The sequence below is a fragment of the Faecalibacterium sp. BIOML-A1 genome (assembly GCF_009679715.1).
In the GTDB taxonomy this organism is placed as follows: Bacteria; Bacillota; Clostridia; order Oscillospirales; family Ruminococcaceae; genus Faecalibacterium; species Faecalibacterium taiwanense.
Genome location: NZ_WKZJ01000005.1, coordinates 55,344 through 166,307, shown reverse-complemented (window position 1 = coordinate 166,307; position 110,964 = coordinate 55,344). Strand labels below are relative to the sequence as shown.

At 56.4% G+C, this 110,964-nt stretch carries 105 protein-coding genes, 1 tRNA gene and 1 pseudogene (1 of these 107 cut by a window edge); 67 read left to right on the top strand and 40 right to left on the bottom strand.

What is annotated here, in order from left to right; all coding sequences use genetic code 11:
* The 3 genes from GKG36_RS14700 to GKG36_RS08215 form a co-directional block, all read right to left on the bottom strand.
* Positions 1–430, bottom strand: a 430-nt coding sequence (locus GKG36_RS14700; RefSeq protein WP_206671180.1) for a hypothetical protein, incomplete at its 3' end; no start/stop codon positions are given.
* An 18-nt stretch (positions 431–448) separates the two neighbouring features.
* Positions 449–706, bottom strand: a complete 258-nt coding sequence (locus GKG36_RS08220; protein WP_223388428.1) for a hypothetical protein — start codon at positions 704–706, stop codon at positions 449–451.
* A gap of 9 nt (positions 707–715) precedes the next feature.
* Positions 716–1,381 (bottom strand): HAD family phosphatase, encoded by a 666-nt coding sequence (locus tag GKG36_RS08215; protein WP_154260162.1) that lies wholly within the window; start codon positions 1,379–1,381, stop codon positions 716–718.
* A gap of 240 nt (positions 1,382–1,621) precedes the next feature.
* On the opposite strand from GKG36_RS08215, the gene GKG36_RS08210 reads away from it, so the two are divergent.
* The 13 genes from GKG36_RS08210 to argF all read left to right on the top strand — a co-directional run bounded on the left by GKG36_RS08210 (position 1,622) and on the right by argF (position 16,199).
* Entirely contained in the window at positions 1,622–2,698 is a 1,077-nt protein-coding gene (locus tag GKG36_RS08210; RefSeq protein ID WP_154260160.1) for a branched-chain amino acid aminotransferase, read from the top strand.
* Between the two features lie 229 nt (positions 2,699–2,927).
* Positions 2,928–3,698, top strand: coding sequence for an alpha/beta hydrolase-fold protein (locus GKG36_RS08205; protein WP_154260159.1), 771 nt, complete (start codon positions 2,928–2,930; stop codon positions 3,696–3,698).
* Positions 3,699–3,719: 21 nt separating this feature from the next.
* Complete coding sequence (locus tag GKG36_RS08200; protein WP_154260157.1) at positions 3,720–4,478, top strand: alpha/beta hydrolase-fold protein; 759 nt, start codon at positions 3,720–3,722, stop codon at positions 4,476–4,478.
* Between the two features lie 217 nt (positions 4,479–4,695).
* Entirely contained in the window at positions 4,696–6,024 is a 1,329-nt protein-coding gene (locus GKG36_RS08195) for an ATP-grasp domain-containing protein (RefSeq protein WP_097781096.1), read from the top strand.
* 114 nt (positions 6,025–6,138) lie between these two features.
* A complete protein-coding gene (locus GKG36_RS08190) occupies positions 6,139–6,966 on the top strand; it encodes an MYG1 family protein (protein WP_154260155.1) in 828 nt (275 codons plus the stop codon).
* Entirely contained in the window at positions 6,953–7,258 is a 306-nt protein-coding gene (locus tag GKG36_RS08185; protein WP_097774509.1) for a GIY-YIG nuclease family protein, read from the top strand. The genes GKG36_RS08190 and GKG36_RS08185 overlap by 14 nt, the downstream gene beginning before the upstream one ends.
* A 371-nt stretch (positions 7,259–7,629) precedes the next feature.
* The gene (locus tag GKG36_RS08180) at positions 7,630–8,862 is read left to right on the top strand and encodes an argininosuccinate synthase (RefSeq protein WP_154260153.1); all 1,233 of its coding nucleotides are present in this window, start codon (positions 7,630–7,632) and stop codon (positions 8,860–8,862) included.
* Between the two features lie 333 nt (positions 8,863–9,195).
* Positions 9,196–10,596 (top strand): argininosuccinate lyase, encoded by a 1,401-nt coding sequence (gene argH / locus GKG36_RS08175; RefSeq protein WP_097774511.1) that lies wholly within the window; start codon positions 9,196–9,198, stop codon positions 10,594–10,596.
* Positions 10,593–11,534, top strand: coding sequence for an N-acetyl-gamma-glutamyl-phosphate reductase (gene argC / locus GKG36_RS08170; protein WP_154260151.1), 942 nt, complete (start codon positions 10,593–10,595; stop codon positions 11,532–11,534). Before argH ends, argC begins: the two co-directional genes overlap by 4 nt.
* A gap of 168 nt (positions 11,535–11,702) precedes the next feature.
* Positions 11,703–12,932 carry a bifunctional glutamate N-acetyltransferase/amino-acid acetyltransferase ArgJ gene (gene argJ / locus GKG36_RS08165; protein WP_005938553.1) on the top strand — a complete coding sequence of 410 codons (1,230 nt, stop codon included), beginning with the start codon at positions 11,703–11,705 and terminating at the stop codon, positions 12,930–12,932.
* Positions 12,933–13,098: 166 nt separating this feature from the next.
* The gene (gene argB, locus GKG36_RS08160; RefSeq protein WP_005938551.1) at positions 13,099–13,953 is read left to right on the top strand and encodes an acetylglutamate kinase; all 855 of its coding nucleotides are present in this window, start codon (positions 13,099–13,101) and stop codon (positions 13,951–13,953) included.
* Positions 13,954–14,085: 132 nt separating this feature from the next.
* Entirely contained in the window at positions 14,086–15,288 is a 1,203-nt protein-coding gene (locus GKG36_RS08155; RefSeq protein ID WP_005938549.1) for an aspartate aminotransferase family protein, read from the top strand.
* Entirely contained in the window at positions 15,285–16,199 is a 915-nt protein-coding gene (gene argF, locus GKG36_RS08150) for an ornithine carbamoyltransferase (RefSeq protein WP_154260149.1), read from the top strand. Before GKG36_RS08155 ends, argF begins: the two co-directional genes overlap by 4 nt.
* 78 nt (positions 16,200–16,277) lie before the next feature.
* Here argF and GKG36_RS08145 read toward each other — a convergent pair whose 3' ends face one another.
* A complete protein-coding gene (locus GKG36_RS08145) occupies positions 16,278–17,915 on the bottom strand; it encodes a DUF262 domain-containing protein (RefSeq protein WP_154260148.1) in 1,638 nt (545 codons plus the stop codon).
* Positions 17,916–18,164: 249 nt separating this feature from the next.
* Positions 18,165–19,532 (bottom strand): MATE family efflux transporter, encoded by a 1,368-nt coding sequence (locus GKG36_RS08140; RefSeq protein WP_154260146.1) that lies wholly within the window; start codon positions 19,530–19,532, stop codon positions 18,165–18,167.
* A gap of 442 nt (positions 19,533–19,974) precedes the next feature.
* Between GKG36_RS08140 and GKG36_RS08135 the strand changes: the two genes are divergently transcribed.
* Positions 19,975–20,065 (top strand) — tRNA-Ser (locus tag GKG36_RS08135).
* A gap of 108 nt (positions 20,066–20,173) precedes the next feature.
* On the opposite strand, the gene GKG36_RS08130 is transcribed toward GKG36_RS08135, so the two are convergent.
* The 4 genes from GKG36_RS08130 to GKG36_RS08115 all read right to left on the bottom strand — a co-directional run bounded on the left by GKG36_RS08130 (position 20,174) and on the right by GKG36_RS08115 (position 23,728).
* The gene (locus tag GKG36_RS08130) at positions 20,174–21,424 is read right to left on the bottom strand and encodes a site-specific integrase (RefSeq protein ID WP_154260144.1); all 1,251 of its coding nucleotides are present in this window, start codon (positions 21,422–21,424) and stop codon (positions 20,174–20,176) included.
* Between the two features lie 14 nt (positions 21,425–21,438).
* Positions 21,439–21,714: a helix-turn-helix domain-containing protein gene (locus GKG36_RS08125; RefSeq protein WP_117530179.1), complete on the bottom strand. Its 276-nt coding sequence runs from the start codon at positions 21,712–21,714 to the stop codon at positions 21,439–21,441.
* An 899-nt stretch (positions 21,715–22,613) separates the two neighbouring features.
* Entirely contained in the window at positions 22,614–23,048 is a 435-nt protein-coding gene (locus tag GKG36_RS08120) for a DUF188 domain-containing protein (protein ID WP_154260142.1), read from the bottom strand.
* The gene (locus GKG36_RS08115) at positions 23,045–23,728 is read right to left on the bottom strand and encodes an alpha/beta hydrolase-fold protein (RefSeq protein WP_347563028.1); all 684 of its coding nucleotides are present in this window, start codon (positions 23,726–23,728) and stop codon (positions 23,045–23,047) included. Before GKG36_RS08115 ends, GKG36_RS08120 begins: the two co-directional genes overlap by 4 nt.
* A gap of 533 nt (positions 23,729–24,261) precedes the next feature.
* Here GKG36_RS08115 and GKG36_RS08110 point away from each other — a divergent pair.
* Positions 24,262–26,928 (top strand): hypothetical protein, encoded by a 2,667-nt coding sequence (locus GKG36_RS08110; protein ID WP_154260141.1) that lies wholly within the window; start codon positions 24,262–24,264, stop codon positions 26,926–26,928.
* A 224-nt stretch (positions 26,929–27,152) separates the two neighbouring features.
* Here the strand turns inward: GKG36_RS08110 and GKG36_RS08105 are convergent, their stop codons facing one another.
* The 9 genes from GKG36_RS08105 to GKG36_RS08065 form a co-directional block, all read right to left on the bottom strand.
* Entirely contained in the window at positions 27,153–27,554 is a 402-nt protein-coding gene (locus tag GKG36_RS08105) for a (deoxy)nucleoside triphosphate pyrophosphohydrolase (protein WP_055186484.1), read from the bottom strand.
* A 5-nt stretch (positions 27,555–27,559) separates the two neighbouring features.
* Positions 27,560–30,718 (bottom strand): DEAD/DEAH box helicase, encoded by a 3,159-nt coding sequence (locus tag GKG36_RS08100; protein ID WP_154260139.1) that lies wholly within the window; start codon positions 30,716–30,718, stop codon positions 27,560–27,562.
* Positions 30,719–31,231: 513 nt separating this feature from the next.
* A complete protein-coding gene (locus GKG36_RS08095; protein ID WP_154260137.1) occupies positions 31,232–32,278 on the bottom strand; it encodes a Fic family protein in 1,047 nt (348 codons plus the stop codon).
* 177 nt (positions 32,279–32,455) lie between these two features.
* Positions 32,456–32,845, bottom strand: a complete 390-nt coding sequence (locus GKG36_RS08090) for a hypothetical protein (RefSeq protein ID WP_154260136.1) — start codon at positions 32,843–32,845, stop codon at positions 32,456–32,458.
* A 4-nt stretch (positions 32,846–32,849) separates the two neighbouring features.
* The gene (locus tag GKG36_RS08085; protein ID WP_154260134.1) at positions 32,850–33,662 is read right to left on the bottom strand and encodes a hypothetical protein; all 813 of its coding nucleotides are present in this window, start codon (positions 33,660–33,662) and stop codon (positions 32,850–32,852) included.
* A 134-nt stretch (positions 33,663–33,796) separates the two neighbouring features.
* Positions 33,797–34,198: a (deoxy)nucleoside triphosphate pyrophosphohydrolase gene (locus GKG36_RS08080; RefSeq protein ID WP_154260131.1), complete on the bottom strand. Its 402-nt coding sequence runs from the start codon at positions 34,196–34,198 to the stop codon at positions 33,797–33,799.
* A gap of 12 nt (positions 34,199–34,210) precedes the next feature.
* Positions 34,211–36,166: a DUF2075 domain-containing protein gene (locus tag GKG36_RS08075; protein WP_154260130.1), complete on the bottom strand. Its 1,956-nt coding sequence runs from the start codon at positions 36,164–36,166 to the stop codon at positions 34,211–34,213.
* 97 nt (positions 36,167–36,263) lie between these two features.
* Positions 36,264–36,635 (bottom strand): TnpV protein, encoded by a 372-nt coding sequence (locus GKG36_RS08070; RefSeq protein WP_154260128.1) that lies wholly within the window; start codon positions 36,633–36,635, stop codon positions 36,264–36,266.
* 55 nt (positions 36,636–36,690) lie between these two features.
* On the bottom strand, positions 36,691–37,572 hold the full coding sequence (locus tag GKG36_RS08065; protein WP_154260126.1) for a DUF6017 domain-containing protein: 882 nt from the start codon (positions 37,570–37,572) through the stop codon (positions 36,691–36,693).
* 1,001 nt (positions 37,573–38,573) lie between these two features.
* Between GKG36_RS08065 and GKG36_RS08060 the strand changes: the two genes are divergently transcribed.
* Positions 38,574–39,917 (top strand): MATE family efflux transporter, encoded by a 1,344-nt coding sequence (locus GKG36_RS08060; RefSeq protein WP_154260124.1) that lies wholly within the window; start codon positions 38,574–38,576, stop codon positions 39,915–39,917.
* A gap of 90 nt (positions 39,918–40,007) precedes the next feature.
* On the opposite strand, the gene GKG36_RS08055 is transcribed toward GKG36_RS08060, so the two are convergent.
* The 3 genes from GKG36_RS08055 to GKG36_RS08045 all read right to left on the bottom strand — a co-directional run bounded on the left by GKG36_RS08055 (position 40,008) and on the right by GKG36_RS08045 (position 42,796).
* A complete protein-coding gene (locus GKG36_RS08055; protein WP_154260122.1) occupies positions 40,008–40,442 on the bottom strand; it encodes a DUF188 domain-containing protein in 435 nt (144 codons plus the stop codon).
* A complete protein-coding gene (locus tag GKG36_RS08050; RefSeq protein ID WP_154260169.1) occupies positions 40,439–41,107 on the bottom strand; it encodes an alpha/beta hydrolase-fold protein in 669 nt (222 codons plus the stop codon). Before GKG36_RS08050 ends, GKG36_RS08055 begins: the two co-directional genes overlap by 4 nt.
* 243 nt (positions 41,108–41,350) lie before the next feature.
* Entirely contained in the window at positions 41,351–42,796 is a 1,446-nt protein-coding gene (locus GKG36_RS08045) for a deoxyguanosinetriphosphate triphosphohydrolase (RefSeq protein ID WP_154260121.1), read from the bottom strand.
* Positions 42,797–43,290: 494 nt separating this feature from the next.
* On the opposite strand from GKG36_RS08045, the gene GKG36_RS08040 reads away from it, so the two are divergent.
* Together GKG36_RS08040 and GKG36_RS08035 are read left to right on the top strand one after the other, a co-directional pair.
* Positions 43,291–43,644: a cupin domain-containing protein gene (locus GKG36_RS08040; RefSeq protein WP_097774654.1), complete on the top strand. Its 354-nt coding sequence runs from the start codon at positions 43,291–43,293 to the stop codon at positions 43,642–43,644.
* A 14-nt stretch (positions 43,645–43,658) separates the two neighbouring features.
* Positions 43,659–45,086 carry a four-carbon acid sugar kinase family protein gene (locus tag GKG36_RS08035; RefSeq protein WP_154260119.1) on the top strand — a complete coding sequence of 476 codons (1,428 nt, stop codon included), beginning with the start codon at positions 43,659–43,661 and terminating at the stop codon, positions 45,084–45,086.
* 542 nt (positions 45,087–45,628) lie between these two features.
* Here the strand turns inward: GKG36_RS08035 and GKG36_RS08030 are convergent.
* Positions 45,629–45,949, bottom strand: a complete 321-nt coding sequence (locus tag GKG36_RS08030; protein WP_154260117.1) for a hypothetical protein — start codon at positions 45,947–45,949, stop codon at positions 45,629–45,631.
* A 303-nt stretch (positions 45,950–46,252) separates the two neighbouring features.
* Here GKG36_RS08030 and GKG36_RS08025 point away from each other — a divergent pair, with 303 nt between their 5' ends.
* From GKG36_RS08025 to GKG36_RS07960, 15 genes and pseudogenes are all read left to right on the top strand, one after another.
* On the top strand, positions 46,253–46,924 hold the full coding sequence (locus GKG36_RS08025; RefSeq protein ID WP_097774524.1) for an aspartate/glutamate racemase family protein: 672 nt from the start codon (positions 46,253–46,255) through the stop codon (positions 46,922–46,924).
* A 65-nt stretch (positions 46,925–46,989) separates the two neighbouring features.
* Positions 46,990–48,063, top strand: coding sequence for a TRAP transporter substrate-binding protein (locus GKG36_RS08020; protein WP_120080470.1), 1,074 nt, complete (start codon positions 46,990–46,992; stop codon positions 48,061–48,063).
* Positions 48,064–48,171: 108 nt separating this feature from the next.
* Complete coding sequence (locus GKG36_RS08015; RefSeq protein WP_120080468.1) at positions 48,172–48,666, top strand: TRAP transporter small permease subunit; 495 nt, start codon at positions 48,172–48,174, stop codon at positions 48,664–48,666.
* Positions 48,663–49,940 (top strand): TRAP transporter large permease, encoded by a 1,278-nt coding sequence (locus tag GKG36_RS08010; protein WP_154260116.1) that lies wholly within the window; start codon positions 48,663–48,665, stop codon positions 49,938–49,940. The genes GKG36_RS08015 and GKG36_RS08010 overlap by 4 nt, the downstream gene beginning before the upstream one ends.
* A gap of 135 nt (positions 49,941–50,075) precedes the next feature.
* Entirely contained in the window at positions 50,076–50,795 is a 720-nt protein-coding gene (locus tag GKG36_RS08005; RefSeq protein ID WP_173012925.1) for a GntR family transcriptional regulator, read from the top strand.
* 134 nt (positions 50,796–50,929) lie between these two features.
* Entirely contained in the window at positions 50,930–51,754 is an 825-nt protein-coding gene (locus tag GKG36_RS08000) for a 3-keto-5-aminohexanoate cleavage protein (RefSeq protein ID WP_097774529.1), read from the top strand.
* A gap of 18 nt (positions 51,755–51,772) precedes the next feature.
* Complete coding sequence (locus tag GKG36_RS07995; RefSeq protein WP_154260112.1) at positions 51,773–52,717, top strand: class II aldolase/adducin family protein; 945 nt, start codon at positions 51,773–51,775, stop codon at positions 52,715–52,717.
* 55 nt (positions 52,718–52,772) lie between these two features.
* Positions 52,773–54,218, top strand: coding sequence for an aldehyde dehydrogenase family protein (locus GKG36_RS07990; RefSeq protein ID WP_154260110.1), 1,446 nt, complete (start codon positions 52,773–52,775; stop codon positions 54,216–54,218).
* Between the two features lie 62 nt (positions 54,219–54,280).
* A pseudogene (locus tag GKG36_RS14695) lies at positions 54,281–54,544 on the top strand (BMC domain-containing protein); the annotation flags it as partial.
* Positions 54,536–54,871 carry a BMC domain-containing protein gene (locus GKG36_RS14690; protein ID WP_199663710.1) on the top strand — a complete coding sequence of 112 codons (336 nt, stop codon included), beginning with the start codon at positions 54,536–54,538 and terminating at the stop codon, positions 54,869–54,871. The pseudogene GKG36_RS14695 and the gene GKG36_RS14690, both read left to right, overlap by 9 nt.
* 39 nt (positions 54,872–54,910) lie before the next feature.
* Complete coding sequence (locus GKG36_RS07980; protein ID WP_005939594.1) at positions 54,911–55,567, top strand: phosphate propanoyltransferase; 657 nt, start codon at positions 54,911–54,913, stop codon at positions 55,565–55,567.
* A gap of 3 nt (positions 55,568–55,570) precedes the next feature.
* Positions 55,571–55,831 carry a EutN/CcmL family microcompartment protein gene (locus GKG36_RS07975; RefSeq protein ID WP_005939597.1) on the top strand — a complete coding sequence of 87 codons (261 nt, stop codon included), beginning with the start codon at positions 55,571–55,573 and terminating at the stop codon, positions 55,829–55,831.
* 61 nt (positions 55,832–55,892) lie between these two features.
* Entirely contained in the window at positions 55,893–57,122 is a 1,230-nt protein-coding gene (locus GKG36_RS07970; protein ID WP_005939599.1) for an FAD-dependent oxidoreductase, read from the top strand.
* Between the two features lie 15 nt (positions 57,123–57,137).
* Positions 57,138–58,298: an iron-containing alcohol dehydrogenase gene (locus tag GKG36_RS07965; protein ID WP_154260109.1), complete on the top strand. Its 1,161-nt coding sequence runs from the start codon at positions 57,138–57,140 to the stop codon at positions 58,296–58,298.
* A gap of 168 nt (positions 58,299–58,466) precedes the next feature.
* On the top strand, positions 58,467–59,345 hold the full coding sequence (locus GKG36_RS07960; protein ID WP_154260107.1) for a beta-1,6-N-acetylglucosaminyltransferase: 879 nt from the start codon (positions 58,467–58,469) through the stop codon (positions 59,343–59,345).
* Between the two features lie 41 nt (positions 59,346–59,386).
* On the opposite strand, the gene GKG36_RS07955 is transcribed toward GKG36_RS07960, so the two are convergent.
* From GKG36_RS07955 to GKG36_RS07940, 4 genes are all read right to left on the bottom strand, one after another.
* Positions 59,387–61,279 carry a heavy metal translocating P-type ATPase gene (locus tag GKG36_RS07955; protein WP_005939607.1) on the bottom strand — a complete coding sequence of 631 codons (1,893 nt, stop codon included), beginning with the start codon at positions 61,277–61,279 and terminating at the stop codon, positions 59,387–59,389.
* A 123-nt stretch (positions 61,280–61,402) separates the two neighbouring features.
* The gene (locus GKG36_RS07950; protein WP_154260106.1) at positions 61,403–61,573 is read right to left on the bottom strand and encodes a hypothetical protein; all 171 of its coding nucleotides are present in this window, start codon (positions 61,571–61,573) and stop codon (positions 61,403–61,405) included.
* Positions 61,574–61,761: 188 nt separating this feature from the next.
* Entirely contained in the window at positions 61,762–61,983 is a 222-nt protein-coding gene (locus tag GKG36_RS07945) for a cation transporter (RefSeq protein WP_005940491.1), read from the bottom strand.
* A 19-nt stretch (positions 61,984–62,002) separates the two neighbouring features.
* Positions 62,003–62,338: a metalloregulator ArsR/SmtB family transcription factor gene (locus GKG36_RS07940; protein WP_154260104.1), complete on the bottom strand. Its 336-nt coding sequence runs from the start codon at positions 62,336–62,338 to the stop codon at positions 62,003–62,005.
* Between the two features lie 212 nt (positions 62,339–62,550).
* Here GKG36_RS07940 and GKG36_RS07935 point away from each other — a divergent pair, with 212 nt between their 5' ends.
* Both GKG36_RS07935 and GKG36_RS07930 read left to right on the top strand, forming a co-directional pair.
* Positions 62,551–62,718 carry a hypothetical protein gene (locus GKG36_RS07935; protein WP_154260102.1) on the top strand — a complete coding sequence of 56 codons (168 nt, stop codon included), beginning with the start codon at positions 62,551–62,553 and terminating at the stop codon, positions 62,716–62,718.
* Positions 62,719–62,755: 37 nt separating this feature from the next.
* Positions 62,756–63,145, top strand: a complete 390-nt coding sequence (locus GKG36_RS07930) for a hotdog domain-containing protein (protein WP_154260100.1) — start codon at positions 62,756–62,758, stop codon at positions 63,143–63,145.
* Positions 63,146–63,346: 201 nt separating this feature from the next.
* Here the strand turns inward: GKG36_RS07930 and GKG36_RS14585 are convergent, their stop codons facing one another.
* A complete protein-coding gene (locus tag GKG36_RS14585; protein ID WP_005943803.1) occupies positions 63,347–63,487 on the bottom strand; it encodes a hypothetical protein in 141 nt (46 codons plus the stop codon).
* A 110-nt stretch (positions 63,488–63,597) separates the two neighbouring features.
* Between GKG36_RS14585 and GKG36_RS07925 the strand changes: the two genes are divergently transcribed.
* Positions 63,598–65,262 (top strand): Na+/H+ antiporter NhaC family protein, encoded by a 1,665-nt coding sequence (locus tag GKG36_RS07925; protein ID WP_154260099.1) that lies wholly within the window; start codon positions 63,598–63,600, stop codon positions 65,260–65,262.
* Between the two features lie 90 nt (positions 65,263–65,352).
* Positions 65,353–65,814 carry a MarR family transcriptional regulator gene (locus tag GKG36_RS07920; protein WP_097781123.1) on the top strand — a complete coding sequence of 154 codons (462 nt, stop codon included), beginning with the start codon at positions 65,353–65,355 and terminating at the stop codon, positions 65,812–65,814.
* 49 nt (positions 65,815–65,863) lie between these two features.
* Here GKG36_RS07920 and GKG36_RS07915 read toward each other — a convergent pair whose 3' ends face one another.
* A complete protein-coding gene (locus GKG36_RS07915) occupies positions 65,864–66,169 on the bottom strand; it encodes a hypothetical protein (protein WP_243139024.1) in 306 nt (101 codons plus the stop codon).
* Between the two features lie 401 nt (positions 66,170–66,570).
* Between GKG36_RS07915 and GKG36_RS07910 the strand changes: the two genes are divergently transcribed.
* From GKG36_RS07910 to GKG36_RS07885, 6 genes are all read left to right on the top strand, one after another.
* Complete coding sequence (locus GKG36_RS07910; protein WP_005943789.1) at positions 66,571–67,338, top strand: AzlC family ABC transporter permease; 768 nt, start codon at positions 66,571–66,573, stop codon at positions 67,336–67,338.
* Positions 67,335–67,664 (top strand): branched-chain amino acid transporter permease, encoded by a 330-nt coding sequence (locus tag GKG36_RS07905; RefSeq protein WP_005943786.1) that lies wholly within the window; start codon positions 67,335–67,337, stop codon positions 67,662–67,664. The genes GKG36_RS07910 and GKG36_RS07905 overlap by 4 nt, the downstream gene beginning before the upstream one ends.
* Positions 67,665–67,852: 188 nt before the next feature.
* Positions 67,853–68,710 (top strand): NAD(P)/FAD-dependent oxidoreductase, encoded by an 858-nt coding sequence (locus tag GKG36_RS07900; RefSeq protein ID WP_154260097.1) that lies wholly within the window; start codon positions 67,853–67,855, stop codon positions 68,708–68,710.
* A 6-nt stretch (positions 68,711–68,716) separates the two neighbouring features.
* Positions 68,717–69,406 (top strand): Crp/Fnr family transcriptional regulator, encoded by a 690-nt coding sequence (locus GKG36_RS07895; RefSeq protein ID WP_005943776.1) that lies wholly within the window; start codon positions 68,717–68,719, stop codon positions 69,404–69,406.
* Positions 69,407–69,474: 68 nt separating this feature from the next.
* A complete protein-coding gene (locus GKG36_RS07890; RefSeq protein WP_154260095.1) occupies positions 69,475–69,723 on the top strand; it encodes a type II toxin-antitoxin system Phd/YefM family antitoxin in 249 nt (82 codons plus the stop codon).
* Positions 69,723–69,986 (top strand): Txe/YoeB family addiction module toxin, encoded by a 264-nt coding sequence (locus tag GKG36_RS07885; protein ID WP_154260093.1) that lies wholly within the window; start codon positions 69,723–69,725, stop codon positions 69,984–69,986. The genes GKG36_RS07890 and GKG36_RS07885 overlap by 1 nt, the downstream gene beginning before the upstream one ends.
* Positions 69,987–70,160: 174 nt before the next feature.
* Here the strand turns inward: GKG36_RS07885 and GKG36_RS07880 are convergent, their stop codons facing one another.
* The 3 genes from GKG36_RS07880 to GKG36_RS07870 are packed head-to-tail and all read right to left on the bottom strand — an operon-like array spanning position 70,161 to position 72,896.
* Positions 70,161–70,637 carry a hypothetical protein gene (locus GKG36_RS07880; RefSeq protein ID WP_154260092.1) on the bottom strand — a complete coding sequence of 159 codons (477 nt, stop codon included), beginning with the start codon at positions 70,635–70,637 and terminating at the stop codon, positions 70,161–70,163.
* A 25-nt stretch (positions 70,638–70,662) separates the two neighbouring features.
* Positions 70,663–71,625 (bottom strand): outer membrane insertion C- signal, encoded by a 963-nt coding sequence (locus GKG36_RS07875; RefSeq protein ID WP_154260090.1) that lies wholly within the window; start codon positions 71,623–71,625, stop codon positions 70,663–70,665.
* A 29-nt stretch (positions 71,626–71,654) separates the two neighbouring features.
* Positions 71,655–72,896, bottom strand: a complete 1,242-nt coding sequence (locus tag GKG36_RS07870) for a CobW family GTP-binding protein (RefSeq protein WP_154260089.1) — start codon at positions 72,894–72,896, stop codon at positions 71,655–71,657.
* Positions 72,897–73,375: 479 nt separating this feature from the next.
* Here GKG36_RS07870 and GKG36_RS07865 point away from each other — a divergent pair, with 479 nt between their 5' ends.
* A complete protein-coding gene (locus GKG36_RS07865) occupies positions 73,376–75,175 on the top strand; it encodes an aminopeptidase P family protein (RefSeq protein ID WP_154260087.1) in 1,800 nt (599 codons plus the stop codon).
* Positions 75,176–75,250: 75 nt separating this feature from the next.
* Here GKG36_RS07865 and GKG36_RS07860 read toward each other — a convergent pair whose 3' ends face one another.
* The gene (locus GKG36_RS07860; protein ID WP_097781132.1) at positions 75,251–76,156 is read right to left on the bottom strand and encodes a glycosyltransferase family 2 protein; all 906 of its coding nucleotides are present in this window, start codon (positions 76,154–76,156) and stop codon (positions 75,251–75,253) included.
* Positions 76,157–76,170: 14 nt separating this feature from the next.
* Positions 76,171–77,043: a glycosyltransferase gene (locus tag GKG36_RS07855; RefSeq protein ID WP_097774548.1), complete on the bottom strand. Its 873-nt coding sequence runs from the start codon at positions 77,041–77,043 to the stop codon at positions 76,171–76,173.
* Positions 77,044–77,151: 108 nt separating this feature from the next.
* Here GKG36_RS07855 and GKG36_RS07850 point away from each other — a divergent pair, with 108 nt between their 5' ends.
* Positions 77,152–77,874, top strand: a complete 723-nt coding sequence (locus GKG36_RS07850; protein WP_154255750.1) for a LytTR family transcriptional regulator DNA-binding domain-containing protein — start codon at positions 77,152–77,154, stop codon at positions 77,872–77,874.
* A gap of 51 nt (positions 77,875–77,925) precedes the next feature.
* Here GKG36_RS07850 and GKG36_RS07845 read toward each other — a convergent pair whose 3' ends face one another.
* Positions 77,926–78,912 carry a glycosyltransferase gene (locus GKG36_RS07845; protein ID WP_154260086.1) on the bottom strand — a complete coding sequence of 329 codons (987 nt, stop codon included), beginning with the start codon at positions 78,910–78,912 and terminating at the stop codon, positions 77,926–77,928.
* 188 nt (positions 78,913–79,100) lie between these two features.
* The gene (locus tag GKG36_RS07840; protein WP_154260085.1) at positions 79,101–79,751 is read right to left on the bottom strand and encodes an HAD family phosphatase; all 651 of its coding nucleotides are present in this window, start codon (positions 79,749–79,751) and stop codon (positions 79,101–79,103) included.
* Positions 79,752–79,897: 146 nt separating this feature from the next.
* On the opposite strand from GKG36_RS07840, the gene GKG36_RS07835 reads away from it, so the two are divergent.
* The 3 genes from GKG36_RS07835 (at position 79,898) to GKG36_RS14965 (ending at position 85,056) form a co-directional block, all read left to right on the top strand.
* Positions 79,898–81,088, top strand: coding sequence for a patatin-like phospholipase family protein (locus GKG36_RS07835; RefSeq protein WP_154260084.1), 1,191 nt, complete (start codon positions 79,898–79,900; stop codon positions 81,086–81,088).
* Positions 81,075–82,676, top strand: coding sequence for a putative PEP-binding protein (locus GKG36_RS07830; RefSeq protein ID WP_154260083.1), 1,602 nt, complete (start codon positions 81,075–81,077; stop codon positions 82,674–82,676). The genes GKG36_RS07835 and GKG36_RS07830 overlap by 14 nt, the downstream gene beginning before the upstream one ends.
* 253 nt (positions 82,677–82,929) lie before the next feature.
* Positions 82,930–85,056, top strand: a complete 2,127-nt coding sequence (locus GKG36_RS14965) for a hypothetical protein (protein WP_154260082.1) — start codon at positions 82,930–82,932, stop codon at positions 85,054–85,056.
* 115 nt (positions 85,057–85,171) lie between these two features.
* On the opposite strand, the gene GKG36_RS07820 is transcribed toward GKG36_RS14965, so the two are convergent.
* Both GKG36_RS07820 and prmA read right to left on the bottom strand, forming a co-directional pair.
* A complete protein-coding gene (locus GKG36_RS07820; RefSeq protein WP_154260081.1) occupies positions 85,172–85,915 on the bottom strand; it encodes an RsmE family RNA methyltransferase in 744 nt (247 codons plus the stop codon).
* Between the two features lie 9 nt (positions 85,916–85,924).
* Positions 85,925–86,839, bottom strand: a complete 915-nt coding sequence (gene prmA, locus GKG36_RS07815; RefSeq protein WP_154260079.1) for a 50S ribosomal protein L11 methyltransferase — start codon at positions 86,837–86,839, stop codon at positions 85,925–85,927.
* Positions 86,840–87,295: 456 nt separating this feature from the next.
* On the opposite strand from prmA, the gene GKG36_RS07810 reads away from it, so the two are divergent.
* The 11 genes from GKG36_RS07810 to sstT all read left to right on the top strand — a co-directional run bounded on the left by GKG36_RS07810 (position 87,296) and on the right by sstT (position 98,031).
* Entirely contained in the window at positions 87,296–88,762 is a 1,467-nt protein-coding gene (locus GKG36_RS07810) for a PTS transporter subunit EIIC (protein ID WP_044953914.1), read from the top strand.
* Between the two features lie 164 nt (positions 88,763–88,926).
* On the top strand, positions 88,927–89,526 hold the full coding sequence (locus GKG36_RS07805; RefSeq protein ID WP_120019986.1) for a GNAT family N-acetyltransferase: 600 nt from the start codon (positions 88,927–88,929) through the stop codon (positions 89,524–89,526).
* Positions 89,527–89,648: 122 nt separating this feature from the next.
* Positions 89,649–90,194 (top strand): twin-arginine translocation signal domain-containing protein, encoded by a 546-nt coding sequence (locus GKG36_RS07800; protein WP_005943722.1) that lies wholly within the window; start codon positions 89,649–89,651, stop codon positions 90,192–90,194.
* Between the two features lie 316 nt (positions 90,195–90,510).
* Positions 90,511–91,404, top strand: a complete 894-nt coding sequence (locus GKG36_RS07795) for a phosphate ABC transporter substrate-binding protein (protein WP_082210864.1) — start codon at positions 90,511–90,513, stop codon at positions 91,402–91,404.
* A 91-nt stretch (positions 91,405–91,495) separates the two neighbouring features.
* Positions 91,496–92,407, top strand: a complete 912-nt coding sequence (gene pstC / locus GKG36_RS07790) for a phosphate ABC transporter permease subunit PstC (RefSeq protein ID WP_097774558.1) — start codon at positions 91,496–91,498, stop codon at positions 92,405–92,407.
* Positions 92,400–93,257 carry a phosphate ABC transporter permease PstA gene (gene pstA, locus GKG36_RS07785; protein ID WP_154260077.1) on the top strand — a complete coding sequence of 286 codons (858 nt, stop codon included), beginning with the start codon at positions 92,400–92,402 and terminating at the stop codon, positions 93,255–93,257. Before pstC ends, pstA begins: the two co-directional genes overlap by 8 nt.
* 235 nt (positions 93,258–93,492) lie before the next feature.
* Complete coding sequence (gene pstB, locus GKG36_RS07780; protein ID WP_005943706.1) at positions 93,493–94,260, top strand: phosphate ABC transporter ATP-binding protein PstB; 768 nt, start codon at positions 93,493–93,495, stop codon at positions 94,258–94,260.
* A 14-nt stretch (positions 94,261–94,274) separates the two neighbouring features.
* Positions 94,275–94,943, top strand: a complete 669-nt coding sequence (gene phoU / locus GKG36_RS07775; RefSeq protein WP_154260075.1) for a phosphate signaling complex protein PhoU — start codon at positions 94,275–94,277, stop codon at positions 94,941–94,943.
* A 400-nt stretch (positions 94,944–95,343) separates the two neighbouring features.
* Complete coding sequence (locus GKG36_RS07770; RefSeq protein WP_118527595.1) at positions 95,344–95,733, top strand: helix-turn-helix transcriptional regulator; 390 nt, start codon at positions 95,344–95,346, stop codon at positions 95,731–95,733.
* Between the two features lie 200 nt (positions 95,734–95,933).
* Positions 95,934–96,437 (top strand): GNAT family protein, encoded by a 504-nt coding sequence (locus GKG36_RS07765; RefSeq protein ID WP_097774563.1) that lies wholly within the window; start codon positions 95,934–95,936, stop codon positions 96,435–96,437.
* A gap of 346 nt (positions 96,438–96,783) precedes the next feature.
* Positions 96,784–98,031 carry a serine/threonine transporter SstT gene (gene sstT, locus GKG36_RS07760; RefSeq protein ID WP_347563029.1) on the top strand — a complete coding sequence of 416 codons (1,248 nt, stop codon included), beginning with the start codon at positions 96,784–96,786 and terminating at the stop codon, positions 98,029–98,031.
* A 341-nt stretch (positions 98,032–98,372) separates the two neighbouring features.
* Here the strand turns inward: sstT and GKG36_RS07755 are convergent, their stop codons facing one another.
* Entirely contained in the window at positions 98,373–98,909 is a 537-nt protein-coding gene (locus tag GKG36_RS07755; RefSeq protein ID WP_154255740.1) for an ECF transporter S component, read from the bottom strand.
* 258 nt (positions 98,910–99,167) lie between these two features.
* Positions 99,168–100,184: an acyltransferase family protein gene (locus GKG36_RS07750; RefSeq protein ID WP_154260072.1), complete on the bottom strand. Its 1,017-nt coding sequence runs from the start codon at positions 100,182–100,184 to the stop codon at positions 99,168–99,170.
* Positions 100,185–100,511: 327 nt separating this feature from the next.
* On the opposite strand from GKG36_RS07750, the gene GKG36_RS07745 reads away from it, so the two are divergent.
* The gene (locus tag GKG36_RS07745) at positions 100,512–101,363 is read left to right on the top strand and encodes a transketolase (protein WP_154260070.1); all 852 of its coding nucleotides are present in this window, start codon (positions 100,512–100,514) and stop codon (positions 101,361–101,363) included.
* Position 101,364: 1 nt separating this feature from the next.
* On the top strand, positions 101,365–102,312 hold the full coding sequence (locus GKG36_RS07740) for a transketolase family protein (protein WP_005943680.1): 948 nt from the start codon (positions 101,365–101,367) through the stop codon (positions 102,310–102,312).
* Between the two features lie 78 nt (positions 102,313–102,390).
* Here GKG36_RS07740 and GKG36_RS07735 read toward each other — a convergent pair whose 3' ends face one another.
* Positions 102,391–103,281, bottom strand: coding sequence for a LysR family transcriptional regulator (locus GKG36_RS07735; protein WP_154260069.1), 891 nt, complete (start codon positions 103,279–103,281; stop codon positions 102,391–102,393).
* A 202-nt stretch (positions 103,282–103,483) separates the two neighbouring features.
* Between GKG36_RS07735 and GKG36_RS07730 the strand changes: the two genes are divergently transcribed.
* The 6 genes from GKG36_RS07730 to hisB form a co-directional block, all read left to right on the top strand.
* Positions 103,484–105,547, top strand: coding sequence for an FAD-binding protein (locus tag GKG36_RS07730; RefSeq protein ID WP_243139022.1), 2,064 nt, complete (start codon positions 103,484–103,486; stop codon positions 105,545–105,547).
* Between the two features lie 169 nt (positions 105,548–105,716).
* The gene (gene trxA, locus GKG36_RS07725) at positions 105,717–106,025 is read left to right on the top strand and encodes a thioredoxin (RefSeq protein WP_120080388.1); all 309 of its coding nucleotides are present in this window, start codon (positions 105,717–105,719) and stop codon (positions 106,023–106,025) included.
* A gap of 286 nt (positions 106,026–106,311) precedes the next feature.
* Positions 106,312–107,910, top strand: coding sequence for an ATP phosphoribosyltransferase (gene hisG, locus GKG36_RS07720; protein ID WP_154260065.1), 1,599 nt, complete (start codon positions 106,312–106,314; stop codon positions 107,908–107,910).
* Positions 107,907–109,184 carry a histidinol dehydrogenase gene (hisD, locus tag GKG36_RS07715; RefSeq protein WP_154260064.1) on the top strand — a complete coding sequence of 426 codons (1,278 nt, stop codon included), beginning with the start codon at positions 107,907–107,909 and terminating at the stop codon, positions 109,182–109,184. Before hisG ends, hisD begins: the two co-directional genes overlap by 4 nt.
* Positions 109,185–109,364: 180 nt before the next feature.
* Entirely contained in the window at positions 109,365–110,426 is a 1,062-nt protein-coding gene (gene hisC / locus GKG36_RS07710; RefSeq protein WP_154260062.1) for a histidinol-phosphate transaminase, read from the top strand.
* Positions 110,427–110,429: 3 nt separating this feature from the next.
* Positions 110,430–110,964 carry the 5' portion of an imidazoleglycerol-phosphate dehydratase HisB gene (gene hisB / locus GKG36_RS07705; RefSeq protein WP_154260061.1) on the top strand. 62 nt of this gene lie beyond the right edge of the window, so only the first 535 of its 597 coding nucleotides appear in the window; it begins with the start codon at positions 110,430–110,432; its stop codon lies beyond the right edge, outside the window.

Here is a 110,964-nt window from a genome sequence, read left to right as displayed (position 1 = left end):
AGACCATCACGTTTGAGGAAGCGGCCCAAGCCGCATCAAAGGAAAATGGTTCGGATTTGGATTGCTTTACTGCACCAAGAATCCCCGACACACTTTCGTGTGCCGGGGATTCTTTTTGCGCGATCGGGAGGATTCGAACAGCAACGACGACGACCGCAGCCTGCGGCTGAAACAGGGAGGAGTTGTTGGGGCCGCGTTCTGATTTTTCAAAGCCCTGCCAAGGGGCTGCGGAAAAATCAGCTAACGCAACCCGTTGCTGTTGCTTAGCCCGCGGGTCCCAACGCGTAGGAATGTCTACCGTGGAAGCTGTGGATCGAAAGATTTCATGGCTTTTTTGTTTTGTAAGCCATGGCTGCACGGTTTCTGCACGGTTTTTGCACGGTCGGTGTTTTCCATGTCCGATGATGTAGGGCGCTGTATTGCATTGCAATCAGTGCCCTTTTTTGCATCAGGTGAGCAGGGCTAAGCGGAGCTTTGCCTTCATTTCCGGGTCGGCATCCTTGAGCAATTCCAAAAGAGCCGTCATGGAGATGGTGGGTTCGCCTGCGGCGGGTACAGCCTGCGGGCTGGGGGTGTCGGGCTTGGCATAGAAGCCGCTTTCAAACTTCTTGCCCAGCTCCACACGGGAGGACTGCTGGATAAGGCGGGCAAAGACTTCCTTGAGGATGTTCTCCGCTTTTTTTAGCGTGAAAATGTAAAAGACCACCTGTATATTTCAGGCTTTGGAAAGAAGCTTCCCCTCCTCCAGCATCTTTTTCACCTCGTGCAGGTCTTTGCACTCGGCGGTGTACAGACGGCGCATCTCGTCGTCGGCGGGGGCAAGGTCCGGCACCATCACGGTGACAAAGCCGCCCCGCGCACCGGCCCGCACGCCGTTGTAGCTGTCCTCCAGCACCAGCGTTTCAGCCGGGGTGGTGCCCAGCGCCTTGGCCGCGGTGAGAAAGATCTCCGGGTCGGGCTTTGACGAGGTGAACTGCTCGCCGGAAATAAGGGCCTGAAAGTGATCGGTCATGTGCCAGTTGTTGAGGTGCCGCAGGATGGATGCCATCCGGCTGGAGGAAGCCACCACCATGGGAATGTGCTGCGCTTCCAGATAGGCGATGAGTTCATCCAGACCCGGCTTTTTGGGCGGCGGCGCCTGAAAGGCCGTCTCTGCCTGCGCGTGCAGGGCATCCATGATGGCATCGGCGTCGCAGTCCGGGCCGTAGAAGCGGCGCAGCACGGCCCGCATGGAATCGCCTGCCGAGCCGCGCGCGGCAGCGTCCAGCCCTTCCTTATAAGGAAGACCCAGTGTGGCCAGTGCGGGCTTCCACAGGGTGGTCCAGATGCGCTCGGTGTCGAACATCAGCCCGTCCATATCAAAAATAACACCTTTTATCATTGTGCAAAAGCTCCTTTCTGAGCCTGTAAGATCCGGCTTATGCCCTCATTGTATCATATTTTGGGCAGTTTGCACATGGAAAAGCAGGCAATTTAGCGCAACTTAACCTGTCCAAAGATGAAAGATTTTTCGTTTCCTTGTAAATCACATTCATATTATTATAATAGAAAACAACATTCGGTGTTTGCGGGCGCATTTTCATTCGCTGCGCCCGAGATCAGGAAAGAGGGAAAATAAATCATGTTGGATATCGAGATCACCCGTACCACTGCTCCGAAGGCAAAGCCTGACGAGAGCAATCTGGGTTTTGGCAAGAAGTTCACCGACCATATGTTCGTGATGGATTACACCGAGGGCGAAGGCTGGCACGATGCCCGCATTGTCCCCTACGGCCCCTTTGAACTGGACCCGGCTACTGTCGTGTTCCACTACGCTCAGGAGATCTTTGAGGGCATGAAGGCATACCGCACGGCCGATGATACCGTCCAGCTGTTCCGCCCGGACTGCAACGCAAAGCGTTTCCAGGACTCCGCCGACCGTCTGTGCATCCCCAAGATCCCTGTGGAGGACTACATTCAGGCCGTTGAAACTCTGGTGGACGTGGACCGTGACTGGGTGCCCCATTCCGACGGTGCTTCCCTGTATATCCGTCCCTTCGTGTTTGCAAACGACGTGGGTCTGGGCGTGCACGCTTCCAAGCACTACATTTTCTGCATCATCTGCGCTCCCTCGGGCGCTTACTATGCCGAGGGCATCAACCCCGTCCGCATCTATGTTGAAGACGAGTACATCCGTGCCGCTCCCGGCCTGACCGGCTTCACCAAGTGCGGCGGCAACTATGCTGCTTCCATCAAAGCCGGTGAGCTGGCCGAGGAGCAGGGCTACGCACAGGTGCTGTGGCTGGACGGCGTGGAGAAGAAGTACGTCGAGGAAGTTGGCAGCATGAACATCATGTTCAAGATCGACGGCAAGGTGTACACCGCTGCTACCGTCGGCACCGTTCTGCCCGGCGTTACCCGCCGCAGCTGCATCGAGCTGCTGAAGGACTGGGGCTATGAGGTCGTCGAGGGCAAGATCGCCATTGCCGACATCATGGCTGCTGCCCGCGAAGGCAAGCTGGAAGAGGTGTTCGGCACCGGTACCGCCGCTGTCGTCTCCCCCGTCAAGGAGCTGGTCTGGAAGGGCGAGCACGCCTACATCGGCGACGGCAAGATCGGCCCTGTCACCCAGAAGCTGTACGACACCATGACCGGTATGCAGTGGGGCAAGATCCCCGATACCAAGGGCTGGATCGTGCCTGTTGAGAAAAAGAACTGATCCCGATTCTCCGGAGAGAACCTTTTTATTCAGAATAGCAGCAAACGCCGCCAGGCCTCCGCTCGGCGGCGTTTGCCGTATATTAGGATAACGTCCTCGCCCTCTCCGTCAAACCTCCAAAATTTCCCGGCGCAATTGCTTTCTGTGCCCTGCAGTGCTAAACTGAAAACAGAACAGCGGCCTGCATTGCGGCAGGCCATGTGCAGGAAAGATTGAGAGGAATGGACCCATGGTCAAAAAATGGAGCGTGAGCTACCCTGCCGTCAACGGCACCGAGCAGCGCAGAGTATATGTTTATCTGCCCACGATGTATGAAGCTGACCCCGACCGCCGGTATCCGGTGCTGTATATGTTCGACGGTCAGAACGTCTTTTTTGACGAGGATGCCACCTTTGGCAAAAGCTGGGGCATGGCCGATTATCTGGACTACACCGACACCCCGCTGATCGTGGCGGCGGTGGAGTGCAACGCCGGAGCCAACAACGAACGGCTGGTGGAGTATTCGCCCTACCGGTTCGACGACCCGCAGTTCGGCCACTTCGACGGCACGGGTCAGGCCACCATGAGCTGGTATATCCACCGGTTCAAACCCTTCATCGACCGCAACTTCCGCACCCTGCCCGACCGGGAGCACACCTTTATCGGCGGCAGCAGCATGGGCGGCCTGATGAGCCTGTACGCCCTTTTGCAGTACAACGACACTTTCAGCCGTGCGGCGGCGCTGTCGCCGTCCATCTGGGTGTCGCCGGAAAAGCTTTCCGGCCTTGTGGGCCGCGCAAAGCTGGAGCCGGGCACCGTGCTGTACATGGACTACGGCTCCCGCGAGATGGGCAACCACGAGGGCATGCGCCGCGGCTTTGCCGAGATGTGCAGCAAGGTACTGACCCGGGGCATCCACCTCACCAGCCGCATCGTGCCCGGCGGCACCCACAGCGAAGCCAGCTGGGAAAAACAGCTGCCCTTTATGTTCCATACTCTGATGTATGAGGTGGAGGAGTAAACCCTAAAAGGAGGAAACACCATGGAAATGCAGTATTTCAAGGATTACAGTCCGGCGCTGGGCCGCGACATGGAGTGCAAGATCTACGGCCACGCAGGCCGCCCGATGCTGTACATCCCCTGTCAGGATGGCCGCTTCTTCGATTTTGAGAACTTCCACATGGCCGACACCCTTGCCCCATGGATCGATGCTGGTAAGATCATGGTGATCTCCATTGATACCATGGACAAGGAGACCTGGTCCGACACGCAGGGCGACCCTTATTGGCGCATCCGCCGCTATGAGCAGTGGCTGCGCTATATCGTGGAGGAGGCTGTGCCCAAGATCCAGTATATGGCCAAGGAGCGCAACGGCTGGGACGACCTGCCCGGTGTCATTGCCTTTGGCTGCAGTCTGGGCGCTACCCATGCGGTCAACCTGTACCTGCGCCGCCCGGATGTGTTCTGCGGCTGTCTGGCCCTCAGCGGCATCTACACGGCCCACTATGGCTTCGGCAATTATATGGACGAGCTGGTGTACATGAACTCGCCCGTGGACTACATGAAGAACTTCCCGGAGGATCACCCCTACATGCAGCTGTTCCGCAGCCAGAAGGCGGTCATCTGCTGCGGTCAGGGCGACTGGGAGCAGCCGGACACCACATGGTTCCTCAAGCGCATCTTCGAGGCCAAGAACATCCCCATCTGGGTAGACCTGTGGGGCCACGATGTGAACCACGACTGGAACTGGTGGTATAAGCAGACTGCATATTACATGCCGTATATTCTGGGCGAGCAGTAAAACAAACCCTCTCAGGCGCTGACGCGCCAGCTCTCCCGAAGGGCGAGCTTTGATGCATCTGACGGTTTGCAGCAAATAAGCTCCCCCTTCGGGGGAGCTGGCATCGCGCAGCGATGACTGAGAGGGACGCCTCCCTCCCGGAGGGAGCTGGCACGGCGGAGCCGTGACGGAGGGAGTTTTTATAGAGGTTTATAGAGGAAAGAGGAATCGTAAAACCATGCAGAATTTCATTTTTATTTCGCCCAACTTCCCCACCAACTACTGGCAGTTCTGCCATGAGCTGAAAAACAACGGCATGAATGTGCTGGGCATCGGCGACCAGCCCTACGATGAGCTGAAGCCGGAGCTGAAGGACAGCCTGAACGAGTACTACAAGGTGGGCAGTCTGGAAAACTACGACGAGGTCTACCGCGCCGTGGCCTTCTTTGCCTTCAAGTATGGCCGCATCGACTGGCTGGAGTCCAACAATGAATATTGGCTGGAGCGGGACGCAGCCCTGCGCACCGATTTCCACATCACCTCCGGCTTCCAGACCTCCGATATGCCCCGCATCAAGTACAAGAGCAAGATGAAGGAGTATTACCAGAAGGCCGGCATCGCCACCGCACGCTACCACATGGTGGACGATTACGAGGGCTGCCGGAAGTTCATCGACGAGGTGGGCTACCCGGTGGTGGTAAAGCCGGATAACGGCGTGGGCGCATCCGATACCCACAAGCTGTCCAGCGACGAGGACCTGAAAAAGTTCCTCGTGCAGAAGACGGCCCATCACCCGGATGTGGAGTACATCATGGAGGAGTTCGTCCGGGCCGAGGTGAACAGCTACGATGCCATCATCGATGCCAACGGCAACCCCATCTTTGAGGCCGGCAACGTGAGCCCCATGTCCATCATGGATATCGTCAACGACAACGACAACTCCATCTACTACATCATCAAGGACCTGCCCGAGGACACCCGCGCTGCAGGCCGTGCCGCCGTCAAGAGCTTTGGCGTGAAGAGCCGCTTCATCCACTTTGAGTTCTTCCGCATGACCGAGAATCAGGCCGGTATGGGCAAAAAGGGCCAGATCGTGGCACTGGAAGTCAACATGCGCCCCTGCGGCGGCTTTACCCCGGATATGATCAACTTTGCCCGCTCCACCAACGTGTATAAGATCTGGGCGGACATGATCGCCTTTGGCGGCACCGATATGCCGGTGGGCGAGCACTTCTACTGCCCGTTTGCAGGCCGCCGCGACGGCAAGCACTTTGTGTACAGCCACGAGCAGATCATGCAGAAGTACCAGCAGAACATGCGCATGGTGGACCGCATGCCGGACGCGCTGAGCGGCGCCATGGGCAACCAGATGTACGTTGCCACCTTCTCCACCCGCGAGGGCATGGAGCAGTTCTACGCCGACGTGCTGGCCACCACCGATGCCACGAATGCCGCAGCTCAGAAGGAACTGAGCAGCATTCTGGCTCTGGGCGAGCCGGAGACCACCCCGGCGGAAAAGCCCGCCGCTCCTGCCGCTAAAAAGGCACGCACCACAAAGAAAAAGTAAGAATACGCTCAAAAAGCCCCGGAATGGCGTGCCCGTTCCGGGGCTTTTCGTTGTCCCTTTCTGCAAAGTGTGCTATACTGTTGCCAGACATTTTATTGGGAACGAGGTACATCTATGAAAATTCCTGCAAACGGCTTCACCCACGCCGGCAAGTTCCACGCCGACGATGTGTTTGCCACTGCCCTGCTGCAAATTTTGCGCCCGGACATTAAGATCACCCGCGGCTTTGTGGTGCCGGATGATTTTGACGGCATCGTGTACGATGTGGGCTTTGGTATGTTCGACCACCATCAGGAGCCGCGGGAGTGCCGCCCCAATGGCGTGCCCTATGCGGCCCTCGGCCTGCTGTGGCGGGTGCTCGGCCCCGGCCTTGTGGGTGAGCGTCAGGCCCGGCTCATTGACGAGAACTTCATCCAGCCGCTGGACCTCAACGATAACACCGGCGAGCAGAACAGCCTGTGCGATGCCATTGGCTTTTTTAACCCGGTGTGGGACTCCAGGGAGGATCAGGACACCTGCTTTTTCAAGGCGGTGGCCGTGGCAAAGCAGATCTTGGAAAACCAGATCGCCAGCGCCAACGCCGTGAACCGCGCCGACGAAAAGGTGCAGCAGGCTTACAAAAACTCCCGGGACGGCATCGTGGTGCTGCCCTGCTATCTGCCGTGGAAGAACGGCCTGTACAAGACGGACGCGTTGTTCGTGGTTTACCCCAGCCAGCGCGGCGGCTGGAGCGCCCAGTGTGTCACCGACCACAAGACCAAACGCCCCAAGCTGCCCTTCCCCCAGAGCTGGGCCGGCCAGCCGCAGGAGGTCATTGAGCAGAAGAGCGGCATCCCGGGCATCAGCTTCTGCCACGCCAGCCGCTTCCTCATCACGGCCAAGGATAAGGAAACTGCCCTTGCCGCCTGCCGTCAGGTGTTAAAGAACAATGGCCGCATCTGAGCCGTGCGCCCGGCCAAAGCCCGCCTTTGTGTATATGGTGCGGTGTACCGGCGGTACGCTGTACACCGGCTGGACCACCGACCCTGCCGCCCGCCTGCGCGCCCACCAGAGCGGACGCGGCGCAAAGTACACCCGTGCCAGAGGGGCCGGGGGTTTTGCCTATCTGGAACTGTGCGCGGATAAACGCGCCGCCCTGCGGCGGGAGTATGCCCTCAAGCAGCTGCCCAAGGCCCAGAAGGAACTGCTGTGCCGCGCATGGAGCGCGGCGGGCGGGCCATTTTCCGGCGCATAAAGCGAAAACGAAACCCGGGACTCTTTCAGGGCCAGACGGCTCACAAAAGGGTCCCGGGCTTTTTGTTTTTGCGGTGTGAATTCTTTCCGTGTGCTGTAGTCCGCACATGCCCCGGGCGGGATGCATGTGCCCCGAATATATACTGCGCAAATGCATAAAATATGAATATATTCTGCAAATAATGCATAAAGATGCAACATGAACGAAAAACGGGTGCCGGAAGCAAAAAAGGTTTGTATGGTTTTGTTATTGACGAAAAAACAGCGCGGCGTATAATAAAAGCATCAACCGAAACGCAACGGAAGAGGATGCGAAGGGAAAGTGCGCATCAGAAGACAAAAGTGTATTTTTATGAAAAAGGAGCGTCACCTATGAAAAAGGAAAACATCAAAAAAGTCGTGCTGGCATACTCCGGCGGTCTGGACACCTCCATCATCATTCCCTGGCTGAAGGAAAACTACAACAACTGCGAGGTCGTCGCTGTCTCCGGTGACGTGGGTCAGGGCACCGAGCTGGACGGTCTGGAAGAAAAGGCCAAGGCGACCGGCGCTTCCAAGCTGTACGTGCTGGACCTGAAGAAGGACTTTGTGGAGAACTACATCTTCCCCACCCTGAAGTTCGGCGCGAAGTACGAAGATTACCTGCTGGGCACCAGCTTTGCACGTCCCTGCATCGCCAAGGCTCTGGCGGATATCGCCATCAAGGAAGGTGCAGATGCCATCTGCCACGGCTGCACCGGCAAGGGCAATGATCAGGTGCGTTTTGAGCTGACCCTCAAGGCCCTGTGCCCCGATATGGCCATCATTGCTCCGTGGCGTGAGTGGGATATCAAGAGCCGTGACGAGGAGATCGACTACGCCGAGGCTCACCACATCCCCCTGAAGATCAACCGCGAGACCAACTACTCCAAGGACAAGAACCTGTGGCACCTGAGCCACGAGGGCCTCGATCTGGAAAGCCCCGCCAACGAGCCCCAGTACAACAAGCCCGGTTTCCTGGAGCTGGGCATCAGCCCCGAGCAGGCTCCCGATAAGCCCACCTATGTGACCATCCACTTTGAAAAGGGCATCCCCACCGCCGTGGACGGCAAGGAGATGGGCGCTGTGGAGCTGGTGGAGCACCTGAACAAGCTGGGCGGCGAGAACGGCATCGGCCTGCTGGATATCGTGGAGAACCGTCTGGTGGGCATGAAGAGCCGCGGTGTGTATGAGACCCCCGGCGGTGCCATCCTGTACAAGGCCATCAATGTTCTGGAGACCATCACTCTGGATAAGGAGAGCTCTCACTTCAAGGCTCAGCTGGCCCAGAAGTATGCCGATATCGTTTACAACGGCCAGTGGTTCACCCCGCTGCGCGAGGCTCTGGACGCCTTTGCCGACAGTCTGGAAAAGACCGTGACCGGCGATGTGAAGCTGAAGCTCTACAAGGGCAACATGATCAACGCAGGTGTCACCTCTCCGTACACCCTGTACGACGAGCAGACCGCTTCCTTCGGCGAGGACGAGGACTACAATCAGGCTGATGCAACAGGCTTCATCAACCTGTTCGGCCTGTCCATCAAGGAGCACGCAAAGCTGTCCAAGAACTGGCCGGAGGTCAAGTAAGCAGTTGTAATATCTTCCCTTTCGTGTGTTTTCACACTTTCACACGGAAGTTCCATCCAACCGGCATCGTTGCCGGCGGCACCGCCGCAGGAGCGTTTTCCCCTGCGGCGGCTTTGCCGTTTTTAGAAGAAATTGACGAACCCTCTCAGTCAAACCCTGACGGGTTTGCCAGCTCTCCCGAAGGGCGAGCTTTATGCGCAGTTCGGCAAAGCCGTTCTTCAAGTGGGGAAGCTCTTGCTTTTCGCAGGCAGAAGAAAAGCTCCCCCCTTGGGGGAGCTGGCACGGCGCAAGCCGTGACTGAGAGGGTTTGGACATAAAGTAAAGGATAAAACTATGGCAGAACAACTCTGGAAGGGCCGTTTTTCCAAGGCCGTGGATTCCCGCGTGAACGACTTCAACTCCTCCATCCGCTTCGATCAGCGCATGATCGCGCAGGATATGCGCGGCAGCGGCGTGCACGCCGCCATGCTGGCAAAGCAGGGCATCATCTCGGAAAAGGACTGTGAGGACATCCTCAACGGTCTGGCTTCCATCGCCGATGATCTGGCAGCCGGCAGGCTGGAGATCGACCCGGGCGCCGAGGATGTGCACACCTTTGTGGAGCAGACCCTCACCGCCCGCATCGGCGATGCGGGCAAGCGGCTGCACACCGGCCGCAGCCGCAACGATCAGGTGGCGCTGGATATCCGCCTGACCCTGCGGGACTACAGCCACACCCTGCAGGCCTACATTGTGGAGCTCATCAAGGTCATCTGCAAAAAGGCCGGTGAGAACACCACCGCCGTCATGCCCGGCTACACCCATCTGCAGCGTGCCCAGCCCATCACCTTTGGCCACGCCCTGATGGCATATGCATCCATGCTGCTGCGCGACCTGCAGCGCTTTGAGGATGCCACCGCCCGCATGGACGCACAGTGCCCGCTGGGCAGCGGCGCGCTGGCTGGCACCACCTACCCGCTGGACCGCCAGTTCACCGCCGAAAAGCTGGGCTTTGCGGCTCCCTGTGCCAACAGTCTGGACGGCGTGTCCGACCGCGATTTCTGCATCGAGCTGGCCAATGCCATCTCCATCTGCATGATGCACCTGTCCCGGCTTTCCGAGGAGATCATCCTCTGGTGCAGCTGGGAGTTCAAGTTCATTGAGCTGGACGATGCCTTTACCACCGGCTCTTCCATCATGCCGCAGAAGAAGAACCCGGATGTTACCGAGCTGATCCGCGGCAAGACCGGCCGCGTCTACGGCGACCTGAACACCCTGCTGGTGATGATGAAGGGCATTCCCCTCGCCTACAACAAGGACATGCAGGAAGATAAGGAAGCTATCTTCGACGCAGTGGATACGCTGGAGCTGTGCCTGAAGACGGTCACTCCCATGCTGGATACCATGAAGACCATTCCGGCCAACATGCGCCGCGCCGCCGCCAAGGGCTTTATCAACGCCACCGACTGCGCCGACTACCTCACCAAGAAGGGAATGCCCTTCCGCGATGCCTACAAGCTGACCGGCTGCATGGTGTCGGACTGCATCGCAAAGGACAAGACCCTTGAAGAGCTGACCCTCGACGAGTTCAAGGGCTACAGCGCTCTGTTCGAGAACGATATCTACGATGCCATTGATCTGGTCAAGTGCTGCGAGGGCCGCACCAGCTACGGCGGCCCCAGCGAAGCCAGCGTGAACAACCAGATCGCACTGGCAAACGCACAGCTGGATGCGTGGGAGGAAAAGAACGCATGAGCGTGAAAGTTTTTATTGATGGCTCTTCCGGCACCACCGGCCTGCGCATTGCCGACCGTCTGGCACAACGCCCGGAGATCGAGCTGCTTTCCATTTCCGCAGAGGGCCGCAAGGATGTGAACGAGCGTGCGAAGGTGATCAACTCTGCCGACCTCGCCTTCCTCTGCCTGCCGGATGCCGCTTCCAAAGAGGTCATGCCCCTGCTGCGCCCGGACGTGAAGGTGCTGGACACCTCCACCGCCTTCCGCACCGATGCCGCATGGGACTACGGCTTCCCGGAGCTGGCGGGCCAGAAGGAAAAAATCAAAAATTCCTGCCGCGTGGCAGTGCCCGGCTGCTATGCCAGCGGCTTTATCAGCATCGCCCGCCCGCTGGTGGAGCTGGGCCTTGCACCGGCAGAGTATCCCTTCAGCTGCACCGGCATCTCCGGCTACTCCGGCGGCGGCAAAAAGATGATCGCCGAGTACGAGAGCGCTGATCGCCCGGTGCACAGCAAGCTGGATGCACCCAAGAGCTACGGTCTGGGCCTTGCCCATAAGCACCTGCCGGAAATGCAGAAGATCAGCGGCCTTGCCCACACCCCCATGTTCGTGCCCGTGGTGTGCGATTACTACTGCGGCATGCAGGTGCTGGTGCCGCTGGATCTGACGCTGGCGGGCAGCACCGCCGAACAGGTGGCCGAGGGCATTGCGGCATATTACAAGGATGCTGCCACCGTCAAGGTGCACGCTCTGAACGAAGCCCTGCCGGAGAACGGCCTGTACTCCAATGCCATGGCCGGTACCGACCGCATGGAGCTGTACATGACCGTGAACGCTGCAGGCGACCAGATGATGCTGGTCTCCCTGTTTGATAATCTGGGCAAAGGCTCTTCCGGCGCGGCCGTCCAGTGCATGAACCTGATGCTGGGGCTGGAAGAGACCAAAGGGTTGGAATAAAAAAGAAAACCCTCTCAGTCACCTGACGGTGACAGCTCCCCCGAAGGGGGAGCTTTTGGCAAAAAGATAAGGTTTCCCTCTTGCTGAAAAGCTCCCCCTTTTGGGGGAGCTGGCAATGCCGCAAGGCATTGACTGAGAGGGTTCGTCCTGTGGGAAAGGAAGATCATTATGCAGTATCAAGAAGTTGCGGGCGGCATCTGCGCGCCCAAGGGCTTTGCAGCGGCTGGCGTGCACTGCGGCATCCGCGCAAACCATGCAGAAAAATACGATCTGGCACTCATCAAAGCGGACGTGCGCTGCGCCGCCGCCGGTGTGTACACCACCAACAAGGTCTGCGGCGCACCCATCAAGGTGGACCGCGCCCACCTGAAGGACGGCTACGCACAGGCGATCATCGTGAACAGCGGCAACGCCAACACCTGCGCCGCCAACGGCGTGGCTCTGGCCGAAGAATGCTGTGAGCTGGTGGGCAAGGAGCTGGGCATCGACCCGCAGGACGTTCTGCCCGCTTCCACCGGTGTCATCGGTCAGCCCATGGTCATCGACCCCTTTGCCCGGGGCATCCCTGCCGCCGCCGCAAAGCTGGCTGCGGACGAGCAGGGCAGCACCGATGCTGCCACCGCCATCATGACCACCGATACCCACAAAAAGGAATACGCCATCCAGTTCGAGCTGGGCGGCAAGACCTGCACGGTGGGTGCCATTGGCAAGGGCAGCGGCATGATCGCCCCCAATATGGCAACCATGCTGGCGTTCTACACCACCGATGCGGCGGTGTCCCCCATCCTGCTGGAAAAGGCCCTCAAGACCGTGGTGCCCGGCACCTACAACCAGATGAGCGTGGATCTGGATACTTCCACCAACGATACCTTGATCATCATGGCTTCCGGCCTTGCAGGCAACCCGGAGATCTGCGAGGAGAACGCGGACTACGAAGCCTTTGTTGCCGCGCTCACCGCCATTGCCGAGCACATGTGTGCCGAGCACGCCGGTGACGGCGAGGGTGCCACCCACCTCATCACCTGCGAAGTGACCCACGCCCCCGACCTGAAGACCGCCCGTGCCGTCAGCCGCAGCGTGGTGTGCTCCAACCTGTTCAAGGCCGCAGTGTTCGGCCGCGATGCCAACTGGGGTCGCATCCTGTGCGCCATCGGCTACACCCCCGGCGATTTCTCTATTGATAAGGTCTGCGTGTGGCTTTCCAGCAAGGCCGGTGAGGTGTATGTGTGCGAAAACGCCGCCTACCACCCCTACAGCGAGGACGAAGCCGCCAAGGTGCTGGCTGAGCACGATGTGCTGGTCAAGGTGGACATGGGCACCGGCGATGCATCCGCAAAGGCATGGGGCTGCGATCTGACCTACGATTACGTCAAGATCAACGGCGACTACCGCACCTGATAACCCTCTCAGGCGCTGCGCGCCAGCTCCCCCGAAGGGGGAGCTTAAAACGAACGACAAGCAGCTGATTTTATGAAATAAAGTGACCCGTCCGGCAAAAGCTCCCCCTCTCGGGGGAGCTGGCAATGCCGCAAGGCATTGACTGAGAGGGTTCAGAGGAAATCTTATGAAAAACGAAGAAATGGCGCGCCTTTTCTCTGAGGCGACACCCTACATCCAGAAGTATCACGGAAAGACCATGGTGGTAAAGTACGGCGGCAATGCCATGATCAACGAAGAACTGAAAAATGCCGTCATGAACGATCTGGTCACCCTTACCCTGCTGGGTGTGCGCGTGGTGCTGGTGCACGGCGGCGGCCCGGCCATCAACGAGATGCTGAAGAAAGTGGGCGTGGAGAGCCATTTCGCAAACGGTCTGCGCGTGACTGACGATGCCACCATGGAGATCGTGCAGCAGGTGCTGGCCGGTAAGGTGAACAAGGATCTGGTGGCAAAGCTGCGCGGCCGCGGCGTGGGCCTGTGCGGCATGGACGGCCAGATGCTGCGCTGCACCGAGCTGGACCCCCAGCTGGGCCATGTGGGCGAGATCGTGCATGTGGACGCTACCCTGATCGCAAGCCTGCTGGACGGCGGCTTCATCCCCGTGATCGCCACGGTGGGCATGGACGATCTGGGTCAGGCCTACAACGTGAACGCCGACACCGCCGCTGCGCAAATCGCGATTGCGCTGAAAGCGGAGAAGCTGGTATCCATGACCGATATCGCGGGCCTGCTGCGGGATAAGGACGACGAGAGCACCCTCATCCCCGAGGTGGAGGTGTCCGAGATCGAGGGCTATAAGTCCGCCGGCATCATTGCGGGCGGCATGATCCCCAAGATCGGCGGCATGGCCGATGCCATCTATCAGGGCGTGCACGAGGCGGTCATCATCGATGGCCGCGTGCCCCACTCCATCCTGCTGGAGCTGTTCTCCAACCGCGGCTCCGGCACCCGCTTTTACCGCCGCAGCCACCGCGAATAAGCATTGCGCAGGTGCCGTGCAGGCGGTATAATAAGAAAAATGACCCTCTCAAGCCTTTGCCAGCATTTTCTGGCGCGAAAGCGCCTGAGAGGGTTTTCTGTTCACAGTTTCTGTTCACAGGAGGGTACACCTATGGATTCTGAAAAAGTCATCAAGCGGGACAACGAATACGTCCTGCACACCTATAACCGCAACCCTATTGTGCTGGAAAAAGGCCACGGCCTGCGCGCCGCAGGCCCCGAGGGCCAGCAGTATCTGGATTTTACCAGCGGCATTGGCGTGAACAGCCTTGGCTACTGTGATCTGGACTGGGCCGAGGCCGTCTCGGAGCAGGCCCACAAGCTGCAGCATACCTCTAACCTTTACTACACCGCGCCCTGCGGCAAGCTGGCCAAAAAGCTGTGCAAGCGCACCGGCATGAGCAAGGTGTTCTTCGGCAACTCCGGTGCCGAGGCCAACGAGGGTGCCATTAAGGCCGCGCGCAAGTACAGCGTGGACCACTACCGCAAGGACCGCACCACGGTCATCACGCTGGTGAACAGCTTCCACGGCCGTACCATCGCCACCCTGACCGCCACCGGTCAGGAGGTGTTCCACAACTACTTCGGCCCCTTCAACGAGGGCTTCCTGTATGCTCCGGCAGGCGATATCGAAGCGCTGGAGGAGCTGGTGGACCGCACAACCTGCGCCGTGATGCTGGAACTCATTCAGGGCGAGGGCGGTGTGATGGCGCTGGACCCGGACTACGTGCAGGCCGTGCGCAAGCTCTGCGACGAAAAAGACCTTGTGCTCATCGTGGACGAGGTGCAGACCGGCGTGGGCCGCACCGGCACCTTCCTGTGCTGCGAGCACTACAACCTCAAGCCGGACGTGGTCACGCTGGCCAAGGGTCTGGGCGGCGGCCTGCCCATCGGCGCAGTGCTGATGAACGAAAAGGTAGCCGAGGGCATGGGCCCCGGCACCCATGGCTCCACCTTCGGCGGCAACCCGGTGGTCTGCGCCGGTGCCAACGTGGTGGTGGACCGCATGGACCAGAGCTTCCTTGCCAATGTCAACGAGCGCGCCGTCCAGCTGCGCGCAGGCATCGCAAAGCTGCCCCATGTCAAGAGCATTTCCGGCATCGGCCTGATGGTGGGCATCGAGTTCTACGACCTCAAGGCCGCAGATGTGCTGGCCGCCTGCCGCGAAGCGGGCCTGCTGGTGCTGACAGCCAAGACCCGCCTGCGCCTGCTGCCGCCGCTGACCCTCAGCGAGCACGATGTGGACATGGCGCTGGAGATCCTGAGCGATGTGCTGGGCAAGATGGAGCCGACGGCTCCGAAGGAGCAGGCATGAAAAATCTGCTGAAAATGAGCGACCTCTCCCCTGCCGAGCTGACCCACATTCTGGATGTGGCCGATCAACTCAAGGCACAGCAGAAGCTGGGTGGCACGGCCCCGCTGCTGGCAGGAAAGACGGTTGCCCTGATGTTCTCCAAGGCATCCACCCGAACCCGCACCAGCTTTGAGGTGGGTGTGTACCAGCTGGGCGGTCTGGGCAACTACATGAACACCGCCGAGCTGCAGGCCGGGCGCGGCGAGCCCCTCAAGGACACCGCCCGGGTGCTGGGCCGCTACTACGACTGCGTGGTGTGGCGCACCTACCGCCAGAGCGATCTGGAAGAGTTTGCCGAGCTGGCCGGTGTGCCGGTGATCAACGGCCTGACGGATTACGCCCATCCCTGCCAGGTTCTGGCCGACCTGATGACCATTCGGGAGCGCCGGGGCAGCCTTGCGGGCCGGAAGCTCTGCTTTGTCGGCGACGGCAGCAGCATGGCAAACAGCCTCATCGTGGGCGGACTGCTGGCTGGGATGCAGGTCACCTGCGTCTGCCCGCAGAGCTACCGCCCGGCGGCGGATGTGCTGATGTTCGCCCATAAGTACGGCAGCGCCTTCCACCTGACCGCAGACCCTGCCGATGGTATTCAGGATGCCGACGTGGTGGCAACGGCTGTGTGGAACACCGCCAAGCCCGGCACGCCGGAAAGTGAGCAGCGCCTGCGGGATTTTGTGGGCTTCCAGCTCACCGGCAAGCTGCTGGAAAGCGCAAAGCCCGATGTCATGGTGCTGCACTGCCTGCCCGCCCACCGGGGTGAGGAGATCTCCTCGGCGGTGTTCGAGCAGCACGCACCGGAAATCTTCGATGAAGCCGAGAACCGCCTGCACGTGCAGAAAGCCGTGCTGGCCATTCTGCTGGCGGGGAAATAAAACCGGAATAAAAAACAACGCGGCTCCCTTTTCATGTATGGGGGCCGCGTTGTTTTATTGATTGAATAGAAAAGTTGTTTAATGGATGTGCCAGATTATGAGTGCATAATCCGAAAAATATTTTTGACGGATATCAATATCATCGGGAACGATCCATTTTGTGCGCGGAGTACCATCGCTGCAGGTGCACAGCGATTTATTAAGGTCAATTTTTGATTTGGCATATTCTGACACTTTAATTGGAAAAACCTCATTGGAAATCTGGATATTCAGCTTTCCGCTTAAAAGCGTGAGGTTTCCCAACCGCCAAAGATACTCATTGTGAGTATCTTCCGGGATTTTCCATTTACTGTTTTCAATTGGCATTACATGTTCGATGTGAACATCGCTGTTGTTGAGATTCAATTCATCTGTTGGAGATAATTGTTTGTTGATTTTTCTCAGGATATAGCGAATAATTTCACGGTTGGAACCTGACCAGGTATTGAAAGCAGCAGTGAACTCATCGTCTGGGACAATTGATTTTCGGATTTCTTTACAGATGGCGGTAACGGAATTTAGATCACCGTAAATCCGGAGAGCGATCTCAGAAAAGAATCGTTCACCGGTGTTGGCAACCTTTCCGCAGATTGTAAAATTACGAAAAACATAGACTTCAATGGTTTCGGCGACGGTCAAGAGGTCTTTTTCAGAATAGGATTCTTTCGCCTGTTTCATTGCAAGCAAAATCGGGTAAAAAGTTTTGGCCTTGAGGATTTTGAGATTCTTTAGACAAGAGATCAATTTATCGTCTGTAAAATCAACGTTTTCCTCCGGAAATGCAATGTCATGGTAGAATTGAGAACAATTTTCAAGACTATCGAGAAAAGCTGACACATCAGCAGGGGTCTTGATGAATTTTACGATTTCCCGGTATAAGTCGTTTTTGCGAATGAATTTATGAGAAGAGTTCCAATAATGTCGGATATAATTGGTTGTATCAATTTTATCCAGGTTGTCTACAATGGAATTCCATTTTTTCTGAGTGTCATCCACATCTTTTGACTTGCTGAAAACAAAATTTTTGAGTAAATCTGCTGTTTCAAGGTCTTTTCCGCGAGCATTCAACGTTTCAAAAATGATAAAAGCTTCTTCCAGCTTGGTGGCCTCAATATACATGACTTTGAACCGCTCGAAGAAGGCCTCGAAGTATCGGTTAAGGCAATCCATTTTCTTGGAAGTATCGGAAGCGTCCTGGCAGTGCGAATCAAGATATTCATAAATAGTCTTGAATGCTTTTCGGATTCTTTCCCAGGACTTTTTCGTTTCTTTGGAATCAGACGGCTGTCTAGCAGTTATGGTTTGAATAAAGTAAGGATTATCCGCTTCACTAAGGATGAGATGAAGGCTTTTTTCCTCATCAGAGTATTCTCCTACATAATTGGACAATAGAACTTCCTTTTTTGATGCAGGATGATATTGAGTGGTAAAATATAGATTTTCGTACAAAAGCTGAAGAGAGTGCACAAAAATCATGGATGTAATTGTGCGCTGCTGCCCATCAATAATGAATTTTGTTTGGGAGTCCTCATCATTGTGAACTACGATCTGCCCGAAAAAGTGAATGGTGCTCGGATTGGCACAGGTATCCTCCAGATCATTCAGAAAATCCTGAATTTCATTTTCCTCCCAGGAATATTCCCGCTGATAATTTGGAATGGAATATTGACCATCCAAAAGGTTTTCATGGGTTCAATTGCATAGTTTTGCAGGGCCATGATATCGGAGCCTCCCTTTTGATGTAAATGCGAATTACTTGAAAATAGTATATCACATGGAACATGTTTCGTCAGCTGGATAATTGCGAAAAACAAAAGATTACATAGTGTTACAGAATGATGCAAGGTTTATGATAGGTGGGCTGATATCAGATACAAGCTAAAAGGATTTTGATGGGGTTGATAACTGTGCAGAAAAAGCTCTTTGTCAGATTCTTGCCGCACCGCGGTCGAGGATCTTATCGAACCGGGCAAAGAAGGTGATGGTGGTGATGGTGGCGGCCAGAATGTCGCTGACCGGCTCGGCCAGAAACACGCCGAACACCGGGTTCGGCAGCAGGTGCGGCAGGATGAAGATGAGGGGGATCAGCAGGATGATCTTGCGCAGGCAGGCCAGCAGCAGGCTGACCTTAGCCTGCCCCAGCGCCATAAAGCTCTGCTGGCAGGCGATCTGGAAGCCCATGGCAAAAATGCCCGCCATGTAAATGCGCATGGCCCACGTGGTGTACTGGATCAGTGCGGTGTCCGAGGTGAAAATGCCCGCCACCGCGCCGGGAAACAGCATCATCAACAGCCAGAACAAGCAGGTGTAGGCCCCGCACAGCGTCAGCTGAAAACGGAAGGCTTCCTTGACGCGGGCCTTCTTGCCTGCGCCGAAGTTGAAGCTCATCACCGGCTGTCCGCCCTGACAGATGCCCTGAATGGGCAGCGTGCACAGCTGGGATGCGCTGGTGATGACGGTCATGGCACCCACAGCCACATCGCCGCCGTACCGCGCCAGACTGGAGCTGAAGCTGATGGAAAGCAGGCTTTCGGTGGAGAGCATCACAAACGAGGAGATGCCCAGCGCCAGCACCGGCAGAATGATCTGCTTTTCCGGGCGCAGGTAGTCTCTGCGCAGGCGCAGGATGGTCTTTTTGCCGGTGAGAAAGCGGATGATCCATGCCGCGCCCACGGCCTGACTGAGCACCGTGGCAATGGCCGCGCCCCGCACGCCCAGCCCGAACCCGAAGATCAGGATGGGGTCGAGGATAATGTTGATCACCGCGCCGATCACGGTGGTAAGCATACTGGTCTTGGCAAAGCCCTGCGTGGTGATAAAGGGGTTCATGCCCAGCACCACCAGCACGAACACCGAGCCTGCAATGTAGATGCGGCTGTAGCTCAGGGCGTACGGCAGGGTGGCATCGCTGGCACCGAACAGCCGCAGCAGTACCGGTGCCCCGACATAGAAGCAGATGGTCAGCACCACCGAAAAGAGCAGCAGCATGGTAAAGCTGTTGGAGATGATCTTTTCTGCCTGTTTCTTGTCGCCCTGTCCCAGAGCAATGGCGGTGCGCGGCGCGCCGCCCGCGCCCACCAGCATGGCAAAAGCGTTCAGCAGCATCAGAATGGGTGTGAACAGCCCCACGCCGGTCAGCGCTGCCGCGCCAATGCCCGCAATGTGGCCGATGTAAATGCGGTCCACGATGTTATACAGCAGGTTCACCACCTGCGCCACCACGGCGGGGATCATGAGCTGCAGCATCAGCTTTTTGATGCTGCCGGTGCCCATATCTTGTTTTGCCTGTGCCATTGGAATGCTCTCCTCTGTACTTCAAATTTGAAAAATATCGTTCCTATTATACTCGGCTCCCGCCCAAAAGAACAGCCTTTTTTGCAAAGAAACCGCGCTTTCTGCCCCAAAAACGCAAAACGGCACGGCTGCGTATGGCTTGCAGCCGTGCCGTGCCGTAACGGGAGAAAAGTGTTGACGGAAAACCGCTTTTTTGCTATACTGTAAAGGCTAATATATGGAGATGTATCGAAGCGGTCGTAACGAGAACGACTCGAAATCCAAGTGGATGCTTCGCCGGATGTCTCCATATCACACGAGGGAACGTCAATTTTGATGTCCTGACAGGCTTCAAAGCCTGTCTGAACGATGCGTTTTCTAACAATATTCTAACAGCAACTGTTCCAAGTTTCAAGGCCGATTTGCGATATACAAATCGTAAATTTGCCATGAAAATATACTTGGAGATGTATCGAAGCGGTCGTAACGAGAACGACTCGAAATCGTTTTGTCCTTAATCGGGCACGTGGGTTCGAATCCCACCATCTCCGCCAGAAGTCGCAGATTCAAACGAACCTGCGACTTTTTCTTTTGCATCAAGCAAAGAAAGACCGCTTTTTCCTCATCACAGTATGCTTTATACATGAACGATAAATCCATAATTACTTGGGGAGTTTGGATTCTCCCAAAAGGTTCGCAATGACCCCAGCAGACCCCTGTTTGCTTTTGTAATCGAGATGTGCGTAGATGTCAGCGGTGGTAGAAAAGGTGCTGTGCCCCAGCCATTCCTGAACCTGCTTCATGGATACGCCGTTCATCACCATCAGGCTGGCGCAGCTGTGGCGCAGATCGTGGAAACGGATGTGCTTCAGCCCGTACTTGGTCAGCAACCAGTCGAAGTGCTCCGTCACGAAGTTCGGGCGGATCAGCTTGCCTTCCTGATCGGTGCAGACGAAATCCAGATACTCAGTGCTGTAGCTCTTCTTGAACAGCTTGCGGTAAAGCTGCTGCTTTTCCTTCTGCTTCAGAAGTTCTTCTTCCACAGCCGGGATCAGCGGCAGGGTGCGGCAGCTGGTCTTGTTCTTCATCACATCGCTGACCACAGGAACGTACTTGCCGTTCACCAACTGTTCCGTCACCTTGTGATTGATGGTGATGGACTTGCGCTCAAAGTCGATAGACGACCACTTCAACCCCAGCACCTCGCTGCGGCGCAGACCGTAGTAGGCCGTGATGAGGATGCACAGATGCAGGGGGTCATCCTGCGATACTTCAAGCAGCTGCTGGACTTCATCCTTGGAGTAGAAGTTGGGATGGAAGCTGTTCTTCTTCGGGCGGTCAACTTTCAGCATCGGGTTGGTTTCCAGATAATCCTTGCGGACGGCATCCTTGAACGCTTTGCCGAAGATGGCGTGGTAGTGAATGACCGTGTTGGTGGTGTAGCCCTCCAGCAAGATCTTCTCCTGAAACTCATCCAGCACCTGCGGTGTGACCTCGCACAGCTTCAAGCCCAGCGGTTCAAAATACTGCGTGATACGCCCGGTGATCATCCGATTGTAGCTGATAAAGGTTGCAGGCTGAATGGATGCCTTATGGACTTGCACCCACTCGTTGAGATAGTCCAGAAACAGCATCTCCGACTTGTTGACGGGTTGGAGGGGCAGCGGCAGGGGCTTGGCGGTTTTAGCATCTACTTTTTCGTAGGCTCCGCCCCGCCCTGTGGGCAGCTCCCCAGTCTCATCATAGTGGAGCAATACTTCCCGGAGCATGGATTCCGCCTTGCGCTTGTTGCCCCGGACGGTCAGACCTGTGGAGATCCACTTGATCTTCCGCTTACCGTTGGCATCATAAAGATTGACCACGAAATAGAAACGTCCATTTTTCTCTTGGACAGACCCTGTAGTTTTCATCATAAACCTCCTTTGGGTTAACAGGCGTGCTGTCCGTTGCTGCACCCACAGCATACCACATCCAGCGGCGGATTTCCAGCCGGGAAGGTGCTCTGTCCGGTGAGCAGGAACTCAATCACGCTCAGCTTCGGGATACGGTAGGTGCGGCCGATTTTAAGCGCAAACAGGCGGCGGGAACGGATCAGTTCCCCGACCGTGTGGCGGTTCAGACCAAGCATCTCCGCAGCCTGCTGAAGACTGACGGCATCGGGGTAACCGGGAAACATCTGGGAATAGGCATCGTTAAACTTCATAGGCACTCCTTCTGCATAAGTAGTTTAAGGTCAAAAAGTGTGTCATCCTTTGCAGCAAGGCTGCGTTCAGGTGACAATGTAAAGAGAGCTGACAGCAGTTTCAACTCTCGCATCGCAGATAGACTTGCAGCCCATCTGCGTCAATATGATATAGGTCTCCCATATTCGCCCTCGGCACCCTAGGAGTGGGGAATCGTCCGGCAGCGGATTCACACCGCACCATTGGCATTTCAGCCACCCCGTCTTCGTTATGACCGGGCTGCGAGTTACAGAAGTACCTTTTGTGAAGTACCGGACGATTGAACTATTCACTTGTCAAGGAACGTATGGAAGATTTCTGGACTTTGATGGACGAAAAACATCCTTCTACTTGGTAGCCGATGAAAAAGGCCATTTCGTAGCATTGAAAGCAATTTTGTAAACAAAACGTAATAATAGTCCGAGAATGGTCTTGAAAAAGATGCCCTACACTTGGTAGGCATCGAGAACGCCTGTTTCATAGCATCGAAGGGAAAATTGTAATTGAGTTGTAATTCTTGAGGCCGAATCTCCACTTTTGAAAAAGTCCTCTCACTTGGTAGCCGACGAAAAAGACCAAAAGAAACCATCTTTTTGAGAATTAACAAAAAGGTCACAAATGACTGACCTTCAAAGAAGCGTTTCTACTATTAACAGAAAAAGCGGCCTAAAATGGGGGGTGTTGACGCTGATTTTTTGCCTTCATTGAAGGTTGAGAGCGTTCCCTCACTTGGTAGGCATCGAGAAAGGCTCGTTGACAACCTTTATTTGAAAATTAACAGAAAGTTAACAAAGTAAGATGCGCTGAACAAGAAACAACCGCCGCTCACTCCGGGAAAGAGTGAGTGGCGGTTGCAATATCAAATTTTTGATTCAGAAAATCAGATGCTCGCTAAAATATCTGTCAGTGTGGCGACAAATGCTTCATCCTGCTCCTTCGTCCGCTTTGGGCTCCCCTTGGGATTCTTTCCGGCACGGAGGAGTTTTTTGTTTTCATAACGCCGCAGCATGAGAGCGTCTATGTTGTCGGCGGTGTATTCCAAACCGTTCTGGTTCAGCACCCGGGCGCACTTGGCAAGGCACATACTCGCCAGCCCGTAGTCCTGCGTCACAACCACATCTCCCGGTTTTACCCGGTTGACGAGAGCAAAATCCACGCTGTCAGCTCCTTTGTCGAACACCAACGTCTGCGCACCTTCTCGCTCGATTTGGTGAGAGGTGTCGCACAGGATGATGATCGAGATGCCGAACCGCTTTGCAATTTGCAACGTCAGATCGACGACCGGGCAGCCGTCTGCATCGATCAAAATATTCATCGGCTTTCCTCCATCACCCACCGAAATGCTCTTGCGGTACGCAAATCGGCGTCTTTGAAATGCCCGCCGCTGTTCCATTCAAAGGTGCAGTCTGCACCGCGCGCTATAAGCTGACTGTGCAGAGTGCGGATATTATCCCCCACCACAGCCATGACAGCGCTTTTCGTGTGTTCTTCCTTGTCGCCAAGGCTCAGATAAATGTGCTGCGTCTGTATCGGGCGCTGTTGTTCAAACTCCATCCAGCCCGGAAACCATACAGAGGGCGAGGCGGCGGCGACACCGTAGAACAAATCAGTCTGGGTGGATGCCCACAGCGCAAACAACCCGGCCAGCGAGTAGCCGCCCAGAATGATTTTGACGTTTTCCGGGAGATCAAACTGTTGTTTCAGTGACGGAATGACCTGCTCTGTCAGAAAGCGCAGGGTGTCCGCCGCATTGCCGCCAAAGCTTTCTTTGCCCCACACCGCAGGGGCTTCCCACGGAGAAAGTGCATCATTCCAACTTTCCACGGGAATTGCCGCAAACAGAAAATTCCGGCTGCTTTGCGCGATCATTGCCACTTCATGGTCCATACTCTGCAGTTCGTGTTCGCCGGTCATTTGGAGCAGTAGGTATTCTGCATAGGCTTCGCCGCAAATGCGGCAAGGTCTGTTCCCGATTTGCATTGTCTGTGCGGTCATTGCGGCGTCCTCCCGAAAAAACTTTGATAAGCCCAGTATAGCAACTGAAAAATTATTTTGCAATTCAAAAGGCTTTCATAGCCGTAGCAAGCAGTGTCTTCGTATATACAAAGACCATTTTGCGTTGCAAAATGCTTGTTGGGAAATCCCAAACCCTTGAACTGCATCCGACGGATGCAGGCTACGCGTTTTTGCAAAACGCTCTTTCAGCACTCCACAGGAGTGCGCAGCCATCACGGAACGTGATGTTCATAGGGACTGGGATTGCATCCCAACAAGCAGAACCCGCACGGCAAATTTTCAATGCCGTGCGGGTTTTGGCCTTTGTGCGCACAAAGGCACTGCTTGCGGGAGAAAACATCCCATGAAGGACAAATGAAAACCGTATTGTTTGATTTGAAATTGCAAGGTCACGAAAGTTACTCCACGTAAAACCATGAGTATTTTGACTTTACTAGCGATGTAAAGAAGAGTATACTTATACCATAAGATATGTTTTAATCGTCTGATTATTCACTAAAAGGAGTGGTTTAATGGCTCTGTATTGCGAATTGGAGAACATCATAACAGAAAGTGATGTTGAGCAGAAGTTTATTTATCCATTTCTGAAGGCAGAAACGCCGATTGGACTTGGATTAAAAGATTCGGAAATTTTAACTAAGCACATCCTCCGGAAGAAGTTGATTGATAAAGGACAAAAACAAAAGTACTATTTCCCGGACTATCTGGTTGCAATTAGAGGCATTCCCACGCTTATTCTAGAAGCGAAGGCTCCAAATGAGCTACTGGCTAATGGTTATTCTGAGGCTAGGTTATACGCACAAGAGGTCAATGCGTCTTTTCCGCACAAAATAAATGCGTGTCAGTATATTATTGCGTCAAATGGTTGCGAAACATGGATGGGATATGTCGATCAAGCAGAGCCTGTCTTACGACTAATTCATAGTGACTTCAATATTGAAAACAAATTGTTCTGTGAACTGGTTGAGCATTGTTCACATGAAGCTCTTCTCAATTTGGCAAATAGGTACTATGTGGACTTGAGAGGAAATGCGCGGTTTAATTCGCCAGTATCACAATTGGGCGGGAAGCGTGTCCAAAATGAAGAAATGGTAGAGAATTCGTTTGGGCGAACATTAGTATTTGAAAATAGATCAATATTTGATCCTGAAACCGAACAAGATCGAACAGTTATCGTCAAAAACGCATATATTCCATCTCCAAAGCGTGAGCAACATATCGAGCCAATCTACAAAGAAATTAAACGCTTTGATTTGCCTAGTCGAAAGAATTCGACAGCATTGTCTACCGAAACACCAGTTGAGCTTGTTGATAAACTTTCGGAAAAAATACTAAATAACCAGGAAGCCTATTCTCTAATGTTGCTAATCGGAAATGTTGGAAGCGGAAAAACAACATTTACACGTTACTTCCGATATGCATTTCTAGAAGAAAAATATCCGGAACTTGCAGCAAGATGTGAGTGGATTTTTATTAATATGAATTTGGCGCCCGTATCAAACAACGAGATATATAACTGGCTCAAAAAGCAGATTATTGATTCTATAAAAGAAACGCATAATGATTTGGATTTTGAGGATTTTGGAGTAATAAAGAGAGTGTTTAGGCGTGAAATATCACGCTTTGACAAAGGATTAGGCTCATTGTTGTGCGGAAGCGATGTAGAACGAAACAGAGAATTATACAAAATTCTCAATGAAGCAATAAGAAATGTGGACTCTTATTTGGAGGCATTGCTATTTTTTATAAAGGAAAATTATGCCAAAATTCCTATTGTGGTATTGGATAATTGCGATAAACGGAACAAAGGTGAGCAATTGCTAATGTTTGAAGTAGCACAATGGTTGCGTGCACAATATAAATGTATTGTAATTCTGCCTATGCGTGATGCGACTTATGATACATATAAATCCGAACCACCGCTTGATACTGTAGTGAGGGATCTCGTTTTTAGAATTGATCCACCAGATTTATTGAGAGTACTTCAAGCTCGACTTGACTATATCACAAGAATAACCGAACAGAGCAGTAATACCTATATACTGGAAAATGGTATGCGAGTTGCAGTCAAACGATCTGAACTTATTGAATATTTCAAGTATATTATAGTTGCTATTCGCAAAGATCGTTGGGTCGCAAATTTGTTCTATAGATTAGCAGACAAAAATACACGTAATGGCATTCAAATTTTTGAAGATTTCTGTAAAAGCGGGCATATGAAGGAAAAGGATATTCTTGCAATGCGAGTGCTTGGCGATGATGCGCAGATTCCTGCGTATCGGTTTGAAAATGTCCTTCTTCGTAAGAACCGTCGTTTTTATAACGGTGATGAATCGAATTTTGTGAATTTGTTTGCATCTGATTACAATGACGATTTTCCGGATCCGTTTGTTCGTGCCGATATATTGAATTGGCTATATCAAGTGCAAGCACTGAGTGGTCCAACGGGTGATAAAGGTCTATTTCAAGTGTCAGAGCTTGCACGAAGCTTGCAGGTATATGGTCATAGCCTTGCTGTTATTTATCGTGAATTGGCTTACTTGGCAAGGAAGAATTTAGTGCTTTGTGAAAATTCGGCGATGCCAATTGAGGAAGGCGATTTGGTTAAGATTACTATCCCGGGTGCCTTACATTTGCAAATGTTAAGAAACGTTTCGTATCTTTCGGCATGCGCAGAAGATACTCTCTTTAAAAACACTGAGGTTATGACGCGTATATCTAATCGACTTAAATTTCATGAAAGTGATTCGAAACTTGTTGTTGCACTAAATGCAAGAGATTTGGTGAATTATTTGATTGAATATCGAAAGGAATATTTGACAAATAGTGACGAACTAGTGTCGGAAAAAGCAATTATAAGTTCTGTTGATTTGAATGATTCGCTTCATGCTGTTGAACAATGGATTCAGGCAGATGAAAACCTTAAAAAGACAATCAGTGAGATTGATTATTTTACAGTTGATATGGATGTAGATGCATGTGTGGTTAGTAAAAATAGTGGCGGTGTAGTTTGTACGATTGCTGATAAAGATGTAAAAGGATTCATTTCAAGCTTGGAACCCAAGTACTCATTTCCGTACGATGTTTATTCGAAAATCAAACCAGGAGACATCTTGAAATGCAAAGTAATGGAATTTGATTTTACGCATAGAAGCTTTCAGCTTAAATATTTGAACTGAAAATAAGCATAGGTGTTTCTCTAACATTACGGAGATGCATCCATGCTTTTGTAGTGATAGTTGATATATTCAATGATAAATATTGTGGATTGAATAACGCAAGGCTTCTGTAGCTGTTGAGTATAATAAAGAACCGATTTTTAATTTAAATGTATAATTGATCCCCATACAGCAAATTGGTAATTTTTGTAAAATTGCAACAATAAAAATCTGGACGATAGATTTCATCCCAATGTCGCTCGAATCCGTTCTAGAATCGTCTGGTCAGCCGGGAGCCAATGTACAGAACCCAGTTCGTCCTTTGTCAGCCAGCGCGCGGCCTCGGCTTCTTTCAGAACAAGGTCACCGGAAAGGACCTCGCACCAGAAGCAGTCCATGGAAAGATGAAATGCCGGATAATCGTATTCGATGGTGCCAATCTTATCGAGCACCGCAATTTCAGTATCCAGTTCTTCTTTGATTTCTCGTTTCAGTGCCTGCTGCGGAGTTTCACCCGGCTCAATTTTGCCGCCTGGAAATTCCCACTGCCCCTTGTAGTCGCCGTAGCCGCGGGCGGTGGCATAAATTTTGTGTTTGGTCTGGATGGAGTCGCAGATGACGGCCGCGACAACGCGAATGATTTTCATTATCTTTACCCCACGATCAGTTTGTTGGTCTTTTTGAGGAACCGTGCCGGAATGGGTCGGTCGAGCTTCCATGTGATGTTCATCGGGCGGGAACCTTCGTGCCGGACATAGTTCACGGTGCCAAGGTAGGTATAAGCGGCGGCACCGCCAAAACGGGCCTCTGCCTTGAACTCGCGCACGAACAGCAGCACCCGGCTTCCTTTTTCCCGGTGATGGATGTAGCGCTGCCCGGTGGCAGAGTTTTCGGCGGTGGTGCTCTGGCTCTGCCAGTGGAAAAGGCTTTCGTTGATGGAATAATCCTTGTACATGGTGGTGGGGGAGTAATCCTTGTCCGCTTTGTTCAGGGTCACAAAGAATACGTCCAGCTGCTTTTCCGGCAGCCACTTCACGCCCTCGCGGACAGTGGCAGGCTTCAAAAAGTCCAACGCCACCAGCAGCTGGTCACGGGTATAAGTACAGTGCAAATCCAGCGGACAATCAAAGCCCACATCCACCGGCTCGTCAATAAAATCGATGCGGTCATATTGATACTGCAAAAGTGCCTGCAGCTCCCCCAGCAAAACGGGACTGTCCGAGAGAGCATACAGGTTATCGAGAACTTCTTCATCCTCCCAGCTTTCTGCAGTTTTGCCCCAGAGGGTCACATAGAACATCTGCAGCATCCGCTTCTCTACTGGCGATAGAGCCGCAAAGTCGGTGTTGTCCAACTTTGGCAGAAGCTCCAGCAAAAAACGGATCCACCTGCGGGAATCCACGACTGCAAAGCGTGCAAGGGCTTTGGTCATGCTCTCTTCCAAAGGTTCTGCAAAATCGGATGCCGCCCCTGCGCGGACGCACAGCCGGCTGAAGCAGACCTTTTTGCTGTAAATTGCACGCGGGTCAAGATGATAGTAGTCGAGGAAGTTCCTGAGTGTCAGGGGTAGACCGGTATCCTCGGTAAAGGCAGTTGCCCGCGCCATAAGCCCGGAGGTGCGGTCATAGGAGGCGCTGATATTGTCCAGCACATATTTTGCGGCGATCTTTTCCAGCTGGATATAACAGCCCTTGGGCGCAGAGACAAAACCCTCTTTAATCTCTCGGCTGACGCTGTGGGTGGTGTTGGAGAGCAGGGCCGTAAACTTTTCCTCGAAATTGTACTTCTTGTTTGCCTGCCCGATGAAGTCCAGCACGGTCAGGCATTCCTTGTTTTCAGCCAGACGCAGGCCGCGGCCCAGCTGCTGCAAAAACACGGTCAGCGACTCGGTGGGGCGCAGGAACAGCACGGTGTTGACTTCCGGGATGTCCACGCCTTCGTTGTAAATGTCCACCACAAAAATGAAACGAATCTCCCCGGAAATGAGCCGCTGTTTGGCGGTGTTGCGCTCCTCATCGGAAGAATCGCCGGTCAGCGCTATGGACGGGATGCCGTGGGTGTTAAAATAGTCCGCCATGAACCGGGCGTGCTCGATGGAAACGCAGAAGCCAAGCCCCTTTACCTCGTCAATATCGGTGACATATTTCAGGATAGAATTCACCACAAGGTCAGCGCGGCGCTGTGCTACCATGCCGCTGAAGGTGTACAGGTTGGACAGTTCGGCCTTATCATAACCGCCGGTGCGCCATTTCAGACTGCTCAGGTCGGCCGTATCGGTCACGCCGAAATATTGGAACGGGCACAGCAGTTTCCGGTCAATGGCTTCCGGCAGGCGAATCTCGGCGGCAACGCGCCCACCGAAATAATCCAGAATGCTCTTGCCGTCCATACGCTCCGGTGTGGCAGTCAGGCCCAACAAAATCTGTGGCTGATAATACTCCAACAGCTTCTGATAGGTGGGCGCGGCGGCATGGTGGAATTCGTCCACCACGATATAATCGTAGAAATCAGCCCCGGTCTTGGCGGTAAAATCCTGCGAGTTGAAGGTTTGGATGGAAATAAACAGGTGTTCAATGCTGTCCACTTTGTAATTGCCGACCAACAGTTCGCCGAAATTGGCATCTTTCAACACGGCACGGAAAGTGTACAGGCTCTGTTTCAGGATTTCTTCTCGATGCGCCACGAACAGCAGCCGGCAGGGCTTGCCGGGATGCTGTTTACAGAACCGCTTGTAATCCAGCGCCGAGATGACCGTTTTGCCGGTGCCGGTGGCGGCAACCACCAGATTGCGATTGTGCCCGCGCACGGTGCGTTCGGCTTCCAGCTTGTCCAGAATTTCCTGCTGGTAGGAATACGGCAGAATGTCCAGCGTGTAAATGCCGCTGTGGTCGGTCTCGCTGTACTTTTCGGCTTTCAGGGCCCGCGCAAGGCGCTCCCGCTGACCTTCGTTGTAGTACTCAAACTCGCCGGCGTTCCAGTAGCTTTCAAAGGTGGCGGCAATCTTATCGATGGTCTCCGGTAGGTCTTTCCGGGTCACTTTGACGTTCCATTCCAGTCCGCTGGAAATGGCCGCGTTGGACAGGTTGGACGAGCCGACATAGGCTGTTGTAAAACCGGTGTCCCGGTAGAACACATACGTCTTTGCGTGGAGCCGGGTGCGCTTGGTGTCGTAGCTGACCTTGATTTTCGTATTAGGCAGCTGGCGCAGTTCTTCGATAGCCTTTACATCGGTGGCACCCATGTAGGAAGTGGTAATGATACGCAGCTCTCCGCCGTTCTGGGTAAACTGCCGCAGCTCGTCCATAAGCAGGCGCAGACCGCTCCATTTGATGAAGGACACCAGCATGTCGATGCGGTCAGCGGATACGATCTCCTTCTTCAACTCGGTGTACATCTGCGGCTCGTGGATGGCCCCGGTAAACAATGAGCTTTGCGCAAGGGACGTTTCCGGCCGCTCGATGTCCTTGGCAGCTTTTCCGGCGGCAAGGCGTGGGTCATTTTTCCATAAAAGCGCAAGAAGCTGCTCTGCCTGCCGGTCAACGCCCAGTGCGGCAAAGTCAGCTTCTTTGGTGGTCGTCTGGATGATGCTCACGATCTGGTTTGCCAGCTCGATCTGTGCTTCGATGCCGCCGCCGTTGTCCTGTACGTTGTCAAGGCCCTTCTGCACAACTTCGGTCAGGTACTGTGCCAATACCTTGGAGGCTTCGGCCGTGTCGATGGGCGCAGTGGACTTGCAGGCTTCCGGAACTTCCGAAAGTTCGCGGTTCAGCGCATTGTTGATGACCTGTTCGTACAGTCCGGGGTGCAGCATGATGACACTTCCTTGCAGTTTTCTTCTATTATAGCGCGGACAAAAGCCCTATTCAATGCTCACGATAAGGACGAGACATTGCTTAACCACTCAAAAGCACAATAAACAGGCGGGCTGCTGACATATTTCTGTACTAATCTCTGGAAAGAAGTCAGAGAGGTGCAGCTGTGGTCTCTGCTGTGTAGATGGCGGTAAGGACTACTTGCGGCGTGTCATCAGGACCACCGAAGGCGGAAAATATGAGGACTACTGCGAAGAGCTTTCAGAGTGGGTGGAAGTTCCTGACCCGGACGATGATGACTGAACTCAAATGAACAAGACCCACAGATTGGGATGAGCATCCAATCTGTGAGTCTTGTTGTATCCATTAGCCGATACTTGTTGATACCAATTGATATCAATATACTGAAAACCAACAAAAAGTCAAGTAAATAGGACTGCTTTAGCCCTTACTTAATGCGGATTCCCTTAAAATTGGCCGTATTTTAAGGGAAAGATGGAGCGATTAAGGGATTACTTCAACCGCAGGTACACAGTTGATTTGCCTGCTCCCACGCGTTTCAACTCGCCGTTTTCAACGAGTTTCCGCAGGGAACCCTCAATGGAACTAAGGCTCAGCGAAGGACAGAGTTCCCGGATATCCTGCTTGGTAAAGCGCCCGATCTTGTTCTTCGTAGCATTCCGAACAACTTCAATGGCTGGAAGTTTTGTTTCCACGAGGGCAAAGCGTTCTTCAAAATCGCGGTATGCAGAGAGAATGGTTCCCAAAATATATTTGATGAATGGAACAACATCCTCTGTGCCCTCGTACCATCCGCTTTGCGCCTGCGCAAGAGCGGAATAGTAGAGGTCTTTGTTCTTGGCAATCTTGGCTTCAAGCGAGATGTATTTCCCGACATAGAAACCGTTCTGATACAGCACCAGGGTCGTGAGAAGGCGGCTCATCCGGCCATTGCCATCGTTGAACGGATGAATACAGAGAAAATCATGGATGAACACAGGAATTGCGATCAATGGTTCTACTTCAAAGTTCCCGATCACACGGTTATATTCTTCGCAGATTCGGTCAAGAGCCGCTGGCGTTTCATAGGGAGCCAACGGGGTAAAAAGAACTTCGCTATGGCCATCGGGATAAGTTGCGCTGATATAATTCTGCACATTCTTTGTTCGTCCTGCGATGGGGTTGTTCATATGACTGTACAAGACCTTATGCAGCTGCAAAATATAATTCTGCGTAATCGGAATCACATCAAAATTTTCGTGAATGAGGTTCAGGACATCACGGTATCCTGCAATCTCCTGTTCATCCCGGTTGCGCGGTGTGGTTTTTTCTTCCACGAGCTGCTTGATTCGAGTGCTGGTGGTCACGATTCCCTCGATGGCATTGGAGGCCTCGGTGCTTTGCACCTTTGCAATCTCGACCAGATGTTCCAGTTCTTCAGGACGCTGCTTCAGATAAAGTTCCTGCTTACCCGCTTCTTTATAGATTGCAGCAATATAGCCGAGAATCTCGGAATCCCATTTTTGCTCTTTGATTTTGGAGTAATTGAATGCTCTCATGCCCTTACCGCCCTTTCTTTCCCTTAAAATATACTACATTTTAAGGGAAAAGCAAGGCGATTAAGGGATTCTGCTCTAAAAAAGCTGGACATCGAGAAGAACAAGTATATACGGCGACAAACGCTGACTTAAAGTGAAGGGGAGGTGAGCTCTGCCCTAACAATGATATAAATGATACTAATTGGTGTTAGCAGGCTTCTGATATTCGGCCATGATCCTTCTTGCCCTACCGCGCGTGGTATCCTCAAAGGTCTCATCTTCGCTGAAGCGCAACCAGAAAGGGTCTTCCATCAGGCAGGCATTGGTGCGCTTGACGATTTCCCACGCATTGTAGTCTGGCAGGCCCATCATCGTCAAAATCTCTTTGCAGTCCATCCGATTTTGGGGAAAGATGCGCTTTTTGGCCCACACGACTACATCGACCAACGGCACTTTGCGGCTGTTGCCGATAAAGAGGTTCAGAGGCAGGTCATACTGCGGCACCCCCTCATTGGCGCAGAGATACTGCCCATCGTCGCTTAAATGAGCGATTTCCTTTTCATCCATCATCAATTTCAGGTAGGCCATTTCATCACCCCATGGCAGATTTCAGGTAGTGCAGACGGTATTTCAAGTACTGGCGGATCGCGGACGCTCTTTTTTCGCTCAGCAAGGCGAGAATCGGAGAGATTGCCTGAATGATCTCCTGATACAGTTCGTCCAGATCACGCACAGGCAGGACGGGTTCATCCACCAGCTTGATCTGCTGGGCATGGCGACTGCGGAACGGTTTGGCTTTATCGAATTGGTAGCGGAGCTTGGTGTCGGTCAGTTCTTCGTCCGTTGCCCACGCAAGCAGACTGCCGCCGTTATCGTAGATTGGTGGAGCATAATTCGAACTGTTTCGCACAATAACGTCAAAATTATTCTCGTGACGGTCCTCGTTTCCGATAAAGGCATCGAAGGCCAGCATCTGATAAAGCCACGGTTTGCCGTACAGTTCAACAGCGTACTGAAACAGTGCATCCAGTGAGGCAGCCTGCCCGCTGGTGAGAAAATACGCATCGGCCATATCTGCAAAGTGGTAAAGTTGCTCATCATCTGTTGTAAATTTGGGACAGACGCTGACCACATCGCAGGAATAGGTTTGAATGTCAGGAAATAGTCTGGCAGGCATCAGGGAATATTCCACATGAGGAAGCTTCAGCACCTCTGCAATCAGCGATGCCATGACTTCGGAATAAGGCTCATATCCGGCTGTTCCGGCTTCGGTGATGGAGTTTCCCTTGACCATGACAAGCTGGCCATCCACGCGATACCAGCCCTTTGAAAGCATCCCGCGGCTCGTCCGGGTTTCGCGCTTTTCCACTAGCTGAATGTTAGAAGGCATTTCGATTGGGTTCATGGTATCACACTCCTTTGCTTAATTATACCATGTTCGGGCGGATAGACAAGAAAAATTATTGAGATACGATTTTTTGAAGACTGCTCTTTTGTTGTGCTGTCGAATCTTGCATGGCATGGAAATGTGCACTGTTGTTATTGCATGGCTTTTTGAATTTGTTTCAAAATTGTCCTGTCGGCCGGGATCCATTGCACGGAATCCAACTCATCTTTTGTCTGCCAGCGCGCAGCCTCGGCTTCTTTTAGAACGAGTTCACCGGAGACGACTGTACACCAGAAGCAGTCCATGGAAAGATGAAATGTCGGATAATCGTATTCGATGGTGCCGATCTTGTTATGCACTGCAATTTCCGTATCCAGTTCTTCTTCAATCTCTCTTTTCAGCGCCTGCTGTGGCGTTTCACCCGGTTCGATTTTTCCGCCCGGAAATTCCCACTGGCCTTTGTAGTCACCATGGCCGCGGGCGGTAGAATAAATTTTATGTTTTACATGGATGGAGTCGCAGATGACAGCGGCAACAACGCGGACAGTTTTCATGAAACCCTCCTATTAAATTTCTGGAATACCGCATGATAGCAAATAGCGGTAGGTTCCGTCGTAAAGTGCAGGAATGCGACTTTGATCTTCTTGGGAGCCTTCGGGAATGTATATGACCAACCCCTGACGCGCTCTTGTCAAAAGAACCCGATAAGCATTTTTCTGATATTGCTGGCGTTGTTTTATGTTGGTATGGTTCCAGCGAGTTCCACGGAATCGAAAGTAATCAAAATCGCCATTTATATAGCGAAAATCCGCATCCCATGCCACAATGGCGTAATCAACTTCCAAACCCTGCACCTTAAATTCAGATGCGGCCACCTCTAAGTAGTAGGAAGAATCAACATGATCTTTTCCCTTTAAAAACCAGTTGACATGGTCGATTTGAGTGGGAACCCAAATGCCTGCGCCACGGAGTCGTTTCCCCTCCGAACTTGCCAAGAGACCATATCGTTCGGTGCCGCGGGCATGGGATTTTACCCATAGCTTTGCCGTATCAAAATTTCGTGTTAATACGATGGGATAGGAAGATTGGAGTTCTTGACATAAGTCAGCGGCTTGCTGCGGATGATTGTCAAGAAGTGCTTTTATAAATGCGGAAAGTTTATCACTTCTAAAAGATCGAAGTGATACCCCTAAATGGAGTTCTGGAACAATGGTACAGTCCAAATTTTGGAGGGAATTTCCAATAGAGGCAGTTCCAACATATTCAGAATCTGTCATTTTGTCCGAAATATAAACTTTCCAATCCGGAAAATGTTCTCTCAATGCTAGGAACCAATCTTGAATTCCTGCTTCGCCGGTATAAATTTCCTGACCACCGCCAACGAGGCAGACGATAACGGCCCAATCCTTATGCCGGTCCATAATACTGATAAGAAATTCCGGCTCGGATTGGTTGAAGTCTGTGACGTTTTTCTTCCGTTTCATAAAATTGGATAGACTGGATGCACCCCACGCACGTTGGGCTTCGTCAAAGATAGCTACTTTTTCTTTGGGAGCAGAAGCAGTTATCATGGCATCGTCTCGAAATTTATGGATAATCTGAATAAAAGTCTTTGCCTCGCGCTCTGCAGTTTTAAGAGGAATGTGATTGCGCTCGGCACGGTCTTTTGACAATGCGGCTTGCAAAACATCTACCAGCGGGCCGTTTCCGGAAAGGAAAACTGCGTGCTCGTCGGTTTCAAACCGATGTCGTGCATTTGCAATGTTCAATCCTGCAAGAGTTTTTCCTGCGCCTGGAACACCGGTAATAAAACAAATCCCCTTTTCATGGAAGCGCTTACAGTGGTCGATGATGCGATTAATAGCCATTGTAGTGGCTGTTAAATTTTGAGCACCAGCATCATTCCGCGAGAGATCATATACAGAATGATTCCGGTACATAGCCTGCGCTGCCTCGATAATGGTAGGCGTTGGGGCATACCGAGCATTCTGCCATGTGGATAATGAGAGAGGTGCATCATGTAGGATGGAAAGTGTAGCGGTGATAGCAGTGGCGATGCTTTCTTGACTACAATGCAAAGGCATGGAAATCTTATCGTGCATCAACTGGATGCTGACGGGCTGAACGGCCCCTTCCGTGGCAACGACAATTGGAATAAGATAACGGTCTTTGCTGGCTTCGTGGAAATACTTAAGGTCAAGCGCGTAATCGGTTACTTGATCATCGGCATTCTTTGTGTATTTGGAACTTCCGACTTTAAATTCAAGTAAAAAGATAATGCCATCTATAATACAAATCGTATCAATGCGATGTCCGATGCGGGGAATCGTATACTCAAAAGAAATTTCCCCTTCTGGATAGTCGGTCAGTTGATTTTGCAGAATTGAAATTTCCTTTAACCATGCATTTTTCTGCTGGTCCGTAGTTTTGAATTCATCGTGAACCATCAGTTCCCCTAAGATCGAAGTTGGATTGGTGGATATAAAATCTTTGATGGTGGAAAAGTAATATTCGCGATTCATAAATTTCCCCCAAATGTATTCAATGGCAGGATGAAAGAGCTTCAAATACAGCTTTTTATCTTCATTATACCATGTTCGGGCGGATAGACAAGAAAAATCATTGATACACGATCTCCCTTACCACCACTTCCTCCGCCTGCGCTTTCAGCCCGTTCATATGGGCCACCCAGAGAAGCTGTGATCGCTCTTTGTCCGGCGCAGGGAACTTGTCTGCCAAGGCCGCAATCGTGCGCTCCAGCTGTTCTGAGGCGGCTCTCTGGACTTCCTGCAAATGCGGCCAGAGCGTACCGTTCAGCAACATCCGGTTGTACAGCACAGGACGCTGATTCTTGAGATAGGCCAGCCGCATCCGGCCATACTTGCCCAGCAGTTCAGTATCATCGGTCTGCGGCAGGGTGAGCAGGGGCAGCTGATACTCCCCAACCTGTGCGTAATGGATCTCGGTGCGGACGGCGTTCGTGTTCTTCATGGAAATTCTCCTTTGTATTTTCAACGTGTTTTGCGGTCTTTGTGGAAAACGGTGTTCACTCCTTCCGGCTCTGCGCGGTCAGCCAGTTGCCCTGCGCCTGATAGTAGTGCTCCATCGTGGTGGGGGCGTTCAGGATGGTGGTGCGCAGATAGGCCATGATGTTCTTGATTGGCTGGGTGGTGTTGGACATCACATCGAAGATGTACTCAATGTGTTGGCTGGTCAGCTTGTCCAGCCGCAGCCGGATGGCTTTGGTGGTCTGCGGCTGCTTGCCGACATACTGGGTCTGCCGTGGACAGCAGTACATCTCCACAATGTTGTCTAACAACTCCTCCAGCTTGTCGGGGTCGTACCGCTGGGTAAGAGTGTCGATCTCCAGCCGTTCCCGAAACTCCTCCCGCACCTGTGCTTCCATCTGGTCAAAATCTGCGGATTCGCCTGTCGGCCCTGATAGATTAGTACTTTGTCTTTTAGTATTTTGTTTATTAGTATTTTGTTGCGTTGCCTTTTCCAAATTGGGCTCAACCAAATTTGGAAAATCCAAAAATGGTGAAGAACAAGGCTTCATGCGGCTTTTCGGACTTTTGGATGCGGACGGGTCCGACGGCTCGCCTTCCTTGCCGGGAACGGCAGGAGCGTCCTCAACAGGCGATTCATAGACCTGATAATCGTAGTCGATGATCTGCCCTTTGGCATTGCGGACTTTCTGACGGCGGACGTAGCCGTGTTCTTCCAGTTCCAGAACAGCGGTGCGTACACTGTCCAGACCATCCTTGCAACCAACGGTCAGTCCCTTCAGGCTATAATCCCAATCGTCCGGCAGGGAGAGCATATAGGACAGCAGTCCCTTGGCCTTCAGGGACAGCCTCTTATCCTGCAGGTGGTGGTTGCTCATAACGGTATAGTTGACGTTTTTATTGACGCGGAATGTTGACATGGCGGCTTCCCTTTCAGCCCAATGCGAGCAAAAGAAAACGCAGCATTTCCCGGCTTTCGGGAAACGCTGCGTTCAGACAGGGAAGCCTGCTGTGAGCTGGCACAGCAACGGCAGCACTGCATATTTCTAACGGACATCTAACACAACTACACCTGAAATGCAGCCGTTGACGCCCCGTGTGAAAAAGGCTTTTTCTAACGTCATTTCGCAAAAAGTGGCCGAATTTTGCCTGCAAATTGCGGTGTGACGTGCCTTTTGGGAGGTTACAAAAATGCCCTCAGCTGCCAATGACAGCCGCGAGGAACCAGCTTCATCCAACAATTTCAAAGACTCGAAATCGTTTTGTCCTTAATCGGGCACGTGGGTTCGAATCCCACCATCTCCGCCAACAAAAGGCATCAGCTCAGGCTGGTGCCTTTTTTGCGGCTAGATGGTGCGGATGAGAACAGGGCGGCGGCCCGCAGGCCGCAAGCAACCAGCCCTGCGGGCTGTTGCTTAGCCCGCGGGAGAATATCCACCATCTCCGCCAACAAAAGGCATCAGCTTAGGCTGGTGCCTTTTTTGCGGCTAGATGGTGCGGATGAGAACAGGGCGGCGGTCCGCAGGCCGCAAGCAATCAGCCCTGCGGGCTGTTGCTTAGCCCGCGGGAGAATATCCACCATCTCCGCCAACAAAAGGCATCAGCTCAGGCTGGTGCCTTTTTTGCGGCTAGATGGTGCGGATGAGAACAGGGCGGCGGCCCGCAGACCGCAAGCAATCAGCCCTGCGGGCTGTTGCTTAGCCCGCGGGAGAATATCCACCATCTCCGCCAGAAGTCGCAGATTGCATTTTGAGACAGGAGGGAATATACTTATATTGGATAGATTCCAATACTATAGCAATTCAACTTTTTAATGCAACAGCGGTGAATTGCATATCGCAAAGATGCCGTTTGAATGTTGCACGGATTTCTTGACTTGCGATAAAATTTGCGATAAACGATTTTTGGAAGGAATATAATCATGTCGAAAGATGAATATTTGATCACAGATCCACCCCTTAAAGCGCTGACTGTTTTTGCGATGCCGATGATCCTTGGCAGCTTTTTTCAACAAGTATACAATATGGCCGATTCCATAATAGTTGGTCAATTTGTTGGCTCCTCGGCACTTGCGGCTGTTGGTGCTTGTGCTGCACTGACCAATGTTTTTATTTGTGTGGCGCTTGGTGCTGGTGTGGGCGCAGGTGTGCTTGTAAGCCGCTATTTTGGTGCAAAAAATTATGGTAAAATGAAAACCATTGTGTCAACGTCCCTGATCAGCTTTTTGATCTTAAGCGTTGTCCTTGGTGTCTTTGGCTTTTGCTTTTCCCATTTCATGATGAGCGGATTACAGACCCCTGCCGATATATTGGAAGAAGCAGTATTGTATCTGCGTGTCTACTTTGTGGGTTTCCCGTTTCTATTCATGTACAACATTCTTTCCACCATGTTCACTTCCATCGGTGAATCCAAAATTCCGTTGGGACTGCTGATATTCTCATCTATCCTGAATATTTTTATGGATCTCTGGATGGTGGCTGGTCTTGGTCTGGGGGTGTTTGGTGCAGCCCTTGCGACCTTGATCGCACAAGGAATTTCTGCCGTGTTTTCGTTTTTGATCTTTCTGTCTCGGATGCGGCAATACAAGAGCTCCTTTAGCAGGTTCGACCGGCAGGAGCTGTATTCCATGCTTCGCATTGCGGTACCATCGGTTTTGCAGCAGTCCACAGTGTCTATCGGTATGATGATCGTGCAGGCAGTGGTAAATCCCTTCGGCACACAGGCACTTGCCGGGTATGCGGCAACGATGCGGGTAGAAAATGTTTTTTCGCTGATCTTCGTATCCATCGGCAATGCAGTTTCGCCGTTTGTATCCCAGAATTTTGGCGCAAAGAAAATTGAGCGTATCAAAAAAGGGTATCATGCTGCACTGGTGTTGGATCTATGCTTTGCAGTTCTTGCTTTCGTGGTCATTGAAACACTGCACACACAGATTTCCTCGTTGTTCTTGGGAAAAGACGGAACCGCGTTGGCCTATCAGGTGTCCGGTGATTATATGAGATGGCTTGGTTACTTTTTCATCTTCATGGGCATCAAGATGGCAACGGATGGCGTTCTTCGCGGACTTGGAATCATGCGGCCGTTTCTTATTGCAAATATGGTAAACCTTGCAATCCGCTTGTCTGTTGCCTTGATTTGTGCACCGCGTTTTGGCATTGCTTTTGTTTGGCTTGCAGTCCCGGCAGGTTGGCTTGCAAACTTCCTTATTTCCTATGCGGCGCTCAGAAGATCGTGGCCGGAGGATAAAGCAGCGGTATCTCACTGATTTCATGCAGTGGAGAGGTGCTTTGTTCTGACGGGTTTCACTTACAGAGAATGTGACGCGAAAAAATTCGCCGGTGTTCCGTTCAGAAAATCAGATGCTCGCTAAAATATCTGTCAGTGTGGCGACAAATGCTTCATCCTGCTCCTTCGTCCGCTTTGGGCTCCCCTTGGGGTGCTTTCCGGCACGGAGGAGCTTTTTGTTTTCATAACGCCGCAGCATGAGAGCTTCCATGTTGTCGGCGGTGTATTCCAAACCGTTCTGATTCAGCACCCGTGCGCGCTTGGCAAGGCACATACTCGCAAGGCCGTAGTCCTGTGTTACGACAATATCCCCCGGCTTTACCCGGTTGACGAGGGCAAAGTCTACGCTGTCAGCCCCTTTATCGAACACCAGCGTCTGCGCACCTTCCCGCTCGATCTGGTGAGAGGTGTCGCACAGGATGATGACTGGAACACTGAATTGCTTTGCAATCTGCAATGTCAGGTCCACCACCGGGCAGCCGTCGGCATCGATCAAAATATTCATCGGCTTTCCTCCATCGTCCACCGAAAGGCTTTCGCGGTACGCAAATCAGCGTCCTTAAAGTGCCCGCCGCTGTTCCATTCAAGGGTGCAGTCTGCGCCACGCTCTGCAAGCCGGCTGTGCAGGGTGCGGATGTGATCACCTACCGCAGCCATGACAGCGTTTTTCGTATGCTCTTCCTTGTCGCCAAGGCTCAGATAAATGTGCTGTGTCTGTATCGGGTGCCGCTGTTCAAACTCCATCCAGCCCGGAAACCACACCGAGGGCGAGGCGGCAGCGATACCATAGAACAGATCAGTCTGGGTGGATGCCCACAATGCAAACAATCCCGCCAGCGAGTAGCCGCCCAGAATGATTTTGACGTTTTCCGGGAGAGGATACTGCTGCTTCAGTGTGGGAATGGCCTGTTCTGTCAGAAAGCGCAGGGTGTCCGCAGCCTTGCCCCCAAATCCTTGCTTTCCCCACACGGCAGGGGCTTCCCACGGAGAAAGTGCATCGTTCCAGCTTTCCACCGGGATGGCCGCAAACAGAAAGTGGTGCGCACTCTGTGCAATAGCGGCAATCTCGCTTTCCATGCTTTGCAGCTCGTGCTCGCCGGTCATTTGGAGCAGTAGGTATTCTGCATGGGCTTCGCCGTAAATGCGGCAAGGTCTGTTCCCGATTTGCATTGTCTGTGCGGTCATTGCGGCATCCTCCCGAAAATTTTCGATAAGCCCAGTATAGCAACTGAAAAATCATTTTGCAATTCAAAAGGCGTTCGCATTCGCAAGCAGTGTCTTCGTAAAAAAGCTGGCACCTGATTTGAAGTTGTGCGAGGTTTCCAGAGTGATGTATCAGCAGTTTTTGAACGATCATGCCGTAGCCCATAAGCGGCAGACGAACCGGGCACGTGGGATTTGAACAGGGCAGCGTTATTCAATACCGCTAAGCTCGCGGTACAGCGTGCGGGCATAGGAATCTGTCATGCCGCTGATATAGTCGGTGACCATCAGCAGCCGGAGGTACAAGTCAAAAGATTCCGTGCCGGTTCGGGCGTTTTGGTAATCCTGCTTGTAATTGCCGGAGAAGATGGCGAGAAGCTTTTTGTCGGCCTTGGAAGGTGCCCGCCCGTCGGTGCAGTATGCAGAGTCATAGTACAGCACGGCGGGAACAAAATGATCCAGCAGAAAATCGAGAATGACCTGTCCGGACAGCTCCAGTTTCAGGATGCCGGGCGTATCGAAGGCGAATTTCCGCATGGCCCCTTTCAGAATGTCAATGGTGATGGCGTGATTGGTTCCTTCAAACAGATCACCGCAGTAGGTTCCGGCCATGATCTCTTTATATTTGCAGGAAAAACGGTAGATGGCTACATACATCAGCCACTGACGCGTTTGGGTGAGCCATTTTTTAAATGCAGCGCTGTCGTTTTCTGGGGTGTGGTCTGCACCGCGCAGCGCGGAAAGTTCTTGGATCCGCTCATCGGAGAAGTACTCAGGGCTTCTGTGGGGAACGATCTTTGAATGGTCATAAGAATTTGTGTAATATTCAATGAACTGGTCAAGGGTGAACAGGCCCTTTTTAAAGGCATCTTCCAGATCGGCAGTAGAGTATGCAATGTCGTCAGCTGCTTCCAGCAGGTAGGTCAGCGGATGGCGCACGATGCCTTTGTCGGGAGTGGTGGTCCCAACCGCTTCCGAGATCTGCTCAAAAGTCTCCTGTTCTGCAGCGAAGAAGCCGAGTTTGTGCTTTCGGATATCCGCACTGCCTTTATCAACGGAGCAGGAGTCGGTGGGGTATTTTACCAGCGTGCTGATGATCGCTTTGGACAGATTGAGGCTGGAACCGTGTTTTGCTTTCAGCAGGATCCGCAGCGCCTGTGCATTGCCCTCAAAATTTTCCAGATCAGCGATCATCTGCGCGGATAACCAGCTGCGAAGGGGCTGTCCTTTGTATTTTACATGGTCAAGGTTCTCTTTGAACCAGTCGCCGATCACGGTCTCGCCGAAATGCCCGAAGGGCGGATTGCCGAGGTCGTGCAAAAGGCCGGCGCAGAGCAGGACCGATGCGATGGCTTCGGCATCCTCCGGCACGGCAATATCAGTTGGCTTGTACTGTGTTGTGTTTTTGGAGATCATGATGCCAAGCTGCCGGGCGATCGTGGAGACTTCGATCGAGTGCGTCAGGCGAGTTCGTATGAAATCACTCTTGTCCAGAGGAAACACCTGCGTTTTATCCTGCAGCCTGCGGAATGCAGCGCTGGAAACGATCCGGCTGTAGTCCTTTTCAAATGCATTGATGGGATACTCCTTGAACGAATCGGGCTCAGGAGGTTCAGAAGAAAGCTTTTCAGTTGACAGCAATTTTGCCCATTCCATAATCAGTACACCTCGCTTTTGAAACGTCGTGATTAAAAATCTGCAAAAGGCATCGGCCTTCCATCACTGCCATTATACAAAAGAAACGCTGCTCCGGCAACAAAAAACGGATTCTCTGAAAAAAACACAAAAACTGCAGCTTGAACATGTGCAGAGTTCCAATTTATTTCGGGATCCGAAAAAAGGAAAGCGGAGTGTTATGCTGCGGTGTACTACTTCCGTCAGATGCACCCGAAATTGAATCAGACAAAAGCTTCCCTTTTCGTGGGCTGCGTGCCTGCGGCGGGGAAGCTTTTTTGTATGCCTGCGGGGCAGGAACGGAGGGATATCAGCCAGATTGCACAAAACGCATTGCACAAAATTGAACAGCTTTTCAGGAAAAAATCTTGCTATTCCGCTTGCGCTCATGTATAATGGACTTGACTTGAAAGGTAGGATGTTTAAAAACACTCTGCCGTATGCTGCTGCAGATGACTTGAAAGGTGGAACATGGGATGTTGTATAAGAAAGCTTCTGAGATGAAACCCACTCCGATCCCCCATTGCATGGGCGGCGAGGGCACCGTGATGATGGAACGCCTGCTGGATGCGCCTGCCGAAATGCTGGGCAAGGGCCGCGCCTACGTGCGCCACACGCTGGCACCGGGCGTGACCATTGGCAGGCACACGCATGAGCACGAGATGGAAAGCATGGTCATCGTCTCCGGCCGCGCTGTCCACATCATCAACGGCGAGGAGCAGATCTTGGAGAAGGGCGACATCATTGCCGCCATGCCCGGCGACACCCACCAGATCGCCTGCCTGGGCGACGAGCCGCTGGTGCTGATCGCACAGGTGCTGTACGAATAAAGGAGGAGCTTCAGATGGAACAGATCCGCAGTGCCGATGTTCTGGCCAATTTTCCGCAGGTGGATGAGGAAAAACTGAACGCCGCCCTTGCCGCCGAAGCTGCCGCCAGCAACCGCAAGATCATTGTGCTGGACGACGACCCTACCGGCGTACAGACGGTACATGATATCTATGTTTATACAGATTGGACGGTAGAAAGCCTGCGCAAGGGCTTTGCTGCGCCGGAAAAGCTCTTCTTTATTCTGACCAACAGCCGCGGTTTTACCGTGGCCGAGACCACCAAGGCCCACCGCGAGATCGCGGAGAACACCGCCAAGGTGGCCCGCGAGTTCGGCATGGACTACCTTATCATCAGCCGCGGCGACTCCACCCTGCGCGGCCACTACCCGCTGGAGACCGACCTGCTGCGCGAGGTGACGGAGGCTGAGAACGGTTACAAAATGGATGGCGACATCCTGTGCCCCTACTTCCGCGAGGGCGGACGCTTTACACTGGACAATGTGCATTATGTGCGCTACGGCGCAGAGCTTGTGCCCTGCGGCCAGACCGAATTTGCCAAGGACGAGACCTTTGGCTACCACGCCAGCAACCTGTGCGAATACATTGAGGAAAAAACCGGCGGCAAAGTCCGTGCAGGAGACGTGACCTGCATCTTGCTGGAAAGCCTGCGCGCCATGGACTTTGACGGCATCGAGGCCCAGCTGCTGGCGGTGCACGATTACGGCCATGTGATCGTGAACGCAGTGGCGGACTGCGATGTGAAGGTGTTTGCAGTGGCACTGTACCGCGCCATGGCAAAGGGCCGTCACTTCACCATCCGCAGTGCGGCCGCACTGGTCAAGGCCATCGGCAATATTTCCGACCAGCCGCTGCTCACCCGGGAAAAGATGGTCACGCAGGAAAGCAGGGCAGGCGGCATCATCGTGGTGGGCAGCCACACCAAAAAGACCACTGCCCAGCTGGAAGAACTGAAAAAAGTACAGGGCATCGAGTTTATTGAGATGGACAGCGACAAGGTGCTGGTGCCGGGCGAGCTGGAAAAGGAAGCAGCCGCCATCGTGGCCCACTGCTCACAGCAGATCGCAAAGGGCATCACCTGCTGCGTGTCCACAAAACGCGTGGTGCTCACCCTGCCGGACGACACCCCGGAAGCAGCCCTCGTGCGCAGCGTTGCCATCAGCGATGCACTGCAAAGCTGCGTGGGCAGGCTGACCGCTTCCCCGGCTTTTGTGGTGGCAAAGGGCGGCATCACCAGCAGCGACGTGGGCGTGAAGGCCCTGCGCGTGAAATGCGCCAAGGTGCTGGGCCAGATCCGGCCGGGCATCCCGGTATGGCAGACCGGTGCCGAAAGCCTGTTCCCCGGCACGCCGTACATTATCTTCCCGGGCAATGTGGGCGAAGTGCCCACCCTGCGGGAAGCGGTGGAAATTTTGCTGGGCTGACAGCCTGACGATTTAGAATTGTCTCCGCTCTGCTCTGACAATATCAGAGGAAAAATTATTTTAAATATTGCAAACAAGCCAGCCCTGCGGGGCTGGCTTGTTTGCTTTTTCACGGGAAGGAGTCGTGGCGGTTAACGGCGTATTGCCTGCGCTGGCTCCCTGCGGGAGCATTCGCGCGGCAGATAACGCAAACGTTATGTTCAGGCCCCGCTCCCCTGCGGGGAGCTGCCGCCGTAGCGGCTGAGGGGCCTTGAAATCGGCGCAACACAAAAAATCCTTTAGCGCAGCGACTTGGATTTTTTGTATGGAGCCCAACTGCTTTGGGGTTACTAGGGGCGAGCAGCCCCTAGTTCGTGCCTCCCGCGCCTCGAAAGTAGCGGGTGCTTTTCTGGTTCTCTTTTGGCACGCAAAAGAGAACGTATCCGGCGGAGAAGAATTTTATAAAAGCCATAAAACCTGCCCTACACGATTGCGCTCTGCGCGGGAAGCCGAAAAACAAAAGCCGGAAAATCCGCAGATTTTCTGGCTTTCTGTACGCGTTATCAATCTTTTTTTGCTTTCTTTTTCTTCTTTGCTGCCTTTTCCTCCGGCTTGTTCTTCATCAGCCTGCCGAGGGATGCGGCAGTGTATACGCAGAAGCAGCCCACCACCACGATCAGCACGACGGCGCTTGCGTCCAGCGCCACGGTGCCGGCGCGGACAGCGGCCAGATACAGTGCCAGCAGCACCACGCCGCCGCCCAGCCACAGGCTGCTGCTGTTCACCTGCTTTTGCCACTCCTGCTGCGGCGTGAGCGGATGCTGCTGCGCCTTGCCCTGCCGGGCCTTCTTTTTCCAGATGTTATCACTTTGAAACGGATTCATGTTCCGGTGGCTCCTTCCCTGTCTTTTTCTTTAAGGGTATTATACGCCGCAAGATGGGATGATGTCCAGAAAGAAGTGGATTTTTCACCACTTGCATCCCACATTTGTGCAGAACGACCAAAACCGGCCCGAAATATCGGCTATTCGCCAATTTACTTTTTGCGGACCGAAGAGTAATCTAATGGTAGGATGTAAAGACGGACAAGCTGTTGAGATTGAACTAAAGGTAGGATGTAGCAAAGAGCCTTTGCTGCGGGCTTGTCCGGCACGAGAACACGAAAAACAAAAGGAGGCTTTTCCGTTATGAAGGTAGGTCTGATCTATACCAGCACCACCCCGGAACTGATCGAACTGGTGGAGCAGGAGGTCAAAAAGCAGCTGGGCGATGATGTGGAGCTGTACAGCCTGCAGGACCCCAGCATTCTGGCAGATGTCCGCGCGGCAGGCTATGTGACCACTGCACCGGCAGCACGCCTGATCGGCATGTACATGAAAGCCGCTGAGGAAGGCGTGGATGCCATGCTGAACCTGTGCAGCAGCGTGGGCGAAGTTGCCGACAGCGCACAGGACGTGGCAAAGTACATTGGTGTGCCTATCGTCCGCGTGGACGAGGAGATGTGCCGCGAGGCTGTCCGCAAGGGCCAGCGCATCGGCGTGATGGCTACCCTGCCCACCACGCTGGAACCCACCAAGGGCACCATCCTGCGCATGGCCCGCGAGTGCAACAGACACGTGGAGCTGGTGGACTGTCTGGTGGACGGTGCATTCGGTCTGGATCAGGACCAGTTCAAGGCCCGCATGACCGAGATGGCCGGTACCATTGCCGACAAGGTAGATGTGATCGTGTTTGCACAGGGCAGCATGGCCTACTGCGAACAGTATATCGCCGATAAGTTTGGCAAGGTGGTCCTCAGCAGCCCCCGCTTTGGTGCAGCCGAGCTGAAAAAGGCGCTGGAAAAGAAAGGCACCATTTAAAAAAGGAACAAGAGCCGGAGCACGAGACCGGCTCAGGAGAAGATATTTTTTGAAGGAGAATTCTTATGAAAAAGATGATTTCCCGTCGTGACTTCCTGAAGGTGGCTGGCATTTCCGCTGCTGCTCTGGGTCTGGCTGCCTGCGGCGGCTCCGGCACCAGCACTGCTGCTTCCACTGCCTCTACTGCAGCTTCCACCGGTTCTTCCGCTGCCGCTTCCGGCTCGGCTGTCACCCTGAAGCTGGGCTTCTCCACCAACGAAGAAGACCCCCGTGCAAAGGGCGCAAAGCAGTTTGCAGAAGAAGTTGCCGAAAAGACCGGCGGCGCTGTGGAAGTTCAGCTGTACCCCTCCGGCCAGCTGGGCGGCGATGCTGACCTGATCAACTCTATCGCTCTGGATTCCGGCACGGTGGATATCATCATCACCGACGCTTCCAACTTTTCCACCTACGATGCAAAGATGGGCATTTCCGCACTGCCGTTCCAGTTCGAGACCTTCGACGATGCATGGGCATTCATGGACAGCGACATCGAGGCTGCCGCTGAGGAAGGCCTGCTGAGCCAGAATATGCGTGTGCTGGCCCACTACTGCAACGGCTTCCGCTGCGTGACCAACTCCAAGGGCCCCATCAACAGCCCTGCCGACATGAACGGTCTGCTGATCCGCACCCCCGAGAACCCCGTCATCATGGCTACCATGACCGCTCTGGGTGCCAACCCCCAGCCGCTGAGCTTCTCTGAGCTGTATCAGGCCCTGCAGCAGAAGACCTACGATGCACAGGAGAACCCCATCCCCGTTATCTACAACAACAACCTGTTCGAGGTTCAGGAGTACCTGAGCATCACCAACCACATCTACTCCGGCATGTGCTTTACCATTGCCGAGAGCAGCTGGAACAAGCTGAGCGCTGACCAGCAGCAGATCGTTTCCGACGCTGCAAAGGCATCTGCCGATTACGACCGTGAGCTGAACGAGCAGCAGACCAACGATTTGGTCTCCGCTCTGGAAGAGAAGGGCATGAAGATCAACAGCCCGGAACTGGCTCCGTTTGCAGCTGCGACCGAAAAGGTCCTGACCGACAACGCTGATACCTACGGCGACCTGCTGGATCAGCTGAAGGCATGGAAAGAAGCCCGCTGAGATCACTGACCAGAAAACCTTGAAATAAAACCGAAGCAAAGGGACGAGGGGCGTGCCCTTCGTCCCTTTGCATTTTATCTGAATCGCACTTGGAAAGGAGTTTGTACTGTGAAAAAACTGCAAACCACTCTGGACAAGATCACCACCCTCATTTCCGCCATTCTGTGCGCGGCTATGATGGTAATTCTGTTCGCAAACGTTGTGCTGCGCCTGATCCCCGGCATCGGCGGCTTCAAGTGGTACATGGAGAGCAGCCAGTATCTGAACGTCTGGTCCATGCTCATTGCCTGCATTGGCATCAACGCCATGGGCACCAACCTCCGCGTGGAGGTGGTGGATTCCATCCTCGGTAAGACTCCGCTGGGCAAAAAGATCGTTGTCATCATCCGTGATGTGTTCATCATCCTGTTCTACGTCATGGTCACCTACGGCGGCTACCAGCTGTGCACCCGCGCAAAGCAGGCCGTTTCCACCATGCCGCAGTTCACCATGGGTCAGGTGTACACCATCTTCCCCATTGCCGGTGTGCTGTGCATCCTGTCCGCCGTTCTCAATCTGGTGGTTGAGCTTACCACGAAACCTGAAGGAGGCGAATCCAAATGATCGCATGGCTGCTGATCTCATTCTTCGTTCTGCTGTTCCTTGGTGTGCCCATCGCCATGAGTCTGGGCCTGTCCGCCATGGGCGGCATCCTGTTCCTGGGCGGCGGCAGCACCGTCACCATTGCCCAGCGCATGTTTGAGGGCATGAACAGCTTTGCACTGCTGGCCATCCCTCTGTATACCTTTGCCGGCTTCACCATGTCCAAGGGCGGTATTTCCAAGCGCCTGATGGATTTCTGCTACTCCATCGTCGGCCACATCTACGGCGGTCTGGCTCACGTGAACGTGCTTTCCAGCATGATCTTTGCGGGCATCTCCGGTTCCGCTGTTGCCGATACCGCTGGTGTTTCCGGCATGTTCATGCCGGAAATGATCCGCAAGGGCTACTCCAAGAACTTTACCGTTGCCGTTACCGCCATTTCCTCCACCATCGGCATCATCATTCCTCCGTCCATCCCCATGGTGGTCATTGCCGGTATCTGCGGCATCTCCACCGGTAAGCTGTTCCTCGGCGGCATCATCCCCGGCATCCTGTGCGGTCTGGCACAGATGATCGTCAGCTACTTCCTCGCTAAGAAAGAAGGCGTGCCCAAGGAGCCCGGTCACTTCACCATCGGCCCTGTGCTGCACGGCCTGTGGGAGAGCTGGCCCGCCCTGCTCATGCCTATCATCATCGTGGGCACCATTACCATGGGTATCGTCAGCCCCACCGAGGCAGGCGTGATCGCTGTTGTCTACGGTCTGTTTGCCGGCGGCATCATCTACCGCGAACTCAAGTGGGAAGACATCAAGTTTGCCTTTGCAGAGACCGTCCGCACCAGCGGCCGTATCTTCATCGTCATCGGCGCAGCAAAGCTGTACACTGTTATGCTGACTACCGCAGGCTTTGACAAGTGGGTGGCCAAGACCATGCTGGGCTTCTCCACCAACCCCACCGTCATCCTCATCATGATCCTGCTGATCTTCTTCATCGTCACCATGTTCATGGAGTCCATTGCAACGCTGACCCTGTTCATGCCCATCCTGTATCCCATTGCTCTGGGCGTGGGCATCGACCCCATCGTGCTCAGCGTTCTGATCACCGTGGTCATCGGCATTGGTCTGGTCACTCCCCCGGTGGGCATGTGTATCTACGTTGCCTGCGACCTGATGGATACGACTGTTGGTGAAGTGTTCCCCACATTGGTGCCGTTTATTGCGGCCACCTTCGTCTGCATTGCCCTGATGGTCGCCTTCCCTCAGCTGATCCTGCTGCCTACCTATTTGATGGCGTAACCGTTGCGTCCGCCCCTCCGATATGGTAAAATAGTGGCAAAGATTTAACATGTGATGTTTGGAGGCTTTCTGCCCCGGAACGTTCCGCGCTGAATGACCCCGAATATCCACCAAACCGGATTTGGAGGCGGAACCATGTCAATGGAACATCCTGAAAAACAGAAGAATGCGGTAAAGTCTGTAGTCGATCAGGTCATGGACGGGATCATCTCCCAGATCATCGATGGCACCCTGCATCCGGGCGACAAACTGCCTACCGAAATGGAACTGTGCAAGCAGTTCGGCGCGGGCCGCAACTCGGTGCGGGAAGCTGTGAAAAAGCTGCAGGCCTACGGCATCCTGTACATCAAGCGTGCCGACGGCACCTTTGTGAGCGAAAACTACAACCAGAAAATGCTGGACCCGATGCTGTACAGCATCATCCTGCAGAAGAACAGCTGGCAGGAATTTGTGGAACTGCGCTCCGTCATCGATATCGGTACGCTGAATATTATCATTCAGCGCAATGATATCACATCCTTTCTGCCGGACCTGTACCACACCTTCGGCGAGCTTTCTGCCGAAATGCACTCGCCGGAGCCTTCGGTGGACAAGGTGCTGGAGCTGGATAGCCGGTTCCACACCCAGATCGCCAATGCGGCCCAGAACCCCATGCTGGCCACCATCACCGAGTATATCACCCGGCTGACGATGCCCAGCCGTCTGGAGACCACCCGCAAGGTGCTGGCCAAGGGCGAAGAGGAGATCGAGCGGTTCGTAGAGCTGCACCGCCAGCTGCTCAGTGTGATCGAGCGCAGGCAGGTGGACGAGATCGCCGCTACAGTGCAGGATCACTACATCTTCTGGAAGAAGTAAGCATACAGGCCTCCTGCCTGCCGTAAAAGGCGGGCGGGGGACCGTGAGCTTACAAGATGGGATGTTTGCGCTAAAATGACGTTAGCATCCTTTGTTAAGCTTCTCCAATGCGACATGCAAGGAGTGTTCATCCAATGAAAAAAATCATGATCTCCGTGGCCCCCGTTGCGGCCACAGACATTCTCATCAATCCGCGGGCCATTGCCCGGGATGTGTATGAGTGCTACAAAAACGGCGCGTCCATGGTGCACCTGCACTGCCGCGACCTGAACGGCAACCTCACCCCGGATCTGAGCCTGCTGGAAGAAACGGTGGCCTACATCCGCGAGATGTGCGACATCGTGGTGGAGATCTCCACCGGCGGCGTGTCCAACCTGACCATTGAGGAGCGCGTGCAGCCCTGCTACCCCTCCTGGGTGGAAGCCAACAGCCTGAATGTCGGCTCGGTGAATCTGGGTACCTCGGTGTACCAGAACCCCATCAAGGATGTGGAGTACTGCGTCAAGACCATCATGGACAACAAGAAGATCCCGGAGACCGAGGTCTTTGAGCTGGGCATGATCAACACCGTGCGGGAACTGAACGACAAGTTCCACTTTGTAAAACCCATCCTGTTTGCACTGGTGTTCGGCCATGGCGGCGAGATGCCTGCCACGGTGCCGGCCCTGCGCCACATGATCCAGGCGCTGGAAGAGAACTTTCCCAACGGCGACTACCTGTGGGGCTACACGCAGGCCCACCGCGAGGACTGGGAAATGGTCAAGACTGCGCTGGATATGGGCGCTTCCACCGTGCGCATCGGCTTTGAGGATTCGGACATGATCGCGCCGGGTGTCCATGTGGACAACAACGCAGCGCTGATCGCAAAGGTGTCGGACATCGTAAAGTCCAAGGGCATGATGCCCATGACTCCCGACGAGGTGCGCGCCATGCTCAAGATCCCGCCGCTGCGCCGTTAAAAAGGAGGAAAGAAACGTATGGTGATTCAAGGCGTTACTTACCTCTCAGACTTTGAGGCAAAAAAAGCCATCATGGAAATGGCCCGTCGGCTGGAAGCCAAGGGCTGGCTGGTGGCCGGTGATGGCAGCATGAGCGTCCGCGTCGGCCCGCAGGCCGTGTGGGTGACCGTTGCCGGTGCCGACAAGGCCGCGCTCACGCAGGATATGCTGGTGCGCGTGGATATGAATGGCAAGGCGATGCTCAGCGCAAAGCCCAAGCCCCTGCCCGAAGACCTGCCCATCCATCTGAAAATCTATCAGGAAAACGAGAACGCCCAGTGCGTGATGCACACCTATCCGGCCTGCGCGGCTGTGATGGGGATGCAGGGCCAGACCGTGCAGCCTGCAGCGTTCAGCCCCGCAGTGCGGGCGCTGGGACGGGTGCAGCTGCTGCCCGCCCAGAACGTGGACGCGCAGGCACAGGCTGTCAGCCTGTTGTGCCGCACCGATAAGGCTGTCCTGCTGGAAAATGACGGCTGCCTGACCTGGGGCAAGACCCCGGCAGATGCGGCCCATCTGGTGGAAGCACTGGATTACTACGCAGCCGTCACCGCAAAGCTGGGCTGCGCAGGCTGCTCCAAATGCGGCAGCTGCGGCGGTCACTGCACCGGCTGCAGCAAGTGCGGCGCACCTGCCGTGCAGCCCATGGCTCAGCCCGCTGCACAGCCTGTGGCAATGGCAGTACCCTCCGCACAGCCTGCCCAGCCGGTGAGCCTGCCGGGCGTTACCGGGCTGATCCAGCCGGGCATGGCGCTGCCCACCCTGCCCAAACAGCAGGCGGCTCCTGCCCCTGCCCCGGTGCCCGCCGCACAGCCTGCGGCAGTCCCTGCAATGGAAGCGGCCCCGGCCGCACCGAAGTCCGCAAATGCCCGCGATGCCGCAATGGCCGAGGTCATCCGCCGGACGCTGAAGAGCTTTCAATAACAAAAAGTTTCGTTTGATCCAACGGATATGACCTTTACGGAAAGGAACGAAAACCATGGATATCAGTTCGCAGGAAATTGAAGCGATCGTCAAGCAGGTGCTTGCCGGTATGGGCGGTGCACAGACAAGCGCCGCCCCTGCAGCCTATATCGCTGCACCCGGCGGTGCAGCAGGCGACCGCGGCGTGTTCGAGAACGTAGACGACGCAGTGGAGGCTGCATGGAAAGCCCAGCGCGACTGGGCGGCCAACTACAAGATCGAGGACCGCCAGCGCATCATTGAAGCCATCCGCCGCTGTGCCCGCGCACATGTGGAGGAGTGGTGCCACAAGATCGTGGAAGAGACCGGCATGGGCCGCTATGAGGACAAGGTGGAAAAACATCTGGCCGTCATCAACAAGACCCCCGGCCCCGAATGCCTGACCACCGAAGCCAAGAGCGGTGACGCGGGCCTGATGCTGGAAGAGTACGCACCCTTTGGTGTGATCTGCTCCATCACCCCCACCACCAACCCTACCGAGACCATCATCAACAACACCATCAGCATGATCGCAGGCGGCAACACCGTGGTGTTCAACGTGCACCCCCGCGCAAAGCGGGTGTCTGCCGACTGCCTGCAGGCGCTGAATACCGCCATCATCGAGGCGGGCGGCCCTGCAAACCTCATTACCATGACCCGTGAGCCGACCATGGAGAATGTGGACAAGATGGCCGCAAACCCCAAGATCCGCCTGATGGCAGGCACCGGTGGCATGGGCATGGTGAACGCCCTGCTGCGCAGCGGCAAAAAGTGCATCGGTGCCGGTGCAGGCAACCCGCCCGTCATCGTGGACGAGACCGCAGACATCGAGCTGGCAGGCCGCAAGATCTACGAAGGCGCTTCGTTCGATAACAACATCCTCTGCTTTGCAGAGAAGGAAGTGTTCGCCGTGAACACCGCCTACGACGGCCTGCTGCACGAGCTGCAGAAGCAGGGTGCCTACCTGCTGAACAAGGCCCAGACCGAACAGCTGGTGAACATCGTGCTGCAGCCCAAGAAGGGCGGCGGCCACGAGGTGAACAAAAAGTGGGTGGGCAAGGATGCCGCCCGCATTCTGGAGACCATCGGCGTGCATGTGCCGGATACTTGCCGCCTTGCCATCTGCGAGGTGCCTGCCGACCATCCGTTCGTGCTGGTGGAGCAGATGATGCCGGTGCTGCCCATCGTGCGCTGCCAGAGCTTTGAACAGGCGGTGGAAGATGCCGTGGTCGCTGAGCACGGCAACCGCCACACCGCTTCCATCTTCTCCAAGGATGTGGACCACATGACCCGCTTTGCCCGGGTCATTGAGACCACTATCTACGTAAAGAACAGCGCCACCAAGGCCGGTGTTGGCATTGGCGGCGAGGGCCACTGCACCATGACCATTGCCGGCCCCACCGGCGAGGGCATCACCTGCGCAAAGAGTTTCTGCCGCCGCCGCCGCTGCATGCTGGCCGAGGGCGGGCTGCGCATCATCTGAGTTTTTGAAGGACGAAACCATCACATACAATTTTTTCAGTGTTCTGACAGGAGGAACAACTTATGAAAGCTCTGGGTTTTATCGAGACGAAGGGTCTGGTTGGCAACATCGACGCTACCGATGCAATGCTGAAGGCTGCTGACGTTGAGTTCATTGGTTCCGACACCATCGGTGCCGGTCTGACCACCGTGATCGTTACCGGCGAGGTGGGCGCTGTCAAGGCTGCTACCGAGGCTGGCGAAGAGGCTGCTTCCCGCGTGGGTGAGCTGTTCTGCGTCAACGTCATTGCACGCCCCCACGCAGATCTGGCCCGCATCATGCCCGCCAAGGGCCCCGCGACCGGCAAGTCCGGCCTGCCCGCAGGCGAGCAGGTGCCGCTGGATGCCGCTCTGGGCATGATCGAGACCAACGGCCTGACCGCTTCCATCGAGGCAGCCGATGCCATGCTGAAGAGCGCAGATGTCTCTCTGGTGGGTCAGGAGAAGATCGGCGCAGGCCTTGTTACCGTGTTCGTGCAGGGCGACGTTGGCGCTGTGAAGGCTGCTGTTGAGGCAGGCCAGACCGCTGCTTCCCGCATTGGCGAAGTGGTCAGCGCACTGGTCATTCCCCGCCCACACGCAAGCGTGTCCGAGTGCATGCCTGAGCTGCGCTGAGAACTGCGCTGACGCTGCATAAGAAAGGAGCGCTGTGCCTTGGTTTACCATGACATCAGTCAGGAACAGCTGCTGCTCCTGATCACGCAGGCCGTGCAGGCAGAGCTGCAAAAGCGCAGCCGTCAGGTGCCGGTAGGCATCTCGGTGCGGCACATCCACCTTACCCGCGATGATGTGGACAAGCTGTTCGGCTATGGCTACCAGCTCACCCCCAAAAAGGCGCTGAGCCAGCCCGGCCAGTTTGCCTGCGAGGAATGTCTGGACATCATCGGCCCCAAGGGCGAACTGAAGCATGTCCGCATCCTTGGCCCGGAGCGCAGTGCCACTCAGATCGAGCTGGCGCAGACCGACTGCCGCAACATCGGCATCAAAGCGCCGGTGCGTTCCAGCGGGGATACAAAGGGTACGCCGGGCGTGACCCTGCGCGGCCCCAATGGCACCCTGACTGTGCCGGAGGGCGTGATGATCGCTGACCGCCACATCCACATGACTCCCGCACAGGCAGCGGCCTTCGGCCTTGCCGACGGCGACCGCGTGCAGGTAAAGATCGACGGCCCCAAGCCGGGCGTGATGGGCGGGGTGCTGATCCGCGCAAACGACAAATGTGCACTGGATTTTCACATCGACACGGACGATGGCAATGCCTTCCTGCTCAAGCAGGGGCAGCTGGTCACCGTGCTGGGCAAAGAGGAGTAAGCTATGATTTTAGGGATCGTCAAGGGGACCGTTGTCGCCACCCGCAAAATGCCGGAGCTTGTAGGCTATAAGTTCCTGCTGGTGGAGCCGGTGTTCGGCTCCAAAAAGGATACCATCGTGGCGGGCGACAACATCGGCGCGGGTGTAGGCGAGATGGTTCTGGTCACCACCGACGAGACCACCCAGCATGGTCTGGACCATCCGTCGCCCATTGATGCTTTCATCGTGGGCATCGTGGACAATCCTCCCACCCTGAGTAAGTAACACCCTGCAAGTTTTGCCGCAGAGAGGGGCTTCCTCCCGGCGGGATCGTGAGGCTTAAACAATGAAAATTATTATCATCGGCAGCATTGCCGCCGGGGTTTCGGCCGCCGCCAGACTTGCCGCCGCCCAGCGCGGAGCGCAGATCACCGTCTACGAAAAAGGCGGCTTCTACTCCTGCGGCACCGGCGGCCTGCCCCATTACCTGTGCGAGGATCTGGACAGCCTGAACAAGGCCATTCAGGCCAAGGAAACTGAGCTGAACGCGCAGGGCATCACCGCACATCTGCGCCATGAGGTGCGCGGCATCGACGCAGCCGCCCGCAAGGTGACGGTATGTGATCTTGCCACCGGACGCGTGTTTGAAGACCACTACGACAAGCTGGTGCTGGCCACCGGTTCTTCCAACCGTGTGCCGCAGGTGCCCGGCAGTGACCGCGTGGGCGTGCAGACCCTCAAGACCGTGGAAGATCTGATCTTCCTCAAGGAGTTCGTCCGCACCCCCTATGTGCGGGACATCGTGATCCTGGGCGGCAGCTGGGCCGGTTTGGAGATCGCAAAGTCCTTCCTCAAGCTGGGCCGCAATGTGCGTATCATTGAAAAAGAGCAGCAGCTTTTGCCCCAGTTTGACCCTGAGGTGAGCAAGCTGATCCAGAAGGAGCTGGAAGCGCAGGGCGTGCAGTTCAATCTGGGTGAGCAGGTGCGCTCCTTCCCGGGCCGTACCTTCGTGGAGCAGGTGCAGACCAACCGCGGCACCTACCCCTGTGACCTTTGCGTGGTAGCCATCGGCGTTACCCCCAACACCGGCCTGCTGGCCGGTACCGGGGCGCAGCTGGCACCCAATGGCGCTGTGCTCATTGGTGCCGACCTTGCCACCAGTGTGCCCAATATCTATGCCGTGGGCGACTGCGCGGCCTGCCGCGACGGCTCTCTGCGCACCAGCAGCCTGAAGGTGGCGGATCTGGAGATCGCCCGCACCGGCCTGACCGAGACCGAGGCCCGCAAGGCCGGTCTGCGGGTCAAGAGTGCAATGGCCACCGGCACCGACCGTCCGGGCATCTGCCCGAACCCCCACCGCATCACCATCAAGCTGGTGTATGAGGCCAATACCCGTCAGGTGCTGGGTGCGCAGGCATGGGGAGAAAAGAATGTTTCGGCCCGCATCAACGCCATTGCCGTTGCCATCCGCGCTGGCATGACCGTGGAAGCACTGGGTCAGGTGGATTTCGTCTATTCCTCCTCGTCCTGTTCCATTTGGGACCCGGTGCAGATCGTCTGCGGTCAGGCACAGTAAGCGGAGGGTGAACACATGGCAGAACGCATCAACGCCGTCAAGACCAGCTTTTTTGGCAAGGGTGCCATCCGTCTTCTGGGACCGGAGCTTCAGAAAATGGGCATCCGCCGTGCTTTGCTGGTGACGGACCGCTTTCTCTATGATTCCGGTGCCGCTGCCCGGGTTGGTCAGGTACTGTCCGATGCCGGTGTGGAGTACGCCGTGTACTACAATGTGCAGCCCAACCCCACCGTACAGGTGGTGAACGACTGCATTGCTGCAGCCCGCACCCTGCAGGTGCAGCTGCTGGTGGCTCTGGGCGGCGGCAGCGCCATCGATACCGCTAAGGCAACCAGCATCGTGGTGGCCTGCGGCGGTACCGTGGAGCAGTACGAGGGCGAGAACAAGTCCTCCAAGCCCGGCCTGCCCATCGTGGCGGTGAACACCACCGCCGGTACCGGCAGCGAGTGCACCTCCTTCTACATCGTCACCGATCCTGTCCGCCACAGCAAAATGGCCATGGTGGACCCCAACTGCATGGTCAGCATTGCGGTGAACGACACCGACTTCATGTCCTCCATGCCGCCCAAGCTCACCGCAGCCACCGGCATGGACGCGCTGACCCACGCCATCGAGGCGGCGCTTTCCAAAAACGCCAACCCGCTCACGGACAAGGATGCCTACTGGGCCATACAGGCGATCGTGCAGAACCTGCCCCGGGCCGTTGCCAACGGTCAGGATGAAGCCGCCCGCACCATGATGGCCTACGCCGAAAATGTGGCAGGCATGGCTTTCTCCAACGCGGGCCTTGGCATGGTGCATGCGATGGCACACGCGCTGGGCGGACACTACAACCTGCCCCACGGTGTGTGCAATGCGGTGCTGCTGCCCTACGTGCTGGCCTTCAACAGCCGCAGCCCGGTGTGCCGGGAGCGGTTCATGACCATTGCCGCTGCCATGGGCCTGCAGGGCACCTTTACCCCGGACACTGCCGCACCGGCAGTGATCCAGTTTGTCCGTCAGCTCAGTGCAGGCGTGGGCATCCCCGCAAACCTTGCGCAGCTGAACAAGGTGGACCCTGCAGATTTTGCCGAGCTGGCAGAGCTTGCCCTGCACGACACCTGCATGTCCACCAACCAGATCACCCCCACCCGCGACGAGGTGGTGGCGGTATATACCGCTGCTTTCCGCGGATAAACTTTGAGACCTCCTCCATTTTTCTCCATACCCAAACAAAGCCGCCGCTCTCCCTCTGCAAGGGAATACGGCGGCTTTGTGCTGTAAAAAGGGGTGATGGGATTGTTTTTAAAGAGGGTTCTGTTATAATAAAATAAAAATGCGGCGCAGAATTAAGAGGAGAAAGCGATGGAAACAAGAGAAAAACAGGCGTACTTGATAGAAGCACATAAATGTGATGAGATGCTTCTGACCCTGTTGCGGATGCTGGATGTACCGTGGAATGATATATTCATCCACATGGACAGCAAAAATACGGACTACCAGCCGGAAACGGTGGAGTGCCGCATGAAATATGCGAAAGTGTTTCACGCAAAACGGCACAGTGTTGTGTGGGGCGGTGTCAGTCAGGTAAAAGCGGAGCTTGTGCTATTGAAAACAGCAGTGGCCCATGGCCCGTATCAGCATTACCACCTGATCTCCGGTGTGGATCTGCCCATTCAAACACAAGAAGATATCCGTGCATTTTTTGAGGCAAACCCGGACGTGGAATTTGTCCATTTCGACCCGCACCCGTTCAGCCCATTCAACGATGAGCGCGTTTATTACCGGCACTTTTTCCAGAATATCGATCTGCGCCGCCATCCGGTGCTCGGCGTGATCAATGGAATCCTGCTGTCGGGCCAGAAGCTGCTGAAAATAAAGCGCAATCAGGACGTTCACTTCACAAAGGGCAGCAACTGGTTCAGCTGCACTGACGGCTTTGCACGGTATCTGTTGACAAAAGAAGAGTGGATCCTGCAGGTGCTGGACAAGACCTTTTGCTCGGACGAGTTCTTTGTGCAGACACTGATCGTGCAGTCGCCGTATCAGGATAAGATCTATCAGGGGCCGGGTGATACCAGTGCCCGTGCCATCGATTGGGACAGAGGCAATCCGTGGGTCTGGAAATACGCTGATCTGGAACAGCTGAAAGCATCGCCCTGCATGTTTGCCAGAAAATTTGATATCGAAAAAGAACCGGAGCTTGTGCATGAAATAGAACGCCTGTATGCACCTCATATATAAAAACAGTGCCGGACAGTTTTCAGGCTGTCCGGCACTGTTTTTTACTGTTCATTCTTTTTCGCCAGATCCTTGGTGTACAGGGCACGGGTGGCGTTGAGCACAGCCAGCACCATCACGCCCACATCGGCAAAGATGGCGGTCCACATGCTGGCCATGCCGATCGCGCCTAGCACAAGGCAGGCAAACTTGATGGCCAGTGCAAACACGATGTTCTGGTACACGATGCGTAACGTGCGGCGGGCAATGCGCATGGCCAGTGCGATCTTGGCGGGGTCGTCGTCCATCAGCACCACGTCAGCGGCCTCAATGGCAGCGTCAGAGCCAAGAGCGCCCATTGCAATGCCCACATCGGCACGGGACAGCACCGGGGCATCGTTGATGCCGTCGCCCACAAAGGCAAGGTTCTCTTTGGGCCGCTTTGCGGCGAGCAGCGTTTCGATCTGGTCTACCTTGTCGCCCGGCAGCAGGCCCGCATGGTATTCATCCAGCCCAAGCTCTGCGGAAACGGCCTTTGCAACCGGCTCGGCATCGCCGGTCAGCATCACGGTCTTGCGCACACCGGCATCCTTCAGGCCCCGGATGGCCTGTGCACTGTGGGGCTTTACCACATCGGCGATCAGAAGATAACCGGCGTACATGCCCTCGATGGCCACATGCACGATGGTGCCGGTCTCGCTGACGGCGGGAGCCTTCAGGCCCAGCTTTTCCATCAGGCGGGCGTTGCCGGCAGCAACGGTCCTGCCGTCCACCTTGGCGGTCACGCCGTGGCCGCCAAGCTCCTGCACATCGGTGACACGGTTCGGATCGATCTCCCTGCCGTAAGCGGCCTTGATGCTGAGGGAGATGGGGTGCTTGGACCAGCTCTCGGCCAGCGCGGCAGCTTCCACCAGCTGCTCCTCGCTGGTGCCCTCTGCGGGGTGGATGCCGGTCACTTTAAAGGTGCCCTGGGTCAGGGTGCCGGTCTTGTCGAACACAACGATGCCGGTGCGGGCCAGCTCTTCCAGATAGGTGGAACCCTTGACCAGAATGCCGCAGGCAGATGCACCGCCGATGCCGCCGAAGAAGCTCAGGGGAATGCTGATGACCAGTGCGCAGGGGCAGCTGATAACAAGGAAGGTCAGGGCACGGTAGACCCAGTCACCAAAGCGGGCGGGCTGGCCCATGAGCAGCAGCACGATGGGCGGGATAAAGGCCAGAGCCAATGCGCCATAGCACACGGCGGGGGTGTACACGCGGGCAAAACGGGTGATGAAGTTCTCGGCGCGGGCCTTCTTCATGCTGGAATTTTCCACCAGATCGAGAATTTTGGAAACGGTGGATTCGCCGAATTCCTTGGTGGTCTTTACCTTCAGCAGGCCGGTCATGTTCACGCAGCCGCTGATGACCTCATCGCCGGTCTGCACATCGCGGGGCAGGCTCTCGCCGGTCAGGGCGGCGGTGTTCAGGGCAGAAGCGCCCTCCACGATCACGCCATCGATGGGCACGCGCTCACCGGGCTGGACCACGATCACGGTGCCGATCTCCACATCGTCCGGGTCCACCTGCTCCAGTTTTCCGTCCTCGCCCTCAATGTTGGCGTAGTCCGGGCGGATGTCCATCAGGCTGGAAATGCTCTGCCGGCTCTTGCCCACGGCCACGCTCTGGAACAGCTCGCCGATCTGGTAGAAGATGATAACGGCACAGCCCTCCACGTAGTCGCCCAGTGCAAATGCACCCACAGTGGCAACGGCCATCAGGAAGCACTCGTCAAAGGGCTGACGGTTCTTGATGCCAAGCAGTGCCTTGCGCAGCACGTCCCAGCCGACCACGAGATACGGGATGCAGTACAGTACCAGCTCCACCGGCGTGGGGAACTGGGGCAAAAGCTTGAGGATGAGCACCAAAATCAGCGCAATGATGATGCGCTGCAGGTTCTTTTTCTGCTTTTTGTTCATACAAAACGCTCCTTTTTGCGGGATCCATGGGCCGCATCACGCTGCGGCGGGCGGGGATTTCAACAACTTTTCCCCATGAAAATGGATATTCCACGGTTTTACCCGTGTTTTCCACACAGTTTTTCAGGCGTAAAAGCGCTTTTCCACGTTTATTTTACGGTTTTTTCGCAAACGGTGTTGAAAACTGAGTGGAAACTGTTGAAAACTGTCTGATTTTTCAACACCGAAATGCAGGAAAACCTCTCCGTCTTTGCTTCGCAAATCCACATTCCCCTTTTTGTCGCTGCGCGACATCTGTTCCTCTCTTTGTCACCTGCGGTGACATTTCTCCCCGGCGCGGGGAGAATCTGTCCCGGAACGGGGGAAGTCTTTCCTCAAAGGGGGAGGTCTTATACAGCGAACGATAACGTATAATAAAAGCTCTCCCTCTCGGGAGAGCGGACACCGCGCAGCGATGACTGAGAGGGTTGGCTCCCCTGTTCTCAGATGTCAAAGATCTCGCAGTCGTCCTCCACCTTTTTGCAGGCGGCCAGAACGTTCACCATGGTGTCGTGGGGGTCTGCACCTTCAGAGAACTCCACCTTCATCTTCTGGGTCATAAAGCTGACGGTAGCATTTGCCACGCCTGCAACGGTGTTGGCAGCGTCTTCCATCTTCTGAGCGCAGTTTGCGCAGTCCACTTCGATCTTGTAGCTCTTCTTCATAAGTAATACCAGCCTTTCGTTATTCTTCGATATGATCCATCCCCATGGAGAGGATGCTGCGCACATGGTCATCGTCCAGTGCGTAGTAAACGGTTTTGCCCTCGCGCCGGAACCGCACGAGCTTGGAATCCTTGAGCACCCGCAGCTGATGGCTCACCGCCGACTGGCTCAGCTGCACGGCGTTTGCAATGTCCTGCACGCACAGCTCGTTGTCGTGCAGTGCATACAGGATCTTGATGCGGGTGGAGTCGCCGAACACCCGGAACAGGTCGGCCAGCTCGTACAGCACCTCGTCGTCCGGCATATCCAAGGATTCCGGCTGCGGCGCGGGCATTGCTTCCTTTATTTCCGCCATGTTGACATCTCCCTTCGCTGTGGATTCACATGAACGCTTGTTCATGTGTTCATAGTAGCACGCGGAATGCTCCTTGTCAAGGCTTTTTTAAAGATTTTCGGCGTCTGCTCTAAATTGATGAAATTTGCCTTAAAACGCAGAAAATTTGCGTTTTTGAATCGCAATAAGGATGCGGATTGGAGGGAAGGCAAAAACAAAAAAGAGGTCGCCGCATGGTCAGTGTCCTCGTCCTCTCCGTCACCTTCGGCGCCACCTCTCCCAAAGAAAGAGGACTTGGCAGCCCGTTTGCGCAAAAAGAAAAAGAGAAATTTACAAAAAAGTGTAAAACAGGGTGCGTTCTGGTGCAAAATGTGGTATCTTATAAAGGTGTTCAAAAATAAAATGCGCCATACGGCGCGCAAAAGGAGAGGAAAGTATATGACATTGGAAACCGGTATCCGCGGGGAACAGAGCGTGCTCGTCACCGCAGCCAACACCGCAAAGACCATGGGCAGCGGCACGCTGGATGTGTTTGCCACCCCGGCCCTTGTGGCTCTGGCGGAAAAGACCTGCTGGATGAGCGTGGCCGATGCGCTGGACGAGGGCAGCGGCTCGGTGGGCACAAAGCTTGAGTTGGAGCACACTGCCCCCACCCCTGTGGGCATGACCGTTACCTGCGAGAGCGAGCTGGTGGCGGTAGAAGGCCGCAAGCTCACCTTCAAGGTGAGCCTGCACGACGAAAAAGGCCCTGTAGGCGGCGGCACCCACGAACGTTTTGTCATCAACAACGCCAAGTTCGCAGCCAAGGCGGAGGCAAAGAAGGGGTAAAACTCCTTCCGTCATCGCTGCGCGATGCCACCGTTCCCCTTTTTGTCGCTTACACGACATCTTCCCCCGGCCGGGGGAAGTCTTTCTCAATGAGGGAGGCTTTGGCAGTACGGTAAAGTTCCCGGTTTTGCCAAAGGCTCTCCCCTTGGGAGAGCTGGCACCGAAGGTGACTGAGGGGGCGAGGACGCTGACCGAAGAAAACTATTCTTCATCCGTCTGCTCTGTTTGCTCCAATCGGATCGGCGGCGGGTCAGCTTCCAGCAAGTGCTGCTCGGCACGCTTCTGCGCGTCCTGCAAGAGCTGGGCGGCCTGCACGCTGGCCCGGAACAGCTCAAAATACATCGCTTTATAGTCCGGCGCGGTGCACACCTCCCTTGCATTCGATGGGGATAGTTTTTCCTGCGCAAAGAGGGGTATGCATCCCCGGAAATTTGAAAAAAGAGGAATCCGTTATGAAAAACAAGAACCTTTCATGGTTCGCAGCTCTGCTGGTGTTTGCCCTGCTGCTGTGGTGCACAGCGGCAACGCCCGGCAAGATCGCGGACCCGTCCACCTATACCTGTGCGGTGTACAGCACCATCTTTTCGCTGCTGCCGCCGGTGATCGCTATTGTGCTGGCGCTGAACACCAAGGAGGTGTACACCTCTCTGCTGGTGGGCATCGCATCCGGTGCACTGCTGTATGCCAACGGCAATCTGGAGCTGGCCATCAACACCCTGTTCTTCAATGAGGACGGCGGCATGGTGGCCAAGCTTTCGGACAGCAGCAACGTGGGCATTTTGGTGTTCCTTGTCATGCTGGGCATCCTTGTGGCCCTGATGAACAAGGCCGGCGGCTCTGCCGCCTTTGGCCGCTGGGCCTCCACCCACATCCACTCCCGGGCCGGTGCGCAGTTTGCCACCCTGCTGCTGGGCGTGATGATCTTTGTGGACGACTACTTCAACTGCCTGACCGTGGGCTCTGTCATGCGCCCCGTCACCGACCGGCAGAAGGTGTCCCGCGCAAAGCTGGCCTACCTGATCGATGCCACCGCAGCACCCGTGTGCATCATTGCGCCGGTGTCCAGCTGGGCAGCTGCGGTCACTTCCAGCGTGCCGGAAGGCTCCGGCATCAACGGCTTTACCATGTTCCTGCGCACCATTCCTTATAACTACTATGCCCTGCTCACCATCGTGATGAGCCTGTTCCTCATCTTCACCGGCACGGACTTTGGCTCTATGAAGCTCAACGAGGACAACGCCAAAAACGGCGACCTGTTTACCACCGCCGACCGTCCCTACGGCAACGATGTGGACGATGGCACCGATACCTGCGGCCATGTTGCAGACCTGCTCGCCCCGGTGCTGGTGCTGATCGTGGCCTGCATCTTCGGCATGATCTACACCGGCGGCTTCTTTGAGGGCGTGGACTTCGTCACCGCCTTTGCGGACTGCAACGCTTCTGCAGGTCTGGTGCTGGGCAGCAGCATTGCCCTGCTGTTCACCTTTGTGTTCTACCGCGTGCGCAATGTGATGACCTTTCAGGACTTTGCCGCCTGCATTCCCGAGGGCTTCAAGGCCATGGTCAGTCCCATGCTGATCCTCTCCCTCGCATGGACCCTGTCCGGCATGACCGGCCTGCTGGGCGCAAAATATTACGTTGCCAACCTGCTGAGTGGCTCTGCTGCAGCGCTGCAGTACATGCTGCCGGTCATCATCTTCCTTGTGGCAGTGTTCCTTGCCTTTGCCACCGGCACGAGCTGGGGCACCTTCTCCATCCTCATCCCCATCGTGTGCCATGCCTTCCCGGAGGGCGAGATGCTGGTCATTTCCATTGCGGCCTGCCTGTCCGGTGCCGTCTGCGGCGACCACTGCTCCCCCATCTCGGACACCACCATTATGGCATCCGCCGGTGCCCACTGCAGCCATGTGAACCATGTGTCCACCCAGCTGCCCTACGCCATTACGGCGGCTTCCTGCGCGGCAGTGTGCTATGTGATCACGGGCATTGCACAGGCTTTCCTTGGCGCAAACGGCAGCCTGTTCACCTCGCTGATCCTGCTGGCCGTTGCCATTGCCGTAGAGCTGGTGGTGCTCAGCGTGATCCGTGTGCGCACGAACAAAAAGGCGGCAGAATAAATTCCTGCCAAAAATTCAGCTGTTTCGCTTTGCGCCGCGGCCAAAACGTGGTATTTTTAAATAAAATGAACTATCGGAGGCACACGACCTATGCTGGAACAGGCATTTCAGGACGTATACACCAAATTCAAGCTGCATTTCTACCAGAACGTTTTTCAGCGTTTTGCCACCCGGGAAGCCACGCTGACCACGGTGGAGTCCTTCTGCATGGAGGGCATCATGGCCATGGGCGAACCCACCATTGCGGAGTTTTCCCGCATGATGCAGATCTCCACCCCCAACGCGGCGTATAAGATCGGCAGTCTGGTGAAGAAGGGCTATGTGGAAAAGATCCAGTCCACCACCGACCGGCGCGAGTATCACCTGCGCCCCACCCAGAAGTATATCGATTACTACAACATCAGCTATTCCTACCTGCACACTGTGGTGGAGCGCGCAAGAGAGCGCTTCTCCCCCGAGGACTGTGCAAAGCTGGAGGAGATGCTTACCATTGTGAGCACCGAGCTGATGCCCGAGTTGGATATGCTCAAGAAGGACGAAAAGGCAGAATAAGCAACAAAAGAACTCCCGGACATCCGTCCGGGAGTTCTTTTGTTTCCCCTTACTTCTGCTCTTTATCTACTACCTGGATCTTGCCCTTCTTCCACAGCACATAGGAGGTAAGGATGCCGATGGGCAGCATCACGATGATGAAGATGCCCACAAGGCCGCCCAGCACGGAGCCGTAGCCTGCAAGGCGTGCGGCGAGGGAGAGCACCGTCATGATGACCAGAACCGGCAGCACGCCCTTGATGCCGCCCTTGACCACCTTGCTGCCACTGGCAGAGCTGGCGAACAGGCCCAGCGCCATGGAGCCGACCAGCGCCAGCAGCAGCGGGCTCTGGATGATGTCCTTCATGGTTGCCATAAAATGTCCTCCCACTAAATACAGAATGAACGAAAAAAGGCGGGTGCTTTCAGCCCGCCGTCCTTGCGATACGGACAGGATACCGGAAAAGACGGCATCTGTCAAATGAGTATGGCTAAAGCGCAACCGGCATTTTAGGGATATTTCAGGAACAGGATCCTGCAAAGAACCTTTACTGCATTAAAATAATAAAGCACTGACCGCGAGTCACTTTGTATCCGTTAAAAATTGCATAAAATTTAAAGAAAAAATCTGTCGTTCTGCCAAAAGCAGTGGGGATACACCTTTGCAAAAGTCGTGAGACCTGTTATAATACAGACATATTCATATCGAGAGAATGGGTTTATCGGCGGCAATGAGGCCAAAGAGGAAACCGGCATCGTATTTTGAGGGAAAGGCCAATGGAACACGTAACCGAACAACAATTGACAAGGCGGCAGAGCACCGTATGGCGGGCATTGCGCGCCGCCGCACCGCAGACCATCCCGGTGCTGGCGGGCTATTTTGTGCTGGGGATGGGCTATGGCATTTATGTGCAGTCGCTGGGCCTGCCGGTGTGGATGCCCATGCTCATGGGCACGGTGGTCTACGGCGGTTCGCTGGAATTTGTGCTGGCAAGCCTGCTGCTGAGCGCGTTCTCACCCCTTTCGGCCTTTTTGATGGCGCTGATGATCCAGGCGCGGCATTTGTTCTACGGCCTTGCCATGCTGGAGCGCTACAAGGGCTACGGCCTGCGCAGCTTTTATATGATCTTTGCCATGAGCGATGAGACCTTTTCCATCACCTGTTCGGCCGAGCCGCCGGAAGGGGTGGACAGGGGCTGGTTCATGTTCTTCATCACCCTGCTGGATCAGTGCTACTGGGTGGCCAGTGCCGGTCTTGGCGCGGTGGTGGGCTCGGTGCTGCCCTTCAGCACCGAGGGTGTGGACTTTGTGATGACCGCCATGTTCACGGTGATCTTTCTCAACCAGTGGGAAAAGGACCGGCAGCACTACAGCGCCCTGATCGGCCTTGCCGCCCCATTGGCGTGTCTGGTGTTTTTTGGATCCGGCAGCTTTTTGCTGCCCTCCATGGGATGCATCCTGATCCTGCTGCTGGCCCTGCGTAAACCGATCGAAAAGGCCGAAGGCACTGAAGCAGAAAAAAGCGGCGAGGAGGTGGGCGCATGACCGCAGTCCAGATGGGCCTGACCATTGCAGTGTGCACCGCCGCCACCATGCTCACCCGCTTTCTGCCCTTTGTGGTGTTCTCTTCCAAGGATCAGCAGCCGCCGGAGGTGGTGCGGTATCTGGGCCGGGTGCTGCCTGCCGCCATCTTTGGTATGCTGATCGTCTACTGCCTGAAAAGCGTCACCCCCTTTGCGGGCAGCCGCGGCATTCCGGAGGCCATCGCCCTGCTGGTGACGGTGGGCCTGCACAAGTGGAAGCATGAGACCCTGCTCAGTGTCGCGGGCGGTACGCTGTGCTATGTGCTGCTGGTGCAGCTGGTGTTCTGAAGAAAGAAAAAAGCGCGCTGCCGAGCAGGAAGATTCCTGTACGACAGCGCGTTTGTGCATGGGACGATCCGCTGACAGCGAACCGGAGCAGGACCGTCCGAAAAACCGATGCTTTGCGACCCGGTCACGGAAATTTTTCAAAAAAAGGTGTATACTGTAGAAAAATGCATCCGAAGGAGGGTTTTCCCATGCCCAGCATCATCATTATAGGTTCCGGCCCGGCGGGCGTATCCGCCGCTCTGTACGCTGTCCGCGCCGGTGTGGATACCACGGTGCTCACCAAAGGCCCCGGTGCGCTGGACCGCGCCGAAAAAATTGAAAACTATTACGGCTTTGCCGAGCCGGTCTCTGGTGCGGAACTGGAACGCCGCAGCATCGAGAATGCAAAGCGCCTTGGTGTGAGATTCGTCACAGCCGAAGCCGTGGGCCTGACCTATACGGATAAACTCACCGTAGAAACAGTGGATAAAAATTACCCGGCGGACGCTGTGATCCTTGCCACGGGTGCATCCCGGGCGGTGCCGCGCATCCCGGGCCTTGCCGGGCTGGAGGGGCACGGCGTGAGCTATTGTGCCGCCTGCGACGCCTTTTTCTACCGTGGAAAGGACGTAGCGGTGCTGGGCAGCGGCGAGTACGCCCTGCACGAGGTGCAGGCTCTGCTGCCGGTGGCAAAAAGCGTTGCCCTGCTGACCAACGGCGCACCGCTGACGGCGGACTTCCCGCCGGAGGTCACAGTCCATCCGCAGGCCGTGGAGGCTGTTCTGGGCGAAACCGTTGTCACCGGCGTGCAGCTGTCCGGCGGTGTGCAGCTGCCTGTCAGCGGTGTATTTGTGGCACTGGGCGTGGCGGGCAGCACCGCACTGGCTAGGAAGATCGGCGCAGAGGTGGACGGGAACCGCATCGTGGTGGACGAAAAAATGCAGACCACCGTGCCCGGCCTGTATGCGGCGGGCGACTGCACCGGCGGCCTTCTGCAGATGGCAAAGGCCGTGTATGAGGGCGCGCAGGCGGGCACTGAAGCCGCCAAGGCCCTGCGGAAAGGATGAAAAGCAATGTCGGAAACAACAAAGGAACACCGCGATTGTCTGGCCAAAGGTTTTCCCTTCTGGAACGACCTGACACCTGACGAACAGGACATGCTCTGCCGCTACACCCGGCCGGTGCACTACGCAAAGGGGGCAAGGGTGCACAGCCCGCTGGAAAGCTGTGTGGGCATCCTGCTGCTGCGCTCGGGCCAGCTGCGGGCCTACCTGCTCTCGGAGGACGGGCGGGACGTGACGCTCTACCGCCTGTTCGGCGGGGAGGTGTGCATCCTGTCGGCCTCCTGCGTGATGGACTCGGTGAACATCGACCTGTATATTGATGCCGAAGAGGACACCGAGGCCTACTGCATCAGCGCGGGCGTTTTCCGCAGGCTGATGCAGCAGAACGTGCATGTGCGCTGCTACGCCTACCAAATGACGGCGGAGCGCTTTTCCGACAGCATGTGGACCATGCAGCAGGTGCTGTTCATGAGCGCAGACCGCAGGCTTGCCATTTTTCTTACCGATGAGCTGGCCAAGACCGGCGGTGATGAGGTACGCATGACCCACGACCAGATGGCAAAATACATGGGGTCTGCCCGCGAGGTGGTGAGCCGGATGCTGAAATACTTTGCGCAGGAGGGCTGGGTGCGGCTGTTCCGGGGCGGCGTGCAGGTGCTGGACAGGAAAAAGCTGCAGCAGCTGGCAAGAGGAGAATAAACGCAGCTGTGTGAGATATTGACAAAAATAAAAGCGTACAGTATACTGTACATAAAGGGGGCGGTACTATGACGACCACCAATATCACAAACTTCCGCAAGAATGCATTCAACTATGTGGAGCAGACGATCAAATACAATGAACCGTTGAACATCAGCACAAAAGAAGGCAATGCGGTTCTGCTGAGCGAAGAAGACTACAGCGGCATCATGGAAACACTTTATCTGGTATCGGTACCCGGAATGCGGGAAAAACTCATGGACGCGATGAAAGAACCGTTGGAAGAGTGCGTAGCTGAAGATGCGGTGGAGTGGTGATGTATAAAATCGTTTATGCCAAAATGGCCTCAAAAGATGTTCCGAAGCTGAAAGCTGCTCATCTGACCGAAAAAGCAAAAATGCTAATCGATCTGCTGCGGGAGAATCCGTTCCAGAATCCACCGCCATATGAAAAATTAGTGGGTGATTTGAACGGTGCATACAGCCGCCGCATCAATGTGCAGCATCGGCTGGTGTACCAGGTATACGAAGAGGAGCAGACGGTGAAAATTTTAAGTTTGTGGACCCACTACGAGCGCTGACAAAAAAAGGGGCTGTTGCAAAATAAAAATGCGATAGCAATTTGCATAAAGAAATAGCGCAAAATCAGAAACCCGGAACCCTTTTTGAGCCGTTTTGGCCCTGAAAAAGTTCCGGGTTTTGCGCATTGTTTTTTTCAGGAAGCTATTTGCAACAGCCCCTTTTTGGGTCATAGGTTATCCTTTGCAGCCCTGTTCTTCCCAGTCGCCAAAGTCGCTGGCTTCGGCGATCTTGGTGGGGTCGAATTTTCCGCTCTCGTCTTTGGGGGCAACAGCGGGGCCTGCTTCCACAGGGTTCTGGTTGGGAGCTTCCGGGTCGAACACCGGCTTCTCACCGCCCTCCGCGGGTGCCGCCGGGGCAGAGGCTTCTTCGGCGGGCTGGGCAGCAGCTGCCGCTTCTTCGGCAGGAGCTTCCGGCGCAGCTTCTTCTGCAGCCTTTTCGTTGGCAGCATCGGAGGCTTTGGTTTCCGCTTCGGCGTAGGCTTCGGCAGTCTTGGCGGCTTCCTCAGCGTTCTGCTCGGCATCCTCCGGGAACTCTACTTCCTCCACATGGAGCGGGTCTTTCTGATTCAGGATCTTGTCCAGTGCCACAATGGCAGCACCGGTAACGGCCACAGCAGCGGCCGTGCCAAGGATACGAAACAGTGTTTTCATGCCGGGACCTCCTTGAAAGATCAGATCAAGAGAATGTTACCACATCGTTCAGCGGCTTTTCGGCAGGCTCCACCGAAATGGCGGTGAGCACCGGGCCTTTGCCGCGGTAGATGTTATGGAACTTGTAGCCTACCTTTGCGGTCACCCGCACCCATGCGCGCTGCTCCAGCGCCTTGTAGCCATCGTAGCTGCAGGGGAAGCCAACGAACTGGATGTCCTGCACGCAGCAGGTCATGGCGAAACGGCCCGGCACGAAGCTGTTCTTGCCGGCACGGTTGGTCTGACACACCTGTGCAAGGAATTTGACCGTTTTGCCGGTATACTTCTGGGGCTCGTCCTGACAGTCCATGTACCAGATGCCGAAATCGTCATCCGGAACGTCGATGATGTCCGCGTTGATGTCAAAGGGCAGCGGATCAGGGATATCGTCGTAGGCCACGCTGCCGTCGGCAAACTCGTAGGCGATATCGCACTTGCGGGAAGCCTGACGCACCAGCTTGTGCAGCTCCTGACGGGCGGCATCGTTGTTCACGGCCTCAGCGCGGTTGAACACGATCAGCTCACTGCGGGCGATCTTGTCCAGCAGCAGGCTGCGCATGGAGTTGTCGCGGGCGTAGGTCAGGGCGGTGGTGCCGTCGGCGGTGGCGATGCACTGGTACACGATCCAGCTCTCGGGCAGAGCCTCGGCCAGATCCTGCAGCAGCCACATGCCGTTGTACTCAATGACCACACGGCCTGCACCGGATTCCTTTTCCAGCTTGAGCAGATTCTGCGGGTTCAGCTCGGCCTTGTCCTCCAGCACCTTGACGGTCACACCGGGAAAGGCGAACTTTTTGGGATTATACTCTTCTTCGCCCTCCTCGCAGATCAGCAGCAGGGTCTTGTCGCCGGAGTCGAAGTTGGGGTCTTCAAAGGTCTCCTGAATGAATTTGGTCTTGCCGCTTTCCAGAAAGCCCACAAACAGGTAGACCGGAATTTCTTTTGCCATAGGAATGGTTTCTCCTTTTTACTTTAAGCTCAGCAGCCGAACAGCTCTGCAATGGCCTTTTCGTTCAGCTTGGAGCCGATCACGACCAGCTTGCCGCCCACATCTGCACCGCGGGCACGCACTTCCCATTCGCCGGGCACATAGTCGAACTCCAGCCAGCCGTCTGCGCCGCCGTTCACGATGCCCTTGCTGCGCAGGATCATGCCGTAATTGCCGGTATCCAGCTCGGTGAGGGCGTGCTCCACTTCTGCCTTGGTGAATTTGCGGGCCGTCTCGACGCCCCAGCTGGTGAATACCTCGTCGGCATCGTGGTCATGATGATGGTGGTGATGGCCGCAGCAGCAGTGGCCGTCATGGTCGTGATGATGCTCGTGCTCGTCGTCATCATCGTCATCATCGTGGTCGTGATGGTGGCCGCAGCAGCAATGGTCGTGGTCGTCATGATCGTGATGATGGTGCTCGTGCTCATCGTGGTCATCATCCTCATCGTGATCGTGGTGATGCTCGTGCTCATCCTCGTCGTCATCATCATCGTGGTCGTGATGATGGCCGCAGCTGCACACACCGTTTTCGTCATCGTGGTGATGATGGTGGTGATGCTCTTCTTCCTCGTCCTCGTGGGCGTGCTCCTCATTGGCCTTTGTAGCCATGGCGATCAGCTCTGCCTTGAAGTCGTCCTTGGTGGACATGGCCTTCAGGATCTGCTCACCGGTCAGCTCGTCCCATGCGGTGGTCACGATGGTAGCGGTGGGGTTCTTCTCGCGCAGCATGGCGACCGCAGCGGCGATCTTCTCTTCGCTGGCGGTCTGGGTGCGGCTGAGCAGGATGCAGCTTGCGTGGCTGATCTGGTCGTCGTAGAACTCGCCGAAGTTCTTCATATACATCTTCACCTTGTTCACATCGGCCACGGTGACAAAGCTGTTCAGCTGCACATCCAGATGCTCGGCCACGCCTTCCACAGCGCGGGTCACATCGGAGAGCTTGCCCACGCCGGAGGGCTCGATGACGATGCGGTCGGGGTGGTACTGCTCCACCACCTGCTGCAGGGCGGTGCGGAAGTCGCCCACCAGAGAGCAGCAGATGCAGCCGGCGTTCAGCTCGTTGATCTGGATGCCGCTTTCCTTCAGAAAGCCGCCGTCAATGCCGATCTCGCCGAACTCGTTCTCGATCAGCACCACCTGCTGGCCGGCAAAGGCCTCTTTGATGAGCTTTTTGATCAGGGTAGTTTTACCGGCACCAAGGAAGCCGGAGAAAATATCGATTTTGGTCATGATTCAATTGCCTCTTTCTTTGAATAGCACACAGAGCCGCAGAGTGCTGGCTCAAAAATCTTACACTCCTATTATAACAAGGCTGTCAATGGGAAAACGGCCTTTTTCAAGAAAAAATTGTAACTTTTTTTGCAAATTGGCGGCATTTTGAGGGAGAACGAACTCCCTCAGTCAAAACCTGACGGTTTTGCTGAGAGGACGCCAACCCTCTCAGGCTCACTGCGTTCGCCAGCTCCCCCGAGGGGGGAGCTTGTTTTCTGAAGGTCGGCACGAATAAAGCTCCCCCTTTCGGGGGAGCTGGCAAAGCCGCAAGGCTTTGACTGAGAGGGTCCAGCCAGCGAGGATGCTCTCCGGCAGCGGAGGTCATTCCAAACCGTCCTGCCCCTGCATTGCAATCTTTTTCCCGGAATGATACAATAAGGCCAAACAGAAATGCACCGCTGCCGGGCTTTCCGGTGAGAGAAAAGGAAGCAAATCATATGAGCATGAATACCGTACCCGAGCGCCTTGCCGCTCTGCGTGCCGCCATGGCTGCAAACGGCGTGGCCGTTTATCTGATCCCTGTGGGTGATCCCCACGCCAGCGAATACCTGCCCTGCCATTACACCAGCCTGACTTGGTTCTCCGGGTTCCACGGCGAGAACTCCAACTTCGTGGTCACCCGCACCGAGAGCGCCCTGTGGGCCGACGGCCGTTATTTTGTGCAGGCCGAGAAGGAAATTGCGGGTACCGAGATCAAGCTGCAGCGCATGGGGGAACCCGGCGTGCCCACCGTGGAGGAATACTGCGCAAATGCCCTGAATGAGGGCGAAGCACTGGGCCTGTGCGGCCTGACCGCCAGCACGGCCCTCGTGAACGGCCTGAAAAAGGCACTGGAAAAGAAGGGCGCTTCCATCAAGACCCTGAACCTTGAGGACGAGCTGTGGACAGAGGGCCGCCCTGCCCTGCCGGATACCCCAGCGTGGATCCTGCCGAAGGAATATGCGGGCTTCTCCCCGGCGGAAAAGCTGGATCAGCTGCGCAGCAAGCTCAAGGAGCTGGGCTGCACCGCTCAGTTTGTGGGCAAGCTGGATAATCTGGCATGGCTTTTGAACCTGCGCGCCATGGACATTGAGTGCACTCCCTATGCCATGGCCTACTGCTATGTGACCCCCAGCCGCGCGGTACTCTTCATCAACACGGCCCGCGTCACCCCGGAGGCAAAGGCAGAGCTGGAAGCCAACGGCATCACGCTGGCGGAGTACGACGATGTGCTGAAGTTCCTCGCTGCTGAGACGGAACCCCAGACCGTGCTGGCCGAGTGCGCCACGGTGAACTACGCCGTGTATCAGGTGCTGGAGCAGAACCCTGCCCTCACCGTGAAGGACGGCACCGACCCGCTGCTGATGATGAAGGGCGTGAAGAACGAAACGGAGCTTGCCCACACAAAGCAGGCCCATATCCGGGACGCTGTGGCCATGGTGCGGTTCCAGATCGAGCTGGAAAGCCGCCTTGCTGCCGGTGAGACCCTGACCGAGCTGACGGTGGATGAAATTCTGCACAAGTACCGCAGTGCGGACGATAAATTCCTTGTGGAAAGCTTTGGCACCATTGCGGCCTACGGCGGCAACGCAGCCATGATGCACTACCACGCCACCCCGGAAAATCACGCTGTGCTGGAAAAGAAGGGCTTTCTGCTGGTGGACAGCGGTGCCACCTACATGGACGGCACCACCGACATCACCCGCACCTACCCGCTTGGCCCGCTGACCGAGGACGAAAAGCGCTTCTACACATGGACTCTGCAGAGCCACATCGACCTTGCCAGAGCCGTCTGGCTGGATTACTGCGAGTGTAAGATGATCGACACCATTGCCCGGGAACCGCTGTGGCGGCACCTCATCAACTACCGCTGCGGCACCGGTCATAGCGTCAGCTTTGTGGGCAATGTGCACGAGGGCCCCCATGCCCTGAACAGCCGCAACACCACCCGGATGCGCCCCGGCATGGTGGTCACCGACGAGCCGGGCGTTTACGAGACCGACCTCGTGGGCATCCGCATCGAGAACGAGCTGGTGTGCGTGCACAAGGCCGATAACCAGTACGGTACCTTCCTTGGTTTTGAACCGCTGATGTTCGTGCCCATTGCCACCTCTCCCATCCTGCCCGGTGTGCTGGATAAGGACGAGATCGCATGGCTGAACGATTACCACCGTCAGGTGTTTGCAAAGCTGGCACCGCACCTGAACGACGAAGAGCGCAGCTGGCTGGCGGAGAAGTGTGCCGCCATCGGCTGCTGAGAAAGCGCAAAAAACACCCGGAGCCGTGCAGGAGCCAGAGCGGCTCTCGGCGGCAGCCGGGTGCTTTTTATAGGGTCACAGCTTGCAGCAGTGCGTTTGTGGGGTGTCCAGCGGCGGAAGAGTGAACTCGTTTTCGCCAAAGGGCGAACGCAGGATGGCCGCCCGCGTTTCCGGGTAGATGCCAAGTTCGGTGTAGATGTCCCGGTACAGGAGCATCACCCGCCGCCGCAGCGAAAGGATGTCGGCGGTGGTCACTCTGGAGTGGGAGACGCTCTGGCCGTTCTGCAGGTAGTAATAGCCGATGTCCGGGATGGAAACGGCGGTGCGCACATAGCGCAGATATTCGGTGTTGAACAGCTGATCCTCCGCAAACAATTCTTTGCGGAAATGGAGGCTGTACTTCCGCAGGAGGTCACGGCAGTAGAGCTTGTTGCAGGGGCTGCCATAGTAGAAGGTGTTCGGCTTCTGGATCAGATGCTTTGCGTACTCCTGTCCGGTGTACACCCCGGCAGGCAGATAGCCATAGGCCTGGGTGCGGGGCGGATTGCGCTGGAGCACATGCTGCAGCGCCTTTTCCCATGGGCGGATGTGCTCCACATAGTTTTCCGGGTACACCATCCAGAAGGGCGCGATCACAAGATCGGCGGTGTGGGCCTCGGCGGCGGAGACCAGCTTTTCCGTAAAATCGGGGGCCAGCCAGTCGTCGCTGTCCACAAACTGGATGTATTTGCCGTGGGCCAGCGCAATGCCCTGATTGCGGGTATCCGCTGCGCCGGTGTTGGTTTTATCCACCAGTGCAATGCGGTGGTCGTTGGCGGCAAGGGCGCGGCAGACGGCAAGGGTGTCGTCGGTGGAGCCATCGTTCAGCAGCAGGATCTCAATGCTTTTATAAGTCTGGGTGCAGATGCTTTTGACACAGCGGGCAATGCACCCGGCAGTGTTGTACATGGGCACGATGATGCTTACAAGGGGAAATTCCATAGGTTCTCCTTTTCTCAGATGCGGCTGTGGGTGCGGGCAAATGCGTCGGAAAGCTTCTGCACCGGGCCGTTGGGCAGAGGGCTTTCAAACAGGCTCAGATAGATGCCGTGCAGCCGCAGGCGGAATTTATCGTACACGCCCAGCTGGATGCACAGTTCCTTGTAGGTGTGGTACATCCGGCTGCGGTGGCGCAGCATGTCCGCCGCGCTCACCTGCGTATGGCATACGCTCTGCGGGTTCTGGATGTAGCAGTAGGCGGCTTCGTCGATGGCGGCAAACCGCTGTGCCACCTGCAGATACCGGGTGTTGAACAGCTGGTCCTCGGCGTATACCACATGCTCGAACCGGATGTGCGCCATCTGGATGAGATCCCGGCGGTAGAGCTTGTTCCAGAGCACGCCGTAGTAAAAGGCAGCGGCATTGCCGGTGAGCTGCCACAGGTAATCCACCTTGTTGTACACCCCGGCGGGCAGCAGGCTGTACTCCCGGGTGTCATAGCCGCCATCCTTGCGGGGCACCATCATCCGGTAGGGAGCCAGCACAAGGTCGGCATGGCTGCGCTGCATAGCAGCCACCAGGTTTGCGGTGCAGCCCGGCAGCAGGTGATCGTCGCTGTCCGCAAACTGGATGTATTCGCCGTGGGCAAGGGCAAGGCCGCAGCTGCGGGTGTCTGCTGCGCCGGTGTTGGGCTTGTCCACCACACGGATGCGGCTGTCGGCGGCAGCAAGCTTCCGGCAGACAGCAAGGGTGTCGTCGGTGGAGCCGTCGTTCAGCAGAAGGATCTCAAGCTCCGGGTAGCTCTGGGATGTGATGCTCTCCACACAGCGGGAGATGAAGCCCGCCGCGTTATAGGCGGGCACAATAACGCTGACAAGCGGCTGCGGCATGGCGGGTCCCTCCGTTTTTTCTTTTTTCGATGCAGCAAAGTTTTATTTATCATACTCCAGCCCTGCGCAAAAATCAAGGCGGGCGGCTGGCGGAAAGGAGAATGTGAGATGGTATTTCACATTGCGGTATGCAGCCCGGACGCGGCCTTGCGCAGTGGGCTGGAACGCCAGTGCATGGAATATTTTGCCCGGCGGCAGGATGCGTGCATCGTGCAGCAGCTGCCGGATGCAGATGCGCTGCTGCGCCGGGACACCGAGGGAGAACGGTTTGACCTGTATCTCATCGAGCTGGGCGCTGTAGCGGCCCCGGCAGGGCTTTCGGCGGCTGCGGAGCTGCGCCGCCGGGGCCGCAGGGCTCCGCTGGCCTTTGCGGCCCGCACACCGGCCCACGCCTACAGTGCTTTCCGGGTGGATGCCATGCAGTATCTGCTTCTGCCGGTGCACCAGCAGGAGCTTTCGGCCCTGCTTGCCCGCGCCACCGAGCCGGAGTACGGCCCGGCAATGACCGTTGTCACCGCCGAAGGCCTGCGGGCGCTGGCCTATGCGCAGATCGAATATCTGGAGTGCACCCACCATGTGGTGCACTTCCATCTGCTCAGCGGCGAGGATGTGGTGTCCCTTTCGCTGCGGGTGTCCTTTGCCGAGGTAGCAAAGCCGCTGCTGGAAGACGGGCGTTTTTTGCAGCCGCACCGCTCCTATGTGGTCAATCTGGCGGCGGCACAGCTGCTGACGGCGGGCGAGCTGCAGATGTGCAGCGGTGCGCGCATCCCCATCCCGCGCGGACGGGAGGGTGCAGTGCGCGAAGCCTTCCGCAGCTGGATCGACCGGTAAAATGGCAAACAAAAAAGAGCCGCTTTCACGGCTCTTTTTTGTGCCCGGAGATCAGGCATCGGGTTCGGTTTTGTGTTTCTTTTCCTTGTCGGAAGCATCCAGAACACCAAAGCCCCAGTGGTTGGCCATGTCCATGATGATCTTCTGGGGAGAACCGGAGGGATAGGCGTTCTCGGAGAACGCGGTCAGGAATTTATACAGCTGCGGCTGCACCTGATCGTACAGGCCCAGCTTTGTGTACAGCTCCTTGTAATAGCGGAACACCTGCAGTTTGTTCTGCACGATGGAAGCCAGATTGATCTGGGTGTGGCAGATGCTCTGGGGGTTCTGCACATAGTGGTAGCCCGCTTTGGAAATGGATACGAAAACATTGGCGTACAAAATGTATTCCAGGTTGAAAACCAGGTCTTCGGCCCAGCGCACCTCGCTGGTGAACTGAAGATGATGGTCTGCCAGAATATCCCGGCGGTAGAGCTTGTTCCACAGCACGCTGTAGAAGAAGGATGCGGGCTTCTCCATCAGGCGCAGGGCAAAGGTATCGCGGTCGTAGATGCCCTCGGGCAGGAAGCCGTATTCACGGATATCATCAGGCTTTTTCTCGGTATCGATGCCAAGGTTCTCCTGCAGGTTTTCCAGTGCCTGCGTGGCCTTGGAAGAGTTGGCGGGAATCACCATCCAGTAAGGTGCAATGACCAGATCAGCGTTGTTCGCTTCGGCGGCAGTCACCAGCCGCTCAGTAAAATCAGGGTCGAGATAATCGTCGCTGTCCACAAACTGCACATACTTGCCCCTTGCAAGGGACATGCCGCAGTTGCGGGTCTCCGACACACCGGAATTGGATTTGTCCACCAGAACGATGCGGGGGTCCTTTTCACGGAATTGCTCACAGATGGAAAAGCTTTCGTCCCGGGACCCGTCGTTGACCAGAATGACCTCGATATCCTTCCATGTCTGGGCACAAATGCTCTCCAGACAGCGGGCAACACTATTCTGCACGTTGTACACAGGCACGATAATGCTGACGAGTGGGTTGTTCATGACGGAAGGTCTCCTCTTTACGGATATTATACCTTTATATTAAAAATCACAGAGTGTATTCTTACAAATGAGGACACTTCCCCCTTGGGGCAGTCCTATTTATAATATCATACTCTTCTTGCGCACAAAATGCAAGAGCAAAGAAGGATCGGATAAAGAAAAGAACCGCACGCTGCGGCCCTTTTTTCTTACACACGTGTCCAGTCCAGCATATCCCACCGGGGCACGAACTGGCTGCAGATGCGGCGCATCTCCGGCTCGTCGGCGGCAGAGGTGCGGTCTGCGATGCCAATGACGTAATACCCGGCCTTGTGGGCGGTGGCGGCGGCGTATACGGCATCCTCGCACACGGCGCAGGCGGCGGGGTCTGCACCGCCCAAACGGCTCATGCACTCAAAGAACACCTCCGGGCGGCTTTTGTGCAGCACGCCCTGCGCTTCCACGATGAAGGAGAAATACTGCGCGATGCCCAGCCGGGTAAGCACGGTGCGGCACTGTTCGGCCCAGGTGTTGGAGCAGATGCACATGCGTGCGCCCTCGGCCTGCAGCTTTGCCAGCATCGTGCGCACGCCGGGTTTCAGCTCCACGGTCTCGTACAATTCGGCGATCACCTCGCGCATCACGGAAAAATAGCTTTCCTCGGTCAGCGGCAGGCCGTACTCCCGGATCAGATACTGTGCGCCCTCCTGCATTCCCATGTTCAGCAGTGTGGCGCGCAGATCCCCCTGCGGGGTGCGGCCATAGCGGCGCAGCAGTGCGTCGGGGGCACCCTCCCACACCACGGTCATGCTGTCGGTCAGGGTGCCGTCCATATCAAAGATCCATTGCTTGCAGTGCATGAGAATGCCTCCTTTTGAGATCCTGACAAGTATACCATGTTTCTTTGCCGGGAGAAAGGCATCAATTTACAAAAAACGGAAGAAATTTCTCTGGAAATATGCTATAATCTGAACAAAACCGGAAACGATCAAAGGAGGCGGATGCAATGGATGATCGCAGTGCTCCGTGCAAAGCTCTGGTGCTGGCGGGCGGCGGAGCCAGGGGCAGCTATCAGGTGGGTGTGTGGCGCGCGCTGATGGAGCTGGACTGGCACCCGCAGATCATTACCGGCACCAGCGTTGGCAGCCTGAACGGTGCCATGTTCGTGCTGGACCAGTACGAGACGGCCCGCGATATGTGGCTGGCCATCCGCAGCAAGGATGTGATGGAGCTGCCGGAGGAGGATGCCGACCTTTCGGCCCTGCACCAGTTCCTGCGCAGCGTGGTGAAAGCCGGCGGCATGGATGTGACCCCGCTGGAAGAGATCGTGGAGCGGGTTCTGGACGAGGATGCCCTGCGCGCGGCTCCCATCCGCTTCGGCCTTGTCACGGTGGAGCAGCGGGGCTTAAAGCCCCGGGAGCTGACGCTGGACGAGATCCCGGCAGGAAAGGTCAAGGACTACCTGATGGCCTCCGCTGCCTGCTTCCCGGCGCTGCGTGCGCGGGAGATCGATGGGGTCAAGTTTCTGGATGGCGGCTACAGCGACAACATGCCCACCGGTCTTGCCAAACGCATGGGCGCGGATGAACTGGTGTGCGTCGATCTGGAAGGCGTGGGCATCACCCGCCCCAACCTCACCGGCCTGCCCACCGTGATGGTGCGCAGCTACTGGGAGCTGGGCGATATCCTGCACTTTGACCCCGACACCGCCCGCCGCAATATCGAGCTGGGCTACTATGATACCCGCCGCGCTATGGGATATCTGCGGGGGTGTGCCTATGCTGTCTCCTGTGATGCCCAGAGCTGCACGGACGCTGCTGCGTTCCACGCAAAATTTGAGCGGGTGCAAAAGGCCGTGCGGGAGAAATACCCGGTCACCCTGACGGCGGATGCGGCCCTGCTGCTGGCCAAGATGAAGGATGCCGACCTTGCCCCGCTGGAAGCCGCCGCGGAAGATGCCGGTGTGGACCCGGCCCATTACTACACCACCCATACTTTGTGCGATGCATTCCTTGCAAAGTGCGATCAGGCACGGATGCAAAGCTTTGCACCGCTGTTTGAGGGCAGTGCCGATGCGGCGCGGGCCGCACTGGCCGCGCTGCTGCCCAATACCTTTTTGCAGGCGCTGGTCTGGCGCACCCTGACCACGCCGGAAGCCGAGCTTTTGCCGGAGGTGACCGAACATGAAAGTGTATAAAGGTTCCTGCGCTTCTCCCGGCCTTGTGCTGGGGCAGGTGAGCCGTCTGGAGCACCATGTGGAGACCACGACCGTGGGCCCCTTTAAACCGTCCCGGGAGCTGCAGCTGCTCACCGATGCCATCCGCACGGCACAGGACGAGCTGGAATCCATGGCAGACCGTGCCGCACCCAGTGAGCAGGCCATCTTCCAGTTCCAGAGCATGATGCTGGACGACGAGGGCATGATGAACGAGGTGCGCTTCTGCATCAATGCGGGCATTGGCGCGGCAGCGGCCATGAATCAGGTGGGCCAGCGCTACGCCGACCAGCTGGCCAACATGAAGGATAACCCTTACATGCAGCTGCGCAGCGTGGATATTCTCGACGCAAGCCGCCGGGTCATCAACATCATCACCAACCGCCCCCGCATGTGGCTGGCGCTGGATCACCCGGTGATCCTTGCGGCAGAGCGGCTGATGCCCACCGACCTGTTCAGCGTGCCTTCCGGCATGATTTTAGGCATCATCACGGCAGAGGGCAGCGGCCAGAGCCACGCGGCCATCATTGCCCGGGCAATGAATATCCCGGGCATCGTGCAGGTGGGCCGGGATTTTCTGGACGACTGCGACGGCCGCACCGTGATTCTGGATGCCACCGGGGGCCAGTGCACGCTGGACCCGGACGCTGCCGCCCGCCAGCAGGCCGAGACCCGCATCTGCGAGCTGCAGCGAGAGAACGAAGAGATGGGGCAGCTGCATGCTCTGCCCAGCAGGACAAAGGACGGCCAGCCCTTTGAGCTGCTGGCCAACTGCTTTGGGCCGGAGGACATCGACACGGCCATGCAGTCCGGTGCACAGGGCGTGGGCCTGCTGCGCACCGGCTACATGATGCTGCCGGGCCGCATCCTCGATGAGCAGGAACAGTATTTCTTCTACTGCTCCTGTCTTGCTGCCGCTAAGGGCTGCCCGGTAACGGTGCGCACCTTCGACTTTGGCTCAGACCGCACCATTTCCGACGCCTATCAGGGCCTGCAGTCTTCCAAGCTTGGCCTGCGGGGCATCCGCAACAGTCTGCGCCAGCCCCACCAGTTCGAGACGCAGCTCTGTGCGCTGCTGCGCGCCGCCGCCCGCGGCCCGCTGCGGGTGATGTTCCCCATGGTGACGAATGTGGAGGACTGGGACGCAGCCATGCGTGTGGTGGAGCGCTGCCGCGAGCACCTGCGGGAGCGCGGCGTGGCGTTCAACGAAGATACAAAGTTCGGCGTGATGCTCAGCGTACCCGCTGCCTGCCTGACCGCTGAGGAATTTGTAGAGCACGGGGTCGATTTTCTTGTGGTCGGCACCAACGACCTGACCCAGTACACCCACGCGGCAGACCGGGAGCTTGCCAGCGCCGAGCACTACTACCGCCCGGCCAGCAGCGCCATGAAAAAGCTTATCACTATGGTGCTGGATGCCGCAAAGGTGCGCAATGTGCCGGTGACCATCTGCGGCCTTGCCGTGGGCAACCCGGCCAACACGGTGCAGTATTTGCAGCTGGGCCTGCGCAGCTTCTCGGTGAGCCCGCAGAACCTTTTGAATGTGAAGAAAGCTCTGCTGGAGCTCTGACGCTCCAAACCATTTTTGACACAGCAGCCCGGAACGATCTGTGGGTCGTTCCGGGCTGTTTTTTCTGCGGCTGCGAAAGCATTTTCTCTTCCATTTTTTTACAGAACACACGAAAAAACGGGGGGGTCCAAAAGGTTCGTACAGAATGAAGATTGCGCCTTGCTGCAGAAATGCTATACTTTAAATGTTTAAAACGTGCGGGCAGGCGAAAAAAGCCTGCATGCACGAAAAAAACGAGAGAGGAGTTATCTTTATGAAGAAGTTTGGCACACGGCTCATCAGTGCGGTACTTGCAGGCTGCATGATGACCTCTGTCCTTCCCGTGAGCGCATTTGCTCTGGAGGGGAGTGCAGAATTTGAACGCACTGTGAGCGCACAGGAAAATTCCGATGCGCCTGCAGAGACCTCCGGAAAGGGGTATCTCCTGCCCACCGACAGCGCGACGACCATCAACAGGGAGTTCATTACAGATCATGGCAAGGTTTATTCCATGAACGGTACCTATACAGAGGGGATCGTGATCGACGCTGAGGACGACGATGTGGTCATCAACGTCACCGGAGAAACGACCTTTGCTAAGGGTAGTGCGGAATTTATTACAGTCCGCAGAGCCAAGAGCGTGACCGTCAACGCTGAGGGGCAGACCATCAAGACGGCAGAGGGCCTCGCCTACAGCCGCTGCTTCTATGCCGAAAACAGCTTCACGGGCACCGCAGTGCTTCACGGCGGCACCTATAACTGGCAGTGTGGCAGCAGGCCCGCATGCTATCTGCTCGGCGGCAACTGGACGTTTGACGATCTCACCCTGAAAACCATCCAGTGTGCTATTGAAACAGATAAGGGAGCCAATGTGACCGTCAATGGCGGCACCTACGACTGCCACGATAGCGACAGCGCGACGTTTATGATCATGAATTCCCCCAAATCGTCCTTCAATTATGTGACAGCCTCCGGCGCGGGCTGGGTCCTGGACGCCATCAACAGTTGGGTCGATGTCGGCGGCGGCTCTTACTCCAGCAATAAGGCCGAGGTACACCCAGACCGTCCGACGCTGCGCGTCGCCAATAATGCAACGCTGAACGTCACAAATGCCAATGTCACCGGAACCTACTGCGATGTGTTTGTGACGGGCGCCACCGCCAACCTTTTCGGCGGTACTTATACCAACACCAACGAGTATATCAACCAGGAGCCGCCTAAGTTTAGCTACGAGTCCCCTGCACTGAAGGTATGGAACGGCGGCACATTGAGCGTCAATGGTGCCACTGTGGATTGCACGGGCGGCAATGCTGCCATTTCTTCGGGCGAACCGGCAGGGTCGGATTACTCTTATGTGCAAGGCGGCAATCTGGTCGTTGAGAACTGCACGATCAAAAACAGCAAATACGGCATTTATCTCGGTCAGGGCAGCAACGCCTCCGCAGAGCTGAAGAGTGCCACGTTTGAGAATAACGACAGCGATATTTACCTCGATTCCAACAAGGAGATCACCATCAGCGATACCTTTACCACCCCCGCCACCATCAAGGTTGCCGACCCGGAAGAAGGCCGTCAGCTCACGGTCGCAGGCAATGCAAACAAGCTGAACCTTGTGGGCCAGAACGAGAGCTACCGCGTGGCGTATGACAAGGCACAGCACTATTATTACCTGACCCAACGGGCACCCGGCTACACCCTGACCGCCAAGGATGCCACGGCAACGATCAAGGTCGGGGGCGTTGACACTAAGGTTGACCCCAATGACGAGATCTACGAAGGCACCCCGGTCACCCTGACCGCAGACCCAGCCCCCGATGGACAGAAGTTCGCAGGCTGGACCGGGATCGTGATCTTGAACGGCGTTGTACAGAATGAAATGAATGACCTGCTGAGCTTCCCCAATGAGGAGGACCATACCACGGCGAACTTTGAAATGCCCAAAGGCGACGTGACGGTCAGAGCCGTGTACGAAGCCGTGGACCCCGTGGAGCCGCCTGTGGACCCGGTAGACCCGGTGGACCCGGTGGGCCCCGTGGACCCCGTCCTGCCCGGTGTCATCATCGGCGGCGCTGTAATCCTGGGTGCCTATGAGACCGGCACCGGCATCTACCGTCTGATGAACATGCAGGGCCTCCCCCTGCCGTCTGACCGCATCGAGCTGGCAGAGCTGGTCTGGGAGCGTGCAGGCAAGCCGGAGCCGCAGAACATGACCGATGAGAACCTGTATGCGGACATTGACGCCGCCGACACCGATGCCCAGAAGGCTGCACACTGGATGGTGGAGCAGGAGCTGATGAAGTTCGACGAGGACAACAACAAGTTCCATCCGTGCTTCCCGGTCAGCAAGCTGCGCGTCTGCCTTACCTGGCAGAATGCAAAGGACAAGGGTCTCATTGACTGATCTGCCCTGCATCTGCACAGCGGAACAATAAAAAAACAAGGGGCCGCTCCTTTCCGGGAGCGGCCCCTTGTTGCTGTCCGGAAGGCCCGCAGGCGCTGCCGGGCAGCACAAAGCATTATTCCAGATTCCCCGTCAGGGTCATGACCGAAGCAAGCACGGCCAGCGGGGCGGTCTCGCACCGCAGGATGCGGGGGCCAAGGCCCACCGTTCTGGCACCGGCCTTTGCAGCCATCTCGGCTTCCTCGGCGGCAAAGCCGCCCTCGGCACCAGTCACGATGGCGATTTTCAGTTTTTCACCATCGGCGGGCTTTGCTGCGGCCAGCAGGTCGCGCAGGGGCGCGCCGCCGCACTCGTAGCAGAACAGCACAAGGTCGTACTGTGCAAAGGTGCGGCACACGGCACCAAAGTTCGGCAGCGGCAGGGCCACATCCGGCAGAATACCCCGGCCGCACTGCTTGGCGGCTTCCGCCGCAATGCGGTTGTAGCGCTCGTTCTTCTGCTCCTCTTTTTTGGGCGCGGCCACGCAGTACCGGCTGAAGAAGGGCACGATGTGGGCTGCGCCCAGCTCCACGCCGTGCTTGATGATCTGCTCCAGCTTGTCCTGCTTGGGGTAGCCGGCCAGCAGAGTGACCTCCACGCTGGGTTCGGCGGCGCTGGGATAGCCCGGCTCCACCCGGAACTCCACGCACTCATCGCCAAAGCCGGTGATGGTGGCGGTGTATTCCACGGCATTGCCGTCGCATAGAATGACAGTATCGCCCAGCCTTGCGCGCATCACACGGGCAAGATGGTGGGCATCGGCCCCGCGCAGGGTGGCGGTGCCGTCAGAGATCTCGGTGGTAAAATAACGGTGCGGCATAAAATCTCCTTACGCTTTCTTGCAGACGATGCACTCCCAGCCGCGCTTTTCCTTGACTTCCACCACGGCAAGGCCGGCCTTTTCCAGCCCGGCGATCACTTCGTCCTTGCGGCTGTCGATGATGCCGCTGGCAATAAAGGTGGCACCCTCCGCCATCAGGCCCGGCACGGCGGGGGCCAGAGACAGGATGGCGTTGGCCACGATGTTGGCGGTGATGATGTCGTATTTGCCGCTGGCCTTATCGGAAAGGTCACCCACCAGCACGGTCAGCTTGTCCTGCACGCCGTTCAACGCGGCGTTCTCGCCTGCGGTGCGCACGGCCACAGGGTCGATGTCCACGCCCTCGGCCACGGCAGCGCCCAGCTTCAGCGCCGCAATGGCAAGGATGCCGCTGCCGGTGCCGATGTCCAGCACCCGCTCGCCGCCGGTCACCCGCTCGTCCAGCGCTTCCATGCACAGGCTGGTGGTCTCGTGGCCGCCGGTGCCGAAGGCAAGGCCCGGGTCAAGGATCAGCTTCACCCGGTCGCTGTCGTACTGCTGCCACGAGGGCACCACCGCCAGCCGTTTGCCGATCTCCAGGGGGTGATAATACTTGCGCCAGCCGTTCTGCCAGTCCTCCTGCTCCACGCCCTCGGTCTCCACGGTGTAGGCGATGTTTGCAGCTTCCATGCGGGCGGCAATGAGGGCCAGCGTCTCCACGGGGGAAGCGCCCGGCTCCAGATACATATGGATGATAACGGTATCGCGGGGCTTGTCCAGCAGCTCCTGCTCGATCAGATCCACATGGGCGATCTCGGCCACCTGCTGCTCGATGTCGCTGTAGTCTTCGATATAGATGCCGCCCTCGGCGATCATGGTGGCAACGGCTTCGGCGTTGTCGGCGTCGGCCTTGGCCACGGTCAGGCGGATATCAGTCCATTCCATAATGCTGTCTCCTTTTATTTTGCATCCTCGCCCTCTCCGTCATTGCTTGCGCAATGCCACCTCCCCCAAAGTGGGAGGCCTTGGCAGTCCATGCAAAGTTTGCGGTTTTGCCAAGGGCTCTCCCTTTGGGAGAGCTGGACGCGAAGCGGCCTGAGAGGGCGCATGTTCTTTATAATAGTATAGTACCCGATTCGGCTGTGGGATGCAAGCCTTTGGGCAAAATGTACGTAAAAAGAAAGGAATTTTCAACACAAAGACGACCCTTGTGCGGAAAACCCAAAAATTATCGACTGAAAAACTGCCAAATGAGGACTTTTGATGCATTTTGATAGAAAAAAGGCGAAAGGGACTTTCTTTTTTTGCGGAAATATGTTACTATTCTATTACGGAATTATGGACGGCCTGCAACCAGAGGCGTCTGTAAACACAAACATTTCTTAAGGAGGAATGTGCTTTATGATGAAGTATCTCCAGAAACTGGGCAAAGCTTTGATGCTTCCCGTCGCGGTCCTGCCGATCTGCGGCATCCTGATGGGTCTTGGTTATGCCCTTGCTCCGGGCGTTATGGGCGTTCCCGGTGCAGCAACCTCCGGCGCAGCTTACACCGTTGGCTTCCTGCTGGTCAAGGCAGGCGGCGCTCTGATCGATAACATGGCATGGCTGTTTGCCATTGGTGCCGCTGTCGGCCTTGCTGACAACGACGGCACCGCAGGTCTGGCCGGTCTGGTCAGCTTCCTGATGATGCAGCAGCTGCTGAACCCCGGTGTGGTCGGCATGGTCCGTCACCTGGAAGAAGGCACTGCTACCTACATCGCCTTCCAGAAGGTCGCCGGCAACTCCTTCATCGGCATTCTGGCCGCTGTTGTGGGCGCTGCCTGCTACAACAAGTTCAAGGATATCCAGCTGCCTGACTGGCTGGCATTCTTCTCCGGCAAGCGCTTCGTTGCAATCGCTACCGGTCTGATCTCCATTCTGGTGTCCGTTGTTCTGCTGTTCGTCTGGCCCGTCATCTTCGACGCTCTGGTCGCAATCGGCAACGGCATCGCTGGCATGGACGGCATCGGCGCCGGCATCTACGCCTTCCTGAACCGTCTGCTCATCCCCACCGGCCTGCACCACGCTCTGAACAACGTGTTCTGGTTCGACACCATCGGTCTGGGCGACCTGAGCCACTTCTGGGCTGGCGAGACCTCTGCTGATGTGGGCTGGAGCCTTGGTATGTACATGTCCGGCTTCTTCCCCTGCATGATGTTCGGTGTCCTGGGCGCTGCTCTGGCTATGGTCAAGACCGCTAAGAACAAGAAGGCTGCCATCGGCCTGGTTCTGTCCGCTGCAATCTGCGCCTTCGTCTGCGGCGTTACCGAGCCCTTCGAGTTCGGCTTCATGTTCCTGTGCTTCCCGCTGTACGTTGTGTACGCTGCTCTGTACGGCATCTTTACCGTCATCACCTACTACTCCGGTTTCCGTGCCGGCTTCTGCTTCTCCGCAGGTGCCACCGACCTGGTGTTCTCCGCTTCCCTGCCCGCAGCTGCCAAGACTTGGATGATCATTCCTCTGGGCATCGCAGCCTTCGTGGTGTTCTACGCAGTGTTCTACTTTGCCATCACCAAGTTCGACCTGAAGACCCCCGGCCGTGAGGACGAGGACGAAGAGGCCGAGAAGAAGGTCGTTCTGGCAAACAACAACTATACCGAAGTCGCTTCCGCTGTTCTGGCTGCTGTCGGCGGCAAGGAGAACGTGAAGGAAGTTGGTTACTGCGCAACCCGTCTGCGCTTTGAGGTCAAGGATAACGCCAAGGTGGACGAGAAGGCTGTCAAGGCCGCTGGTGCTGCCGGTGTCATCCGCCCCAGCAAGAACGCTTGCCAGGTGATCATCGGCACCAAGGTTCAGTTCGTGTACGACGAGCTGAAGAAGATGCTGTAACGCACACAGCATTCTGAACGGAGTTTGTGCGGGAGACTGGTTGCTCCTGCATTCCCATAAAAGCCGCCGGGAGAAGGGCAGAGCCTGCCGCTCCCGGCGGCTTTTTGCGTTCCCGCGCGGAGTGTGCTATACTGGTTCAAAAGGCAGATACGGGAGGAAAAACCATGAGCAAAGTGTACAGCTGGCGGAAACTGAATGAAAAAGAACTGACGCGGGTCTATCTGGACGAAATGCGGCGGGACTTCCCGCCCACGGAGCTCAAGCCCCTGAGCATGATCCTGAACAGCGAAGCGGACGGCACAGCCCACACATGGGGCGTGTTTGACGGCGAAACACTGGCGGCGTACCTGCTCATGGTGCGCCCGGCAGGCAGCAGGGTGAGCCAGCTGGATTACTTTGCCGTGCTGCCGGAATACCGTGCTGCAGGGCTGGGCGCGCAGCTGCTGGCCGACCTGCCGCAGCACGAGCGGGGTGCACAGGCCATCCTCATTGAGGCCGAATGCCCGGATAAGGCAGAGGACGAAGCGATGGCTGTGCGGCGGCTGGGCTTTTATGCCCGGTGCGGCGCGCGGGACACCGGCTTCACCGAGCACCTGTTTGATGCATGGTTCCGCATTCTGGTGCTGGACTGCCCGGGTGCCGGTACCTTTGCGGACCGGCAGGCCGTGGATGCCCTGGTGGACTGCTACCGCCGCACCATCAGCGAGACCGAGTGGCAGAAGTACGTGCAGTTCTACTGCCCGGACGGAACAAAATACTGCTGAGCAGAAGGCGCTCTGTGCAAATTATGTGTACAGAGCGCCCTTTTGCCATATTTTTGTTGACAGACTCCCAAAAAGTGGTACGCTAAAAGCACAGCAAAACGCTTTTAGAGGAGGGCAATATTATGGCAGAAAAAATGACCCGGCGTACCTTTATGAAGAGCGCAGCAGCTGCGGCTGCAGCAATCTCTTTGTCCGGCGTGCTGACCGGCTGCGGCGGCAGCGGTCAGCTGGCAGACGACGAGGTCCAGATCGGACCCTTCACCGTGAAGGTCTTTGGTCTGGATGTGGATCTGGGCACGGAATCCGGCACGGACAAGGGTGCCATCACCGGCAAGGTGAGACTGCGCTATGACGCCGGCGGCGGCAGCTGGCAGGGCGGACAGTACGGCGACATGTTCCAAGCTTCCGTGGGCGAAGCAAAGCTGAAGCAGGTATCCCCCGCCGGGACTTTCTTTGTCTCCGACACGCTGTTGGGTAAGCCCTTTGCCACAGAGGAAAAAGATCTGAGGCTGAACTTCCCCGATGCAGAAATCAAGGAAGCTTACCGGAATGGTCAGCCTGCGGTGCTGAAGATCGTCATCAACGGCATCAGCGAGACGTTGTTCCTTGTCAAGAAGAATGGCGGCTATGCAGCCACCAAGACTCTGCCTTCCCTTACCACGGTTTGACCCGCAGACCCTTTTGCCCCGAGCATTCTTTGAAAGAGTGCCCGGGGCTTTTTGTCGTTCTGCCCAGCGGCGGAAAAGGCCTTTTGGGCAGTTTTTCTCTCCATGTAAAGAAAAGCGGCATATTTTTCTGCCCGGCTTTACCACAAGTTGACACAGCCGCCGGAGTCTGTGCAAAAGCTTTACCTCCATTTTGCGCGTACATGGTCGCAGCGCACACGGCGGTGCGGTACAATAAGGCCGTTCCCAAGGAAAACACAGAGAAACAAGAAAACATCGGCCGGAAATGCATTCCGGCATTTATTGGAGGAAAAGGGTTATGAAAAAGATCACTCGTCGTTCGTTTATCACTGTCTGCGGCGCTGCTGCTGCGGCTATGGCTCTGACCGCCTGCGGCGGCGCAGCCTCTTCCACTGTGGCATCCTCTGCTGCGGAGTCCACCTCTTCTTCTGCCGCTGCTGAGACCGCTGCAGGCACCCTGTCCGGCAATGTGGCTACCGGCGGTTCTACCTCTATGAAGAACGTCATCGCTGCCCTGACCGAGGGCTTTGCCGAGGTGGAGCCGGGTGTCACCGTCAGCTACGACCCCACCGGTTCCGGCGCAGGCATCACCGGTGCTACCGATAAGACGCTGGACATCGGCCTGTCCTCCCGCGCCCTGAAGGACGACGAGAAGAACGACGTGGACGGCACCACCGTGGCTCTGGACGGCATCGCCATCGTTGTCAACAAGGCCAGCAAGGTGGCAGACCTGACCGTGGACCAGCTGAAGCAGATGTTCACCGGCGAGATCACCAACTGGAAGGATGTGGGCGGCGACGACGGCGAGATCGTTCTGGTGGGCCGCGAGGCCGGTTCCGGCACCCGCGATGGCTTTGAGAGCATCGTGGACGTGAAGGACAGCTGCAAGTACGCACAGGAGCTGACCGCTACCGGCGCAGTCATCAGCGCTGTGGAGGCCAATCCTCTGGCTGTCGGCTACGCTTCCCTGTCCGCTGTGGGCGACACCGTTGCCATGGTTACTGTGGAGGGTGTGGAGTGCAGCGAGGACACCGTGAAGGACGGCAGCTACAAGATCCAGCGTCCCTTCGTGTTCGTCACCAACAAGAGCGTGACCCTGTCTGAGCAGGCACAGGCCTTTGTGGACTTTGCCACCAGCAAGGACGCTGCCGACCTCATCCGCACCGCAGGCGCTGTGCCGGTGAACGAGTAACGGTTAGAGGGCAAGGCCGTTCACAAAATACCCCGCCGCGTCGGGCTGCCGTTTCTGCGGGCCGACGCGGCTTTTATAAAGGATTTCAGCTATGAACAAAAAATCCTATCTGAGCCGTGTGCGGCTGCCCCGCACCCCCGCCGAATGGCTGGAAGCGGTGATGAACTTCATCTTCTTCCTGTGCGGTATGCTGGCGGTGGGCTGCGTGGTGCTTATCTCGGTGTACATGGTGATCTCCGGCGTGCCGGCCATCCACAAGATCGGCCTGTTCCAATTCCTGTTCGGCACAAAGTGGGCCTCCACGGCAGCCCAGCCGCTGTTCGGCATCCTGCCGTTCATCCTTTCCAGCATCTACGGCACGCTGGGCGCTGCCATCATCGGTGTGCCCATCGGCCTGCTGACGGCGGTGTTCCTCTCCAAGGCCGCCGACCCAAAGCTGCGCACCGTGGTGGTCACCGCCATCGAGCTGCTGTCCGGCATCCCCAGCGTGGTGTTCGGCCTGCTGGGCATGCAGGTGCTGGTGCCCGCCGTGGCAAAGACCTTCGGCAAGGCTTCCGGTGCCTGCCTGCTGAGCGCTATCGTGGTGCTTTCCATCATGATCTTGCCCAGCATCGTGTCCGTGTCGGTCACGGCACTGAACGCCGTGCCGCCGGAGTATGAGCAGGGCAGTCTGGCACTGGGTGCCACCGACACCGAAACATGGTTCAAGATCAGCATTCCGGCAGCCAAAAGCGGCATTGCCGCAGGCATTGTGCTGGGCATCGGCCGTGCCATCGGCGAGGCCATGGCGGTGATGATGGTGGCAGGCAACAGCCCCAACATGCCGGACAGTCCCTTCCGCAGCGTCACCTTCCTGACCACCGCCATCGCCAAGGAGATGAGCTATGCCGGCGGTCTGCAGCGGCAGGCGCTGTTCAGCATCGCGCTGGTGCTGTTCGTCTTTATCATGATCATCAATGTTGTGCTGAACGTTGTGCTGAAGGGAGGAAGCCGCGATGAATAAGGGCCTTTCGCCTTCCCGTCAGATATGGAACCGGGTCATGACCGCACTGGTCTGGGCCAGCGCCGTGCTGGTGATGGTGCTGGTGGCCGGTATCATCGGCATGGTGCTGGTGCGGGGCATCCCCCACATCAGCTGGAAGTTCCTTTCCACCACCGCCAGTGTGCTGAAAAAGACCGACGGCATCCTGCCTGCCATCCTCAACACACTGTATGTCATTGTACTGACATTACTGATCGTACTGCCGCTGGGCGTGGGCGCGTCGGTCTACCTGACCGAGTATGCCTCCAACCGGCGGCTCATCGAGGTCATCGAGTTCACCAACGAGACGCTGGCGGGCATCCCCAGCATCATCTACGGTCTGGTGGGTATGCTGGTGTTCAGTCAGGCACTGGGCTTCCAGACCTGTCTGCTGTCCGGTTCGCTCACGCTGGTAGTCATGAACCTGCCCACCATCATCCGCACCACGCAGGAATCCCTCAAGACGGTGCCGCAGGGCTACCGTGAGGGTGCCATGGGCTTGGGTGCAGGCAAGTGGCACATCATCCGCACCATCGTGCTGCCCTGCAGCATCGACGGCATCGTGACCGGCTGCATTCTGGCTGTGGGCCGCATCGTGGGCGAAAGTGCCGCCCTGCTTTTCACCGCCGGTGCCGCAGAGGTCATTGCCAAGAGCGTGGCCAAAGCCTACACTTCCAACGGTGCCACCCTGTCGGTGCTGCTGTACCTGCGTGCCTTTGAGGACGGCGATTTTGATTCCGCATGGGGCATCGGCGCGGTGCTGCTGGTGCTGGTGCTGGCCATCAACCTTGCGGCGCGGCTGGCAAAGACTAAGCTGAAACAGAAACAGTAAAATAACTCCTTCCGTCATCGCTGCGCGATGCCACTGCTCCCCTTTTTGTCACTTGCGTGACATCTGCTCCTCTCTTTGTCACCTGCGGTGACATTTCTCCCCGGCGCGGGGAGAATCTGTCCCGGCCGGGGGAAGTCTTTCTCATGGAGGGAGGCTTATCGGGAAGATAAAGCTTTGCGGCAGAACAAAAGGCTCCCTCACTGAGGGAGTTTTAAATTTAACAATGAGGTACTCTATGGAAAACACGAATGTGCCGGTGATATCGGCAAAAGACCTGAACCTCTGGTACGGCGACTTCAAGGCGCTGAAAGGCATCTCGCTGGACGTGGGCGAGCGGGAGATCACTGCTCTCATCGGCCCTTCCGGCTGCGGCAAGTCCACCTTTTTAAAGACCCTCAACCGCATGAACGACCTTGTGCCGAATGTGCGCATCGAGGGCGATGTGCGGCTCAAGGGCGAGGACATTTTTGCCCGGGAAATGCAGCTTACCGACCTGCGCCGCCGGGTGGGCATGGTGTTCCAGAAGGCCAATCCTTTCCCCATGAGCATTTACGACAATATCACCTACGGCCCCAAGCTGCACGGCGTGCGCAATAAGGCTGAGCTGGACGAGCTGGTGGAAAGCAGCCTGCGGGGCGCGGCCCTGTGGGATGAAGTGAAGGACCGCCTGAAAAAGAGCGCGCTGGGCCTTTCCGGCGGCCAGCAGCAGCGTCTGTGCATCGCACGCGCACTGGCGGTGAAGCCCGAAGTGCTGCTGATGGACGAGCCAACCAGCGCACTGGACCCCGGTTCTACCATGAAGGTGGAGGAGCTGATGAGTGAGCTGAAGAAGAACTACACGGTGGTCATCGTTACCCACAACATGCAGCAGGCGGCCCGTATCAGCGACCGCACCGCCTTCTTCCTGCTGGGCGAGCTGGTGGAAGTGGGCCCCACGGCGCAGATCTTCAGCGCACCGCAGGATAAACGCACCGAGGACTACATTTCCGGTCGGTTCGGTTAAAGGAGGAAACAGCTATGAGTATCCGTAAACAGTACGACACCGATCTGGAATCGCTGAAAAATTCGCTGACCGAAATGGGCCGCAACTCTGCCGATGCCGTGGAGAACGCTCTGGAAGCGCTCTGCGTTGCTGATGCCGATGCAGCTGCGGCCATCGTGAAGGGGGATGCCCGCATCAACAATATGGAGCGGGATATCGAGCACCGCTGCATGACGTTGCTGCTGCGTCAGCAGCCGGTGGCAGGCGATCTGCGCCGCATCTCCACTGCCATGAAGGTGGTCACGGATATTGAGCGCATCGGCGACCATGCCGCCGACATCGCCGAGATCATCCCCCACCTTGTCACCGTCCGCAAAGAGGGCGACCCGGCGGTAAGTCAGGCCATTGCCATGGGCAAAAAGGCCCACCAGATGATCCTGGATGCCCTCGATGCCCTGACGGCAGAGAACGAAAATGCCGCCCGCAGGGTGATCGCCGCAGACGACGAGGTGGATTACGACTTCAATGCCATCAAGCATCAGCTGGCGCAGGAGATCGCCGAAGACCCCGGCAAGGTGGACGCAGCGCTGGACCTGCTGATGGTCATTAAGTATCTGGAGCGCATCGGCGACCACGCCGTGAATGTGGCCGAGTGGGTGCAGTTCGTGCGCACCGGCCGCTATAAGGACGAGAGCATGTTCTGAGCATTTCCCTTCCTCATTTTTGAGGGTTCGTGTTTTCTTTATTTCTCCTAAAAAAGGCCGTTTCTGCCCGGTGCGGAAGCGGTCTTTTTCTGTAAGACGAAAACCCTCTCAGGCTCACTGCGTTCGCCAGCTCCCCCGAAGGGGGAGCTTTTAAGCATCTACCGGTTCGTGCCGATAAAGCTCCCCCTTCGGGGGAGCTGGCACGCCGTTAGGCGTGACTGAGAGGGGTCTGACTCCTACAACGAAAATTGACTAAAAATTTTTTAGCTTTCTGCAATATTCCGGCAGGCCGGTTCGTATCAGAAGTGTAAGGGCCGGCAAAGGGCCTGCGATCTCTGTGCGGCGGGTGTCCGGCTTCCCCCAGTCCCCGCCCGCCGCACCTTTATGGAGGAAGATCAAAATGACACAGATGAAGCATTTTCCGCTGGAAGCACGCAGCGAGACGGTCAGCCGCGAAGCACTGGTGCAGGCGGCACTCAAAGAGATCACCCAGAATTACCGCGAAGCAAGCCTTTCCAACGTGGCACGGGAGTACGGCGTTTCGCTGGCATATGTCAGCGAGTGCGTGCGTGCCCAGACCGGACGCACCTATAAGGAATTGCTGCAAAAGCACCGTATGGAGACCGCTGCCCGCCTGCTGCGCCGCAGCGACATGAACATCCAGCAGATCATTTCTCTGGTGGGCTACGAGAACACCAGCTATTTCTACCGCCTGTTCCACGAGCGGTATGGTCTCAGCCCGCGGGAATACCGGCTGGTGCGCACCGGCCATGGCCGCGCCAGCGCATAAGGTACTTGCTTTAAAAGCAGGGACTGCTGCACATCGTTTTAGCCGAAAGTGCAGCAGCCCCTGCTTTTTGCCGTTTTGGAGCATTTTAAGGTACTTTGGTGCGGGAACTGGATTTTTATGGTAATTTGTAGTACAATAAGAACAATTCTCAAAGTGCTGTGCCGGACCGAGCGCAGCGCAGAAAAGACGAGGTGGAATGAATGTTTCGTGGAGCAGTGAGAGGGGATCTGCCCCAGATCCTGAAGATCTATGCCCATGCACGTGCAGTCATGAAGGCATCTGGCAACCCGACCCAGTGGGGGGATAATTTCCCGCCGCAGGAACTGCTGGAGGAGGATATCGACTCGAACCGGTTGTTCCTCTATGTGGTCAACGGCCAGATCGAGGCCGTATTTGCATTTATTCTGGGGGCGGACCCCACCTACGCCGCCATTGAGGACGGCCAGTGGCTGGACGATACCCTGCCCTATGGCACGGTGCACCGTCTGGCATCGGCCGGAAAGCACAAGGGCGTGGCATCGGCAGTGCTGGACTGGAGCATGGAGCACTGCCAGAGCCTGCGTGCCGACACCCACGCCGACAACAAGATCATGCAGCATCTGCTGGAAAAGAACGGCTTTACCCGCTGCGGCATCATCCATGTGGCAGACGGCTCGCCCCGCTTTGCCTACCAGAAGCTTGCCCCCACCCAGCCGCTGGGTTGAAACAGAATACACCCCCAAAGAGCCCCGGTCTGCGGATGCAGAGCCTGCCATGCAGGACTGCGCACGCAGGCTTTTTTGTTTGCCCCCGCTCGCTCCGCCCTGCGCCGCTCGACGGTGACGGAGAGAACGAAGCCGCGAACGGTTAAATCTGTCCTTGCTGCAAATACAGATCGGCGGAAAACCCCCATGGGCACCGACCTGAATGCAAATTTGTGAACGAAAAATGTCTGAAAACGCTTTCATTTCTCTGCCGTATGTGCTATAATAACACCCGTCCTTGTGTAAGAGACAGGAAGCTGTACGCCATTGGCGTACAATAGGAAAGAGGAGTGTCTATATGAAAACGTTGAATAAGGCAGTTGCCCGTTACAACGGCATCAGCCTGATCGTTCGCATTCTGATCGGCCTGATCATTGGTGCGGTGCTGGCTCTGGTGGCCCCCGGTGCAGGCTGGGTGGGTGAACTGGGCAGCCTGTTCGTTGGCGCACTGAAGGGCATCGCCCCGGTGCTGGTGTTCGTGATTGTGGCAAGTGCTCTGGCACAGGGCTCTTCCAAGCTGGACCGCCGCTTCGGCACGGTCATCTGGCTGTACATGCTCACCACCTTTCTGGCTGCGGCCATCGCAGTGGTGACCAGCTTTATGTTCCCGGTCACGGTCGTGCTGGCAGACGCTGCCCAGTCGGACGTGGTGCCGCAGGGTCTGGGCGAAGTGATGGGCACTCTGCTCACCAACTTTGTGGCAAACCCCGTCAGTGCCATCATGAGCGGCAACTACATCGGCATCCTGTTCTGGGCCTGCATGTTCGGCGTGGCCATGAAGAAGATCGGCTCTGACACCACCAAGACCTTTATGGCAAACACCGCCGATGCGGTCTCCCAGATCGTGCGCTGGATCATCAATCTGGCACCCTTCGGCATCATGGGTCTGGTCTACACCAATGTTTCCGGCAACGGCCTTGCCATCTTTACCCAGTACGGCAAGCTGCTGGCTCTGCTGGTGGGCACCATGCTGTTCATGGCCCTCATCGTCTCCCCCTTCATCATGTTTATCTATCTGGGCTGCAACCCCTATCCGCTGGTGTTCCGCTGCCTGCGTGAGTCCGGCCTGACCGCCTTCTTCACCCGCAGCTCCGCCGCCAACATCCCCGTGAACATGGCCCTGTGCGAAAAGCTGGGTCTGGACAAGGATATGTACTCCGTCTCCATCCCGCTGGGTGCCACCATCAACATGGACGGTGCCGCCATCACCATCACCATCATGACGCTGGCCGCTGCTAACACCTTGGGCATTCAGGTGTCTCTGCCTGCAGCCATCGTGCTGAGCGCTATGAGCGCTCTGGGTGCCTGCGGTGCTTCCGGCGTGGCCGGCGGTTCCCTGCTGCTGATCCCCATGGCCTGCTCCCTGTTCGGCATCTCCAACGATGTCGCCATGCAGATGGTGGGTGTCGGCTTCATCATCGGCGTGGTGCAGGACTCTGTTGAGACTGCCCTGAACTCTGCCGGTGACGTGGAGTTCGCTGCCACTGCAGAGTATCATCAGTGGAGCAAGCAGGGCAAGCCCCTGCCGGAGTTTTTAACTGGTAAGAAGAACTGAAAAATTTAAAAATATAGAAAAGGGCTGTTGCCAAACTCCTTCCGACATCGCTTACGCGATGCCACCTCCCTCAATGAGGGAGGCTTCACAGCTTACCGTCATGTCAGGCTCCCTCCGTGAGGGAGCTGGCGCGGCGAAGCCGTGACTGAGGGAGTTCTTGGCAACAGCCCCTTCGCTTTTTACAGGAAAAGATGTAACGGGCAGCAGGGCGTTTTCATTACGGCCCCTCCCGTGAAAAAACAGAAGAGCAGCGGCCGCAGCCGCTGCTCTTCTGTAATAATAAAAATAAAATTTCCGCTGTTTATGCCCAGAGCAAAGCGGAGGGCAGCCTAAATAGTAAGTCAATCCATAAACTTTGCCTTCTGCAGAGCAATCAGAATCAGCGGGATGAGCACCAGCTGAGCCACGATGCCCGGCACGGCGGTGAGCAGCGCACCGGATAAAAACGCGCTGAACGGGAAGCTGGAACCGGTCAGGCCGGCCAGCACAAAGCGTACTGCACCCCAGACCAAACGGCCTGCCACCATGGCGGTGACGAGAGAAGCGTACATCATGGGCACGGTGTGCTTCACCTTGTGCCAGAGCACGCCGGACACAAGGCCGTAGGCGGCCAGCTCAAAGGCCATGGCAATGGCGATGGGGAACATGGGCGGCATGCCGAACAGCACCGACCGCACCAGCGGAGCAATGAAGCCCACGGCAAGGCCCCATGGGCCGCCCAGCACAAAGCCGCACAGCAGAATGGGAAAGTGCATCGGGCACAGCATGTTGCCCACCTGCGGCACATGGCCGGTGATCATGGGCAGCACAAAGGCCAGTGCAAGGAACAGTGCAGCCAGCACGAGGCTGCGGGTGGTGGAATGGGGGTTCGTTTTCATAAAAAGCTTCCTCCTTTGGCCAGACAAAAAAGAGGTCTGCCCGGCTTACAAGCCAACGGCAGACCCCTTCGTGGTGTCTATAGCAGCAAAAATAAGATGGCAGAACGCAAAGGCCCCCTGTGGGCTTTGCGCTGCACCGCTGCGTAAGCGCAGCGGTGGATAAAATGCTCCATCAGGATGGAGAACACGGGCTTCTGTCCGCACACCCGGCTTCGTACCGGAATCTGTGAAAATTATAGCAGACTTGGCTGGTGCACGTCAAGCTACAATGCTGGTTTTGTCCATCTGTGCCCGAATCCATGCGAAAAGGTGATTGGCTATAAAAAGGAACAGGACAGCAAATAACAACATGGCCGGGATAAAGAGCAGCGTTTGTACAGTGTCTGAAAAACGTGCAAGAAACGGCATGTTATGATAGGTGGGGAAGATCACCGCAGCTTGATTCAGATAGATGGCAAGAGAAAGTTTTTCGCCGCAGGCGAAAAATTTGTGGTTGAACAAAGCAGGGATGCCTTTTCCGGAAAGACAAAAAGCAAGAAAAACGATAAACAGCAGGTGTGCGGCATAGCTGTCGCGGGCAAGCCAGAACAGTACAATGAGCAGCGCAGAAAGCAGAAAAGCAGCACAGTCAGAAAGCTTTGTTCGGATAAATTCAGAAAGTGCAAGAAGAGGACGATGAACCATCATGCCAAGGCAGAGCGCACCGAAAACGCGAATAAGAGGGCCGGAAAGGAAGTTGCCTACCCCACCCCAATACTCCACAGTGTGGGTGCCAAATGCATTGGAAAAGTAAGTGAAAGAGCAAATCGCGGTGAGCGGACAGATCACATTCAGGGTGATTTGATCATCCTTTGTCATAAGTGCAAACAGGATGTGAGAGGCAACGATCAGAGTGGACAACTGCCAAAGCGGATAATTGATGCCGCCAGAAAACACGCCGATGCTCTGTACAAGCAGGACTTCTGGAACTGCATTAGCAAAATCAGAGAGGAAACGGATGGGATGAAGCAGATCGGCAGACTTGAAAGAAATAAAAAGGATGAGAAAGGCCAGCAGATAATAAGGGTAGATCCGCTTTAAGCGGCTGGCGGTGTAAGAAAGTGCATCGCCGTGATATTTACCGCTGTAAAAACTATTGACGAGAAAAAAGCCGGAGAGAATAAAAAACAGCTCAACGATCAAGTCGCTTGAAAGGACAGAACCTTTGAAGTGTCCGCACGCAATTGAGAGGGCAAAAAGAATTTTAAGGAAGTCGATGCTATAATTTCGTTCCATGATATCCTCCAGTGAAAATAAAAGGCAGCGTAAAACGGCTTTTAAAATATTGTACAGCACCTGATCGTTTAATGTCAATCAAGACAGCAGAAAGAAAAAAGGGCGGTCAAGGGGCTGCATGTTCCTGCAATTTAACCAAAAAGCGGCAAATTTCCATGCATATTTCCCCGCGTGTGTACATTTTGCATGAAGAAGCTTGACCTTTTTGCATAGAATAGCTAATATAAACTTGAAAAAGAGCGCGCTGCGGGCAGCAGGACTGCACCGGCGCTGACGAAAGGCTTTTTTGAACATGTGCAAATCTGAGGTTCATACGGGAGGACCATCATGACAAATGCAGAAAAACTTACTCTGGCCAAGCACGCCTGCCACATCCGCATGGGCGTGATCGAGGGCACGCACAGCGCAAAGTGCGGCCATCCGGGCGGCAGTCTGGATATCGCCGAGCTGCTGAGCTACCTCTATTTCGTGGAAATGAACATTGACCCGAAGGACCCCAAGATGGCCGACCGCGACCGTCTGGTGCTGTCCAAGGGCCATGCTGCACCGGCACTGTATGCAGCGCTGGCAGAGCGCGGCTATTTCCCGGTGGAAGACCTCAAGACCCTGCGTAAGATCGGCAGCTATCTACAGGGCCACCCCAACATGAACGAGACCCCGGGTGTGGATATGTCCACCGGCAGTCTGGGTCAGGGCGTGTCTGCCGCCTGCGGCATGGCACTGGGTGCCAAGCACGCCGGTAAGCCCATCAACGTCTACACCATCCTGGGCGACGGCGAGGTGGAAGAGGGCGAGTGCTGGGAAGCCTTCATGTTTGCCGCACACTACGGCCTTTCCAACCTGTGCGTTGTGCTGGACCGCAACCACCTGCAGATCGACGGCACCACCGAGACCGTGATGAACAGCGCCCCGCTGGAAGAGAAGCTGAAGGCCTTCAACTTCAATGTTGTCACCATCGACGGCCACGACTACGACCAGATCGAAGCCGCCATGCAGGCATTCCATGCAGAGACTGCAAAGCCCACCTGCATCATCATGGACACCACAAAGGGCAAGGGCGTTTCCTATATGACCAACTCTGTGGACTGGCACGGCAAGGGCCCCAACGATGACGAGTACAAGATCGCAATTGAGGAACTGAACGCCGCATACGCCGCGCTGGAGCAGGAGGAAAACTAAGATGGCAGATGTGAAGAAGATTGCTACCCGTGAAAGCTACGGCAACACCCTGAAGGAGCTGGCCGCAGAGGGCCACGAGGATCTGGTGGTGCTGGACGCAGACCTTGCCGCTGCCACCAAGACCGGCATGTTCCGCAAGGCTTACCCGGATCGTCACTTTGACTGCGGCATTGCCGAGGGCAACATGATGGGCGTGGCCGCGGGCCTGTCCACCATGGGCTACGTGCCCTTTGTTTCCAGCTTTGCCATGTTCGCCGCCGGCCGTGCCTTCGAGCAGGTGCGCAACTCCATTGGCTATCCCCACCTGAACGTGAAGATCGGTGCCACCCACGGCGGCATCTCGGTGGGCGAGGACGGCGCTTCCCATCAGTGCTGCGAGGACTTTGCCCTCATGCGCAGCATCCCCGGCATGACCGTGATCTGCCCCGCCGACGATGTGGAGGCCCGCGCCGCTGTGCGTGCTGCCTACGCAATGGAAGGCCCCGTCTATCTGCGCTTTGGCCGTTTGGCTGTGCCTGTGTTCCACGATGCCGAGAACTATCACTTTGAGATCGGCAAGGGTGAGCAGATCACTGAGGGCAGCGACATTGCCATCATCGCCACCGGCCTGATGGTCAACGAAGCCCGTATGGCTGCGGAGCAGCTGGCCGCTGAGGGCATCCACGCCCGGGTCATCAACATCCACACCATCAAGCCTCTGGACGAGGAGATCGTCCTCAAGGCTGCAAAGGAGTGCGGCAAGGTCATCACCGCCGAGGAGCACAATGTCATCGGCGGTCTGGGCGAGGCCGTCTGCGCCGTGCTGAGCGAGAAGCTGCCCACCCCTGTGCGCCGCGTAGGCGTGCAGGACGTGTTCGGCTGCTCCGGCCCGGCATGGGATCTGCTGAAGTTCTACGGTCTGGATGCTGCCACCATCTGCAAGACTGCCCACGAAATGCTGGGCAAATAAAGCTGTCCGGAATATTATAAGAGCTGAAGGGCTGCTGCACGTTCGTTCAAAAGGATGTGCAGCAGCCCCTTTTTGCGTTCATTCTTCGCCCAGCAGCTTTGCGCGGCTGGCGTATACAGCGGTGAATACCTCCCGCAGCCGTTGGATCTCGGGACGCGGGTCGTCCCGCAGGGTCAGCAGACAGGTGTCCGGCAACGGCAGCTGCAGCGGCAGATACCATGCAGCCGGAAAGGCCGGGTATTTCATCGGACACAAAAACATGCCGCGCCCAGCAAGCAGATCGTTGTAAACACACTCGTAGTTTTCCACCATGTGCCAGCTTGGTGCGGAAAACGGCAGGCCGGGCTGAACAACGGCAAGATCCACCATTTCCTGATACAGCGGCTCATAAAACAGCTGCTGCCCGGCAAGATCGGCCAGCGCCAGAGTGCTGCGCCCTGTGAGCGGGTGCTCCGGCGATACGATCAGGTAAAAGGTGTTGTGCAGGATGGGGGTGCGCTCGATCTCCGGCTGCAGCGGCCCAAAGGGCAGATAGAGGGCTGCGTCTGCCTCGCTGCAGAGCATTTCGTGGGGGTTGCGTGACACGGGCCGAGTGTCCACAGCAAACTCATATCCCGGCAGCGCGGCGTGCAGCCGTGCCATCAGGATGGGATAAATGGGATCCCGCTGCAGCAGCACCGGCGGCAGGCGCAGGGTCAGTGTGCGCCGCCGGGCAAAGCCCTTCAGCGCGGTGCGGGCGTTCAGGATGCTGCGATAGATCCCCTCCGCCTGCGGCACAAAGGCCCGGCCTGCTTCGGTCAGCGCCACGCGAGTGGTGCTGCGCTCAAACAGGGCCAGATCAAGCTCCTTTTCCAGACTGCGGATCTGGTAGCTGAGGGCTGGCTGGGTGCAGTACAGCTCCCGGGCGGCTGTGGTGAAATTCAGGGTCCGGCTCACGGTGAGAAAACACAGCAGCTGGTGGTCGTTCATCCGAAAAAAGCTCCTTTCTGTGCAGGGGAAGATCCGTCTGCTCTCAGTATAGCATGGCGGGAGACGGTTATAAACACTTTTTATTAGGATGACAAGATTTTTTTGTTTCCCTTTTACTTCGTTATATTTTATACTAAGTGCGGCGCGGGAAAAACTCCCGCAGAGACGAAGAGAAATTGATGAGAAGAAAGAGGAAATCCAAATGGAAAAGATCTCCCGCAAAGGCTTTTTGAAGGTCGCCGCCGCTGCCGCCATGAGCGGTGTCACCGCCGGTGCACTGGCTGCCTGCAACTCCGCAGCTTCTTCCAGCACCGCCGCTACCGGCGATGCCATCTACACCGCCGGTACCTACACCGGCACGGCCACCGGCATCGGTGAGGTGAAGGTGACCATGACCTTCAGCGAGACCGCCATCACCGAGGTGGTCATCGATGCTTCCAACGAGACCGAGAGCATCGGCGGCGTGGCCGCACCCACCCTGCAGGAGGCCATCATGGCCGCACAGGGTACCGAGATCGACAACATCTCCGGCGCTACCGTCACCACCAATGCCGTCAAGAAGGCGGCTGCCAGCTGCATCGAGCAGGCCATGGGCGTCAAGGCAGACGGCGCAGACAGCTCCGCTGCCGCTTCGGAGAACGACTGGCTGGGCACCGAGCCGGAGATCGACGAGAGCAAGGTCACCAAGACGGTGGACGTGGATGTGGCCGTGGTGGGCTGCGGCGTTGCCGGTGTGGCAGCCGTGCGCAGCATCGCCGAGGACGGCGGCAAGGTGGCAGCCTTTGAAAAGGCTGACGGTCCCCAGTGCCGCAGCGGCGAGTATGCCGTCATCAACGGCAATGTGCAGGCCAAGTGGGGCCGCAACACCTGGACCCGTGAGCAGATCGACGAGATCGTGGACTCTCACATGGTGGAAAGCACCTACCGCTGCAAGCGCTCCATTATGAGCAAGTGGGCCCACAACATCGGCGATGCCTTTGACTGGTGGGTGGAGGCAAACCCGGAGCTGTACTACGCCGAGACCACCCGCAGCGCCATCCCCGACGAGAATGCAAACAACTTCCTGATCCCCATTTTCTACCCGCTGCCCGAGAACTACGACTGGAAGCAGGAGCGCTTCCCCTGCTACCCCACCTCCGTGGAGTTCCTGCCCAACCAGTCCGTCACTGTCAATGCCAACATGCAGAAGGCCGTTGACACCGGCAACGTGGACACCTTCTACGGCTGCTTTGTGGAAAAGCTCATCATGGAGGACGGCCGCTGCGTGGGCCTGTATGCCCGCGATGCTGCCACCGGCGAGTACATCAAGTGCAACGCCGCCAAGGGCGTCATCCTGTCCACCGGCGATTACTCCCAGAACACTAAGATGCTGCAGCATTTCTGCCCCGAAGTCATTGAGAACAACATCCAGTGCCTGTTCACCAATGTGGACGTGGAGGGCAGCTTCACCAATCAGGGCGACGGCATCCAGCTGGGCATGTGGGCAGGCGCTCAGGTGCAGCAGAGCCACGCACCCATGATCCACCATATGGGCGGCGGTGCCGACCTGTCCGGTGTGGGCGTCATGGGCAACGCAGGCTTTTTGAATCTGGATCTGAACGGCAAGCGCTTCATGAACGAGGACCTGCCCGGCCAGCAGCTGGAAAACCAGATCGAGCTGCAGAAGAACCGCGAGAGCTGGCAGATTTTCGACTCCAACTGGCCCCAGCAGCTGCCCTACATGCCCGCAGCCCACGGCGGTGCCTGCTACTACGAGGACTACGCCAGCGAGGCAGAGGGCCCCAAGAACAACACCACCTACCGCAACTACAAGAGCCCCTATCAGCTGGAGGCAGCCGTGGCCGATGGCCGCGCTGTCAAGGCTGACACGCTGGAAGAGCTGGTGGCAAAGATCTACCCCGATGACACCGCTGCCCAGCAGACCGCTCTGGAGTCCATCCAGCGCTACAACCAGCTGGCCAAGGACGGCTACGACGAGGACTTCCACAAGCCTGCATCCCGCATGTGGGCGCTGGAGAACGGCCCCTTCTACGCCGACAAGTTCACCACCGCCCTGCTGCTGGTCTGCATCGGCGGTCTGGAGAGCGACGAGAACTGCCACACCTTCGATGCCGACCGCAACGTGATCCCCGGCCTGTATGTGGCAGGCAACGTGCAGGGCAACCGCTTTGCCACCGAGTACCCCATCGGCCTGAAGGGCGTCAGCCACTCCATGGCCATGTACTACGGCTACGTTGCAGGCAAGAACGCCATGCAGGAAGTCTGAGCCTGACAGCACAATAACATAACCATTCCCCGCCCGGAGCAGTATTCTTTCTTCCTGCTCCGGGCTTTTTTGTGCCCCAATGTGACCCGGTTACGGAAAAACCCTGGTATTTGGGGTATACTGATGCCATAAGAACAATCACGAACGAACCCTTTCAGGAGGTAGAAATATGGCAGTTGTTACGATCACGAAGGAAAATTTTGAGCAGGAGGTACTGCAGAGCGCAAAGCCTGTCCTGCTGGACTTCTGGGCCAGCTGGTGCGGCCCCTGCCGCATGCTCAGTCCCGTTGTGGACGAGGTGGCCGAGGAGCGCACCGATGTGAAGGTGGGCAAGGTGAACGTGGACGAGCAGCCGGAGCTGGCAGGCCAGTTCGGCGTGATGAGCATCCCCACCCTGCTGGTGTTTGAGCAGGGCAAGCTGGTGCGTCAGGCCGTGGGTGCCCGCCCGAAGGCCAGTGTGCTGGAGCTGCTTGGGTAAATATGTGTGCTGAAAAGGAGCTGTTGCGCCATGCAACGGCTCCTTTTCTTCTTTTCCCTGTACAATCGCACAGAAAAATCGTATGATAAAACTGAAAACACTGGCACTTTCCTACTTTACAACTTTATCTGGATAAAGTAAAATAACAATAGAACCGATTCCGTGTGGAAAAGGCGCGGAGGTGCCGCGCAGTGCAAAGCGCCGGGCAGTGTGCCCCGGACGATAGAGGAGCCGAAAAGTGCCGGAGAACGTCGGCGATGGATGTAAGAAACAGGGGGAACCGACAATGGAATTCAGCATTGCAAACCTGCAGCCCAAGGAGCGCGCCTCCTTTGCGCTGCGCGCCTTGTACGAAGCGGCGGGCTGCCGCAAGTATCATATGGGCCGGTTTGAGGAGTACGGCCTGTATCAGGAGAACCGCAGCTTTTTGTCGTCCGAGCAGGTCATCACCTTTACCGATCTGGATGGCCGTCTGCTGGCCCTCAAGCCGGACGTGACCCTCTCCATTGCCAAGACGGCGCAGCCCGCCCCCAGCGAGACCCTGCGCTACTACTATCACGAGAATGTCTACCGCCCTTCCGCCGAGAGCCACACCTTTAAAGAGATCAGCCAGATGGGCCTTGAGATGCTGGGTGCGGTGGGCGAAGCACAGGTGCAGCAGGCGGTGGGTCTGGCGGCGCGGTCGCTGGATGCGCTGGGGGCCGAGTGGGTGCTGGAAGTGAGCCACATGGGCTACCTGTTCGGCCTGTTCGACGCGCTGGGCGTGCCGGATGCCGCCCGCGCAAAGCTGCTGGAAAAGCTGCGGGAGAAAAACGCCCACGAGCTGCGGGCTGCTGCCGGAGCCGCCGGTCTTGCCGATGCCGCCGCTGACATCCTGTGCAGTGTGCTGAGCCTTTGCGGCAGCTATGCCGATACCCTTGCAAAGGCCGCTGCCCTGTGCCGCAATGACGCCATGCGCGCGGCTGTGGCCGAGCTGGAAGCACTGGCTGTGCCGCTGGAAAAGGCGGGCGGCGTCATCCGGCTGGACATGACGCTGGCCGGTGAGATGGAATACTACAACGGCCTTGTGTTTCAGGGCTACCTGAAAGCCCTGCCCCGCCCCCTGCTCAAGGGCGGCCGCTACGACCTGTTGATGCAGAAGTTCACCCCCGGTGCCGGTGCCATCGGCTTTGCGGTCTATCTGGACGAGCTGGACCGCCTGAGCGCCCCGCTGCCGCCGGTGCAGAAGAACAGCACCGACAGGGTGATGCTGAACGTGGCTCTGCCCAAGGGCCGTCTGGGCGATAAGGTGTATCACCTGCTGGCGGGCATCGGCTACGGCTGCCCGGAGGACTACAACGCCACCCGCAAGCTGGTGGTGGAAAACCCGGAGGCCGGCATCCGCTACTTCCTCGTCAAGCCCAGCGACGTTGCCATCTATGTGGAGCACGGTGCCGCCGATGTGGGCATCGTGGGCAAGGACATCCTCACAGAGGCTTCTGCCGATGTGTACGAGCTGCTGGACACCGGCCTTGGCAAATGCCGCATGTGCGTTGCCGCCCCGGCCGATTACAAGGACGACCCCAGCCGCCCGGTGCGGGTGGCCACCAAATTCGTCAACATTGCAAAGAGCTACTACGCATCCATGGGGCGGGACATCGATATCATCAAGCTGAACGGCTCCATTGAGCTGGCCCCCATTCTGGGCCTTTCGGACGTCATCGTGGATATCGTGGAGACCGGCACCACCCTGCGGGAGAACGGCCTGAAGGTGGTCACCGAGTTCATGCCCATCTCGGCCCGGTTCATTGCCAACAAGGCCAGCTACCAGTTCAAGCACGCCGAAATGGACACCATGCTGGAAAAGCTGCGGGCGGAACTGCAGAACAAGGAGGAAGCAAAATGATCAAGCTGTATAACTTTGACGAGCTGAAGCCCGAAGAGATTTTGAACCGCGACATCCGCGCGGAAAAGAACGTGGAGGACGTGGTGGACGGCATCATTGCCGATGTGCGCGCCCGGGGCGACGATGCCCTGAAGGATTATGCGCTGAAATTTGACGGCGCGAAGATCGATGCCCTGCAGGTGACGCAGGAGGAGATCGACGAAGCCTTTGCGGGCATGGACCCCTACTTCCTCGAAACGCTGCGCGAAGCCGCCGCCAACATCGAGAGCTTCCACCGCCAGCAGGTGCACAAGAATTTTGTGGTGAACGACAAGCCCGGCATCGTGCTGGGCCAGAAATATACCCCCATTGAAAAGGCCGGTGTCTATGTGCCCGGCGGCACGGCGGCCTATCCCTCCACCGTGCTCATGGACATGATCCCGGCAAAGGTGGCAGGCGTGTCCGAAATCGTCATGACCACCCCCGCCGGAAAGGACGGCAGGGTGAACCCGGTCATTCTGGCCGCCGCTGCTACCGCAGGCGTGACCAAAATCTTCAAGACCGGCGGCGCACAGGCTGTGGCGGCTCTCGCCTACGGCACCCAGAGCATCCCTGCGGTGGATAAGATCGTTGGCCCCGGCAACATCTACGTTGCCACCGCCAAGCGCAAGGTGTTCGGCAAGGTGGGCATCGATATGATCGCAGGCCCCAGCGAAATTCTGGTGCTGGCCGACGGCGGCTGCAACCCTGCATGGGTGGCAGCAGACCTGCTGAGTCAGGCCGAGCACGACAAACTGGCAAGCCCGGTCCTCGTCACCGACAGCCCGGAGCTGGCCAAGGCCGTGCAGGCGGAGCTGGAGGTGCAGATCCCTCAGCTGCCCCGTGCCGCCATCGCCCGCGCCAGCGTGGACGACAACGGCAAGATCATCCTCTGCACCGACCTGCACAAGGCCATTGAAGCCTGCAACATCATTGCACCGGAACATCTGGAAGTGTGCGTGGAGGACCCCTTCGGCGTGCTGAACGAAATCAAAAACGCAGGCAGCATCTTCCTTGGCCGCAACGTGCCGGAAGCGCTGGGCGATTACTTTGCAGGCCCCAACCACACCCTGCCCACCAGCGGCACCGCCCGCTTCTCCAGCCCCTTGGGCGTAGACGACTTTGTAAAGAAGTCCAGCTTCCTCTACTACACCCGGGAAGCGCTGGGCGAAGTAGCCCCCCGCATCGCCGATTTTGCCGAGCGCGAGGGCCTGCACGCCCACGCCCGCAGCGTGACCATCCGGTATGAGAAGTGACCCTCTCAGGCGCTTGCGCGCCAGATTCCCCTTTTTGTCACCCGCGGTGACATCTTCCCCCGGCCGGGGGAAATCTTTCCTCGAAGGGGAGCTTTGAGAGTGGAAACCGTAAGATGCAAAAAAGCTCCCCCTTCGGGGGAGCTGGCAAAGCCGTAAGGCTTTGACTGAGAGGGTTTTTATATGAGTCGTTTTCTTTCTCCCACGCTGGCCGCTGTCACCCCCTACACCCCGGGTGAGCAGCCGCAGGATCAGCAGTACATCAAACTGAACACCAACGAAAGCCCCTATCTGCCCTCCCCGGCGGTGATCGCTGCCGTGAGCGAGCACGAGGTGGAAAAGCTGCGCCTTTACTCCGACCCCGCCTGTGCCGACCTGCTCAAGGCGGCCGCAGCCCACTTCGGTTTGCAGCCGGAGCAGATCATGCCCGGCAATGGCAGCGACGAGAACCTCTTCTTTGCGCTGCGTGCCTTCTGCGACGCAGACCACCCGCTGGCCTATGCCGACATCACCTACGGCTGCTACGGCGTGTGGTGCGGACTGATGCACATTCCCAGCCACATCATCCCGCTGAAAGAGGATTTCACCCTTGACCCGAAGGACTACTACGGCCTGAACCAGACCATCGTCCTTGCAAACCCCAACGCCCCCACCGGCATTGCACTGCCCCGAGCGGAAATTGAGGGCATCTTAAAGGCAAACCCGAACAATGTGGTCATCGTGGACGAGGCCTATGTGGACTTTGGCGGCGAGAGCTGCGTGCCCCTCATCGACCAGTACGAGAACCTGCTGGTGGTGCAGACCTTTTCCAAGTCCCGGCAGCTGGCCGGTGCGCGTCTGGGTCTTGCCATGGGCAATGCAAAGCTCATTGCCGACCTGAACCGAGTCAAGTTCAGCCTGAACCCCTACAACATCAACCGCCTGACCCTGAAGGCCGGGCAGGCTGCGCTGGAAGATACCGCTTATTTTGACAGGACCCGCGCCGCCATCGTGGACACCCGCGCATGGACAAAACAACAGCTGGAACAGCGCGGATTTGCCGTGCTGGACAGCCGCTCCAACTTCCTGTTTGCAAGTACCGACAGGAAAGACGGTGAAACACTCTACAAGAAGTTGAAGAAAAACGGCATTCTGGTGCGCCATTTTGACGCGCCCCGCATCCAGAACTGGCTGCGCATCACCATTGGCACGCCGGAACAGATGCAGACGTTTATGGAAACGCTGGATAAGATCATGGAGGAATGAACCATGCCGAACCGAATGATCTCGCTGGAACGCAACACCAATGAGACCCAGATCGACCTTACCCTTGATCTGGACGGCACCGGCCGCTACGAGGTGGACACCGGGTGCGGCTTTCTGAACCACATGCTGGAGCTGTTCGCCCGCCATGGCCGGTTCGATCTGGTGCTTACCTGCCACGGCGATGTGCAGGTGGACTACCACCACACCACCGAGGATGTGGGCATTGCACTGGGTCAGGCCTTTGCACGGGCGCTGGGCGATATGCGCGGTATCCAGCGCTACGGCAGCTTTTATCTGCCCATGGATGAAGCGCTGATTTTGTGCGCCGTCGATCTTTCGGGCCGCTGCACCCTGAACTGGGACATCCATTGCAACACCGAAAAGGTGGGCGATTTTGACGTGGAGTGCGCCAAGGAATTCTGGCTGGGCTTTGCCCGCAGCGTGCCCGCCACGGTCCACTTTGTACAATTTGCGGGAGAAAATACTCACCACATCCTCGAGGCTTGCTTCAAGGGCGCAGGCCATGCACTGGGCGCGG

Excerpts from the sequence above, each read along its gene's own strand:
- GKG36_RS08215 (WP_154260162.1), bottom strand. The coding sequence starts at position 1,381 with ATGATAAAAGGTGTTATTTTTGATATGGACGGGCTGATGTTCGACACC.
- GKG36_RS08210 (WP_154260160.1), top strand. The coding sequence starts at position 1,622 with ATGTTGGATATCGAGATCACCCGTACCACTGCTCCGAAGGCAAAGCCT.
- GKG36_RS08205 (WP_154260159.1), top strand. The coding sequence starts at position 2,928 with ATGGTCAAAAAATGGAGCGTGAGCTACCCTGCCGTCAACGGCACCGAG.
- GKG36_RS08200 (WP_154260157.1), top strand. The coding sequence starts at position 3,720 with ATGGAAATGCAGTATTTCAAGGATTACAGTCCGGCGCTGGGCCGCGAC.
- GKG36_RS08195 (WP_097781096.1), top strand. The coding sequence starts at position 4,696 with ATGCAGAATTTCATTTTTATTTCGCCCAACTTCCCCACCAACTACTGG.
- GKG36_RS08190 (WP_154260155.1), top strand. The coding sequence starts at position 6,139 with ATGAAAATTCCTGCAAACGGCTTCACCCACGCCGGCAAGTTCCACGCC.
- GKG36_RS08185 (WP_097774509.1), top strand. The coding sequence starts at position 6,953 with ATGGCCGCATCTGAGCCGTGCGCCCGGCCAAAGCCCGCCTTTGTGTAT.
- GKG36_RS08180 (WP_154260153.1), top strand. The coding sequence starts at position 7,630 with ATGAAAAAGGAAAACATCAAAAAAGTCGTGCTGGCATACTCCGGCGGT.
- argH (WP_097774511.1), top strand. The coding sequence starts at position 9,196 with ATGGCAGAACAACTCTGGAAGGGCCGTTTTTCCAAGGCCGTGGATTCC.
- argC (WP_154260151.1), top strand. The coding sequence starts at position 10,593 with ATGAGCGTGAAAGTTTTTATTGATGGCTCTTCCGGCACCACCGGCCTG.
- argJ (WP_005938553.1), top strand. The coding sequence starts at position 11,703 with ATGCAGTATCAAGAAGTTGCGGGCGGCATCTGCGCGCCCAAGGGCTTT.
- argB (WP_005938551.1), top strand. The coding sequence starts at position 13,099 with ATGAAAAACGAAGAAATGGCGCGCCTTTTCTCTGAGGCGACACCCTAC.
- GKG36_RS08155 (WP_005938549.1), top strand. The coding sequence starts at position 14,086 with ATGGATTCTGAAAAAGTCATCAAGCGGGACAACGAATACGTCCTGCAC.
- argF (WP_154260149.1), top strand. The coding sequence starts at position 15,285 with ATGAAAAATCTGCTGAAAATGAGCGACCTCTCCCCTGCCGAGCTGACC.
- GKG36_RS08140 (WP_154260146.1), bottom strand. The coding sequence starts at position 19,532 with ATGGCACAGGCAAAACAAGATATGGGCACCGGCAGCATCAAAAAGCTG.
- GKG36_RS08130 (WP_154260144.1), bottom strand. The coding sequence starts at position 21,424 with ATGATGAAAACTACAGGGTCTGTCCAAGAGAAAAATGGACGTTTCTAT.
- GKG36_RS08125 (WP_117530179.1), bottom strand. The coding sequence starts at position 21,714 with ATGAAGTTTAACGATGCCTATTCCCAGATGTTTCCCGGTTACCCCGAT.
- GKG36_RS08120 (WP_154260142.1), bottom strand. The coding sequence starts at position 23,048 with ATGAATATTTTGATCGATGCAGACGGCTGCCCGGTCGTCGATCTGACG.
- GKG36_RS08115 (WP_347563028.1), bottom strand. The coding sequence starts at position 23,728 with ATGACCGCACAGACAATGCAAATCGGGAACAGACCTTGCCGCATTTGC.
- GKG36_RS08110 (WP_154260141.1), top strand. The coding sequence starts at position 24,262 with ATGGCTCTGTATTGCGAATTGGAGAACATCATAACAGAAAGTGATGTT.
- GKG36_RS08105 (WP_055186484.1), bottom strand. The coding sequence starts at position 27,554 with ATGAAAATCATTCGCGTTGTCGCGGCCGTCATCTGCGACTCCATCCAG.
- GKG36_RS08100 (WP_154260139.1), bottom strand. The coding sequence starts at position 30,718 with ATGCTGCACCCCGGACTGTACGAACAGGTCATCAACAATGCGCTGAAC.
- GKG36_RS08095 (WP_154260137.1), bottom strand. The coding sequence starts at position 32,278 with ATGAGAGCATTCAATTACTCCAAAATCAAAGAGCAAAAATGGGATTCC.
- GKG36_RS08090 (WP_154260136.1), bottom strand. The coding sequence starts at position 32,845 with ATGGCCTACCTGAAATTGATGATGGATGAAAAGGAAATCGCTCATTTA.
- GKG36_RS08085 (WP_154260134.1), bottom strand. The coding sequence starts at position 33,662 with ATGAACCCAATCGAAATGCCTTCTAACATTCAGCTAGTGGAAAAGCGC.
- GKG36_RS08080 (WP_154260131.1), bottom strand. The coding sequence starts at position 34,198 with ATGAAAACTGTCCGCGTTGTTGCCGCTGTCATCTGCGACTCCATCCAT.
- GKG36_RS08075 (WP_154260130.1), bottom strand. The coding sequence starts at position 36,166 with ATGAATCGCGAATATTACTTTTCCACCATCAAAGATTTTATATCCACC.
- GKG36_RS08070 (WP_154260128.1), bottom strand. The coding sequence starts at position 36,635 with ATGAAGAACACGAACGCCGTCCGCACCGAGATCCATTACGCACAGGTT.
- GKG36_RS08065 (WP_154260126.1), bottom strand. The coding sequence starts at position 37,572 with ATGTCAACATTCCGCGTCAATAAAAACGTCAACTATACCGTTATGAGC.
- GKG36_RS08060 (WP_154260124.1), top strand. The coding sequence starts at position 38,574 with ATGTCGAAAGATGAATATTTGATCACAGATCCACCCCTTAAAGCGCTG.
- GKG36_RS08055 (WP_154260122.1), bottom strand. The coding sequence starts at position 40,442 with ATGAATATTTTGATCGATGCCGACGGCTGCCCGGTGGTGGACCTGACA.
- GKG36_RS08050 (WP_154260169.1), bottom strand. The coding sequence starts at position 41,107 with ATGCAAATCGGGAACAGACCTTGCCGCATTTACGGCGAAGCCCATGCA.
- GKG36_RS08045 (WP_154260121.1), bottom strand. The coding sequence starts at position 42,796 with ATGGAATGGGCAAAATTGCTGTCAACTGAAAAGCTTTCTTCTGAACCT.
- GKG36_RS08040 (WP_097774654.1), top strand. The coding sequence starts at position 43,291 with ATGTTGTATAAGAAAGCTTCTGAGATGAAACCCACTCCGATCCCCCAT.
- GKG36_RS08035 (WP_154260119.1), top strand. The coding sequence starts at position 43,659 with ATGGAACAGATCCGCAGTGCCGATGTTCTGGCCAATTTTCCGCAGGTG.
- GKG36_RS08030 (WP_154260117.1), bottom strand. The coding sequence starts at position 45,949 with ATGAATCCGTTTCAAAGTGATAACATCTGGAAAAAGAAGGCCCGGCAG.
- GKG36_RS08025 (WP_097774524.1), top strand. The coding sequence starts at position 46,253 with ATGAAGGTAGGTCTGATCTATACCAGCACCACCCCGGAACTGATCGAA.
- GKG36_RS08020 (WP_120080470.1), top strand. The coding sequence starts at position 46,990 with ATGAAAAAGATGATTTCCCGTCGTGACTTCCTGAAGGTGGCTGGCATT.
- GKG36_RS08010 (WP_154260116.1), top strand. The coding sequence starts at position 48,663 with ATGATCGCATGGCTGCTGATCTCATTCTTCGTTCTGCTGTTCCTTGGT.
- GKG36_RS08005 (WP_173012925.1), top strand. The coding sequence starts at position 50,076 with ATGTCAATGGAACATCCTGAAAAACAGAAGAATGCGGTAAAGTCTGTA.
- GKG36_RS08000 (WP_097774529.1), top strand. The coding sequence starts at position 50,930 with ATGAAAAAAATCATGATCTCCGTGGCCCCCGTTGCGGCCACAGACATT.
- GKG36_RS07995 (WP_154260112.1), top strand. The coding sequence starts at position 51,773 with ATGGTGATTCAAGGCGTTACTTACCTCTCAGACTTTGAGGCAAAAAAA.
- GKG36_RS07990 (WP_154260110.1), top strand. The coding sequence starts at position 52,773 with ATGGATATCAGTTCGCAGGAAATTGAAGCGATCGTCAAGCAGGTGCTT.
- GKG36_RS14690 (WP_199663710.1), top strand. The coding sequence starts at position 54,536 with ATGCCCGCCAAGGGCCCCGCGACCGGCAAGTCCGGCCTGCCCGCAGGC.
- GKG36_RS07975 (WP_005939597.1), top strand. The coding sequence starts at position 55,571 with ATGATTTTAGGGATCGTCAAGGGGACCGTTGTCGCCACCCGCAAAATG.
- GKG36_RS07970 (WP_005939599.1), top strand. The coding sequence starts at position 55,893 with ATGAAAATTATTATCATCGGCAGCATTGCCGCCGGGGTTTCGGCCGCC.
- GKG36_RS07965 (WP_154260109.1), top strand. The coding sequence starts at position 57,138 with ATGGCAGAACGCATCAACGCCGTCAAGACCAGCTTTTTTGGCAAGGGT.
- GKG36_RS07960 (WP_154260107.1), top strand. The coding sequence starts at position 58,467 with ATGGAAACAAGAGAAAAACAGGCGTACTTGATAGAAGCACATAAATGT.
- GKG36_RS07955 (WP_005939607.1), bottom strand. The coding sequence starts at position 61,279 with ATGAACAAAAAGCAGAAAAAGAACCTGCAGCGCATCATCATTGCGCTG.
- GKG36_RS07950 (WP_154260106.1), bottom strand. The coding sequence starts at position 61,573 with ATGTCGCGCAGCGACAAAAAGGGGAATGTGGATTTGCGAAGCAAAGAC.
- GKG36_RS07945 (WP_005940491.1), bottom strand. The coding sequence starts at position 61,983 with ATGAAGAAGAGCTACAAGATCGAAGTGGACTGCGCAAACTGCGCTCAG.
- GKG36_RS07940 (WP_154260104.1), bottom strand. The coding sequence starts at position 62,338 with ATGGCGGAAATAAAGGAAGCAATGCCCGCGCCGCAGCCGGAATCCTTG.
- GKG36_RS07935 (WP_154260102.1), top strand. The coding sequence starts at position 62,551 with ATGGTCAGTGTCCTCGTCCTCTCCGTCACCTTCGGCGCCACCTCTCCC.
- GKG36_RS07930 (WP_154260100.1), top strand. The coding sequence starts at position 62,756 with ATGACATTGGAAACCGGTATCCGCGGGGAACAGAGCGTGCTCGTCACC.
- GKG36_RS14585 (WP_005943803.1), bottom strand. The coding sequence starts at position 63,487 with ATGTATTTTGAGCTGTTCCGGGCCAGCGTGCAGGCCGCCCAGCTCTTG.
- GKG36_RS07925 (WP_154260099.1), top strand. The coding sequence starts at position 63,598 with ATGAAAAACAAGAACCTTTCATGGTTCGCAGCTCTGCTGGTGTTTGCC.
- GKG36_RS07920 (WP_097781123.1), top strand. The coding sequence starts at position 65,353 with ATGCTGGAACAGGCATTTCAGGACGTATACACCAAATTCAAGCTGCAT.
- GKG36_RS07915 (WP_243139024.1), bottom strand. The coding sequence starts at position 66,169 with ATGGCAACCATGAAGGACATCATCCAGAGCCCGCTGCTGCTGGCGCTG.
- GKG36_RS07910 (WP_005943789.1), top strand. The coding sequence starts at position 66,571 with ATGGAACACGTAACCGAACAACAATTGACAAGGCGGCAGAGCACCGTA.
- GKG36_RS07905 (WP_005943786.1), top strand. The coding sequence starts at position 67,335 with ATGACCGCAGTCCAGATGGGCCTGACCATTGCAGTGTGCACCGCCGCC.
- GKG36_RS07900 (WP_154260097.1), top strand. The coding sequence starts at position 67,853 with ATGCCCAGCATCATCATTATAGGTTCCGGCCCGGCGGGCGTATCCGCC.
- GKG36_RS07895 (WP_005943776.1), top strand. The coding sequence starts at position 68,717 with ATGTCGGAAACAACAAAGGAACACCGCGATTGTCTGGCCAAAGGTTTT.
- GKG36_RS07890 (WP_154260095.1), top strand. The coding sequence starts at position 69,475 with ATGACGACCACCAATATCACAAACTTCCGCAAGAATGCATTCAACTAT.
- GKG36_RS07885 (WP_154260093.1), top strand. The coding sequence starts at position 69,723 with ATGTATAAAATCGTTTATGCCAAAATGGCCTCAAAAGATGTTCCGAAG.
- GKG36_RS07880 (WP_154260092.1), bottom strand. The coding sequence starts at position 70,637 with ATGAAAACACTGTTTCGTATCCTTGGCACGGCCGCTGCTGTGGCCGTT.
- GKG36_RS07875 (WP_154260090.1), bottom strand. The coding sequence starts at position 71,625 with ATGGCAAAAGAAATTCCGGTCTACCTGTTTGTGGGCTTTCTGGAAAGC.
- GKG36_RS07870 (WP_154260089.1), bottom strand. The coding sequence starts at position 72,896 with ATGACCAAAATCGATATTTTCTCCGGCTTCCTTGGTGCCGGTAAAACT.
- GKG36_RS07865 (WP_154260087.1), top strand. The coding sequence starts at position 73,376 with ATGAGCATGAATACCGTACCCGAGCGCCTTGCCGCTCTGCGTGCCGCC.
- GKG36_RS07860 (WP_097781132.1), bottom strand. The coding sequence starts at position 76,156 with ATGGAATTTCCCCTTGTAAGCATCATCGTGCCCATGTACAACACTGCC.
- GKG36_RS07855 (WP_097774548.1), bottom strand. The coding sequence starts at position 77,043 with ATGCCGCAGCCGCTTGTCAGCGTTATTGTGCCCGCCTATAACGCGGCG.
- GKG36_RS07850 (WP_154255750.1), top strand. The coding sequence starts at position 77,152 with ATGGTATTTCACATTGCGGTATGCAGCCCGGACGCGGCCTTGCGCAGT.
- GKG36_RS07845 (WP_154260086.1), bottom strand. The coding sequence starts at position 78,912 with ATGAACAACCCACTCGTCAGCATTATCGTGCCTGTGTACAACGTGCAG.
- GKG36_RS07840 (WP_154260085.1), bottom strand. The coding sequence starts at position 79,751 with ATGCACTGCAAGCAATGGATCTTTGATATGGACGGCACCCTGACCGAC.
- GKG36_RS07835 (WP_154260084.1), top strand. The coding sequence starts at position 79,898 with ATGGATGATCGCAGTGCTCCGTGCAAAGCTCTGGTGCTGGCGGGCGGC.
- GKG36_RS07830 (WP_154260083.1), top strand. The coding sequence starts at position 81,075 with ATGAAAGTGTATAAAGGTTCCTGCGCTTCTCCCGGCCTTGTGCTGGGG.
- GKG36_RS14965 (WP_154260082.1), top strand. The coding sequence starts at position 82,930 with ATGAAGAAGTTTGGCACACGGCTCATCAGTGCGGTACTTGCAGGCTGC.
- GKG36_RS07820 (WP_154260081.1), bottom strand. The coding sequence starts at position 85,915 with ATGCCGCACCGTTATTTTACCACCGAGATCTCTGACGGCACCGCCACC.
- prmA (WP_154260079.1), bottom strand. The coding sequence starts at position 86,839 with ATGGAATGGACTGATATCCGCCTGACCGTGGCCAAGGCCGACGCCGAC.
- GKG36_RS07810 (WP_044953914.1), top strand. The coding sequence starts at position 87,296 with ATGATGAAGTATCTCCAGAAACTGGGCAAAGCTTTGATGCTTCCCGTC.
- GKG36_RS07805 (WP_120019986.1), top strand. The coding sequence starts at position 88,927 with ATGAGCAAAGTGTACAGCTGGCGGAAACTGAATGAAAAAGAACTGACG.
- GKG36_RS07800 (WP_005943722.1), top strand. The coding sequence starts at position 89,649 with ATGGCAGAAAAAATGACCCGGCGTACCTTTATGAAGAGCGCAGCAGCT.
- GKG36_RS07795 (WP_082210864.1), top strand. The coding sequence starts at position 90,511 with ATGAAAAAGATCACTCGTCGTTCGTTTATCACTGTCTGCGGCGCTGCT.
- pstC (WP_097774558.1), top strand. The coding sequence starts at position 91,496 with ATGAACAAAAAATCCTATCTGAGCCGTGTGCGGCTGCCCCGCACCCCC.
- pstA (WP_154260077.1), top strand. The coding sequence starts at position 92,400 with ATGAATAAGGGCCTTTCGCCTTCCCGTCAGATATGGAACCGGGTCATG.
- pstB (WP_005943706.1), top strand. The coding sequence starts at position 93,493 with ATGGAAAACACGAATGTGCCGGTGATATCGGCAAAAGACCTGAACCTC.
- phoU (WP_154260075.1), top strand. The coding sequence starts at position 94,275 with ATGAGTATCCGTAAACAGTACGACACCGATCTGGAATCGCTGAAAAAT.
- GKG36_RS07770 (WP_118527595.1), top strand. The coding sequence starts at position 95,344 with ATGACACAGATGAAGCATTTTCCGCTGGAAGCACGCAGCGAGACGGTC.
- GKG36_RS07765 (WP_097774563.1), top strand. The coding sequence starts at position 95,934 with ATGTTTCGTGGAGCAGTGAGAGGGGATCTGCCCCAGATCCTGAAGATC.
- GKG36_RS07755 (WP_154255740.1), bottom strand. The coding sequence starts at position 98,909 with ATGAAAACGAACCCCCATTCCACCACCCGCAGCCTCGTGCTGGCTGCA.
- GKG36_RS07750 (WP_154260072.1), bottom strand. The coding sequence starts at position 100,184 with ATGGAACGAAATTATAGCATCGACTTCCTTAAAATTCTTTTTGCCCTC.
- GKG36_RS07745 (WP_154260070.1), top strand. The coding sequence starts at position 100,512 with ATGACAAATGCAGAAAAACTTACTCTGGCCAAGCACGCCTGCCACATC.
- GKG36_RS07740 (WP_005943680.1), top strand. The coding sequence starts at position 101,365 with ATGGCAGATGTGAAGAAGATTGCTACCCGTGAAAGCTACGGCAACACC.
- GKG36_RS07735 (WP_154260069.1), bottom strand. The coding sequence starts at position 103,281 with ATGAACGACCACCAGCTGCTGTGTTTTCTCACCGTGAGCCGGACCCTG.
- GKG36_RS07730 (WP_243139022.1), top strand. The coding sequence starts at position 103,484 with ATGGAAAAGATCTCCCGCAAAGGCTTTTTGAAGGTCGCCGCCGCTGCC.
- trxA (WP_120080388.1), top strand. The coding sequence starts at position 105,717 with ATGGCAGTTGTTACGATCACGAAGGAAAATTTTGAGCAGGAGGTACTG.
- hisG (WP_154260065.1), top strand. The coding sequence starts at position 106,312 with ATGGAATTCAGCATTGCAAACCTGCAGCCCAAGGAGCGCGCCTCCTTT.
- hisD (WP_154260064.1), top strand. The coding sequence starts at position 107,907 with ATGATCAAGCTGTATAACTTTGACGAGCTGAAGCCCGAAGAGATTTTG.
- hisC (WP_154260062.1), top strand. The coding sequence starts at position 109,365 with ATGAGTCGTTTTCTTTCTCCCACGCTGGCCGCTGTCACCCCCTACACC.